General features: G+C 31.2%; 113 protein-coding genes, 3 tRNA genes and 4 pseudogenes (1 of these 120 running past the window's edge). 56 read left to right on the forward strand and 64 right to left on the reverse strand.

Annotated elements, in window-relative coordinates:
• A pseudogene (locus tag ELQ12_RS00005) lies at window positions 1-253 on the reverse strand (amino acid adenylation protein); the annotation flags it as partial.
• A gap of 59 nt (window positions 254-312) precedes the next feature.
• Between ELQ12_RS00005 and ELQ12_RS00010 the strand changes: the two are divergent.
• Window positions 313-1526 (forward strand): annotated as a pseudogene (locus ELQ12_RS00010) (DUF2920 family protein).
• Between the two features lie 13 nt (window positions 1527-1539).
• On the opposite strand, the gene ELQ12_RS00015 reads toward ELQ12_RS00010, so the two are convergent.
• Genes ELQ12_RS00015 through dcd form a run of 11 tightly spaced genes read right to left on the reverse strand, consistent with a single transcriptional unit; the run spans window position 1540 to window position 10764 of the window.
• Window positions 1540-1761 carry an acyl carrier protein gene (locus tag ELQ12_RS00015; protein ID WP_002786077.1) on the reverse strand — a complete coding sequence of 74 codons (222 nt, stop codon included), beginning with the start codon at window positions 1759-1761 and terminating at the stop codon, window positions 1540-1542.
• Window positions 1761-2822, reverse strand: coding sequence for a beta-ketoacyl-ACP synthase III (locus tag ELQ12_RS00020; protein ID WP_004313910.1), 1062 nt, complete (start codon window positions 2820-2822; stop codon window positions 1761-1763). Before ELQ12_RS00020 ends, ELQ12_RS00015 begins: the two co-directional genes overlap by 1 nt.
• Complete coding sequence (locus tag ELQ12_RS00025) at window positions 2812-4374, reverse strand: HAD family hydrolase (protein WP_004313911.1); 1563 nt, start codon at window positions 4372-4374, stop codon at window positions 2812-2814. Before ELQ12_RS00025 ends, ELQ12_RS00020 begins: the two co-directional genes overlap by 11 nt.
• Complete coding sequence (locus ELQ12_RS00030; protein ID WP_004313912.1) at window positions 4371-4787, reverse strand: VOC family protein; 417 nt, start codon at window positions 4785-4787, stop codon at window positions 4371-4373. The genes ELQ12_RS00025 and ELQ12_RS00030 overlap by 4 nt, the downstream gene beginning before the upstream one ends.
• Window positions 4780-5673, reverse strand: a complete 894-nt coding sequence (locus tag ELQ12_RS00035; RefSeq protein ID WP_002829515.1) for a class I SAM-dependent methyltransferase — start codon at window positions 5671-5673, stop codon at window positions 4780-4782. The genes ELQ12_RS00030 and ELQ12_RS00035 overlap by 8 nt, the downstream gene beginning before the upstream one ends.
• A complete protein-coding gene (locus tag ELQ12_RS00040) occupies window positions 5670-5900 on the reverse strand; it encodes an acyl carrier protein (RefSeq protein WP_004313913.1) in 231 nt (76 codons plus the stop codon). The genes ELQ12_RS00035 and ELQ12_RS00040 overlap by 4 nt, the downstream gene beginning before the upstream one ends.
• Before the next feature lie 30 nt (window positions 5901-5930).
• Window positions 5931-6722, reverse strand: coding sequence for an N-acetyltransferase LegH (gene legH / locus ELQ12_RS00045; RefSeq protein WP_004313914.1), 792 nt, complete (start codon window positions 6720-6722; stop codon window positions 5931-5933).
• The gene (locus ELQ12_RS00050; RefSeq protein WP_063674736.1) at window positions 6719-8026 is read right to left on the reverse strand and encodes a DUF4910 domain-containing protein; all 1308 of its coding nucleotides are present in this window, start codon (window positions 8024-8026) and stop codon (window positions 6719-6721) included. The genes legH and ELQ12_RS00050 overlap by 4 nt, the downstream gene beginning before the upstream one ends.
• Window positions 8019-9149, reverse strand: a complete 1131-nt coding sequence (gene pseC / locus ELQ12_RS00055) for a UDP-4-amino-4,6-dideoxy-N-acetyl-beta-L-altrosamine transaminase (protein WP_002867330.1) — start codon at window positions 9147-9149, stop codon at window positions 8019-8021. Before pseC ends, ELQ12_RS00050 begins: the two co-directional genes overlap by 8 nt.
• 1 nt (window position 9150) lies before the next feature.
• Window positions 9151-10155, reverse strand: a complete 1005-nt coding sequence (pseB, locus tag ELQ12_RS00060; protein ID WP_002873131.1) for a UDP-N-acetylglucosamine 4,6-dehydratase (inverting) — start codon at window positions 10153-10155, stop codon at window positions 9151-9153.
• 48 nt (window positions 10156-10203) lie between these two features.
• On the reverse strand, window positions 10204-10764 hold the full coding sequence (dcd, locus tag ELQ12_RS00065) for a dCTP deaminase (protein ID WP_134264480.1): 561 nt from the start codon (window positions 10762-10764) through the stop codon (window positions 10204-10206).
• Between the two features lie 144 nt (window positions 10765-10908).
• Between dcd and accB the strand changes: the two genes are divergently transcribed.
• Together accB and ELQ12_RS00075 are read left to right on the forward strand one after the other, a co-directional pair.
• Window positions 10909-11364: an acetyl-CoA carboxylase biotin carboxyl carrier protein gene (accB, locus tag ELQ12_RS00070; RefSeq protein WP_134264481.1), complete on the forward strand. Its 456-nt coding sequence runs from the start codon at window positions 10909-10911 to the stop codon at window positions 11362-11364.
• 1 nt (window position 11365) lies between these two features.
• Window positions 11366-12697, forward strand: a complete 1332-nt coding sequence (locus ELQ12_RS00075) for an acetyl-CoA carboxylase biotin carboxylase subunit (protein ID WP_126235946.1) — start codon at window positions 11366-11368, stop codon at window positions 12695-12697.
• A gap of 26 nt (window positions 12698-12723) precedes the next feature.
• Here ELQ12_RS00075 and salC read toward each other — a convergent pair whose 3' ends face one another.
• Window positions 12724-13539, reverse strand: coding sequence for a peptidylprolyl isomerase SalC (gene salC / locus ELQ12_RS00080; protein ID WP_134264482.1), 816 nt, complete (start codon window positions 13537-13539; stop codon window positions 12724-12726).
• 64 nt (window positions 13540-13603) lie between these two features.
• On the opposite strand from salC, the gene gltX reads away from it, so the two are divergent.
• From gltX to ELQ12_RS00100, 4 genes are read left to right on the forward strand one after another with little or no spacing between them, the layout of a single operon-like run.
• Entirely contained in the window at window positions 13604-14995 is a 1392-nt protein-coding gene (gltX, locus tag ELQ12_RS00085) for a glutamate--tRNA ligase (protein ID WP_134264483.1), read from the forward strand.
• 1 nt (window position 14996) lies between these two features.
• Window positions 14997-16232, forward strand: a complete 1236-nt coding sequence (locus ELQ12_RS00090; protein WP_134264484.1) for a malic enzyme-like NAD(P)-binding protein — start codon at window positions 14997-14999, stop codon at window positions 16230-16232.
• Window positions 16229-16855, forward strand: a complete 627-nt coding sequence (gene upp / locus ELQ12_RS00095; RefSeq protein WP_070300595.1) for a uracil phosphoribosyltransferase — start codon at window positions 16229-16231, stop codon at window positions 16853-16855. The genes ELQ12_RS00090 and upp overlap by 4 nt, the downstream gene beginning before the upstream one ends.
• 5 nt (window positions 16856-16860) lie before the next feature.
• A complete protein-coding gene (locus ELQ12_RS00100; protein ID WP_070210008.1) occupies window positions 16861-17532 on the forward strand; it encodes a menaquinone biosynthetic enzyme MqnA/MqnD family protein in 672 nt (223 codons plus the stop codon).
• On the opposite strand, the gene ELQ12_RS00105 is transcribed toward ELQ12_RS00100, so the two are convergent.
• Window positions 17529-18179 (reverse strand): TrkA family potassium uptake protein, encoded by a 651-nt coding sequence (locus ELQ12_RS00105; protein WP_134264485.1) that lies wholly within the window; start codon window positions 18177-18179, stop codon window positions 17529-17531. The two genes, ELQ12_RS00100 and ELQ12_RS00105, sit on opposite strands and share 4 nt — an antisense overlap.
• A 10-nt stretch (window positions 18180-18189) precedes the next feature.
• On the reverse strand, window positions 18190-19533 hold the full coding sequence (locus ELQ12_RS00110) for a TrkH family potassium uptake protein (protein ID WP_044778992.1): 1344 nt from the start codon (window positions 19531-19533) through the stop codon (window positions 18190-18192).
• 139 nt (window positions 19534-19672) lie between these two features.
• Between ELQ12_RS00110 and ELQ12_RS00115 the strand changes: the two genes are divergently transcribed.
• A tRNA-Phe gene (locus tag ELQ12_RS00115) sits at window positions 19673-19748 on the forward strand.
• Window positions 19749-19855: 107 nt separating this feature from the next.
• Here the strand turns inward: ELQ12_RS00115 and ELQ12_RS00120 are convergent.
• Window positions 19856-19932: transfer RNA gene (locus ELQ12_RS00120), tRNA-Ile, on the reverse strand.
• Window positions 19933-19985: 53 nt separating this feature from the next.
• Window positions 19986-21086, reverse strand: a complete 1101-nt coding sequence (locus ELQ12_RS00125; protein WP_044780131.1) for an FtsW/RodA/SpoVE family cell cycle protein — start codon at window positions 21084-21086, stop codon at window positions 19986-19988.
• 77 nt (window positions 21087-21163) lie between these two features.
• Between ELQ12_RS00125 and ELQ12_RS00130 the strand changes: the two genes are divergently transcribed.
• From ELQ12_RS00130 to ELQ12_RS00210, 17 genes are all read left to right on the forward strand, one after another.
• Entirely contained in the window at window positions 21164-22132 is a 969-nt protein-coding gene (locus ELQ12_RS00130) for an RluA family pseudouridine synthase (protein WP_070210338.1), read from the forward strand.
• Window positions 22077-23312 carry a fibronectin type III domain-containing protein gene (locus tag ELQ12_RS00135; protein ID WP_079860350.1) on the forward strand — a complete coding sequence of 412 codons (1236 nt, stop codon included), beginning with the start codon at window positions 22077-22079 and terminating at the stop codon, window positions 23310-23312. Before ELQ12_RS00130 ends, ELQ12_RS00135 begins: the two co-directional genes overlap by 56 nt.
• On the forward strand, window positions 23312-24490 hold the full coding sequence (gene trmB, locus ELQ12_RS00140) for a tRNA (guanosine(46)-N7)-methyltransferase TrmB (RefSeq protein WP_070210336.1): 1179 nt from the start codon (window positions 23312-23314) through the stop codon (window positions 24488-24490). Before ELQ12_RS00135 ends, trmB begins: the two co-directional genes overlap by 1 nt.
• Before the next feature lie 69 nt (window positions 24491-24559).
• Window positions 24560-25225 (forward strand): ABC transporter ATP-binding protein, encoded by a 666-nt coding sequence (locus ELQ12_RS00145; RefSeq protein ID WP_002856386.1) that lies wholly within the window; start codon window positions 24560-24562, stop codon window positions 25223-25225.
• Window positions 25212-26018 carry an FtsX-like permease family protein gene (locus ELQ12_RS00150; protein ID WP_044779023.1) on the forward strand — a complete coding sequence of 269 codons (807 nt, stop codon included), beginning with the start codon at window positions 25212-25214 and terminating at the stop codon, window positions 26016-26018. The genes ELQ12_RS00145 and ELQ12_RS00150 overlap by 14 nt, the downstream gene beginning before the upstream one ends.
• The gene (locus ELQ12_RS00155) at window positions 26015-27208 is read left to right on the forward strand and encodes a M23 family metallopeptidase (protein WP_134264486.1); all 1194 of its coding nucleotides are present in this window, start codon (window positions 26015-26017) and stop codon (window positions 27206-27208) included. Before ELQ12_RS00150 ends, ELQ12_RS00155 begins: the two co-directional genes overlap by 4 nt.
• A 51-nt stretch (window positions 27209-27259) precedes the next feature.
• Window positions 27260-27979, forward strand: a complete 720-nt coding sequence (gene pyrH, locus ELQ12_RS00160) for a UMP kinase (RefSeq protein ID WP_044779025.1) — start codon at window positions 27260-27262, stop codon at window positions 27977-27979.
• Between the two features lie 10 nt (window positions 27980-27989).
• A complete protein-coding gene (locus tag ELQ12_RS00165) occupies window positions 27990-28214 on the forward strand; it encodes a DNA-directed RNA polymerase subunit omega (RefSeq protein WP_002853464.1) in 225 nt (74 codons plus the stop codon).
• Window positions 28198-30393 carry a bifunctional (p)ppGpp synthetase/guanosine-3',5'-bis(diphosphate) 3'-pyrophosphohydrolase gene (locus tag ELQ12_RS00170; protein WP_126224280.1) on the forward strand — a complete coding sequence of 732 codons (2196 nt, stop codon included), beginning with the start codon at window positions 28198-28200 and terminating at the stop codon, window positions 30391-30393. Before ELQ12_RS00165 ends, ELQ12_RS00170 begins: the two co-directional genes overlap by 17 nt.
• 11 nt (window positions 30394-30404) lie before the next feature.
• Complete coding sequence (gene tyrS, locus ELQ12_RS00175) at window positions 30405-31610, forward strand: tyrosine--tRNA ligase (RefSeq protein ID WP_134264487.1); 1206 nt, start codon at window positions 30405-30407, stop codon at window positions 31608-31610.
• Window positions 31607-32698, forward strand: coding sequence for a nitronate monooxygenase family protein (locus ELQ12_RS00180; protein WP_070240362.1), 1092 nt, complete (start codon window positions 31607-31609; stop codon window positions 32696-32698). The genes tyrS and ELQ12_RS00180 overlap by 4 nt, the downstream gene beginning before the upstream one ends.
• A complete protein-coding gene (locus ELQ12_RS00185; RefSeq protein WP_070240365.1) occupies window positions 32698-34677 on the forward strand; it encodes an N-acetylmuramoyl-L-alanine amidase in 1980 nt (659 codons plus the stop codon). The genes ELQ12_RS00180 and ELQ12_RS00185 overlap by 1 nt, the downstream gene beginning before the upstream one ends.
• The gene (gene mnmC / locus ELQ12_RS00190) at window positions 34674-36515 is read left to right on the forward strand and encodes a bifunctional tRNA (5-methylaminomethyl-2-thiouridine)(34)-methyltransferase MnmD/FAD-dependent 5-carboxymethylaminomethyl-2-thiouridine(34) oxidoreductase MnmC (RefSeq protein WP_070240367.1); all 1842 of its coding nucleotides are present in this window, start codon (window positions 34674-34676) and stop codon (window positions 36513-36515) included. The genes ELQ12_RS00185 and mnmC overlap by 4 nt, the downstream gene beginning before the upstream one ends.
• 119 nt (window positions 36516-36634) lie before the next feature.
• Window positions 36635-37774, forward strand: coding sequence for a hydrogenase small subunit (locus ELQ12_RS00195; RefSeq protein ID WP_002861961.1), 1140 nt, complete (start codon window positions 36635-36637; stop codon window positions 37772-37774).
• Between the two features lie 2 nt (window positions 37775-37776).
• Window positions 37777-39492, forward strand: a complete 1716-nt coding sequence (locus ELQ12_RS00200) for a nickel-dependent hydrogenase large subunit (protein WP_004305674.1) — start codon at window positions 37777-37779, stop codon at window positions 39490-39492.
• A 10-nt stretch (window positions 39493-39502) separates the two neighbouring features.
• Entirely contained in the window at window positions 39503-40195 is a 693-nt protein-coding gene (cybH, locus tag ELQ12_RS00205) for a Ni/Fe-hydrogenase, b-type cytochrome subunit (RefSeq protein WP_002855770.1), read from the forward strand.
• On the forward strand, window positions 40192-40728 hold the full coding sequence (locus ELQ12_RS00210; RefSeq protein ID WP_044780122.1) for a HyaD/HybD family hydrogenase maturation endopeptidase: 537 nt from the start codon (window positions 40192-40194) through the stop codon (window positions 40726-40728). Before cybH ends, ELQ12_RS00210 begins: the two co-directional genes overlap by 4 nt.
• On the opposite strand, the gene recR is transcribed toward ELQ12_RS00210, so the two are convergent.
• From recR to ELQ12_RS00225, 3 genes are read right to left on the reverse strand one after another with little or no spacing between them, the layout of a single operon-like run.
• The gene (gene recR, locus ELQ12_RS00215; RefSeq protein WP_134264488.1) at window positions 40725-41297 is read right to left on the reverse strand and encodes a recombination mediator RecR; all 573 of its coding nucleotides are present in this window, start codon (window positions 41295-41297) and stop codon (window positions 40725-40727) included. The genes ELQ12_RS00210 and recR overlap by 4 nt on opposite strands.
• On the reverse strand, window positions 41297-42532 hold the full coding sequence (locus ELQ12_RS00220) for an ArsS family sensor histidine kinase (RefSeq protein WP_044780121.1): 1236 nt from the start codon (window positions 42530-42532) through the stop codon (window positions 41297-41299). Before ELQ12_RS00220 ends, recR begins: the two co-directional genes overlap by 1 nt.
• A complete protein-coding gene (locus ELQ12_RS00225) occupies window positions 42529-43200 on the reverse strand; it encodes a response regulator transcription factor (RefSeq protein WP_002861955.1) in 672 nt (223 codons plus the stop codon). The genes ELQ12_RS00220 and ELQ12_RS00225 overlap by 4 nt, the downstream gene beginning before the upstream one ends.
• 154 nt (window positions 43201-43354) lie before the next feature.
• On the opposite strand from ELQ12_RS00225, the gene dnaJ reads away from it, so the two are divergent.
• Entirely contained in the window at window positions 43355-44479 is a 1125-nt protein-coding gene (dnaJ, locus tag ELQ12_RS00230) for a molecular chaperone DnaJ (protein WP_044780120.1), read from the forward strand.
• 117 nt (window positions 44480-44596) lie between these two features.
• On the opposite strand, the gene ELQ12_RS00235 is transcribed toward dnaJ, so the two are convergent.
• Window positions 44597-45901: a major outer membrane protein gene (locus tag ELQ12_RS00235; RefSeq protein WP_044780119.1), complete on the reverse strand. Its 1305-nt coding sequence runs from the start codon at window positions 45899-45901 to the stop codon at window positions 44597-44599.
• 251 nt (window positions 45902-46152) lie between these two features.
• Window positions 46153-46608, reverse strand: a complete 456-nt coding sequence (locus tag ELQ12_RS00240) for a low molecular weight protein-tyrosine-phosphatase (protein ID WP_002853170.1) — start codon at window positions 46606-46608, stop codon at window positions 46153-46155.
• 54 nt (window positions 46609-46662) lie between these two features.
• On the opposite strand from ELQ12_RS00240, the gene ELQ12_RS00245 reads away from it, so the two are divergent.
• Window positions 46663-47847, forward strand: a complete 1185-nt coding sequence (locus ELQ12_RS00245) for an MFS transporter (protein WP_070285141.1) — start codon at window positions 46663-46665, stop codon at window positions 47845-47847.
• Window positions 47848-47864: 17 nt separating this feature from the next.
• Window positions 47865-48527, forward strand: a complete 663-nt coding sequence (locus ELQ12_RS00250) for a DUF4230 domain-containing protein (RefSeq protein ID WP_070210324.1) — start codon at window positions 47865-47867, stop codon at window positions 48525-48527.
• A gap of 35 nt (window positions 48528-48562) precedes the next feature.
• Here the strand turns inward: ELQ12_RS00250 and ELQ12_RS00255 are convergent, their stop codons facing one another.
• The 7 genes from ELQ12_RS00255 to guaA form a co-directional block, all read right to left on the reverse strand.
• Window positions 48563-49045, reverse strand: coding sequence for a DNA-deoxyinosine glycosylase (locus ELQ12_RS00255; protein ID WP_002861949.1), 483 nt, complete (start codon window positions 49043-49045; stop codon window positions 48563-48565).
• Complete coding sequence (locus tag ELQ12_RS00260) at window positions 49042-51201, reverse strand: polyribonucleotide nucleotidyltransferase (RefSeq protein ID WP_134264489.1); 2160 nt, start codon at window positions 51199-51201, stop codon at window positions 49042-49044. Before ELQ12_RS00260 ends, ELQ12_RS00255 begins: the two co-directional genes overlap by 4 nt.
• A gap of 69 nt (window positions 51202-51270) precedes the next feature.
• Window positions 51271-53319, reverse strand: coding sequence for an LPS-assembly protein LptD (locus ELQ12_RS00265; RefSeq protein ID WP_134264490.1), 2049 nt, complete (start codon window positions 53317-53319; stop codon window positions 51271-51273).
• A complete protein-coding gene (locus ELQ12_RS00270) occupies window positions 53309-53761 on the reverse strand; it encodes an RDD family protein (protein WP_002871012.1) in 453 nt (150 codons plus the stop codon). The genes ELQ12_RS00265 and ELQ12_RS00270 overlap by 11 nt, the downstream gene beginning before the upstream one ends.
• A complete protein-coding gene (purD, locus tag ELQ12_RS00275; protein ID WP_070283097.1) occupies window positions 53758-55008 on the reverse strand; it encodes a phosphoribosylamine--glycine ligase in 1251 nt (416 codons plus the stop codon). Before purD ends, ELQ12_RS00270 begins: the two co-directional genes overlap by 4 nt.
• Window positions 55009-55247: 239 nt before the next feature.
• Complete coding sequence (locus ELQ12_RS00280; RefSeq protein WP_070240383.1) at window positions 55248-56708, reverse strand: hypothetical protein; 1461 nt, start codon at window positions 56706-56708, stop codon at window positions 55248-55250.
• Window positions 56709-56793: 85 nt separating this feature from the next.
• The gene (gene guaA / locus ELQ12_RS00285; protein WP_070252823.1) at window positions 56794-58329 is read right to left on the reverse strand and encodes a glutamine-hydrolyzing GMP synthase; all 1536 of its coding nucleotides are present in this window, start codon (window positions 58327-58329) and stop codon (window positions 56794-56796) included.
• 138 nt (window positions 58330-58467) lie between these two features.
• Between guaA and ELQ12_RS00290 the strand changes: the two genes are divergently transcribed.
• The 3 genes from ELQ12_RS00290 to ELQ12_RS00300 are packed head-to-tail and all read left to right on the forward strand — an operon-like array spanning window position 58468 to window position 61955.
• Window positions 58468-58962: a hypothetical protein gene (locus tag ELQ12_RS00290; protein ID WP_004305626.1), complete on the forward strand. Its 495-nt coding sequence runs from the start codon at window positions 58468-58470 to the stop codon at window positions 58960-58962.
• Window positions 58955-60757 carry an excinuclease ABC subunit UvrC gene (gene uvrC / locus ELQ12_RS00295; protein ID WP_126219642.1) on the forward strand — a complete coding sequence of 601 codons (1803 nt, stop codon included), beginning with the start codon at window positions 58955-58957 and terminating at the stop codon, window positions 60755-60757. Before ELQ12_RS00290 ends, uvrC begins: the two co-directional genes overlap by 8 nt.
• A 1-nt stretch (window position 60758) precedes the next feature.
• Complete coding sequence (locus tag ELQ12_RS00300) at window positions 60759-61955, forward strand: hypothetical protein (RefSeq protein ID WP_070252829.1); 1197 nt, start codon at window positions 60759-60761, stop codon at window positions 61953-61955.
• Here the strand turns inward: ELQ12_RS00300 and ELQ12_RS00305 are convergent.
• The 12 genes and pseudogenes from ELQ12_RS00305 to ELQ12_RS00365 form a co-directional block, all read right to left on the reverse strand.
• Entirely contained in the window at window positions 61952-62854 is a 903-nt protein-coding gene (locus ELQ12_RS00305) for a radical SAM protein (protein WP_070242776.1), read from the reverse strand. The two genes, ELQ12_RS00300 and ELQ12_RS00305, sit on opposite strands and share 4 nt — an antisense overlap.
• Window positions 62851-63873, reverse strand: a complete 1023-nt coding sequence (gene hemE / locus ELQ12_RS00310; protein ID WP_126219091.1) for a uroporphyrinogen decarboxylase — start codon at window positions 63871-63873, stop codon at window positions 62851-62853. The genes ELQ12_RS00305 and hemE overlap by 4 nt, the downstream gene beginning before the upstream one ends.
• A 72-nt stretch (window positions 63874-63945) precedes the next feature.
• Complete coding sequence (locus ELQ12_RS00315) at window positions 63946-64479, reverse strand: hypothetical protein (RefSeq protein ID WP_002871003.1); 534 nt, start codon at window positions 64477-64479, stop codon at window positions 63946-63948.
• Between the two features lies 1 nt (window position 64480).
• On the reverse strand, window positions 64481-64801 hold the full coding sequence (ciaC, locus tag ELQ12_RS00320; protein WP_002871002.1) for an invasion antigen CiaC: 321 nt from the start codon (window positions 64799-64801) through the stop codon (window positions 64481-64483).
• A gap of 56 nt (window positions 64802-64857) precedes the next feature.
• Window positions 64858-66051, reverse strand: coding sequence for an MFS transporter (locus ELQ12_RS00325; RefSeq protein WP_134264544.1), 1194 nt, complete (start codon window positions 66049-66051; stop codon window positions 64858-64860).
• A gap of 111 nt (window positions 66052-66162) precedes the next feature.
• A complete protein-coding gene (locus tag ELQ12_RS00330) occupies window positions 66163-66843 on the reverse strand; it encodes an IS6-like element IS1216 family transposase (RefSeq protein WP_001015311.1) in 681 nt (226 codons plus the stop codon).
• 37 nt (window positions 66844-66880) lie between these two features.
• The gene (locus ELQ12_RS00335) at window positions 66881-67165 is read right to left on the reverse strand and encodes a hypothetical protein (RefSeq protein WP_057035465.1); all 285 of its coding nucleotides are present in this window, start codon (window positions 67163-67165) and stop codon (window positions 66881-66883) included.
• The gene (locus ELQ12_RS00340; RefSeq protein WP_057035466.1) at window positions 67152-67715 is read right to left on the reverse strand and encodes an HTH domain-containing protein; all 564 of its coding nucleotides are present in this window, start codon (window positions 67713-67715) and stop codon (window positions 67152-67154) included. Before ELQ12_RS00340 ends, ELQ12_RS00335 begins: the two co-directional genes overlap by 14 nt.
• Window positions 67716-67951: 236 nt before the next feature.
• A complete protein-coding gene (gene aph(3')-IIIa / locus ELQ12_RS00350) occupies window positions 67952-68746 on the reverse strand; it encodes an aminoglycoside O-phosphotransferase APH(3')-IIIa (RefSeq protein WP_101031679.1) in 795 nt (264 codons plus the stop codon).
• A gap of 93 nt (window positions 68747-68839) precedes the next feature.
• Window positions 68840-69382, reverse strand: coding sequence for a streptothricin N-acetyltransferase Sat4 (sat4, locus tag ELQ12_RS00355; protein ID WP_063854935.1), 543 nt, complete (start codon window positions 69380-69382; stop codon window positions 68840-68842).
• Complete coding sequence (ant(6), locus tag ELQ12_RS00360; RefSeq protein WP_057035408.1) at window positions 69379-70287, reverse strand: aminoglycoside 6-adenylyltransferase; 909 nt, start codon at window positions 70285-70287, stop codon at window positions 69379-69381. The genes sat4 and ant(6) overlap by 4 nt, the downstream gene beginning before the upstream one ends.
• Before the next feature lie 347 nt (window positions 70288-70634).
• A pseudogene (locus ELQ12_RS00365) lies at window positions 70635-70712 on the reverse strand (IS607 family transposase); the annotation flags it as partial.
• 286 nt (window positions 70713-70998) lie between these two features.
• Between ELQ12_RS00365 and ELQ12_RS00370 the strand changes: the two are divergent.
• The 4 genes from ELQ12_RS00370 to ELQ12_RS00385 all read left to right on the forward strand — a co-directional run bounded on the left by ELQ12_RS00370 (window position 70999) and on the right by ELQ12_RS00385 (window position 74520).
• Window positions 70999-72021 (forward strand): IS1595 family transposase, encoded by a 1023-nt coding sequence (locus ELQ12_RS00370; RefSeq protein ID WP_126219093.1) that lies wholly within the window; start codon window positions 70999-71001, stop codon window positions 72019-72021.
• A 14-nt stretch (window positions 72022-72035) separates the two neighbouring features.
• Window positions 72036-73241, forward strand: a complete 1206-nt coding sequence (locus ELQ12_RS00375; protein ID WP_126219094.1) for a class I SAM-dependent methyltransferase — start codon at window positions 72036-72038, stop codon at window positions 73239-73241.
• Window positions 73213-73836, forward strand: coding sequence for a restriction endonuclease (locus ELQ12_RS00380; RefSeq protein WP_126219095.1), 624 nt, complete (start codon window positions 73213-73215; stop codon window positions 73834-73836). Before ELQ12_RS00375 ends, ELQ12_RS00380 begins: the two co-directional genes overlap by 29 nt.
• 156 nt (window positions 73837-73992) lie before the next feature.
• Window positions 73993-74520, forward strand: a complete 528-nt coding sequence (locus ELQ12_RS00385; RefSeq protein ID WP_070286299.1) for a hypothetical protein — start codon at window positions 73993-73995, stop codon at window positions 74518-74520.
• On the opposite strand, the gene pdxA is transcribed toward ELQ12_RS00385, so the two are convergent.
• Window positions 74510-75604, reverse strand: coding sequence for a 4-hydroxythreonine-4-phosphate dehydrogenase (gene pdxA, locus ELQ12_RS00390; protein WP_070286300.1), 1095 nt, complete (start codon window positions 75602-75604; stop codon window positions 74510-74512). The two genes, ELQ12_RS00385 and pdxA, sit on opposite strands and share 11 nt — an antisense overlap.
• On the reverse strand, window positions 75601-76374 hold the full coding sequence (locus ELQ12_RS00395) for a pyridoxine 5'-phosphate synthase (protein WP_002870998.1): 774 nt from the start codon (window positions 76372-76374) through the stop codon (window positions 75601-75603). Before ELQ12_RS00395 ends, pdxA begins: the two co-directional genes overlap by 4 nt.
• A 55-nt stretch (window positions 76375-76429) precedes the next feature.
• Here ELQ12_RS00395 and ELQ12_RS00400 point away from each other — a divergent pair, with 55 nt between their 5' ends.
• Entirely contained in the window at window positions 76430-77404 is a 975-nt protein-coding gene (locus tag ELQ12_RS00400) for an exopolyphosphatase (RefSeq protein ID WP_002870997.1), read from the forward strand.
• Here the strand turns inward: ELQ12_RS00400 and ELQ12_RS00405 are convergent.
• The 8 genes from ELQ12_RS00405 to ELQ12_RS00440 are packed head-to-tail and all read right to left on the reverse strand — an operon-like array spanning window position 77401 to window position 85089.
• Window positions 77401-78351: an SAM-dependent methyltransferase gene (locus ELQ12_RS00405; RefSeq protein ID WP_126266989.1), complete on the reverse strand. Its 951-nt coding sequence runs from the start codon at window positions 78349-78351 to the stop codon at window positions 77401-77403. The two genes, ELQ12_RS00400 and ELQ12_RS00405, sit on opposite strands and share 4 nt — an antisense overlap.
• A complete protein-coding gene (locus tag ELQ12_RS00410) occupies window positions 78348-79169 on the reverse strand; it encodes a M23 family metallopeptidase (RefSeq protein ID WP_134264491.1) in 822 nt (273 codons plus the stop codon). The genes ELQ12_RS00405 and ELQ12_RS00410 overlap by 4 nt, the downstream gene beginning before the upstream one ends.
• The gene (gene glyS, locus ELQ12_RS00415) at window positions 79166-81160 is read right to left on the reverse strand and encodes a glycine--tRNA ligase subunit beta (protein WP_002870994.1); all 1995 of its coding nucleotides are present in this window, start codon (window positions 81158-81160) and stop codon (window positions 79166-79168) included. The genes ELQ12_RS00410 and glyS overlap by 4 nt, the downstream gene beginning before the upstream one ends.
• Window positions 81161-81215: 55 nt before the next feature.
• Window positions 81216-81836, reverse strand: a complete 621-nt coding sequence (locus tag ELQ12_RS00420; protein ID WP_052949254.1) for an HAD family hydrolase — start codon at window positions 81834-81836, stop codon at window positions 81216-81218.
• Window positions 81829-82164, reverse strand: a complete 336-nt coding sequence (locus ELQ12_RS00425) for a hypothetical protein (RefSeq protein WP_002870992.1) — start codon at window positions 82162-82164, stop codon at window positions 81829-81831. Before ELQ12_RS00425 ends, ELQ12_RS00420 begins: the two co-directional genes overlap by 8 nt.
• A 9-nt stretch (window positions 82165-82173) precedes the next feature.
• Window positions 82174-83799, reverse strand: coding sequence for a cation:proton antiporter (locus tag ELQ12_RS00430; RefSeq protein ID WP_002870991.1), 1626 nt, complete (start codon window positions 83797-83799; stop codon window positions 82174-82176).
• A 6-nt stretch (window positions 83800-83805) separates the two neighbouring features.
• Window positions 83806-84180, reverse strand: coding sequence for a heat shock transcriptional regulator HspR (gene hspR, locus ELQ12_RS00435; RefSeq protein ID WP_002861924.1), 375 nt, complete (start codon window positions 84178-84180; stop codon window positions 83806-83808).
• Window positions 84181-84195: 15 nt separating this feature from the next.
• Complete coding sequence (locus ELQ12_RS00440) at window positions 84196-85089, reverse strand: DnaJ C-terminal domain-containing protein (protein ID WP_134264492.1); 894 nt, start codon at window positions 85087-85089, stop codon at window positions 84196-84198.
• Window positions 85090-85288: 199 nt separating this feature from the next.
• Here ELQ12_RS00440 and htrA point away from each other — a divergent pair, with 199 nt between their 5' ends.
• From htrA to ELQ12_RS00460, 4 genes are all read left to right on the forward strand, one after another.
• Entirely contained in the window at window positions 85289-86707 is a 1419-nt protein-coding gene (gene htrA / locus ELQ12_RS00445; protein ID WP_002870989.1) for a serine protease HtrA, read from the forward strand.
• A gap of 75 nt (window positions 86708-86782) precedes the next feature.
• Window positions 86783-87457 (forward strand): response regulator transcription factor, encoded by a 675-nt coding sequence (locus ELQ12_RS00450; RefSeq protein ID WP_002777451.1) that lies wholly within the window; start codon window positions 86783-86785, stop codon window positions 87455-87457.
• Window positions 87454-88701 carry an ArsS family sensor histidine kinase gene (locus ELQ12_RS00455; protein ID WP_004305599.1) on the forward strand — a complete coding sequence of 416 codons (1248 nt, stop codon included), beginning with the start codon at window positions 87454-87456 and terminating at the stop codon, window positions 88699-88701. Before ELQ12_RS00450 ends, ELQ12_RS00455 begins: the two co-directional genes overlap by 4 nt.
• Window positions 88702-88792: 91 nt before the next feature.
• Window positions 88793-88867 (forward strand) — tRNA-Asn (locus ELQ12_RS00460).
• A 219-nt stretch (window positions 88868-89086) separates the two neighbouring features.
• Here the strand turns inward: ELQ12_RS00460 and ELQ12_RS10565 are convergent.
• Both ELQ12_RS10565 and ELQ12_RS00470 read right to left on the reverse strand, forming a co-directional pair.
• Window positions 89087-89326: pseudogene (locus tag ELQ12_RS10565) on the reverse strand (ribbon-helix-helix domain-containing protein); the annotation flags it as partial.
• A 10-nt stretch (window positions 89327-89336) separates the two neighbouring features.
• Entirely contained in the window at window positions 89337-89936 is a 600-nt protein-coding gene (locus ELQ12_RS00470) for a bacteriohemerythrin (RefSeq protein ID WP_002861919.1), read from the reverse strand.
• 148 nt (window positions 89937-90084) lie between these two features.
• Here ELQ12_RS00470 and dccR point away from each other — a divergent pair, with 148 nt between their 5' ends.
• The 4 genes from dccR to ELQ12_RS00485 all read left to right on the forward strand — a co-directional run bounded on the left by dccR (window position 90085) and on the right by ELQ12_RS00485 (window position 92630).
• Complete coding sequence (dccR, locus tag ELQ12_RS00475; protein WP_002870842.1) at window positions 90085-90750, forward strand: two-component system response regulator DccR; 666 nt, start codon at window positions 90085-90087, stop codon at window positions 90748-90750.
• Window positions 90743-91948, forward strand: a complete 1206-nt coding sequence (gene dccS / locus ELQ12_RS00480; RefSeq protein WP_002870841.1) for a two-component system sensor histidine kinase DccS — start codon at window positions 90743-90745, stop codon at window positions 91946-91948. The genes dccR and dccS overlap by 8 nt, the downstream gene beginning before the upstream one ends.
• A gap of 284 nt (window positions 91949-92232) precedes the next feature.
• Entirely contained in the window at window positions 92233-92397 is a 165-nt protein-coding gene (locus tag ELQ12_RS10195; protein WP_162842097.1) for a hypothetical protein, read from the forward strand.
• Window positions 92388-92630, forward strand: coding sequence for a hypothetical protein (locus ELQ12_RS00485; RefSeq protein WP_052949257.1), 243 nt, complete (start codon window positions 92388-92390; stop codon window positions 92628-92630). The genes ELQ12_RS10195 and ELQ12_RS00485 overlap by 10 nt, the downstream gene beginning before the upstream one ends.
• Window positions 92631-92664: 34 nt before the next feature.
• Here ELQ12_RS00485 and groL read toward each other — a convergent pair whose 3' ends face one another.
• Together groL and groES are read right to left on the reverse strand one after the other, a co-directional pair.
• Window positions 92665-94302 carry a chaperonin GroEL gene (gene groL / locus ELQ12_RS00490; protein ID WP_002853460.1) on the reverse strand — a complete coding sequence of 546 codons (1638 nt, stop codon included), beginning with the start codon at window positions 94300-94302 and terminating at the stop codon, window positions 92665-92667.
• A 19-nt stretch (window positions 94303-94321) separates the two neighbouring features.
• Entirely contained in the window at window positions 94322-94582 is a 261-nt protein-coding gene (gene groES / locus ELQ12_RS00495) for a co-chaperone GroES (protein WP_002825273.1), read from the reverse strand.
• 161 nt (window positions 94583-94743) lie between these two features.
• On the opposite strand from groES, the gene ELQ12_RS00500 reads away from it, so the two are divergent.
• Genes ELQ12_RS00500 through ELQ12_RS00515 form a run of 4 tightly spaced genes read left to right on the forward strand, consistent with a single transcriptional unit; the run spans window position 94744 to window position 98753 of the window.
• Window positions 94744-97284 (forward strand): hypothetical protein, encoded by a 2541-nt coding sequence (locus tag ELQ12_RS00500; RefSeq protein ID WP_134264493.1) that lies wholly within the window; start codon window positions 94744-94746, stop codon window positions 97282-97284.
• An 8-nt stretch (window positions 97285-97292) separates the two neighbouring features.
• Window positions 97293-97904: a riboflavin synthase gene (locus ELQ12_RS00505; RefSeq protein ID WP_070242786.1), complete on the forward strand. Its 612-nt coding sequence runs from the start codon at window positions 97293-97295 to the stop codon at window positions 97902-97904.
• Complete coding sequence (locus tag ELQ12_RS00510) at window positions 97868-98548, forward strand: polyphenol oxidase family protein (RefSeq protein WP_002861915.1); 681 nt, start codon at window positions 97868-97870, stop codon at window positions 98546-98548. The genes ELQ12_RS00505 and ELQ12_RS00510 overlap by 37 nt, the downstream gene beginning before the upstream one ends.
• A 1-nt stretch (window position 98549) precedes the next feature.
• A complete protein-coding gene (locus ELQ12_RS00515) occupies window positions 98550-98753 on the forward strand; it encodes a hypothetical protein (protein ID WP_002853612.1) in 204 nt (67 codons plus the stop codon).
• Here ELQ12_RS00515 and ELQ12_RS00520 read toward each other — a convergent pair.
• Window positions 98750-99910: a M23 family metallopeptidase gene (locus ELQ12_RS00520; RefSeq protein ID WP_002852845.1), complete on the reverse strand. Its 1161-nt coding sequence runs from the start codon at window positions 99908-99910 to the stop codon at window positions 98750-98752. The two genes, ELQ12_RS00515 and ELQ12_RS00520, sit on opposite strands and share 4 nt — an antisense overlap.
• Window positions 99911-100031: 121 nt before the next feature.
• Here ELQ12_RS00520 and ELQ12_RS00525 point away from each other — a divergent pair, with 121 nt between their 5' ends.
• Genes ELQ12_RS00525 through ELQ12_RS00535 form a run of 3 tightly spaced genes read left to right on the forward strand, consistent with a single transcriptional unit; the run spans window position 100032 to window position 102952 of the window.
• Window positions 100032-100757, forward strand: coding sequence for a plasminogen-binding N-terminal domain-containing protein (locus ELQ12_RS00525; RefSeq protein WP_002853792.1), 726 nt, complete (start codon window positions 100032-100034; stop codon window positions 100755-100757).
• 2 nt (window positions 100758-100759) lie between these two features.
• The gene (locus tag ELQ12_RS00530) at window positions 100760-102142 is read left to right on the forward strand and encodes an FAD-linked oxidase C-terminal domain-containing protein (RefSeq protein ID WP_134264494.1); all 1383 of its coding nucleotides are present in this window, start codon (window positions 100760-100762) and stop codon (window positions 102140-102142) included.
• Between the two features lie 3 nt (window positions 102143-102145).
• The gene (locus ELQ12_RS00535; RefSeq protein WP_002870834.1) at window positions 102146-102952 is read left to right on the forward strand and encodes a YihY/virulence factor BrkB family protein; all 807 of its coding nucleotides are present in this window, start codon (window positions 102146-102148) and stop codon (window positions 102950-102952) included.
• Here the strand turns inward: ELQ12_RS00535 and ELQ12_RS00540 are convergent.
• Genes ELQ12_RS00540 through ELQ12_RS00555 form a run of 4 tightly spaced genes read right to left on the reverse strand, consistent with a single transcriptional unit; the run spans window position 102896 to window position 106821 of the window.
• Window positions 102896-104155, reverse strand: a complete 1260-nt coding sequence (locus ELQ12_RS00540) for a ComEC/Rec2 family competence protein (protein ID WP_070240407.1) — start codon at window positions 104153-104155, stop codon at window positions 102896-102898. The genes ELQ12_RS00535 and ELQ12_RS00540 overlap by 57 nt on opposite strands.
• Complete coding sequence (locus ELQ12_RS00545) at window positions 104155-104712, reverse strand: DedA family protein (RefSeq protein WP_070248825.1); 558 nt, start codon at window positions 104710-104712, stop codon at window positions 104155-104157. Before ELQ12_RS00545 ends, ELQ12_RS00540 begins: the two co-directional genes overlap by 1 nt.
• 8 nt (window positions 104713-104720) lie before the next feature.
• On the reverse strand, window positions 104721-106274 hold the full coding sequence (gene rny, locus ELQ12_RS00550) for a ribonuclease Y (RefSeq protein ID WP_052949264.1): 1554 nt from the start codon (window positions 106272-106274) through the stop codon (window positions 104721-104723).
• Entirely contained in the window at window positions 106195-106821 is a 627-nt protein-coding gene (locus tag ELQ12_RS00555; RefSeq protein WP_002870831.1) for a 5-formyltetrahydrofolate cyclo-ligase, read from the reverse strand. Before ELQ12_RS00555 ends, rny begins: the two co-directional genes overlap by 80 nt.
• An 82-nt stretch (window positions 106822-106903) precedes the next feature.
• Between ELQ12_RS00555 and ELQ12_RS00560 the strand changes: the two genes are divergently transcribed.
• The 5 genes from ELQ12_RS00560 (at window position 106904) to ELQ12_RS00580 (ending at window position 110604) form a co-directional block, all read left to right on the forward strand.
• Entirely contained in the window at window positions 106904-107461 is a 558-nt protein-coding gene (locus ELQ12_RS00560; RefSeq protein WP_070261336.1) for a TlpA disulfide reductase family protein, read from the forward strand.
• Complete coding sequence (gene ftsY, locus ELQ12_RS00565) at window positions 107461-108327, forward strand: signal recognition particle-docking protein FtsY (protein ID WP_002870829.1); 867 nt, start codon at window positions 107461-107463, stop codon at window positions 108325-108327. The genes ELQ12_RS00560 and ftsY overlap by 1 nt, the downstream gene beginning before the upstream one ends.
• Complete coding sequence (gene radA / locus ELQ12_RS00570; RefSeq protein WP_002870828.1) at window positions 108327-109667, forward strand: DNA repair protein RadA; 1341 nt, start codon at window positions 108327-108329, stop codon at window positions 109665-109667. Before ftsY ends, radA begins: the two co-directional genes overlap by 1 nt.
• Before the next feature lie 68 nt (window positions 109668-109735).
• Window positions 109736-110416: a F0F1 ATP synthase subunit A gene (locus ELQ12_RS00575; protein WP_002870827.1), complete on the forward strand. Its 681-nt coding sequence runs from the start codon at window positions 109736-109738 to the stop codon at window positions 110414-110416.
• Entirely contained in the window at window positions 110413-110604 is a 192-nt protein-coding gene (locus tag ELQ12_RS00580; protein ID WP_002870826.1) for a hypothetical protein, read from the forward strand. Before ELQ12_RS00575 ends, ELQ12_RS00580 begins: the two co-directional genes overlap by 4 nt.
• Before the next feature lie 21 nt (window positions 110605-110625).
• Here ELQ12_RS00580 and metF read toward each other — a convergent pair whose 3' ends face one another.
• The 4 genes in view from metF to ELQ12_RS00600 are tightly spaced (at most 11 nt apart) and all read right to left on the reverse strand, a layout consistent with a single transcriptional unit that may run on beyond the window.
• Entirely contained in the window at window positions 110626-111474 is an 849-nt protein-coding gene (metF, locus tag ELQ12_RS00585; RefSeq protein WP_070242790.1) for a methylenetetrahydrofolate reductase [NAD(P)H], read from the reverse strand.
• Window positions 111475-111483: 9 nt separating this feature from the next.
• Window positions 111484-113748, reverse strand: coding sequence for a 5-methyltetrahydropteroyltriglutamate--homocysteine S-methyltransferase (metE, locus tag ELQ12_RS00590; RefSeq protein WP_070242791.1), 2265 nt, complete (start codon window positions 113746-113748; stop codon window positions 111484-111486).
• An 11-nt stretch (window positions 113749-113759) separates the two neighbouring features.
• A complete protein-coding gene (locus ELQ12_RS00595; protein ID WP_070242792.1) occupies window positions 113760-114530 on the reverse strand; it encodes a MetQ/NlpA family ABC transporter substrate-binding protein in 771 nt (256 codons plus the stop codon).
• A 10-nt stretch (window positions 114531-114540) separates the two neighbouring features.
• On the reverse strand, window positions 114541-115343 hold the 3' portion of the coding sequence (locus ELQ12_RS00600; protein ID WP_070242793.1) for an isopenicillin N synthase family oxygenase. The gene runs 190 nt beyond the window's last position; 803 of the gene's 993 nt are visible here — the last part of the coding sequence; its start codon lies off the right edge, out of view; its stop codon occupies window positions 114541-114543.

The following is a 115343-nucleotide window of genomic DNA, read 5'->3' on the forward strand; positions in this document are numbered from 1 at the left end:
TTCCACTTAATGCCACTCCAAAAAATGAAATCAAACAATCAATCCCTTTAGGTAAGATGATTAAAACAGGAGCTTGAGTAGGATTATCACTTCCTAAAGTTTTTAAAATTTCACTGGCTAGTTTTTTAGAAAAAAGATCAAAGTCTTTATAAGTGATTTCTTTTCTTTCTTTGGCAAAGGGTTCTACAAAAGCGATCTTTTTGCTAAATTTAATCAAATTTTTTTCTAGAAAATCGTAAATATGGGTTATCATGTTTGCCTTTTTAGTTTTTTGTATTATAATATCAATAAATTAATAAAAAAGGTCTTTATATGCTCATAAACCAAACCTTTGAAATCGATTCTTGTGATGATGTAGAACTAAGTATTAAAAGAACTAGTAAGCTTGAATACCGCATTAGCTATGATGATGAAAAAGATCTCAAAGCTATAGTTTTTGTCATAGGAGGTTATGGAGCTAATGCAAATATTTCTTTTTTAGATTTTGATAGGGAATATATTGCTAAAAATTTTAACGTTGTAGCGGTGCATGTTTTTTATCATTGTTTTTGCCATAGAAGATCAAATGTTGAGAAATATAGTGCATACAAATATTTTCAAGAGGAAGATATTGAAAATATTAAAAATTTATTAAATCAGTTTCATTTTTTTTATAGTGAAATAAATAATGATAATGCGCTTTTTTTAGCGAATTCTTTAGTGAAACATGTAGAAAATTTAAAAATGCAAAATAAACTCGATCATAACTTTAAGTTAAATTTTACTTCAACTTTTATCCCACCCAATGGAGATTATCAAAACTATGGCATTATGGCAGCTATTGATCATATCAATGCTTTAAAAGATTTAGTTAAACGTTTTCCAGAATTTGCAGATTTACCAAAAATTTATGGGGGGGGTCTTATGGAGGATACCTATCTTTACTCATAGCAAAAATAGCTCCTTGGTATGTGGATGGTGTGATTGATAATTCGGGTTCGGCTTTGCCTTCTCCTATGTTTATTTTAGAAAGAGAAAGTGGACAATATGATTATTTTGAGGAATATCCACATAATAAAATAGGATTTTTTATTAAAACTCATTGGAATGCTGATGTTAATTCAAAATATTTTTTTCATGCCGAGAATTATTTAATTAGAATAATTCCTAATTTAGCTCATTTAACCATACAAGCTAGTGTCAATAAAAATATTATTTTAGTATCTTATCATAGTTTAAAAGATCCATTTAATACAGCAAAAGATAAACAAACTCTTTTTTTAGCATATAAAGAGCTAGGATATGACGCCACTTTACATTTAATAAAAGATGAAAGCGAGATTGATGGAAGATTTATAAAGGACTTAAATCATGGTATGAGGATTGCTGATAAAGCCTTATTTAGAAAAGAACTTCCTTTAATGCTTGAAAAACTACAAAAAAGAAAATCTTTTATGCAAGAAAATTCCATCTCTTATCCTTGTGGAAATAAAGTGTTTACTTTTAAAGATGTGGGAGATAAATTTGAATTAACGATAAAAGATTAAAACCTTAAAGGTTTTAATCAAGCTTTGCTAAATCGATTAAATCACTCACTTTTTGACAATTTTTCAAGTCCTCGGCTGTGATTTTTAAAGCAAAAAGATTTTTATAAAGCACCATCACAGATACAAAAGCCAAACTATCCCACTCGTCTATATCATCAAGTAGCATATCTTCATTTAAGTCTTCATCTCTATGCATAGCTTCTTTAAGCTCTTCTAAAAATTCAGTTTTTGTCATTATTTCTCCTTTGTGTAAATTAAAATATCTTTTGTGTATAAATCCTTGAAATTTAGCACCGCACTTCCCCAGCTAAGCCCTGCACCAAAAGCACTTAAACTCGCTTTAAATTCTTTTGGAGTATCTAGTTCGCAAAGTAGAGCAGGTAGTGAACAAGCGCTTAAATTAGCGTATTTTTCCATGATGAAATTAGGAACTTTATCATCATTAAGTTTTAACTCTTCTTTAATACAATCAACCAAATACGCATTAGATTGATGAAAAAGATGAAAAGCAATGTCTTTTTCTTCTACCTTGGAAAATTCTAAAATTTCTTTAAAGCTTTTAGGTTCGCATTCTAAAGCCATATTAAAAATATTTGCTCCGTCCATGTAAAGATTTTCTAATTGTCTAAACTCCTCAGTTTGCATGAGCGAATCATCGTTAAAAATATCTGCTTTAGGTATTCTCATCGCACCTTTTGGAATGATGAGTTTATCAAAATGTCTTCCATCGCTTCCAAGTTCAAAAAAGGCTTCATTAAAATCCGTTTTTTCAATCAAAGTTGCACTTACTCCATCGCCAAAAATTGGGGCTAAATTCATATTTTTAGGATGGATGAATTTGCTTAAAGTATCCCCACAAACGAGCAAAATTTTACCTAAGCCACTTTGTATTAAAGAATGAGCGACAAATAAGCCGTATAAATACCCTGCACAAGCTTGCCCCAAATCAAAAGCTATGGTTTTAGAGCTTAAATTTAAAAGCTGATGTAAATAACAAGCCGTAGAAGGCATGAAAAAATCAAGACTTTGAGTTACTACGATGAGTGCATCAAGACTATTTTTATCTATATTTAAACCTTGTAAAAGTGTATTGGCTGCGTGTTTGCCAAGATCGCTTACACAAGTGTTTTTATCACAAATATAACGTGTTTTTAAGCCTATGACTTTTTTCATTCTTTTAAGGGTTTTAATATCATTTGAAAAAACGCTTTCTAACTCATCATCAATGCAAATTTTATGTTCAGGTACGCTTACGCAAATGCCTGAAATTTTGGCTTTATCAAATCTAGTTTTCATGGATTATAAGTCCTTTAAAGTTTAAATTTTGAAATGAAACAAGGGCTGAGTTTTTTTCAATTTCTTTAGAAATTTGTTCTAAAAAGCTCAAAAATGGCATATTTCTTTCGCCTTTTTGATAGTAAAGCCTTGCATTATTGTTTTTAAGATCAAAGAAATGTAAAGCTAGTTCAAAGGCTTTAAAAAACATTCTAGTTTCAAGTTTTCTACCTAAAGCCCTACAAGAAATGCAAAGATCATCGATAAATAAATTTCCTTCTTTACAAGAAAAAACAAAAATAGCGATAATCCCACTATCGCTTAATTTATCACTCATACTCACACTTACAATGAGTTCTTTTTGCATGTGTTGTGCGACTTTTTCTTGATTTAAGCGTGTGTAATTAGCGATAAATTGATTGGTTTTGCCTAAAAGTTCGCTAATGCGAGGGATATTTTGCAGATCATTTTTGCTAAAATTTAAGCTGATTTCAAGATTTTGAAAATATTCTTCATCGCTTAAGCTTTTAAGCTCTTCTCTTAAAGCATTGGCTGCTATATCTTTGGCACGAATTTGATCTTCTTTGGTATTTGAAAGTTTTAAAAGATTAGGAAAAAGTTTGATTTTATAAAGTATATTTTCATCGCATAAAAGTGTTTTAACGCCTGTAAATTTGGTATTTTCAAGCTCGGCGATATTATCATCTATAAAAAGCATGGCATTAGTATTTATATTAAATTTTTTAGCAATTTTTAAGATATTTTCACCCTTTGGCTCCCAATTGATCATTCTAACATCAAAATCATCCCATTGTAAGATGAAATCTTTCCTTATTTCAAAAAGTTTTTTTGCGTCTTTTTCTTCATTTTTTGAAGCTAGGGCAAGTAAAAACCCTTGTTTTTTAAAAGTTTTAATTTTTTCTTGTAAGGTTTTGTGCAAAGGACTTAAATTAAGATTATCTATACCCTCTTCACCTAAAATTCCTTGATACAAGGTATTATCAAGATCAAGTACAAGAGCTTTAAGAGCGGGTTTTACGAGTGCAGGGATGAGACTGAGTCCTAAAATTTGTGCTAAAAAAATCAAGGCTTTATTATTAAGCTTAGAGCCTGTAAGTTCTTCTTTAGCTAGGTCTAAAATATCTTCTTCATCAAAATACTCTTTTATGAGTTTTTCTATGTTAAAAATTTCACAATTTAAAATTTTTTTATCTGTTTTAAATTCTCCTAAACTAAGAACTAAAATAGGGTTTTGTGAAATTTTTCTTAGTTCTAAAAGTCTTTCTTCTATAAAATTTTGCACATTATTTTTATAGCGGGTTAAATCCAGCCATAAAAGTTCTAAATTAGCTTCTTTAAAATTATCAAAACTCAAGCTATCATCATAAGAGCTGAAATTAAACTCAGCTTTTAAATTAGCAAAATGTAAAAAAGGAGCAATGATACTTTGCACTCCTTCAAAAGCATGATTTCTATGGACATTAATAAGAAGATCTTGACTTTTGCTAAAGTCTAATTCTTTGGCGAATTTTATAAGCTCATTGCGTTTTAAATGGGGTGAAAAAAGATTCATTTTAGCTCCACAAGTTCGATTAAAAGCCTATTTGGCATCATGATAAAACAAAGTTTAGCAAAATAGCTTGCTTGCATAATAGGAACAATGCAAATGCCTCCTTGTTGTTCCAAAAGAATTAAATCTTGGGTGATGTTTTTACTTTCATAGGCTAAATGATACATTTTGGTATTATTTTTCAAATAGCTATCTAGTGGGCCTTTATCGTTTAAATTTTGCAAAAGTTCAAATCTATACTGTGGAAATGCTTCATTACAAGGAATGATAAATTCACCTCTTACCCCTTGTTTTTCATCTACAAATTCTGATTCTTTATAAAAACCTAGTTTAAAAAAACATTCCCTTTCTTTTTCTAAATTTTTACAAGCCACACCTATATGATGAATGGGTAAATTGAGTGTTGTATTAAGCATTTAAAACTACTGCCATAGTGATAGCATTTTTAAATTTCAATGCTTTTTCTAAACTATAATCATTTGCCATAAAACATTCATAAGTCTTAAGCTTTAAGCCTGATTTTTCTATCAAATCTTTAACTTCATCAGGATGGGAAAATAAATAAATATGATCAATAGCAGGAGCATTGATAGGAATAGTTGCAAAAATTTCCCCTCCATCGCTAAGAAGCTCTTTAGATCTTTTAAGGAATTCAAGAGGTTTTTCTACGTGTTCTAGCACTTCTCCAATCACTATCAAATCAGCTTTTTTATCAAAATCATAAGTAAAAAAATCTTGACATAAAAAATCACATTTTGTAATCAATCCCCCTACTTGTTGTTTTACCATTTTTTGAGTAAGTTCGCAACTTGTTGGAGAGATATCAAGTCCATAAAATGCGGAAAATTTACCACTTTTAACTGCTCTTGCAAAATATTCTCCATGGCCAGGGCCTATTTCAAAATAAGTTGTTTTTGGAGTAAAATTTTTTAAATATTGTGAAAAATACTTTCTCACTTTAATATGAGCTATCCAAACAAAAGAAGAAAGAGCTAAGCCTATCATGTATTGTTTCATATAGCTTTCATTAAAATAAACTTTATCCTTAACTTCATCAAAGCTAGAATAACGATAAGCCCCATTTTCTATGAAAAATTTTGTTTCTTCTAAAGTATCGTTAAGGATCAATAAATAACAATCGCATTGTTCTTTTATACTGATGCCATCTTGAATATAATAAGAAATTAATTTATCAAATTCTTCTTCGTCTTCTTGTGAAAATTCAATTTTTTTAAGATATTTAGAATGGATAGGATTTTTTTGAGCGATGGCTTGAAATAATTTTTCAATATTTTCTTTCATTTTTCTGCCTTTAGGGTTTGAATTTTTTCTAGTAAAGCGCTTTGAGATTTTAAGAGACCTAAATCTTCTTTGTTAAATTTGATTTCAAATTCTTCTTCTAAACTCATGATGATATCAATATGAGCTAAAGAAGTCCAGTTCTTGCAGTTTTCCATGCTTAAATTTGTATTTTCATCTACTTTGGTTTCAAGTATATTTTCTAAAATTTCATAAAATTGTTTTTCCATTGTATACCACTTTCTTGAGAATGTTGAAAATTAATATATTGTATCATAATTTTCTATTAGAATTGTTTGGTTTATATCTAATTTTTTCCATAAAATTTCTATATATTCTTTAGCGTTGTAAATATTTATATGATCTCCTGCAAAATTGTTTTTTTTAAAATTTTTAGTATTATTAACAATATTGATAATGTTAATTAAATTGGGCTCAGAAGATATGTCAAGTTTTCTAACATAATAACTAATGGTTTTATTGTATGATATATTGTTTTCATCAATTAAAATTCCAGAGAAAATTTTATGATATCTGTAAAATACATTAAATTGTTCTTCTGCATAATGTGTTAGTGTATGTCCTTGGCCTCCAAATGTCATATATTTTCCATTCTCTTTGGCTAAAACTTCATAAACACAATTTTCCCCAAAACAACTTGTTGTATCTTTTAAAAATAATTCTTCTTTTGCTCCTTTTATAGCAAAAGAAAATATAGGATCGTTTGTGCGTTTTACTCCTGTTTGTTTGCGAAAATATTCATTTAATGCTCCCATTTTTGTTTTGGAATTTATTTTGTCATAAACTTCATTTTTGCAAAAACTATAAGTAAAGGTTGGCATGATCAAAGTGCCTTCTTTGCCTATAACTTCAAAAAAGCAATTGAGTATAGTCTGTAAAAATTCATTTCTAGAAAGCAAAGGCACGCCAAAGTTAAAAAGTTCTGTATGTACGCATAAAATATCACCCCTTTTTATACCTAGTTGATAAAAAGCATCTATTAAATCTTTATCGGAGTATTTTTTGTCATTGTGTTCTAAAAAATATTTCATTTTACTAGTCCATAAAATTTTATTTTTTCCAAAAGTTCTTTAAATTCATAAGCTTGCATATTTAAGATATTGGCTATATCGATGATATCATTCTCTCCATCGCAGTAAGCTAGAAAATTACAAGCCAAAGGAATGTCATTAGCAGTGCTAAGGGTATGATATAGCCCTCTTTTGCCAAGATTGGGTTCGCATACTATGGTGTTTTCATATACGGCGTTGATTTCTAGATTTAAAATTATTTCTTGCATGCTTTGAAGTCCACCCATTAAGCCTTTTTCAGAGATAAAATTTAGATCATCTTTACTAGTGTGGTATTGTTCGTATTCTAAGTATCTTGTGCGACATACTCCTACTATGCCAAGATTTACAAGCGGAGCATTGTATTGTCTTTCATCGCTTCCACGATCTAAAAAACTAAAAGTTTTGAAATTTTCTTTATTTTTAAGCGTATGCAAGGCAACTTTATCGCTTAGAGTGTTTTCTTTGGGTGTGTGTATGAGTGAGTAAGCATGATCATCACCTAAGCAAGAAAGCACAAAGCCTGCTTTAACATGTTTTTTTAAATGCTCTAAATGTTTGCTAAGATAGACTATAGAGCCTATGGTTTCAGGAATGATGACAAAGCGGTAATTATACTTTCTTTCTTTTAAACTCAAAAGCCATTTTGCTAGGAAAATAGCCACCACAGGACCACTAAGCTCATTATTTGCCATGGAAGGATGACAAAGATAGGTTGAAATTAAAATTTCATCTTTTGAATTTTGCGTACTAGGTAGGATAAAATCAGCATAATCCAAAACCCCATTTTCATCATGTTTCGCATTGATATAGACTTTGTATTTGCCTTTTTTGAGTTTTTTTCTTTCATTATGCGTGAGACAAAATCCCCAACGCCTTTTGTAATAACTTGTTACATAAGGAATAGCATCGAGCATTTCTTCTATGGAGTAAAGATGATTTTGAAGTTCTTCAAGTTCGATTTCTTTATCGATAGCTTCGCTATAATTTAGAAGGTGTAAATTATGCTTTTTAAAATCACAAATTTTTTCTCCTTCTGGAGTGATGATATAGGCTTCTTTAGCGTTCCATTCATCAGGGACTATCCAGTCAAAAACCTTTGTGCCACTTTTTATAGAGTGAAATTTGAGTATACCCCCCCCCAGAGTTTTATTTAAAATTTCTAAGCTAGCTCTAAAACCTTGCCCTGTGATACTCCTAGGGATAGGAAAAAGTTCACAAGCTAGTTCATACATAGCCTTTCCAGTTTGGTTAAAATCTTGACTTCTAAAGTCTAGCTTATCCACAATATCCCTTTTTAACTTTTTCAAGAATGCTAAATAAAGTATCTTTTACAAATTTTGCATCTTTTAGATTCATTTCTTGATGACAAGGTATGCTAAGCTCGGCTTTGTAAAAATTATCCGCATTTTGGAGTCTGATTTCTCCTAAGAGTTTTTTATAAAAACTAAACTCATAAGTTGGTTTATAATGTACCTGTACGCCAATTCCTGCATGAAGTAAGCTTTCAAAAAGTTCTTCTTTTTGACAATAAAATTCAGGAAAAAGCAAGATAGGGTATAAATGTCTTGAGCTTTTTTTATAATTTTTGATTTTTATCGTGGAAAAATAAGGATTTTTTTCAAATTCTTTATCATAAAAACTTGCAATTTCTTCTCTTTTTTCAAGATTGTGATCGAGTTTTTTAAGCTGGTTTATCCCTAAAGCACAAGCAACATCGCTTAAGCGGTAATTATAGCCAAGTTCTACCATATCGCTATCCCAAAGCCTTTTTTTAATTATACCATGGCTTTTTAAAAGCTTGATTTTGGTGATAAGCTCTTCATTATCACTCACCACAGCGCCGCCTTCAAAAGTAGTGATGGGTTTAACAGGATGAAAAGAAAAGATAGAAAGATCGGCTTTTTTTCCTACTTTTTCACTTTTATATAAGGCACCTAAAGCATGGCTTGCATCATCGATTAAAGGGATATTGTATTTTTTAGCAAGGCTTGAAATTTCATCTATTTCAACGCTATTTCCCCCAAAATCCACCACGCTAATAGCTCCTATATTTTTACTATCTTTTAAAAGTCTTGCTTCTAGTTTTTTTTCATCAATATTGCCATCGTTTTTAATGTCGATAAACTCTACCTTAGCTCCAGCTATTAAGGCTGCATTAGCCGTAGCAGCGAAGGTTAAAGGAGTGGTTAAAACGATTTTTTCTTTGATGCCTAGTGCTGTATAGGCAAGATGAAGGGCTGAAGTGGCTGAGTTTAATACACAAGCGTGTTTTACGCCCACATATTCACAAAGGGCTTCTTCAAATTCATCTACCTTTTTACCCCCTGTTAAAATTTCATCTTTTAAAGCTTTTGTAAGCGCATCTATATCGCTTTGATCGATGTTTTGATGAGAATAAGTAAGCATTTTAAAAACCTTCGGTGTGATTGATGATTTCTAAAAGTTCTTTTTCGCTTGCCCATAAAGGATTATTATCCGAACTATAAGAAAAACCATCTTTTACCTTTTGTCCTTTTTCGCCTAGGGCATTGATACTAAAGTCATTATCTTTATCTACAAGTTTAATGCTAGGGCTTATGGCATAGTAGTTTTCAAATTCATAGGTTAAATGACTATCATCGCTTGAAATCATGATTTCATGTAGTTTTTCTCCTGCTCTGATACCTATGATTTTATGACTTAAATGAGGAGCTAAAGCATGAGCTAGATCGGTGATTTTCATCGAAGGAATTTTAGGGATGAAAATTTCTCCTCCGTGCATTCTTTCAAAATTGCTCAGTACAAATTTCACTCCATCTTCAAGGCTGATCCAAAAACGAGTCATTCTTGTATCGGTGATAGGAAGTTCTTTAGCTCCTTCGCTGATGAGTTTTTTAAAGAAAGGTACTACCGATCCTCTTGAACCTACAACATTGCCATATCTTGTAACACCAAAGCGTGTTTGTTTGTTACCTGCTATATTGTTTGCAGCGACAAAAAGCTTGTCGCTTGCAAGTTTGGTTGCGCCGTATAAATTTACAGGATTGCAAGCCTTGTCTGTGCTAAGAGCGATACATTTTTTAACTCCATTTTCAAAACAAGCGTCGATGACATTTTGCGCACCGTGAATGTTTGTTTTTATACATTCCATAGGGTTATATTCAGCAATAGGTACATGCTTCATTGCAGCAGCATGTATAACAAAATCCACATCACGCATAGCAGCACTTAAACGCTCTTTATCTCTTACATCTCCTATGAAATAACGCATACAAGGAGCATTAAAAACGCTTGCCATTTCAAATTGTTTGAGCTCATCACGAGAATAAATGATAATCTTATTAGGTTTATAGTTTTCTAGCAAAACCTTAGTATAAGTTTTTCCAAAAGAGCCTGTTCCGCCCGTGATTAAGATATTTTTTTTGTTAAACATTTTGCCTTCCTTTGCTTAAGTTTTTTTAAATTAAAGCAATAAGTGTTCCTATTTTAAAATTCTTGGTAAGGTAATGCCAGTTTGGGCTTGATACTTGCCTTTTTTATCTTTATAAGTGGTGTCACATTTTTCATCGCCTTGCAAAAACAACACTTGCGCTATACCTTCATTGGCATAAATTTTTGCAGGCAAAGGTGTAGTATTTGAAATTTCTATAGTGATATGTCCTTCAAAACCTGGTTCAAAAGGAGTAACATTGACGATGATACCACATCTTGCATAAGTGCTTTTGCCAAGACAAATAGCTAAGACATCATCAGGCATTTTAAAATACTCTATAGTTCTAGCTAGGGCAAAAGAATTTGCAGGAACTATACATACATCGCCTTCAAAATCTACCACATTTTCTTCTACGAAATTTTTTGGATCTATTACGGTTGAATTGACATTGGTAAAAATTTTAAACTCACGCCCTACGCGTATATCATAGCCATAACTTGAAAGCCCATAGCTTATTACACCTTTTCCTATATTTGCTTCGCAAAATGGCTCGATCATCTTGTGTTCTAATGCCATTTTTCTTATCCAGTTATCTGCTTTTAAGCCCATTTTTAACCTTTTAATATTTGTAATTTTTTATAAGATTATAACCTAAAAAATCTATATTTTTTATGATTTTTTTCTTTTTTAAAGTTAAATTTTAAGTTTTTTTATATAATACAAGATTAAGTTCTTAAATTTTAGGAGAATTTTATGACAAAAGAAGAAATTAAAGAGTTAGTAAACCTTTTTGCTGAAGCAAATATTAGTAAAATTAAGATCAAAGAACAAGATGGTTTTGAAATAGAACTTGAAAGAGATATGTGTTGCGATGTTCCAGCTCCTGTTTGTCCTCCAGTTCCAGCTCCACAACCTATCAATGTAAGTGTTGTAAATGAAGCTCAACCTAGCCAAAATGCAAAATCAAACAAGCCAAGTATAAACAGCCCTATGGTAGGAACTTTCTATCAAGCTCCAAGCCCAGGTGCAGCACCTTTTGTAAAAGTAGGTAGCACGGCTAAAAAAGGCGATACTATAGCTATTATCGAAGCAATGAAAATCATGAATGAAATTGAAGCGGAATTTGATTGCAGGATCGCTGAAATTTTAGTTGCTGATGGTCAGCCTGTAGAATTTGGAATGCCTTTATTTGCGGTGGAGAAATTATAAAATGGAAATTAAAAGCATATTAATTGCTAATCGTGGAGAAATAGCACTACGCGCTTTAAGAACGATTAAAGAAATGGGTAAAAAAGCAATTTGTGTGTATTCTGAAGCAGATAAAGATGCTTTATATTTAAAATACGCTGATGCAAGCATTTGTATAGGAAAAGCAAGAAGTTCTGAAAGTTATTTAAATATCCCAGCTATTATCACAGCAGCTGAAATTGCTGAAGCAGATGCGATTTTTCCAGGATATGGATTTTTAAGTGAAAATCAAAATTTTGTTGAAATTTGTGCTAAACATAACATCAAATTTATAGGTCCTTCTGTAGAAGCTATGAATTTAATGAGTGATAAATCAAAAGCTAAACAAGTAATGCAAAGAGCAGGCGTGCCTGTAATCCCAGGAAGCGATGGGGCTTTAGCAGGAGCTGAAGCAGCTAAAAAACTTGCTAAAGAAATAGGCTATCCTGTGATTTTAAAAGCAGCTGCTGGCGGTGGCGGCCGTGGCATGCGTGTGGTGGAAAATGAAAAAGATCTTGAAAAAGCGTATTGGTCAGCTGAAAGCGAGGCTATGACAGCTTTTGGTGATGGAACTATGTATATGGAAAAATACATTCAAAATCCACGCCATATAGAAGTGCAGGTTATAGGAGATAGTTTTGGTAATGTGATTCATGTGGGCGAAAGAGATTGTTCTATGCAAAGACGCCATCAAAAACTTATAGAAGAATCCCCTGCGATTTTACTTGATGAAAAAACACGCACTAGGCTTCATGAAACTGCTATTAAGGCAGCCAAAGCTATAGGATATGAAGGTGCAGGAACTTTTGAGTTTTTAGTTGATAAAAATTTAGACTTTTATTTTATAGAAATGAATACGCGTTTGCAAGTTGAACACTGTGTAAGTGAAATGGTAAGTGGAATTGATATCATAGAACAAATGATTAAGGTAGCAGAAGGTTATGCCTTACCATCTCAAGAAAGTATTAAGCTAAATGGGCATTCTATAGAATGTAGAATCACGGCAGAAGATTCTAAAACTTTCTTGCCAAGTCCAGGTAAGATCACTAAATACATTCCACCCGCAGGACGCAATGTCAGAATGGAAAGTCATTGTTATCAAGACTATAGCGTGCCTCCTTATTATGATTCTATGATAGGTAAGCTTGTAGTTTGGGCAGAAGATCGCAATAAAGCTATTGCAAAAATGAAAGTAGCTTTAGATGAGTTACTTATAAGTGGGATAAAAACAACCAAAGATTTTCATATTTCTATGATGGAAAATCCTGATTTTATTAATAATAACTACGATACAAATTATCTTGCAAGACATTAAAATTTCCCTATTAAAGGGAAATTTCCTTATCTTAAATATTCTATATTGATTTTAGAGCGGAGTTTATCAAAATAATCCTGTATGAAATTTTGTCTTTGTTCGCTTACATAAGCGTTTAAAACTTCATTTTTAACTTGCTCATATTCAGGAGTTTGTGCTCCATCTTTGCTTTTAACTTCATAAAGTTCATAGCCATTTTTTCCATTTAAAACAGGGGAAAAGCCTCCAACAGGAATTTGCGATAAAAGCCCTAAAAGTCTTGGATCGGCATTGCTTGTGTTTAAAGATGTATTTTGTGATTTAAGAATTGTTTTTTTTGTATTTTTGATATTTTCTAAAGTTTGAGGATTGTTTGATAAATAAATATTTGCATTAATTTGTGTATAAAGAGTGAATTTATCTTTATTTTGTTCGAAAAATTTTTTTGCTCCATCATCACTAAAATCAGTTTTTGCCATACTTGCGATTTTTTCATAAAGCTTTCTTTTTTCTAAATCTTTTTTAAAATTTGCACGAAATTGTTCATAGCTTTGATTTTTGGATCTTAAATTTGCTTTGAAAGCATTTAAAGTAGTTTTGTTTTGAGCAAGCATTTTATTTATAGCATCATCAAGCTCTAGATCATTGACTACAATACCCAGTTGTTTCATTTGTGAAATTTCCATTTTTTCATTGATGAGTACGCCTAAAGCTTTATTTCTATCAATTTTAAGTGCTTTCATAGTTTGATCTATATCATAAGTCGTGATAGGCTCTTTGTCTACAACTACAGCTATAGCATTAATGGTATTTGCACTAGCTAAACTTGCAAAAAATGCAAAACTTAATAAAATTTTTTTCATTTCAAACCTTTATTTAAGTATAAATATCGCATTATATCAATAAAAATTTAAGAAAAGGCAAAAAATGCACGAAAAACTTACAACGCGTTTTGCTCCAAGCCCAACAGGGTATTTGCACATAGGTGGACTTAGAACAGCTCTTTATAATTATTTATACGCTAGAAAAAATGGTGGAAATTTTTTACTTCGTATTGAAGATACGGATTTAAAAAGAAATTCCAAAGAAGCTACTAAAGCAATTATCGAAGCTTTTAAATGGTGCGGTTTAGAACATGATGGAGAAGTAACTTACCAATCAGAGCGTTTTGATCTTTATAAAGAATATGTTAAAAAGCTTTTAGATGAAGGCAAAGCATATTATTGTTATATGAGTAAAGAAGAATTAGAAGAATTGCGCGCCAAGCAAGAATCTGCGAAAGAGCGCCCAAGATATGATGGAAGATATAGAGAATTTACAGGCACGCCACCTCAGGGTATAGAACCTGTTGTGCGTATTAAAGCACCTCAAAGCGGCGAGATTGTTTTTGAAGATGGGATTAAAGGCGAGGTAAAATTTAAAGCAGAGGATATAATGGATGATTTTATCATTGCAAGAAGTGATGGAACTCCAACTTATAATTTTACTGTTGTTATTGATGATGCTTTAATGGGGGTAAGTGATGTGATTCGTGGGGATGATCATCTTTCAAATACTCCTAAACAAATTGTGCTTTATGAAGCATTGGGTTTTAAAATTCCTAAATTTTTTCATGTGGCTATGATACATGGAGAAGATGGTAAAAAGCTTTCAAAAAGACATGGGGCAACTGATGTTATGGAATACAAAGAAATGGGAATTTTACCTCAAGCTTTGCTTAATTTTCTTGTGCGTTTAGGTTGGAGTCACGGTGATGATGAGGTTTTTTCACTAGAAGATTTGAAAAAACTTTTTGATCCTTATCATATCAATAAAAGCGCATCTTGTTATAATGCTAAAAAGCTTGAATGGCTTAATACTCATTATATTAAAACTTTACCTTTTGAAGAGATTAACCGTCAGCTTAAAGATCTTGGCTTTGATTTATCTGTTTATGAAAAGGCAGGATTTTTACTTGATTTATTAAGAGAGCGTGCAAAAACCTTGCATGATATTATCAATGGTGCAAAAAGCATAGTTAATACGCCGCAAAATTATGATGAAAATGCAGTGCAAAAATTTGTTAACAAAAATAATTTAGAATTGCTCCAAGTATTTGCTAATACGCTTAAAGATCAAAAAACAGGTAAAGATTTTGAAGATTTTACAAATGATTTTTTAGAAAAAAAAGAAGCAAAGTTAAAAGATTTGGCTCAGCCTATACGCATAGCTTTAACAGGGAGTGCGGTAAGTCCTAGTATTTTTGAAGTATTAGAATTTTTAGGGGTTGATGAGTGTAAAAAAAGAATAGAAAATTTTTTAAAAGTTAGAGGAAAATAAAATGAATTTAAAAGAAGAAGCTTTAAAATACCATTTAGGTGGGAAAATTGATATTGTGCCAAGTAAGCCAATGGCTACAAGTTATGATCTATCTTTGGCGTATAGCCCAGGAGTTGCAGAACCTTGCCTTGAAATCGCTAAAGATAATGAGCTTGCTTATACTTATACAAACAAGGCTAATTTGGTAGCTATAGTTAGCGATGGTTCTGCTGTTTTAGGACTTGGAAACATAGGAGCACAGGCTTCAAAACCTGTTATGGAAGGTAAGGCTTGTTTGTTTAAAAAATTTGCAAATGTAAATGCTTATGATATAGAAATTAATGTTCATAGTGTGGAAGAGATTGTAAATTTTTGCAAGGCTTTGGCTCCGACTGTGGGTGGGATAAATTTAGAAGATATAGCTGCTCCAAAATGTTTTGAAATTGAAGCGGCTTTGCAAGATTTAGGAATTCCTGTAATGCATGATGATCAGCATGGAACGGCTATTATTTCAACTGCGGGACTTATGAATGCTATGGAGATAAGCGGTAAAAAATTTAAAGACATTAAGGTGGTTGTAAGTGGCGCAGGTGCCGCAGGTATAGCAAGTGCTAAGATGTATAGAAATTTAGGGGTTGAAAATATTATTTTAGTAGATAGCAAAGGTGTTGTTTCTAAGGATAGAAATGATTTAACTCCTCAAAAGCTTGAATTTGCTGTTGATTCTAAGGAAAAGACTTTAAAAGAAGTTTTAAAAGGAGCTGATGTTTTCCTAGGACTTAGTGCGCCAAAAATTCTTGATGATGAAATGGTTTTAAGTATGGCAAAAGATCCTGTAATTTTTGCTTTGGCAAATCCTATCCCTGAAGTGATGCCTGAAGATGTGGCTAGACTTAGAAAAGATGCGATTGTAGGAACAGGAAGAAGTGATTATCCAAATCAAATCAATAATGTTTTAGGTTTTCCTTTTATTTTTCGCGGGGCTTTAGATGTGCGTGCAAGTAAAATCACTGAAAATATGAAAGTAGCTGCTGCTAAAGCATTAGCAGATCTTGCAAAACTTCCTGTAAGTGATGCGGTTAAAAAGGCTTACAATCTAGGTACTTTAGAATTTGGAAGAGATTATGTCATACCAAAACCTTTTGATGAAAGAGTAAAAGCTGCAGTAAGTACAGCTGTAGCAGCAGCTGCGGTAAAAGATGGTGTGGCTAAGGTAAAAAATTTTAACGAGAAAGCTTATTTTGAAAGCTTAAAATGAAAAATATTCATTGTATCAATCATCCATTGATCGAACATAAATTAGGAATTTTAAGGGCTAAAGAGACAAAGCCCTTTCAATTTCGCATGTTAATCGATGAAATTTCATCTTTTTTACTTTTTGAAGCGAGTAAAGATTTTTCTTTAAAAGAAATTGAAATTTCAACACCTATACAAAAAACTACAGTAAAAAAACTTGATGAAAAAATTATGATTTGCCCTATTTTAAGAGCTGCATTAGGAATGCTTGAAAGTGTTTTTAAGATGATTCCTGATGCAAGTGTTGGATTTTTGGGATTTGTAAGAAATGAAGAAACTTTAAAGGCGGATTTTTATTTTCAAAAACTTCCCAAAGATGCAAAAAAACGCACCGCTATTGTCATAGATCCTATGTTTGCTACAGGTGGAACTGCTATAGAGGCTTGTAATTTTTTAAAAAGCCAAGGAGTTAAAAAAATAAAATTTATATCCATACTTGCTGCTTTGCAAGGTTTGCAAAAATTTAGCCAAGTGCATGGTGATGTGGAAGTTTTTGTGGCTTGTATTGATGAAGGTTTAAATGAAAAAGGTTATATTATCCCAGGGCTTGGAGATGCAGGAGATAGAGTGTTTAACACTCTTTAAAAGAGATGATTTTTGGAAAAATTGATTATATTAATCTTTTACCTTTACATATATATCTTAAGAAATATCCCCTACCTAATGGTTATAAAGCAAGTATGGAGTATAAAAAAGGAGTTCCAAGTAAGCTAAATAAAGATTTATTTTATAGAAGAATTGATGCAGCTATCATTTCAAGCATAGAAAGTGCTAGAAAAAAATATAAAAATTTAGATTTGGGTATTTGTGCTAATAAAAGAGTTTTAAGTGTATTAGTAGAAAAAAATACATCAAATGCCAAAGATCCAAGTTCAGCAACTTCAAATGCTTTAGCTAAAGTATTAAAACAAGATGGAAAAGTAATTATAGGTGATAAGGCTTTAAAGCTTTATCTAAAAGATCCTTCTAAATATATCGATTTATGTGCAAAATGGCACGAAAAAACAGGATTGCCTTTTGTTTTTGCTAGATTTTCTTGTGTGCAAAAAAAAGCTTTATATAAACAAATTTTGAAAAAATTTCCAAAAACAAAGATTAAAATTCCTTATTATATACTGCAAAATTATGCCAAAACAAGGGATTTAGATATAAAAGATGTTAGATATTATTTAGATGAAGTTATATATCATAAAATTTCTACCAAAGAAAAAACAGCCTTAAAGCGTTTTGTAAAGGCTTGCAAGGCTTTAAATCTTGTTTAGTGTTCAAATTCTCTAAGTTCTTTAACTGTTCCAAGGAGTATTACAACATCTCCACTATAAACTGTCGTGGTTTCTAAATCAGGCAATATTTCCCAGTCGCTATTTAATTTTTTATAAGAAATCACTTTCATATTTTGTGCTATATGTTTTAAAGAATTTCCTGCTAATTTTTCATCTATATTGATCTTAATAGCTCGTATAGTATTTGCTGAAAGATCAAAAACTTCATAATCGGCATCTTTGGTTAAAAATTCTTTTACCAGTCTTTTAGCGCTTTCTTTTTCAGGATAAATAACCTTTGTTGCGCCTAACTTAGAAAGAATTTGACCATGGATATTAGAGGTTGCTTTAGCAATGATGTTTTTAACGCCTATATCTTTAAGTGCCATAAGAGTAAGGATTGATTTTTCAACATTTTCTCCTATGCTAACAATAACAACTTCAACATCATGAAAGCCTGCTTCTTTTAGAGCTGAAATATTTGTAGAATCTAAAATATAAGCATAGCTTGGAGGATTTTGTATACTTTTTAAAGTTTCCTCATCTTTATCCGCAACGATAACAGTATGACCTCCAGCAATGAGTTCATCTGCTACAACTGAGCCAAATTTTCCAAGTCCTATAATTCCATAATTAAGATTTTTCACGATTTTACCTTTATAAATTAACCTTTCCTTCAGGGAATTTTAAATGAATAGCTTTGTCTTGTTTGAATACCGAGAGTAAAAAAGCAAAAACACCTATCCTGCCACTTAGCATCATAATGATGATAATCACCTTGCTAGGATCGCTAAACAAAGCGCATAAAGATAAAGTTCCACCATTTCCTACCGAAATTCCTACCGTTGCAAAAGCTGAAGAAGTTTCAAAAAGTAAGGCTATAAAATCAAAATTTGACTCTAGCAAGGAAAGCAAAATAACAGCTATTACTATATAAACAGCTGAACCTACAGCTATAATAAAAGCTTTAGATATAGTTTCTCTTGGAATTTCATGTCCAAAAATTCTAACTCTTCCATCTCGGATACTCCAATAAGCATAGAGCAATAAAACCATTACAGTTGTTACTTTCATACCCCCAGCTGTTCCTCCTGGTGCACCACCAATAACCATAAACAATGATCCAAAAAATAAGCTCGCATCATGCAAATGTCCCATATCTAAGGTGTTAAATCCTGCTGTGCGGTAATTAATAGCGATAAAATATGAGCTTAAAATTTTATCAAAAAATGAAAAATGTCCTATAGTTTGAGGATTTGAGTATTCAAAAGCAAAAATAATAAGCGTTGAAGAGAAAATAAGAAAAATACTTGCAACAACAACCATTTTTGTATGTAGGCTTAAATTTTGCAATTTTTTTCTTTGAAAAAAGTATAATTCAACCAAAACAAAATATCCAAGCCCTCCAATAATAATCAAAGAAGTGATAATAAGATTAATTGCTATATCATGTTTGTAAGCTATAAGTCCATGTTCAAATATGGTAAACCCAGAATTATTAAAAGCGCTAATAGAATGAAAAATTCCAAACCATAAAGCTTTCTTAAAATTCATTTCAAGGGCAAAACGCATGGTAAGAAGTATAGCACCTATCAATTCTATAGTAAAAATGAACAGTAAAACCTTTTTAAAAAATTTAAATAAACCATCCATTGATGGATAAAATAAAGACTCTTTTAGTAAATTTCTTGCACTAAATCCCACTTTTTTGCGTATGAGTATATAAACAAACAAACCTATACCCATATATCCCAAGCCTCCAATTTGCACCAAAGCCAAGATAATAATTTGTCCTGCTAAGGTAAAATCAACCGCAGTGTTCTTAACTGCTAATCCTGTCATACTAACAGCAGATGTGCTTGTAAAAAAGGCATCTAAAAAATCAATAGGAGTTGTATGTGCCCAGCTTGAATGTAGCAATAAAGCCCCAAACAATGCAATAATAATATAACCAGCTAGTAAAATTTTAAAAGTTCGTCTATCTAGTCCAAATTGTTTCAAAAAATTTCCATTTGATAATGATCTAAAGCGGGTATTCTATCTTATTAAAACTTTAAGGGAAATAAAATTTTATTTTTGTATTTAAACTTAAATTAAAGAAAAAAAGATACAATTACATTTTTACTTTATCAAACTAAGTGGTTGGATAGCTCAGTCGGTAGAGCAGCAGACTGAAAATCTGCGTGTCGGCAGTTCGATTCTGCCTCTAACCACCACTTTATCTTTCAAAAAATCACATCACATATTTTTTTACACAAGACCGAAATATTTAAAGGACTAAAAATTATTATTTTAAAGAGAGAGTCTATAACTTATAATAGAATGGTGGATTTAGCAGGACTCGAACCTGCGACCAACCGGTTATGAGCCGGTTGCTCTAACCAACTGAGCTATAAATCCGCCTAAGTTGAATTAAAAGATAAAATTATATCTTATTAATGCTTAAAAATATTTTATTTAGCCTTTATATCCATCCAAAAATATCTAAAAGTGATTAAATGCTGTAAAATTCCAAAAAAAATCATAAAAATAGTAAAAGAACTTCCACCATAACTAAAAAAAGGCAAAGGGATCCCAACTACTGGTGCAAAACCTATAGTCATTGAGATATTTACTGCCGCATAAATAAAAATAAATAATGCAACACAATTAATAGCAACTCTAGTAAAATAATCATCTTTAAGTTTATAATTTAAACTAAGTAGATGAAAAATAAGTAAAATATAAAATATAATTAATGTCAATCCCCCAATAAATCCAAATCTTTCTATCATATAAGCGAAAATAAAATCACTAGTTGAAATAGGTAAAAATTTAAAATGAGTTTGCGTAGCTTCATCTTGAGATTTTCCAGTTAAACCACCATTTCCAATAGCTATCATTGATTGGGCTACTTGATAGCTTGGTTTTTCTGAAATAAAATCATGAATTCTTTGCTTTTGGTAGGGCTTTAAAAGATGTGTATAAATAATAGGAGAACTAACACTTATAGCTATAACAATACTTAACCAAATTTTATAATGAACTCCCATGATAAAAAGCACTCCAAAACCAACAAGTAGTAAAACCATAGCACTTCCTAAATCAGGTTCTTTTGCAATTAGCAAAAAAGGTAAGATGATGTAAAAGCTAAGTTTGATGAATTGTTTAAGTTTGTATCCATTTTTTGGAGGAGGATTTTGATAAATAAGATAAGCAAGCATTAAAATAAAACTAGGTTTAAAAATTTCAGAAGGTTGTATAGTAAAGTGAGTAAAAGGAATTTCAAGCCATCTTTTAGCACCTAATTTTTCAACCCCAAAAATATCTACGCTTAGCAATAAAAAAATATTAATCCAATAAGCAACTGGAATAATCCAAATAAATTTCCTTATGGGAAAGAAGAAAAAAACCATAAAAGCAAACAATCCCACACAGGCATAAACAAACTGTTTTTCTGCTAAAAAAGGATTAGCTTCAAAGATCAAGAAAAATGAAATAAGAATTATGGGTAAAAATAAAATGGGTTGCATATAGTCAAAATGAGTTAAAATTCTTCTATCTAATCTAAACAAAATTTGCCTTCAGTTAGTAATATAAAGCTATAATTATAAACTAAAATTTTAAATTTATCAAAACCTCCAAGGAAAAAATGCAAACTTTTTTAGTAGATGAAAATTCAAGGCTTGATGTGTTTTTGGCTAAAAAATTAAACCAAAGTCGCAATCAAGTTGCTTTACTTATAGAAAAAGATTGCGTACAGGTTAATTATAAAATTCAAGATAAAAATTCATTTAAGCTTAAAAATGGTGATATTATTTCTATTGTAAGTTTAAAGCTTTACGATGAGATAAAACCTCAGTTTGAAGTGGATTTTGATATTGATGTGTTATACGAAGATGAAGATTTGCTTGTTTTAAATAAACCTTCAAATTTAGTCGTTCATGGAGCAAGTAGTGTTAAAAATGCCACTTTGGTGGATTGGTTGATAGAAAAAAAATATACTTTATCAAATTTAGGAGGAGAGATAAGAGCTGGTCTTGTTCATAGATTAGATAAAGATACAAGTGGGGCTATACTAATAGCGAAAAATAATTTCACCCACCAAAGATTAAGCGAACAGCTTGCAGATAAAAGCATGGGAAGAATTTATCTTGCGTTAATTGATTTGCCACTAAAAGAAGATAAAATTATAGTAGAAAAATTTTTAATGCGTTCGCCTTCTAATGCTATTAAAAAAATAGCCATAGATAAGGAAAATAAATTCAGTAAAAATGCAAAATCAGCTTTCATAAATGTAGTAAAAACTGAAAATTTAACTCTGATGGCTGCTAAGCTTTTTACAGGAAGAACTCATCAAATTAGAGCGCATTTGGCTAGTTTAAATCGCCATATTTTGGGCGATAGTTTGTATGGTTATAAGGGTAAGTATGATTGTAGGATAATGTTGCATGCCTATTTTTTGTATTTTATCCATCCAAAAACTAAAGAGCAAATTTTTGTTAAAGCACCTTTGATGGAAGATTTTAAAAACATTATGTTTGAACAAATTAATTTAGGAGAGAATGATGAAAAGATTTCGCTTGAGTTTTTACTTGAGTTTTTTAACTCTTTTGCTTAGCGCTTGTAGTGTTTCGCAAATGAATTCGCTAGCTTCAAGTAAAGAGCCTGCCGTAAATGAAAGCTTACCAAAGGTTGAAAGTTTAAAAAGTCTTGGTGATATGAGTAATATTGCTTTTGAATGGGAGCCTTTATATAATGAAAATATCAAAGGATTTTATTTGTATCGTTCTAGTGATGAAAATCCTGATTTTAAACTTGTAGGCACTATTAAAGATAAGTTTCAAACTCATTATGTAGATACTAAATTAGAGCCTGGTACTAAGTATCGTTATATGATGAAAAGCTTTAATGAGCAAGGACAAATTTCAGAAGATGGCAAGGTTATAGAAGTGAGCACAGCTCCAAGACTTGAAGCTGTTCCTTTTATTCAAGCTGTGACCAATTTGCCTAATCGTATTAAACTTATTTGGCGTCCGCATCCTGATTTTAGGGTTGATTCTTATATTATTGAAAGAACTAAAGGTGATGATAAAGAATTTAAAAAAATTGCAGAAGTAAAAAATCGCTTAAACGCTGAATACATCGATAGTGATTTAAAACCTAATGAAAATTCAAGTTATAGAATTATTGCTGTGAGTTTTAATGGGATAAAGAGTGAGCCAAGTCAAGTTGTAAGTTCTACAAGCAAGGCTTTACCCCCTCAAGTTGAGCATTTAAGTGCTAGCACAGATGGTTCTAATAAAATCATTTTAACTTGGGATGCTCCTACGTATGAAGATTTTTCTTATTATAAAGTTTATTCTACGAGCTCAAGCTTCCTTCCTTTTAGTGTTTTGGCAAAGACTGATAAAAATTCTTATGAGGATATAGTAGAAGGAGCAGGTAAAAGCAAGTATTATAAAGTAACAATAGTGGATAAAGATGGTCTTGAAAGTCCTATGCCAAAAGATGGTGTAGAGGGTAGAACTTTAGATAATCCTTTGGCTCCTAGTATTATTTTGGCTCAAAGCACAAGCGAAGGGATAAATTTAGAATGGAGTGATAATGATACTAGAGCTGTTGAATATGAAGTAAGACGCTATGGTGGAGAGCAAAATGCAGTTTTTAAAGGCATTAAAGAAAAGCGATTAAAAGATGTAAAAGCTTTACCAGGGGTGGAATATAGTTATGAAGTTATTGCTATTGATTCGGCTGGGCTTCGTTCAGAACCTTCAAGCAAAGTTAAGGCGGCTCAGTAGTGCCAAATTTTAGAAGCAAAAAGATCAAAGAAATGAATCTGCCTTATAGCAAGGATGATGTTGAATTTCTTTGGCTTGCTAAGAATGATAATGTTAGTCTTATTTATACAAAGGTTCAAGAAGAGAGTTTTTTTCTGCAGATTAAAAAAGCACAAAATGGTTTTGTGATTAAAGGCGATAAACATACAAAACCTTCTAAAATAGGTTATCTACAAAAGGCTTTAAAAATCTTTAAAGAAGGTTTTTGTGAGGATATTATCAATGAAGCTTTTGGACTTAAAAACAATGCTTTAATTGAAAAAACACCATTTATCGTTGATAACTTTGATGAACTTTTATCTAGACTTCAAGGTAAAATTTATATAGAAATAGGCTTTGGATCAGGAAGACATTTGCTTTATCAAGCAAAAGAAAATCCAAATGTTTTAATTTTAGGGGTGGAAATTTACAATCCAGCTTTAACTCAAGTAGCTAAACTTGCTAAGGCACAAAATGTAAATAATATTTTGCTAATCCAAAGTGATGCGAGATTGTTATTGAGTGTATTAAAATCAAAATCAGTTGAAAAGATTTTTTTACATTTTCCTGTTCCTTGGGACAAAAAGCCTCATAGGCGAGTTATTGGGAAGGATTTTTGCAAAGAATGTGCTAGGGTTTTAGTTCAAAATGGTCGTTTTGAGCTTAGAACAGATAGTTTTGAGTATTTTAATTTTACTTTAGAGCAATTTTTGACTTTTCCTGCGCCAAAATTTAGTCTTAGAAAAAATGAAAATTTAGAAATTTCAAGCAAATATGAAGATAGATGGAAAAAGCAAGAAAAAAATATATATGATCTTTGGGTGTGGAATTTTAACCAAGACTGTAAAAATTATGAGTTAAATGAATTTAATCTCTCATCGGTTGAATTTTCTAGAGAGGATTTAAAAAAAATAGAGCAGAACTTTAAAAATATTACTATAAAAAAAGATGATTTTTTCTTGCATTTTGAAAGCATCTATAAACAAGATGAGAATTTGCTTTTAAAGGTTGCTTTTGGAGCTTTTAATAAGCCTGAACATTGTTATTTGCATCTTGATAAAACGATTGATTTTGCTTTTAAAGAACCATTTAAAATTCAAGAAAACATTAAAGCGGTAAATGAATTAAAAGAAATTTTAAAAGTTCAGTTTAAAATATAATTTTTCTTGAAAATTAAGCAAAAATAAAGCATAATTTAAAAATTTAAAAAGGGAAATTAAGGAAAAAGGATGCCTAATTTAATCCAAGCAAATAAACTTACTTTAGGTTATGATGAACTAGTTATTAAAGAAGCGAGTTTTGCTTTTAAGGATGATGATTTTGTTTTTATTACTGGTAAAAGTGGGAGTGGCAAGAGTACGCTTTTAAAGTCTTTTTATGGGGATTTAGAACCTATTTCTGGCAAGCTTGAAGTATGTGGATCTTTGATGAATAAAATTGGAAATTTAGAACTTTTAAAATTGCGTCAAAGAATAGGGATTATTTTTCAAGATTATAAACTTGTACAAGAATATAGTGTTGAAAAAAATGTTATGTTGCCTTTAATGATTAAAGGTTATAGTAAAAAAGTATGCCATGATCAAGCTGCTAAGCTTTTAAAGCATGTAAATTTAACTTTTAAAGCAGATAAATTGCCTAATCAACTTAGTGGTGGTGAGCAACAACGCGTCGCTATGGCTAGGGCTTTAGCTCATAATCCAAAGCTTTTGCTTTGCGATGAGCCAACGGGAAATTTGGACGAGTATTCTTCTGATATTATATGGACTCTTTTAAAGTCTGCTAGAGAACTTTTAGGAACTTGTGTTATAGTGGTAACACATAGAATTCCTAGCAATTTAAGAGTGGATTATCGTCGTTTTAATATAGAAAATGGAAAAATGAATGAAATTTTTTAAAACACATTTATCTTTAATTTTATCTTTATTGTTTATGATGTTTGCTTTTGAGTTTATTTTGATTACAAATGCAACTTTAAAACATTATGAAGAACTTGTTAATAAAGATTATAATATTATAGTTGTCAGTAAAACTGAACTTGATCAGAATGTGGTAAAAACAAAAGTACCATTTTTTGCTGGACTTGAATCTTTAGATCCTAAGGATTTAATCGATCGTTTGAAAAATGATGTTTCTGAAAAGAATTTGAAAGTTTTAAAAGATTCTCTGCCAAAATTTTATACTTTAAAATTAAATTCTTTGCCTGATCAAAATGAACTAAATTCAATTAAAAATCAACTTTTAAATATTGTAGGTGTTAGCAAGGTTGAAACTTTTTCCAAAACCCATGATAAGATATATTCCTTACTTATTTTGATGAAATTTGTTTTTTGGTTATTTTTATTTATCATTATTTTACTTGCCTTTGTTTTGTTTTTAAAACAGATGAGAATTTGGCTTTATGAACATACCGATCGTATTGAAATTATGTGTTTATTTGGAGCTCCGTTTTGGTTTAGATCTTTTATGCTTTATAAGGTAGTTGTGGTTGATTGTTTTATTGCTTTTATTATTTTGCTTGCCTTTTTTACCCAAATTTTTGATCTTTCTATTATCCAAGAAAGCTTAAAGGCTGTAGATATTATTTTTCCACCTATTAATTTTATTTTACATTTGACTTTAATTTTTTTAGCTACTTTGTTTATTTGCTTGTTGTGTGTAAATACGGTTATGTTTAAGGTTAAAAGATGAGAAAAAATATTCTTATCTTTTTTTGTTTTTTTTTGTTTGTTGATATAAGTTTAGCAAACGCTATAAATGAAAAAACAAAAAGTTTAGAAGAAAATAAACGCATACAAGAACAGTTAAATAAAAAACTTGAAGATTTGGCTAGCGATATTTTAAATGGTGAAAAAAGTTTGAAAGATCTAAGTTTTCAAATTGAAAGCTTAAATTCACAAACTTCTAAGCTTGAAGCAAGTGCTAAGGCTCAAAATCAAGAGTTAAACACCCTTGCAAGCCAAAATGAAGATTTGCTTAAAAGTAAATCAAATATGGAAAGTAAGCTTATATCTTTAATGGCTAAAGATTTTGCTTATGATTTACCTATCCCTCAAGGCTATATTGAAAGTGAAGAAAGTTTTATGGCTTTTGAAATTTTAGGAAGTTTAAACAAAGTTTTAAATGAAGAAATTTTAAAAATTTCTAAAGATTATGAGGGAGTAAATAGGCTTATTGATGATAAACAAGCTCAGATTAAGAAAATCAATGATAGTCTTAAGGATTACAACGCTCAATTAACCAAACTTCAAAGTTTAAAACAGAAACAAATTAGCGAAATCAACAAACAAAAAACAGATCGAACCATATATGCAAAAAAACTTGATGACTTACAAGCTCAGCAAGAAGAGCTTAGAAAAACATTAAATCAATTAAAAATTATTAATGATAAAGAAAATGTAAATTCAAGCAAAAATGATACTAAAATAGTAAAAAATAATCAACAAATAAGGCAATTAGGTTCAAGCTATCAAGGAGGTTCAGTCAAGCGTTACACAGGAAAAAAAACCATAGCTCCATTAGATTCTTTTACTGTGAAGCAAAAATTTGGAAATTATGTTGATCCTGTTTATAATCTTAAAATTTTTAACGAGAATGTAGTTTTAAGAAGCAATAAAAGCGATGCAGTTGTTAAAAATGTGCTAGATGGAAAAATAGTTTTTGCCAAAGATACTAGTATGCTAGCTCGAGTTGTTATTGTTGAACATGATAATGGCATACATACAATATATGCACATTTAGATAAGATTGCTCCTAATATTAAAGTTGGTAAGAATATTAAAAAAGGTGCCGTAGTGGGTAGAATAAAAAATGATCTTACTTTTGAAGTAACTCAAAAAAATTTTCATATCAATCCTTTGGAGCTCATTAGCTTAAATTAGCTAAATTTAATGGAATTTAAAATATAATTTCAAGTTAAATAAGGAGAAATAATGCAAGAGAGAAAAAGAGTTTTAGTAAAATTTTCAGGAGAGGCTTTAGCAGGTGAAAATGGCTTTGGCATAGAAAATTCTATTTTAAAATTCATAGCTTCAGAGATTAAAGAACTTGTAAAAAATCAAATAGAAGTAGGCATAGTTATAGGTGGTGGCAATATTATTCGTGGAGTAAGTGCTGCTAAGGGCGGATTGATTAAAAGGACAAGTGGCGATCATATGGGAATGCTTGCTACGGTTATCAATGCTATTGCCATTCAAGAAGCCTTGGAAAGCTCTGGGCTTGAAGTTAGGGTTCAAAGTGCTATTCAGATGGAAGCATTTTGTGAAACTTATATTATGAGAAGAGCACAAAGACACTTAGAAAAGGGTCGTGTTGTGGTTTTTGCTGCAGGCACTGGAAATCCTTATTTTACTACAGATACAACAGCTATTTTAAGAGCTGTAGAAATTGATGCAGATATGGTAATAAAAGCTACAAAAGTTAATGGAGTTTATGATAAAGATCCAAAAAAATTTGATGATGCAGTATTTTTAAATACTTTAAGTTATGATGAGGCTATGCAAGATAATATTAAAGTGATGGATGATACAGCGATAGCTTTAGCTAAAGACAACAAACTTCCTATAGTGGTTTGTAATATGTTTGAAGAGGGTAATTTACTTAAAATCATACAAGGTAATACTAGCCTTTGTTCAATCGTTAAAAATAATTAAGGAGAAAATTATGGATAAAAGAATAGAAGAAGTAGCGGCAAAAGCTTTGGAAAAAATGGGTAATGATAGATATCGCCTTTCTTTAGTGGTAGCAAAAAGAGCGGAACAATTGGCGAATGGAGCAACCCCTTTGGTAGACTTTGATAAAAATAAAAATAAACTTGCAGATATAGCTTTATATGAAATTGCAGAAAATAAAATCACTTTAGAGGGTTTAGTTGAAACCAATCGATGAAGAATTATTGCTTGAACAATTAATCGATAATGTAAAAAATTGTAAAGATTTAGAAGCTGCTAAGGCTTTACTTTTCGAAATTTGTGGCCATGATGCCATTCTTGAAAAAGCAGTAGATTACTGTATATTTTGCCATGAAGGGCAGTTTAGAAAAAGTGGAGAGCCTTATGCGGTACATCCTATTTTAGTAGCAACACTGGTTGGATTTTTAAGTGAAAATAAAAGTAATATTTTAGCTGCTTTATTGCATGATGTGATCGAAGATACAAACTGCACCGAAGAAGAACTTAGAGAGCAGTTTGGTTCTGAGGTTTTAAAACTTGTTTTAGGGCTTACTAAAATTATAGAAATTAGAGAAGATAATCTCATTTCATCAAAATCTAAAAAAAGTTTAACTAAATCAGCCTTGACTTTCAGAAATATGCTTTTAGCAAGCATTGAAGATGTTGGGGTTTTGATTGTGAAGTTATGCGATAGGTTGCATAATATGCTTACTCTTGATATTCTAAGAGAAGATAAGCAAAAAAGAATCAGCGAAGAAACTTTAGTTGTATATGCCCCAATAGCTCATAGACTTGGTATTTCAAGCATAAAAAATTATTTGGAAGATCTTAGTTTTAAATATCTTATGCCAGATGAGTATAAGCTTATTGACAATTATATCAATTCCAATAATCAAGAAATGCAATTAGGTTTAAATGAATTTATTTCCAAAATCGAACTTTTATTTTTGAGTAATGGCTTTAGACAAGGTAGTTTTGAAATTCAAAAACGCATTAAGCATAGTTATTCTATTTATCTTAAAATGCAAAGAAAAGGCATTGGTATTGAAGAAGTTCTTGATTTACTTGGGGTAAGAATTTTGGTTGAAAAAGTAAGTGATTGTTACTTAGCTTTGGGAATTTTACATACACATTTTAATCCCTTGGTTTCGCGTTTTAAGGATTATATAGCCTTGCCTAAACAAAATGGTTATCAAACCATACATACCACACTTTTTGATGCTAAAAGTATTATAGAAGCACAAATTCGAACTTTTGATATGCATAAAATTGCGGAATTTGGTATAGCAGCGCATTGGAAATATAAAGAAGATGGCAGCGTGGTTGCACCTCGTCTTGATTGGCTTACAGATATTTCAATGCAAAGTATAAACAATCTTGAAAATGCAGAAGATTATAATGCTATTGAACTTTATGAATATGCTAAAGATAGTCTTTATGTTGAAGATGTTGCAGTTTATTCTCCTAAGGGAGAAATTTTCACTTTGCCTCGTGGTGCAACGGTTCTTGATTTTGCTTATGAAGTGCATACCAAAGTAGGGCTTCATGCAAAAAGCGCTTATGTAAATCGTATTAAAGTACCTTTGTTAACTGAGCTTAAAAATGGCGATATTGTGCGAGTGGTTACTAGCAATGATAAATTTTATCGCTGTTCTTGGATAGATAGTGTTAAAACAGGAAAAGCAAAAGCAAGTATAAGGGAATTTTGTAAGCAAAAAATCAGAGAGATTAATCTAGCAAGTTCTATTAATATATTAAGTTTTATTTTTGGAGTTGATAAAAATAGAATTGAAACTTGGATAGAAAAAGAAAATTTAGTCAGACGTATTAGACAAGTAGCAACAGATAGTGCTTATTTGAAAGATATAGTCAATGGTCTTAAAAAATACGCCAAGAAGTCATATTGGTTTGATAAATATGAAATTAAAGAACAAAAAATAGGAAATTTTACTCTATATTGTAACCATAAAATTGCTAATGTGGATTTTGATTTTTGTTGCCATCCAAAAAGAGGTGATGCTGTTTTAGCTTTTGTTAAAGGTGGCAACGCAATTGTCCATCATAAGCTTTGCGATAGAGCCGATAAAATGATAGATAATAATCAAGATATGGTATTTATAAAATGGGATTCTAATATCCCTAAATCTTATAAATTGATTTTTTCTTTGGAAAATAAAAAAGGTGTTTTAGCGGAATTTTTGGCATTTTTAGCTAAAATGCAGATAAATTTATTAACAATTAATTTATCAAGTGATTTAAATTCGGCGGTAGATTATTTTGAGATTACAATGGAAATTCCTGATAATATCAACCCAGATAGTGTCAAGGATAGGTTAAAATCTCGTTGTAAGATTTTAGATTTTACATCTTTAAATGATGCTTATAAAGAAGGTTAAAAAGGTTTATTATGGATATAAAAAAAATATTAGCAGAAGTTAAGCGTGGCTGTGCAGAGCTTATTGATGAAGAAAGAATAGAAAAATTAATTAAAAATTATTATGAAAAGGGTGAAAATTTCTTTATAAAGGCAGGATTTGATCCTACAGCACCTGATTTACATTTAGGTCATAGCGTGGTTTTAACAAAAATGGCTTTTTTGCAAAAACATGGAGCTATTGTGCAGTTTTTGATTGGAGATTTTACGGGACAAATTGGTGATCCAAGTGGAAAAAGTGCAACGCGTAAAAAGCTGGATAAAGAGCAAGTTTTAATCAATGCTAAAACTTATGAAACACAGGTTTTTAAGGTTTTGGATAAAGAAAAAACACAGATTAAGTTTAATTCTACTTGGCTTAATGAACTTGGAGCTGCGGGTATAGTAGAGCTTACTTCAACTTTTAGTGTAGCTAGAATGCTTGAGCGTGACGATTTTACCAAGAGATTTAAAGAGCAAAGTCCTATTTCGATTTGCGAGTTTTTATATCCTTTACTTCAAGGATATGATAGCGTGGCTTTAAAAAGTGATATTGAAATGGGCGGAACGGATCAAAAATTTAATCTTTTAATGGGAAGACAGCTTCAAAGAGTTTATAATATAGGAAAAGAACAAGCTGTGATTATGATGCCTTTACTCGAAGGTTTAGATGGTGTAAACAAAATGAGTAAGAGTTTAAATAATTACATTGGTGTTACAGAAAAAGCTAATAATATGTATGCTAAAATTTTAAGTATTAGCGATGAATTGATGTTTAGATATTATGAACTTTTAAGTCAAAAAAGCCTAGAAGAAATCGCGCAAATAAAAAAAGATATAGAACAAGGTAATTTACATCCTAAAAAAGCTAAAGAAAATTTAGCTTTAGAGATTACGGAGCGTTTTCACTCCAAAGAAGAGGCTAATAATGCTAAGTCTGAATTTGATAGAATTCATTCTCAAAATGCTTTACCAAGTGATATGGCTGAGTTTGAAATACAAGGAAAAATTTGGCTTGCTAAGGCTTTGGTTGAATGTGGTTTGGAAAGTTCTACTTCTGCGGCAAGAAGAAGCATTATCGCTAATGCAGTAAGTGTAAATTCTCAAAAAGTTAGCGACGAGCAAATGCATTTAGAACAAGGAGAATACATCTTACAAATAGGTAAAAGAAAATTTGCAAAATTAAAGGTAAAAGAATGAATTTACGACCCTTACAAATAGGAAAACATACTATAAAATATCCCATTTTTCAAGGGGGAATGGGACTAGGCATAAGCTGGGATAGATTAGCTTCTGCAGTTTCTTTAAATGGTGGACTTGGGATCATTTCTTCTGTGGGAACAGGATATTATGAAGAAAGAAAGTATGCGAGTAAAGAATTAAACGCTAAGCCTTATGGAAGTGAAAATTTTTACTCACGCAAGGGTTTGCAAGCTTTAATTAATAATGCAAGAAAAGTTTGTGGCGATGCGCCTTTGGGGTGTAATATCTTATGTGCAAGTAATGATTATGCAAGAATAGCACGCGATGCTTGTGAGGTTGGTTTTAATGTGATTGTTTCAGGCGCTGGACTTCCTACAAATTTACCTGAATTTACTGTAGATTTTCCTGATGTGGCTTTAGTGCCTATTATTTCATCTGCAAAGGCTTTAAAAATTATTTGCAAAAGATGGCAAAGCCGTTACAACCGCCTACCTGATGCAGTGGTTTTAGAAGGGCCAAAAAGTGGAGGTCATCAAGGTTTTACTTATGAGCAGTGCTTAGATCCAAATTATCAGCTAGAAAAATTAATCGCTCCTGTGGTAGAAGAGGCTAAAAATTGGGGATCTTTTCCTGTGATTGCCGCAGGTGGAATTTGGGATAAAAAAGATATAGAAAACGCTATTTCTTTAGGAGCTAGTGGTGTTCAAATGGGGACGCGTTTCATAGGAACTTTTGAATGTGATGCAAGTGAAGAGTTTAAAAGCGTTTTACTAGCTTCTAAAGAAGAAGATATAGAGCTTATTAAATCTCCTGTGGGCTATCCTGCTCGTGGAGTTAGAACCAATCTTTTAAATTTGGTAGATAAAAGAATGGGTCCAAAGATCAATTGTATAAGCAATTGTGTAGCACCTTGTGGACGCGGAAAAGAGGCGACTAAAGTAGGGTATTGTATAGCAGATAGGCTTTTTGATGCATGGTCAGGTAAAAAAGAAACAGGACTTTTCTTTACAGGTGCAAATGGATATCGTTTAGATAAACTTATCAGCGTTAAAGAACTTATGGAAAAATTGGTTAATGGTGAATAATGGCTAAAATTTTTGTATTTTTAGTATTTGTTTTCACAACTCTTTTTGGAGCTTATGAAAATGAACTTGCAAATTTCGATAAAAATTTTATCGGTTCTAAAAGCGAAGTGCAAGTAAAATTTCATCATCAGCTAAAAAGCCTTTATATACAAAGTGTTATCAATGAAGATGAAAAAACTAAAATTGAAATCTTAAAAAGATTGATCATCAGTTCAAATACTTTAAATTTAGACGACAAGTCATATGCTAATGAGTTAAAAGAAAGTGGTATAAGCGAAGCAAGTATCAATGCTTTAAGAAAGGCTGTTATTAAAGATATTAAGGTTCAAAATATTTCTCAAGATACTGAAAAGTCAACTTTTAAACCTGTAAAAACAGTTCAAAAAAGTGAAAAAAAATCACCTAATGAACAAATAAAAAATATAGAAAAAATAGATTTTAAAACTTCACAAGAGCCAAAGAGTAGTATCGTTTCTAAAACAAAAAGTGATGATAAAATTTACGTTTTAAAGTCAAGTAAAACAAGCCAAGGTGTAGAGCTTGAATTAAATGCAAATTTAGATAAGAATCAATTAAAAAGTTTTGCTTTAGATGAAAAAGGAAACTATCGTTTTATTAGTGATTTTGATGGGGTTTTAGAAGGAGGTAAAAAAGAGTTTAAATTTGATGACTATCGTTTAGTGATTTCACAATTTAATCCCAAAACCATACGCATAGTGGTTTATGCTAAAGAAAAAATTCCTATTGATATATCTTTTAAAGAAGAAAAAATAATTTTTTCAAAAGAAATTACTAGCCAAAAAAAGACTGAGCAAGTTAGTAAAATTTCAGAGAAAAAGCAAGATCAAAAAACAGAAATTAAAACCAAAGTTTTAGAAATAAAAAAACAAGATAAAAAAACCAATAACGAAAAAGAAGATCAAGGACCTTTATATGTTTTAGATGTGGATAAAATTTCTAACGCTGTGGTGTTAAATTTGAGCGATGATTTGGATGAAAAAGAAATAGCAATATTTGAAACCAAAGATCAAAAATTCCGGTATGTTGTAAGTTTTAAAGGTGTGTTAGAAGGTAATAGAAAAAGCTTTACCTTTGGACAAAATACAATTGTCGTTACGCAATATAATCCAAAAATTGTTCGTGTGGTTTTGAGTGCTCCTAAAGAATTTAAACTTTTAAAAAAATTGGATAATAAAAATCTCACTTTAGGTTTTCATGCGCAAACTTCAAGTCAAAATGTAGATAAAAAAGCAACTCAAAGTTTTAATAAAACCTTAAGTACGAGATACAAATCAGGAAAACTTATAGTTATCGATGCGGGGCATGGTGGAAAAGATAGCGGTGCTCTAAGTGATAAAAAAGGAAGTTTAAAAGAAAAAGATATAGTTTTAAGCGCGGCTTTAAAACTTGGAAATGAACTTAAAAAACGCGGTTATAAAGTGCTTTACACTAGAAGTTCGGATAAATTTATCAATCTTCGCGATAGAACTAAATATGCTAATGATAAAAGAGCGGATTTGTTTATCTCTATACATGCTAATGCAGCACCCAATGCTGCCAAGGCTAAAAGTAGCGAAGGCGTGGAAACTTTCTTTTTAAGTCCTGCAAGAAGCGAAAGAAGTAAAAAAGCAGCAGAAAAAGAAAATCAAGGGGATTTTGAAGAGATTAATTATTTCTCAAAACAAAGTATTTTAAATTTCTTAAATCGTGAAAAAATCGTTGCTTCAAATAAACTAGCCATTGATGTACAAAAAAATATACTCACTCAAACACGCAAAAAGTATAAAATTGTAGACGGCGGTGTAAGAGAAGCACCTTTTTGGGTTTTAGTGGGTGCGCAAATGCCTGCAATTTTGATTGAAATTGGCTATATCACACATCCAAATGAAGGTAAAAGAATCGCCAATAAAGCTTTTCAAGATTTATTGGTTAAGGGTATTGCTGATGGAGTTGAGAGTTATTTTTATAACAACCGATGAAAAAAGCTAAGCTAATTTTTAAGGATAATACTCCTTTTTCTTTGGATTTTGATGATTTTTATTTTAATTCCAAAGATGGCTTAAATGAAAGCAAATTTGTTTACACTCATTCTTTTGAATGGAAAAATCAAGAAAATTTCATTATCGCAGAGAGTGGTTTTGGTATAGGTTTAAATTTTTTTCTTACTTTGAAACGCTTTTTAGAAACCACTCCTTCTAAGCGTCCCAAAAAACTTTTTTATATCAGTATAGAAGCTTTTTATATCGAAAAAGAACAATTAAGAGAAATTTATCAAAAACTAGGATTTTATGAAGAGTTTAAAGAGCTTTTAGAGCAATTTTTAAAATTTTATCCTAAAGCTAAAGAAGGAATTTATCGTTTTTATTTTGAAGATTGTTTTTTAGATCTTGTTTTTGAAGATATTGCTATTTTAAAAGAATTAGATTTTAAAGCTGATGTTTGGTATTTAGATGGATTTTCTCCAAATAAAAACTCGCAAATGTTTGATGAAAAATTAATTTTTGAAGTGGCAAGACTTTCTAAAAAAAATGCACAAATTTGCACCTTTTCTTCGGCAAGTTTTTTACAAAAAAATTTAAAAAAATATGGCTTTAGAGTAGAAAAAACCAAAGGTTTTAGAAAAAGAGAAATGATTAAAGCTTATTTGGAAAATGAACTTGAGTTTAAAGATAAAGAAGCGTATTTTTCAAGAACATTTTCATCTTTAAAAAATAAAAAAGTAGCTATTATTGGTGCAGGTATATCAAGTGCTGTTTTAGCTTATGAGCTTAGTTTAAGGGGTTTTGAAATAGATGTTTTTGAAAAACATTTAGAATTAGGCAAGGGTGCAAGCGGAAATGAAAGTGGAATTTTAAGCTCTTTAATCTTAAAGCCTAAGGTAAATTTAGGGGAGTTTTCAGAGCTTTCTTTTATAGAGGCAAGTCGTTTTTATAGACAAATTTTAGATTTAGAATTTAAGGGTGTAGTCGAGTTTGCACATAATGATTTGATGCAAGAAAGATTTGACACACAAAGAGAAAATGTTTTGCTTAAAATTTCAAAAAATCAAGCTTTTTTAGAAGATGGTGGAGTGATTTTTCCAAAAAATTTGGTTAAAAATCTTTTTGAAAAAAGTAAAGCTTGTATATATTTTAATCATGAATTTCAAGCTTATAAATTTGAAAATGAGTGTTTTGCTTTAAAATTTAAAAATAATATTGTTAAAAGTGATTATGCGGTTTTGATTTATGCTATGGGCGCAGATACAAAAGATTTTGTTTTTTATGATGAGATGAAATTAAGTAAAGTAAGAGGTCAAGTTACACATCTAAAACCTTTTTTAGACTCTCCATTTCCTTTATCTTCTAAGGCTTATATTTGTCCTATAAAAGGTGATTTGCAAGTGATTGGAGCAAGTTATGATAGACTTGATACAAGTTTAGAATCAAAAGAAGAAGATGATAAACAAAATATAGAAAATATAGCCGAATTTATAGATAAAAATACAAAATTAGAAATTATAGGTTCTAAGGTAGGTTTTAGATCTTATTCGAGTGATCGCTTTATGATAGTCGGAAATGCTTATGATGAAGTGTTTTATAAAGAAGAATATAAAGCTTTATTATGGACAAAAAACAAGGAGCAAAAACCAGCTAAAATGTCTTGTAATTTGTATTTTAATTTTGCTCATGGATCAAGGGGTTTTAGCACAAGTGTTTTAGCGGCAAGGTATTTGTGTGCATTGATAAATAATGAACCCTTGTGTTTAGAAAAAAAATATATCCACGCTATTCACCCTGCGAGATTTTTGATTCGCAAACTCAAAAAAGGCTTATGATTAAACTTTAATTAAGATTGATACTAATATTTGCTTATGAGAGTAAGTTTTTAATTTTATTTTAACTTCCTTTATTTTATTATTATAGAGAATAAATTTCATGTTATAAAGGAAATATAATGATTGATTATCATCAAATAGAGTCGCGTTTATCGGCTCTTGAAAAGCTTCCTTCTTTAAAAGACAATGATAGCATTGCAAAAGCATTAGAAAAGTCAGGTTTTTCTAGAAGGGATTTTATGAAATGGGCAGGTGCTATGACGGCATTTTTGGCTTTACCAGCGAGTTTTACTCCTATGGTAGCAAAAGCTGCTGAGCTTGCTGATAGACTTCCTGTTGTGTGGCTTCATATGGCTGAGTGTACAGGCTGTAGTGAGAGTTTGTTAAGAAGTGATACTCCAACGATTGATAGTTTGATTTTTGATTATATTTCTTTAGAATATCACGAAACAGTGATGGCTGCAGCAGGTTGGCAAGCTGAAGAAAATTTAGAAAGTGCCATTCAAAAACATAAAAATAAATACATTTTAATGGTTGAAGGTGGCATCCCTATGGGTGATACAGAGCATTTTTTAACCATAGGTGCACATGGAAAAACAGGCTATGAGCTTTCAAAAATGGCAAGTGAAAATGCTTTGGCTATTTTTGCTATAGGAACCTGTTCTAGCTTTGGAGGAATCCAAGCAGCAAGACCAAATCCTAGTAATGCGCAGCCTTTAAGCAAAGTAACAAGCAAAACTGTGATCAATGTTCCAGGCTGTCCTCCAAGTGAAAAAAATATAGTGGGTAATGTGCTTCATTATTTATTATTTGGCGAGTTACCAGCACTTGATGTATATAATAGGCCAAAATGGGCTTATGGCTTAAGAATTCATGATCTTTGTGAAAGACGCGGACATTTTGATGCGGGTGAATTTGTGCATGCCTTTGGAGATGAAGGAGCAAAGCAAGGTTTTTGTCTTTATAAAGTAGGCTGTAAAGGGCCTTATACTTTCAATAACTGTTCAAGAGAGAGATTTAACCAGCACACTTCTTGGCCTATTCAAGCAGGGCATGGTTGTATAGGTTGTTCTGAGCCCGATTTTTGGGATACTATGGGACCTTTTGAAGAGCCTATGGCTAGTCGTAAATTTGATACTGTTTTTGGTTTGGGCGCGGATAGTGTTTCAGATAAAATCGGCATAGGCGTGCTTACGCTCACAGGTGTTGCTATAGCAGCGCACGCAGTTATATCTTCCATGCAAAAAGATAAGGAATAAAAATGAGTCAAAAAATAATCGTAGATCCTATTACAAGAATTGAAGGGCATTTAAGAGTTGAAGTTGTTGTTGATGATAACAATGTGGTAAAAGAAGCTTATGCTGGCTCTACTTTGTGGCGTGGTATTGAAACCATAGTAAAAGGGCGTGATCCAAGAGATGCGGGTTTTATGACACAAAGAATTTGTGGAGTTTGTACTTTTTCACATTATAAAGCAGGTATAGTTGCTGTTGAAAATGCTTTAGGTATTACTCCACCTTTAAATGCGCTTTTAACAAGAACTTTAATGAATGCAGCTTTATTTTTACACGATCATATCGTGCATTTTTATCAACTTCATGGGCTTGATTGGGCTGATGTGGTAAGTGCTTTAAGTGCTGATGTTAAAAAAGCAAGCGATGAAGCTTTTAAATACACTCCAAATCCTTATGCAACAGGTGCGGATAAACTTCTTGAAGTGCAACAAAGACTTAAAACTTTTGTAGATAAAGGAAATTTAGGACCTTTTGCTAATGCGTACTATGGTCACCCAACTTATCGTTTAAGTCCTGAGCAAAATTTAATCGTTCTTTCTCACTATTTAGAATGCTTAAGAATCCAAAGAATCATTGCTCAATGTATGGCGATTTTTGGAGCTAAAAATCCACATCCACAAAGCTTAACTGTTGGTGGTGTAACTTGCGTTATGGATTTACTTGATCCTGCAAGAATGGGTGAATATATGGTTAAATTCCAAGAAGTACAAGACTTTGTTAATCGTGCGTATTATCCTGATCTTGTGATGGCAGGAAAAGCTTATGCACATGAAGCAAGCGTTTTAAATGATATAGGGGTAAATAATCTTTACACCTTTAAAGAATTCCAAATCGGAAGAGATGAGTGGCTTTTTGAAAGTGGTATTATCAAAAATGGAGATTTAAGCAAGGTTTATGAAGTAGAAGAAGATAAGATTACTGAAGAGGCAACTCATTCTTGGTATGCAGACAATGAACCTTTACATCCTTATGATGGCAAAACAAATCCAAATTATACAGGACTTGTAGATGGAGAAAGCGTAGATCATCATGGAAATAATGTTCATTCTAAAGTGTTTGATACTAAGGGTAAATATAGTTGGATTAAAGCTCCACGCTATGAAGGAAACCCTATGCAAGTAGGACCTTTAGCAAATATCGTTGTAAATTATGCCAAAGGTAATCAAAATGTTGTTCCTGTAGTAGATGAGTTCTTAAAAGAAACAGGACTTCCTTTAAATGCTGTATTTAGTACACTTGGAAGAACAGCTGCGCGTTGTATTGAAGCAAAAATCGTTGCAAATAATGCTTTAAAAGCGTTTAATAATTTAGTTGAAAATTTAAAAGTAGATCAGAGTACTTGCGCGCCTTATGTGATCGATAATTCTAAAGAATACAAAGGACGCTATATGGGGCATGTGCCACGCGGAACATTAAGTCATTGGTGTAGAATTAAAAATGGCGTCATTGAAAACTGGCAAGCTGTGGTGCCTTCTACTTGGAATGCAAGTCCAAAAGACGCAAATGGCGTAGGTGGAAGTTATGAGCAATGTTTGATAGGACTTAAAATCGCTGATGTAAAACAACCGCTTGAAATCATTAGAAAAATTCACTCTTATGATCCTTGTATTGCTTGTGCGGTGCATGTAATGGATACTAAGGGCAATAATCTAAGCGAATATAAAGTGAATGTCAATTTATAAGGAGGCTTTCATGCAAAACAAAGAAGAAAAATTGCAAAGAAAAGCTGAATATGAATTTAGCATAGGTTTGCGTTTAACGCACTGGGTAAGAGCTATTGCTATAGTGATTCTTATTGGCACAGGATATTATCTTTCTTATGTGTTTCAAAGTCCTATTAGTAACGGCGAACCCGTAAATTTTATGCAAGCAAAATACCGTTTAGTACATCAAGCGGTGGGTTTTGTTTTAATCGCTTGTATTATTTTTAAAGTATATTTGTTTTTTTGTGACAAGGTAAGTGCAAAAGAACGCAGAAGTGTATGGGATATTTTTAATATCAAATTATGGATAGAACAAGTAAAATTTTACATTTTCTTAGGAAAACATCCGCATTTAAAAGGGGTTTATAATCCTTTGCAATTTGTAACTTATTTTTTCTTTTATCTTGTGATGTTAGGTATCATTCTTACAGGGCTTATTCTTTATACTCATACTTACCATGAGGGCTTAGGTGGGCTTTTATATCATATTTTAAGACCACTTGAAGCTGCAATGGGCGGTTTGGCTGATGTAAGAACTTATCATAGAATTTTGATGTGGGTGATTATGATTTTTGTACCAGTACATATTTACATGGCGATTTTTAACGCAGTAAAAGGTAAAGATGGTGCTATGGATGCTATTATTAGCGGATATAAATTTGTAAAAGAAGAAAAACATTGAAATTCTTAGTCCTTGGAATAGGCAATATCATGTTTGCAGATGAAGGCTTAGGCGTTCATCTTTGCAAACAACTTGAAAAAAACTACAAATTCACTCATCCTGAATTTACTTTAGATTTTATTGATGGTGGAACTTTAGCTTTGCAACTTAGCTATATCATCGCTAGGTACGATAGACTTATCGTTTTAGACTGCATAGAAGCGCAAGATGCGAGTATAGGAGATGTATTTTTCTTTCCTTATGATGCTATGCCTAATAAAATTAGCTGGAGTGGAAGTGCTCATGAAATAGAAATGCTTCAAACCTTGCAATACATGGAACTTGCAGGAGATTTGCCTAAAACACACATCTTAGCTTGTGTGCCAAAGCGTATTGAAGCGATGAGTTTTAAGCTCTCAGATGAGCTTATACAAGGGGCTAAAATCATGGAAAAAACTTTACTTGATTTTTTAAGCAAGGAAGGTTTTGTTTATGAAAAGATTGCGGATTTTTCTTTGCAAGAATTAGCTGATATTTCTTATAAAAATTTCTAAATTTTTGTTCTAAAATTCATAGCTTTATTTAAAGAGATTAAATCCACATTTTCTAAATTTACACCACTTGGAATTCCTTGAGCGATTTTACTAAAAGTTAGGTTTAAATCTTTAAATTTATCTTCTATAAAAAAGATAGTTGCATCAGAATTAATGCTATGTGTCAATGCAAAAATGAGCTCAGAGATATTTAGCTTAAGTATGATTTGCTTTAGTTTTTCAAGTTTTTCTTCATTTAACTCATCTAAAACAAAATATAGCCCATTGTAGCTTTGACTCTCTTCGAGTGTTAGTATATCTTTTGGGCTTTCAACTATACATAAAATGTTTTTATTTCTTTCTTCATCGCTGCAAATTTCGCAAAGCTCATTTTCACTTAAAGCACCGCATTGCTCACAAGGTTTTATAAAGCGGATAGCATTTTCTATATTGTGTGCGAGTTTCATACCATTGATTTGATTATTTATGCAAAGGTGATAAGCAAGCCTTATGGCGGTTTTTTTCCCTATGGTAGGTAAATTTGCAAAACTTTCAACAAGTTCGTTGAATTTTTCTAGGCCTTTTGCCATTATTTTTCTTTATCTCCAAAGAAAATTTTAAAGCAATGCTTTCCATCATCATAAAAATAAATCAAATCAAAATTATGCAGTTTACATACCTCTGAAACTATATAAAGTCCTAGTCCCATACCTTTGACCTGATTGTGTTTTTCTCTTGCGAAAGCTTCAAGATAATGTTCTATAGGCTCTGCTAAAGGCTTGCCTGGATTTTTAATGGTAAAACATTCTTTACAACAAAAAAGCTCACAAGTGCCATTGTTTGAGTATTTTAAGGCATTATCGATAAGATTTTTTAAAATTACAGAGAAAATTTCCATATCAACATTGATTAAAGCATCATATCTAATATCAACTTTTACAACTTTATTAAAATCATCTCTCATAAGGTGTTCTTTAGCTTCCTCAAGTATAGTGCTAAAACGACTAGGTTTAAAGTGTAAGTTGTAGTTTTTTGAAAATAAATTTTCGATTTTGGCAAATTCATTGATCAAAGAATCCATACGTAAAAATATAGCGATAAGTCTTTCTTTTTGTCTGTCTTCTTTGATCATTTCAGAAATAATTCTCCCTTTTCCTATAGGGGTTTTTAACTCATGCATGATTGTTCTTAGGAAAAGTTGTCTTGATTGGATTAATTCTTGATTTTTTTTAAAAGCTTTTTGAAATTCAAAGGCGATTTTTCCTACTTCATCTTCTTGATAATCTAAAAAATCAGGTTGCTCCCCATTTGCAACTTTAGCAACTTGCCTTCTTAATTTTTTTAAAGGTTCTAAAGATTTTAATACCGAAAAATACATAAAAACAACCAACAAAGAAAAAGAAAAAAATCCTATTAATAAAAGATTATAAACTCTATCGCTAGTATTTTCTTCATATAAGCCATCAAAATCTTTACATTGAACATCAAAATAAAGATTGCTATGATATTTTAAAGAAGAAAGGGTGCAAAATTCTCCATTTGCTTTAAAAAGTGATTGTCCATTATTTCTTATGCTTTTTACAAGATAGGGATTTTGTATAGTATTAAAACCGCTATTTTCAAGATAGGATCCTATTTTAGCACCTGAAGTGTTTTCATAGGAGATGAGTAAATTTTTTATAAGATTTTCTTGTTTTAAACTTTCTTCTTCGTTGTAAGCACTTCCTTCTATTTTCAAAAGAACGATAAAAAGCACACAAACTAAGAAAAAAGTAACAACAAATAAAATAATTAGCTTGGTATAAATAGAATAATTTTTTGTCATCCTATTAGTTTATATCCTATACCTCTAACAGAAAAAATATGTTTTGGGGATTTTGAACTATCTCCTATTTTTACTCTTAATCGACCAATGATAACATCAAGACTTTTAGAATCTTTATCTTTTAGATTTTTACAGCGACTTACAAGCTGTTCTCTTGAAACGCTATATCCGTGCTGTTGGATAAGGTATTCTAAAATTTCAAACTCAGCAGGAGTAAGTGTTAAAACCTTATCTTCATAGGTGATCTCATGCCTTCTCTCATCGATTTTGAAAGCAGAATTAATATTTTCATTATTTGCGTGTTCAACTCTTTTTGTGCGACGAATAAGACTCATAATCCTTGCATACATTTCTTTTGGATCGTAAGGCTTTGGTAGGTAATCATCAGCACCAATTTGAAGCCCTACAACCTTATCGCTTAAGTCGCCTCTAGCTGATGAGATAATAATGGGAATATTGCTTTTTTGTCTGATTTCTCTACAAACTTCAAGACCGTCAATTCCTGGTAAAGTTAAATCCAAGATTAGGCAATCATAGCCTTGAACGCCTACATTTAAGGCGCTTTTAGGATTTTCAAAATTTGTGATTTTAATATTAAACTGCGCTAAATACTCAGATAATAATTGCGCAAAATCAGGATCATCTTCTATCATCAACACATTAATCATTTTAGCATCCTTTAAATTTTATCTAAGATTTATAATATTTGCATAATTTTATTTAAAATTTGATAAATTATTGATTTTATTTTTGCTAAAATTAGATTTTTGAATTTTTAAGATTAAAATTCTAGCAAAATTTTAAATTTTTTAAAGGAATAATGTGGAAATAAGTTATTATGAAATTCTTGAAATCACGCAAAATGCTGATAAAGAAACCATAAAAAAAGCCTATAGAAAAATGGCTTTAAAATACCATCCCGATAGAAACCAAGGCGATAAAGAAGCAGAAGAGAAATTTAAGCTTGTTAATGAAGCCTATGAAGTTTTAAGTAATGATGAAAAGCGAGCTATTTATGATAGATATGGAAAAGATGCTTTAAAAGGCGGTGGATTTGGTTCTAATAGCTCAGGTTTTGGTGGTTTTGAGGATTTAGGAGATATATTTTCTAGTTTTTTTGGAGAAGGCTTTGGCTCATCATCGCGTCGTAGAAAGAGTTCAAATGATGAGAAAATCCCTTCCGATTTTATCGTTAATTTAAAATTAAGTTTTAAAGAAGCGATTTTTGGTTGCAAGAAAAATATAGACTTTACTTATAAATGTTCTTGCAAAACTTGCAATGGAACAGGGGCTAAAGATGGAAAACTTCAAACTTGTCCAAAGTGTCAAGGTAGAGGACAAGTTGGAATTTCTCAAGGTTTTATCACTTTTGCACAAACTTGTCCTGATTGTCAAGGAAGTGGAGAAAAAGCTAGTGAAAAATGTAGCGATTGTAAAGGTTTAGGTTATAATGAAAGCAAAGATAGTGTAGAACTTAATATCCCAGAAGGTGTAGATACAGGTATGAAACTTCGTGTCAATGCTAAAGGCAATATCTTAAAAAATGGCACTAGAGGGGATATGTATGTTAAGATTATCGCTGCCGAAGATGATACTTTTATCAGAGATGATGATGATATATATATAGAATTTCCAGTGTTTTTTACTCAAGCTATCTTAGGAGAGAGTATAAAAGTACCTACCATACGCGGTGAAGCGACCTTAAATTTACCAAAGGGTGCTAAAGATGGGCAAAGATTTGTTCTTGAAAAAGAAGGAGTAAAAGATGTTCATAGTTCTCGCATAGGAAATCAAATCGTTCAAATTTCTATCAAATTCCCAACTTCTTTAAACGATGAACAAAAAGAACTTTTAGAAAAACTAAGTGAAAGTTTTGGTATCAAAGATGGTATGCATCAAGAGCAAAAAGGGCTTTTTGAAAAAATCGCTAATTGGTTTAAGTCCTAATTTTCCTAAAGCTTTTTAGCTTGGGAAAATCTTTTTTTATATAAATTTAAGTTTTAAAAATCAGGCATAAAAAAAGGCGGGGTTTTACCCCGCCTTAAAGTTAAACTTGAAAACCCCTTAGAATTTGTAAAGAGCTTGAAGTCTTACAGCATCGTGATGAGTGCTTTCAGGATCTGTATTAACATTTACATAAGAGTAGAATGCTGAGAAGTTAAGTTTTGGAGAGTATTTGTAATCTACTCTTGCAACAGCTTCAAGTTTCTTACCACCATTGCCAATTTCCCCTGTTTTTGTTCCACCGTATACAAAGTCAGCACCAACGCGAACTGTTTCATTAAAAGTATATCCAGCAGTTACATAACCAAAGATATTTCTACCAATATCGCCATTTAAATTAGAACCATTAGTATAGAAAATTTCTTCACCTGCAAGCAAAGAGCTAAGATTACCTTGATCTTCAATTGTGGTTAAAGTAACTTTATCTTTTTTACCATAGTATAAACCACCAAGGCTAGCATCCCAACCATTTAATTCAACACTACCTCTTAAAGCGAAGAAATTACCGTTAGCTGCTTGATTTGAAAGTGCATTTTTAAGTTTGCTATCCAAGGAATTTCCTAGGTAAGCTCCTTCAAGAGTCCAGTTGATTCCATCAAAGATAGTTGTGCTATAAGCTGCATCTACAGCATATAAGAATGCATTATCACTCATATAAGCTAACCATAATTGAGGATTAAATTGTCCACCTAAGAATTCATAAGAACCTATGGCAGCAGCACCATAAAGATTTTTATCCCAGTTTAAAGCACCGCTTGTATCGCTATCACCTTGAGGATTTCCACGATTAAATTGAACTCCTGTAATTTTGTTACTACCAGGTTCTTGAGTGATTATTACAGTAGAGTCTGAAGCTTCGTTGAAACTATCTACTGCAAAAGCAGCTAGAGTTAAACCATCGATGCTGTTGTTTACTACTTTAATACCTGTTCCAACTAAACCATCAACTCCATTATCAGTCCAGATAGTGTTTAGTTGTTGTTTACCAGCGATTACGCTTGTTGCAACATCTTCATTTGTATAAGTTAAATATAATTGGCGAACACTTAAGGTATCACTTGTGTTGCTGATGCTATTTTCACCATAACCACCATCTTTCGAATTATAGTCAAATTGAACAAAAGCTTTGAAGTTATCAGCTATAGCGGCATTAAAGTTAACTTGTGCTCTGTATTTATGATCTTGTTTACCAGAAATACCAGAACCATAATTATCATTGCTCCATGGATTGCTACTTTCATATCTGTATCTTAATACTCCAGATACATCGATATCTTTGATCGCTTCTTCAAGTGGAGTAGCGTTAGCTGCTGAAAAAGCACCTGCAGCAAGAGCTGCAACTAAACTAAGTTTAACTAGTTTCATGAGAATTCTCCTTGTCAAAAATTAATAAAACATCGTAATTGTAGCACATAAATTTGGAGTTTTTTCTTAAGAAGCACTTAAAATAGTAAAAATTTTAAATCTGAAGGATAAAAACATCTAAAGAAAAGCCTAGCTAAAGGGATTTAAGCTAGGCGTGTAATTTTAAGGAGTTTTTCTTATGAATGTTTTTCGGTTCGTTTAGAAGTATAAGTCTAAAAAGTAAACGAGAAGTAATATATAGTTGTTTTAAATTATTTTGATAAAAAAACAAGTAAATTTTTACAAGCTAGGGATAAAATTTTATAAGTTTCATCAAAATTTCCACTATACCAAGGATCAGGGACTTCATCGTAGTTTAGACTAGGACTAAAATCAGTGATTTTTAAAACTTTGTTTTGGGTGTTGGTGAAGTTTTTTAAAACATTTTTGAAGTTAGAATTGTCCATGGTGATTAAAAAATCGCTTTCATCGCAAAGTTTTTGAGTGAGTTTTTTGCTTGTGAAGTTTTTGTGTTCTATGTTAAGTTGGGCAAGCTTGTTTTTGGTGCCATAGTGCATACCTTCTCCATCGTGTTCTCCTGAAGTTCCAGCGCTGCTTATAAAAAATTCTTTTTCTAAATTTGCTTTTTTGACAAGATCTTTCATGATAAATTCTGCCATAGGCGAACGGCATATATTGCCTAAGCATATAAAGAGTATTTTTTTCATTTTTATCCTTGAGTTTTAATTAAAAATTATAAAAAATATCATACAATAAAATCCATGGAAAATTTCAATAGAACTTTGCTTGTGTGTTGGTTTGGTGTTTTTACCACAAGTATGGGGCTTAGTCAAATCGCTCCGATTTTGCCTTTTTATATCAAAGAACTAGGACATGTTAATACGAGTGAAATAGCGTTTTATTCAGGACTTGCTTTTGGGATCACTCCGCTTTTTATGGCTGTTTTTTCGCCTTTATGGGCTTTTTTGGGTGCAAAGTATGGTTATAAAAATATGCTTCTTCGTGCAAGTTTTGGGATGTCGGTTTTAACCTTATGGCTCAGTTTTGCTCATAGTGCTTTAGAAGTGGTTTTTGTGCGGGGTTTAACAGGGATAATTTCAGGTTTTACTTCTGCTGCTGTTGTGTTTATCGCTGTGATAGCACCTAAAGAAAAAGTGGCTTATGCTTTAGGAACTCTTTCTACGGCTTCTATAAGTGGAAGTTTGCTTGGGCCTTTGTTTGGTGGCTTTGTGGCTGAATTTTTTAGCATTAGTGCGGTTTTTGATGTGGTGGCTTTTTTGATCGCTTGTTCTTTTGTGACGATTTATTTTTTCATCCATGAAAGAAAAATTCAAAAAGAGGCGAAGAAAAATACCCAAAAAGTAAAAGAAAACAAAACCCTTATCATCGTTCTTTTTATCACTACTTTTGTGATACAATTTGGTACTTTTGGAGTGATGCCGATTTTAAGTATTTATGTTGAGCAAATTCATCAAGGTGGAACTTTAGCTCTTTGGGCGGGTATAGTGGTGGCTGCAAGTGGGATTAGCAATCTTTTTTTCGCACCAAAACTTGGAAAAATCGCTGATAAGATAGGGCCTAGTAAGATTATTTTTGGAGCTTTGATATTTTGTGGAATTTGCTTTTATTTGCAGGCTGTAGCAAGTAATGTTTATATGCTTATTTTCGTACGTTTGCTTATAGGTATAGGGCTTGGAGGGCTTTTGCCTTGTGTGAATGCCTTGCTTAAAAAAAGCGTGAGTGCTAAAAATTTAAGTGTGATTTTTGGTTTTAATCAAACTTGTCAATTTTTGGGAAATTTTTGTGGTGCTTTTGGTGGAGGGCTTATGGCTTCGCATTTTAGCGTGGAATTTGTTTTTACTTTTGTGTGTTTGATTTTTATCATTAATGCTTTTATTTTCTTAGCGTTTGAGAAAAAATATATCTTTTCAAATCAAGGTTTATAAATTTAGAAAGGTTTAAAATGGAAATGATTTTATTTGTTTTAGTGATGATTTTGCTTGTGCTTTTATTTATAGTGCTTTTTAGGCAGTACAAAAGCCCTAAAATAGAAGAAAAAAGCACGCAAAGTTTTAGCGATATCATGCAGCTTAAATCCATAGGAGAATTAAGTGTTTTTCAGGTTTTTAGCAAAGAGATTGTCACTAAAAAAGATAGTGCTTTTAATGGAATTTGGAAAAATCTTTTAGGATGGTCTTTGAGTGAAAGACAGATTGCTTTGATTTTTGAATTTGAGATCACTTTCTTGTATGATTTAAGGGATAAAAACTTTGATATTTTGCCTTTAGGGGACGATGCTTATAAGATCATCATGCCAGAGTGTAGATACAAACACAGCATCATAGATATGAAATTTTATGATGAAAAAAATGCTAAATTTTTACCTTTTTTACTGCCTGATTCTATCAATAGTACGGGAATTAATTTTAGCGAAAGTGATAAAAACAAACTCATAAAAGAAGCCAAAGATGAGGTTAAAGACTTGTCTTTAAATCTTATCCAAAATTTAGAAAGCAAAATTCATAAAAGTGCTAAGGATACTTTAGAAGCTATTGCTAAAGGTTTTGGGGCTAAGAGAGTAGAATTTGAATTTAAAGATAACACACAAAAGCTAGATGTAAACTAGCTTTTTCTTTTCTTGCTTGAGTGATGCTTAGTTTGTTATTTTGTAAATTTTTTGATTATTTCATAGTTTTGTAAAAGCTGTTCAAAAGAAAAATTTAAATTTGCAGGAGAAGTTGAGGGTAGGGCTATGGCTTTTAAATGAGAGTGAAATTTAGTAAAAAATTTATAAGCACTTTGTCCGGTGGTAAAAATGGCTTGGATTTTGGCTTGAGAAAGGATCAGGTTTAAATCATTGGCTTTTGCATAGCTTATGGTTTTATCATCTGAATTTTTTATCTTGCAACTTTGAAGTACATCCCAAAGAGCGATATGTTTTTTTCTTAAAAAGGCTTGTTGTTCTGTGATATTTTCTAATTTTACATCAAAAAGTGTTTCTAGTATAGGCCAAAAACGATTTCTTGGGTGTTGATAATAAAAGCCGTCTTGTCTTGATTTGATAGAAGGAAAAGAGCCCAAAATTAAGATTTTAGAATCCTTGTCAAAAAAAGGCTCAAAAGGGTGAGTTAGAAATTCACTCACTCGCACAAATCCACAGAAATTTTTCCGTTTTTAATTTCGCTGATTTTAACTTTTAAGCTTTGGTTTTCGCTTAAATTAAGATGCTTGCTTTTTGAACTATGCAATAAACCATCAACACCATTTTTAAGTTCCACAAAGGCTCCAAAAGGAGCGATTTTTTTAACAATACCTTGAAATTCTTGCCCAAGTTCAAAGTCTGATATATCTTTGTCTTTAGAGCCTTTTTTAGTTCCTTTTTGAGAGCTTGTGATGTTTATGATATAGTCTTTTGCGGCTTTGATTTGCTCGTTTTGATTACCTGCTATTTTTACTTCACCTTTTTCGCGATCTAAGTCTATAGAAACGCCAAATTTTTCTATGATTTCTTTGATGGTTTTTCCAGCTTGCCCTATGATATCAACGATTTTTGAAGGATCAACGCTAAAAAGCTCAAGTTTAGGTAAAACTTCTTCATTGACTACGATTTCTTTGGCGGCTTCTTCCATGATATTTAGGATGTGAATTCTTCCTTCTTTGGCTTGGTATAAAGCTTGTTTTAGTGTTTCTTGATCGATTCCGCCCAGTTTTATATCCATTTGAAGAGCAGTAACGCCGTCTTTGCTTCCTGCTACTTTAAAGTCCATATCCCCATCATGATCTTCAAGTCCCATGATATCTGTTAAAACAGCAAATTTGTTATCTTCAAAGATAAGCCCCATGGCTACTCCTGCAACAAGTTTTAAGCTTGGCACTCCTGCTGCTTTTAGGGCTAAAGATCCGCCACAAACCGTTGCCATAGAACTTGAGCCATTGCTTTCTAAAATTTCACTGACTAAGCGGATTACATAAGGATAGTTTTCATCTATGCTTGGATAAAGTGCTCTTTTGGCTAAATTTCCATGTCCTAGCTCTCTTCTTCCTGGAGCTTTGATAGGACTTGCTTCGCCTACTGAAAAACCTGGAAAATTATAATTTACCATAAAGCGTTCGCTTATAGGATTTTTTTCTGTAAGCAAGTCTATCATTTGAGCATCGTTTTCTCCGCCTAAGGTTGCAACCACTAGAGCTTGAGTTTGTCCACGAGTGAAAAGACAAGAGCCATGAGCGTTTGGCAAGAGATTGGTTTCTATACTGATAGGACGCACCTCGTTTAAACTTCTACCATCAGCTCTTTTGCCTTCATTTAAAATTTGCTCACGAATAAGTTTGCGTTTGACTTTAGCTAAGGTATTTAAGATACTTTCTTCGCTCCAGTCTTTAGCGATTTCAAGATTTAAAATTTCTTTAGCAATTTTATTTAGTTCGCTTGCTCTTTCGCTTTTTGCCATTTGGTTGATGGCTTCTTTGATTTGTTTTTGGAAATTATTTTCTATAAAAGCTAAAATTTCAGGATGTTCAATCTCATTTTTTAGTTCGATTTGAGAATTTTTTTTGTGTTTGCTAAAGGCTTCTTCATAGGCATTTGAGCCATTTAATATAGCTTTTTGAGCTAAATTTAGAGCTTCTAAAATTTCATCTTCGCTAAGTTCATTCATATTTTGTGAAGTGGTTTGAGTTAAAACATCAGCATAAGGAGCTTCGATAAAAATTTCATTTTCTTTTTGATCAGGTAAGGCTCTCATTTCTATCATCAAAAGCTCATCTTTTACACCTGCTACATAGAGATCTAGAGTGCTATTTTGAAGCTCTTCATTGTTTGGATTGAGTATGAAATTTCCATCTATCTTTCCTATGCGAACACCACATACTGGAGCTTTCATAGGTATATCACTAAGATAAAGTGCCACGCTTGCGGCATTTAAACTCATTACTTGCAAATCTACTTTAGGATCGGCTGAGAGAACCATCACAACGATTTGAGTTGGATAAGCATAGCCTTTTGGAAAAAGAGGGCGTAAGCTTCTATCGATAATACGTGCTGTTAAGGTTTCTGCATCACTTGGCTTGGTTTCTCTTTTGACATAACCACCAGGGATTTTGCCCGAGGCATAAGCTTTTTCGATGTATTGGACGGTTAGAGGTAAAAAATCTTCTTCAACTTGTTTTTCTTCTCTTGCAACTGTAGCTAGAACAACGCTTTTGCCTTGTCTCACTAAAACAGCACCAGCAGCTTGTTTGGCGACTTTATCTATATCAAATATTTCTGTATTTTTGTTAATTTCTATGCTGTATTGCATTATTTTTCCTTTTTTACCAGATAATAAATTCGTAAAATTTTTTAAAATATTTAGCAAATTTCATCCTTTTTAAATTTTGTTTTCACTTTCTGCTAAAGAGAAATCGTATTTTACTCCTCCTAAAGGATAGAAGTTGAAAATAAAATAAACTCCGCTTTGATTTTTAGCTGTGATACCACCACTTGTGAGTTGTGGATCGATTCTTTCTCTATACATTAAAGAATAGTTCCAACATTTTCTTTGATAGGTATAGCCAAGTTCCCACATGTTTGCATGAGCTCTTTGAGTATCAAACCAAATTCCACCAAATAAATTGTAATTAGGTGTGGCAATATAATTTGCTCTTGTGCCAATAAAGCTATATTTTCCATACTCATCGTTTTGATAAGCATGAGAAAACATCCAATTAAATTTTGAATTTGTATTGACTTCTATTTGGCTGATGACATTGGTAAAGCGACTTTGCTCATAAGAGTAAAGCACTTCGCTGTTGAGATTGATGTTTTCATTAAAATAATAAGTTAAAAGATTTTCAAGTTTATAGAATTTATTTTGTTTATTGAGATAGTCAAGTGAAAATCTGTGTTTGAGTTTTTTTTGTCCTTCGTTGTTATAGAAATATTGTACAGCATAAAGACTTGTATGTTCGTTTTCTTTGTCGTATTCTTCAAGATAATCTTGCGTGATTTTACCTGATTTTGCTCCTGGTAAAATGTAATTCACTCCTAAATTTAAAGTATGAAAGAAATTTTCATAAGCTTTTGAAAGATCGGTGTAGAGATTAAAATCATGAGTGTTTCTAAAATAATGCTCATGGTTTCTTTCGGGATCGTTGCTATAATTTACAAAAGAAGCATAAAATCTTTCTGTAAAAGTAAAGTGTAAAAAGTTTCCAAAAAAAGCATTGTGATACGAGATAGGCAAGTCTAAATTTAACTTATTTGCATAAGAACCAGCAGGTCGGTAAAAATTATGAAATGAAGCATCAAATGAATAACGTAAGCGTTCATCAAAAAGGTTATTTAAAAATCTATGATATTGAAAGCTTGGATATTCTTGCAAGGTTGTATTGTTGCTAAGTTTAGATGTGTCGATATAATATCTTGCATAAGCTCCATAAAAATTGTTTTCATCAGCTAAAAAATAATTGATTTTGGAGGTTACAAGCGAGTTAAGATCTCGATAATCTCTACTTCCTAAATTTAAATAATCCACATCGTTGAGATAGGTTGCATCTATCCATAGACCTTCTTGAAAATTATCACTGAGCAAAGATTTGATTAAATCATCTCTTGAGTATTTTAGTTCTATTCCATAGTGGGTTTGGTTTTTCAAATTTTCATCGTGAAAATAGGAGCTATTTTCTCTAAAAGCACCAAAATTTAATTCTCCTGTTGAATATGGAGAATCAAGAAATCTTAAAGTAGAATAAAGTCCAAAACCACGGTTTGTTCGAATTTGTGGATCAAGTTCTAAATCCCAATTTTCTTGAGTGGCAATATAAATAGGTTGTTCATAGTATAAGCCTTCGCTACTTTTTAAAACGATTTTTGGGATTAAAAGTCCGCTTTGTCTATGAGTATCAGCACTAAATCCAAAATAAGGTAGATAAAAAACCGGGGTATTTTTAACATATAATCTTGCATTGTAAAGATGAACAAAATTGGTTTCCCGGTTAAGCCAGCCTTTTGAAAAACGAATTTCCCAATCAGGATCTTCAACATTGCAGCTTGAAACTGCTGAAATTTTACTTTCAAAGACTTTATCATTTAGATGGCTTGTTTTGCTTTGAAACCATACTTCAAGATTATTATTGGAAAAGAAAAAATTACTAAAATCGGCTTGATTGGAATTTAGGTTGATTTTAGCATAATCAGAATGTGATCTTTCGTTTTGTCCCCTTAGGATGTTAACATCGCCAAAAAGCTCAACATCTCCGGTTTTTTCATTGTAAATTGCTTTATTGGCAGTGATGAAATAAAAATCAGAAAAAATAATAACATCATTGTTTGCAGTAAGAATATCACCTTCTTTTTTTGCATCAAGAGCGTAAATATCAACTTGTGCTGCACTTAAAGCTATGCTAGTTCCTAGCAATAGGGAAAATTTACGCCACATCGACTACTATTGTCCTTGCTAGATAATCCTCCCAAGCTTTGCGTAAATCATTACTTAAAGCCCAAGCAAATCCAAGCATAAATGCCATAGCACTAACCTGTCTTATGGCAGATCTGATGCAACTTTGGATGAGATTGGGTTTGTCAAGAAGATTTTCATCCAAGATGATAATTTTGCATAATATTTTTCCCAAACTTGCCCCATAAAGATAAGTAAAAATTGCTTGATAACTAAAATGAAGCAAGATGAAGCCAAGATAAAAATTTCCTATAATTTGAGTTGTTTCAAATAAATCTTTTGCTTGGATTAGACGATCATAAAAAATGATAAACACAATCAAAGAAATAATCATATCATCGATTAAAAAAGCTAAAACTCTTTTTCCAAAACTTGCTATTTTTAGATTTTCACGCTCTAAGCGGTCTTGTAAGTTTTCTTTCATTTAAGAACCTGATGAGCGATGTCTTTTCTGTATTGCTTTCCTTTGAAATTTACATTATCACAAAGTTTATAAGCATTTTTTTGCGCTTCTTCTATACTTTTTCCTGTGCCAACGCAAACCAAAATTCTTCCACCATCAGCCATTAATTTGCCATCTTCTAGGCTTACTCCAGCATAAGAGATATGAGAGTTTTCAGGAATGTTATTTACAGTAATTTCACTTTTTGGTGAACTTTTGTAAGGATAGTTTTCACTCGCGCATACAACCCCTACTGCAAATTCTTTTTTGATTTTGATTTTTGCGTGTCTTAAGCGTCTTTGAGTAGCAGCTAAAATAAGTTCCAAAGGATTTTCGATTAAAGGCATTAAAACTTCACATTCAGGATCTCCAAAGCGAACATTAAATTCTAATACATAAGGTTTATTTCCAACGATCATAGCGCCTATAAATAAAACACCACAAAATTCCGCTCCTTCTTTTTTCATGCCTGCTAAAGTCGGTAAAATAATATCTTTTTGAACTTTTCTAAGCAAGCTTTCGTTCGCCAAAGAGCTAGGAGCGTAAGCACCCATTCCGCCAGTATTTGGCCCTTGATCATTATCGAGTAATTTTTTATGATCTTGTGCTACAGGAAGTAAAACAAAATCATTGCCATCACATACTGCAAAAATGCTTAATTCATAACCATCTAAAAATTCTTCAATTACAACGAGTTTTCCAGCATCTCCAAAGCTTTCTCCGCTCAGCATTTTAGCTGTTTCTTCTATGGCTTCTTCATGAGTCTTAGCTATGATAACACCTTTTCCTGCGCAAAGTCCATCGGCTTTTACTACTATAGGAGGGGTTAAACTATGTATAAAATTTTTTGCTTTTTCAATATCATTTGTGTTTAAAAATTTAGCTGTTTTGATACGGTATTTTTTAAGAAAGCTTTTCATAAAAGATTTTGAGGTTTCAAGCATTGCAGCAGCTTTACTTGGCCCAAAAATAGCAAGTCCTTGTTGTTTAAAAATATCTACAACACCTTCAGCTAAAAAACTTTCACTTCCTACTATACAAAGATCAAAACCTTTTTCTTTTGCATAGGTTGCTAAAACTACTGGATCTTTTAGGTTTAAATTTGTTCCAAGACTTTCGGTAGCGCCATTTCCAGGAGCAAAATAAAACTCTAAATTTTTGTCTACTCTTCTTAAGGCTAAAGCAATAGAATATTCTCTTGCACCACTACCCAAAATCATTATTTTCATTTATATCTCCTTTTAAACCCAAACAGCCGTTTAACAAAGATTGACCCCAAAAAGTCAAAGAAAACCGCTAGGTAATTTTTAAAGGCTGCAACTTCTCGCTTTTTTCAAAGCTCAAACGATGCCACAGAACACGGTAAATCACACAATCGCAGTTAATAAAAATGTGTTGGATCACTTTAAATACCACAAACTGTTTAGGCAAGGAAATTATAACTTAATTTAGCTTAAATTTCTATGTCTTAAATCAGTTTAAATTTGGTTTTTCCTGATTTGTCAAAATGCTTTCCTTGTAAAATAATATCGGCAACATTTTCCCAAACATGTTTTTCATCAATATAGACTATATCAAAGGTGTTATCACGCATTAAAGACTGATAATTCACTTTTTTAGGTGCGTATTTTACTAAATAATATGGATTTTGTGAAAAGTTTTCAATTTTTAATTTGCATAATAAATCTAAATCCGATGTGACAACTAAAAATTTTTTTCTTTGTTCTTTTGTAATTTTTTGAATATACACTAAAAGTTTTTGGTCAAAAGGATTTAGAGCGGATTTATTTAAGCGACTTAAGTAATGTTCTGCAAAAGAAAGAGAACAGAAAGAATTTTCTATATTGCTCATAGTAAAATAAGAATTTTTAACCCCTGATGATTTTAAAGATAAGTGCCAAATTTTAACATCCATTATGGTTGCGCATAGATTTAAACCTGTGACAATTTTTTTAAAGAGCTTTTCTCGTGAAAGCTTAAAAGCATTTTCGAAAATATTGTAATTTTTCTTATAAAAATCCTCCCTTATAGCATCAAGTCTTTTTAGTGTTGTTCTGTAGTATTCTGCTTCTTTTTGTAGCTTAGCCAATCTTTCTTGTCGTGCTTTAAGTTTTTCAGGGTCTACATTGGCCGCATTACTTTTAAGATTTATTTCAGATTGTAAAGTTTTCATTTGTGCTTCAAGTGAGGCTAGACGATTTTTTCTTGTATCTATGGTGGCTACTAAAGCTTGGTAATGACACTGCAAAGATAAAAAAGTTTCGTTAAAAATTTTAGTGATATTTGGTTTTTGATCAGCTATCATTTGCTTATATGAATTCTCTAAATGCATCATGATACTTTTTAACGCGCTAAATTGGGTTTGGTCTATGCTATTATCCATAAAAATTAAAGTATCATAAGCTTTAAATAAAAATCTTTTAAGTATAAGATAATCAAGTATGCAAGGAATTTCCTTTTCATCTTGTAGATTGGCTTGAAGCGTTTCTACGGATAAAATTTCATGGGCAAAATATTTTTGTATAGCTTGAGGTATAGTAAAAGAAAGAGGAATTTTTTCTATACTGTCAAAGTCTGTTGTTCTATAGAGTTCTGTTATATAAGCACTTCTTCTTGAGTTTTGCAAGTCTTCTAATTCATCATCATTATCAGTTTTCCAAAAATCATGCTCAGTGATAAAATCCCCTTCTTTAAATTCTTGAAATTTTGAAGGTTTTATACCCGTTATGGTTTTGCTTGTTTGAACGGGTTTGCCGTCTTCTGCTTTTTTTTCGCTAGAAAGAGTTCTAAATTCCACAAGCATACCAACACTTGGCATACTTTTTTTATCATTCCAAATTTGGCGATTGAAGTCAAAAAAGGTATTTGCTGAGTTTGTAACGGTTCCACGTCCTGTAGAATCCATATAAATAGCTATTTTTCCATGCATATTTCTTCCTTGAAATTTCTTAAATAAATTCTAGCCTTATTTTTATAAAAATTTTATAATAAAAATAAGAGCTAGAAAAAATGGATCATTCCCATTCTATGGTTGCAGGTGGTTTGCTTGAGATATCATAAACAACGCGGTTTATACCTTCTACTTCATTGATGATACGGCGACTTATGTTTTCTAAAACTTCGTAAGGTAAATGCGAGAAAGTAGCTGTCATACCATCACTTGCATCTACAACGCGTATACAAACTGCATTATCATAAGTGCGGTTATCCCCCATAACCCCAACGCTTTTAACATTTAAAAGTACGCAAAATGCTTGCCAAGTTTTATCATACCAGCCGGTGCTTTTAAGTTCTTCAAGTAAAATTACATCAGTCTTGCGCAATAGTTCTAAGCTAGGGCGATTTACTTCTCCCATAATGCGTATAGCAAGCCCTGGTCCAGGGAAAGGATGGCGATAAACTACTTCTTTGCTAAGTCCAAGCTCAAGTCCTAGGGCACGCACTTCATCTTTAAAAATTTCTTTTAAAGGCTCTATGAGTTTAAGATTCATTTTTTCAGGCAAGCCCCCTACATTATGATGGCTTTTAATGGTTTTGCTTGCACCTACAACAGAACTTTCTATGATATCAGTATAAAGTGTTCCTTGAGCGAGATATTTTACATCTTTATGTTTTTTTGCTTCTTCTTCAAAAACTTCTATAAAGGTATTTCCTATGATTTTTCTTTTTTGCTCAGGATCTCTAACATTAGCCAAGCGACTTAAGAAAATTTCACTTGCATCAATGCTGATAAGATCGATACCTAAGGTATTTTTAAACATAAATTCAACTTGTTCTTTTTCTCCGCTCCTTAAAAGTCCATTGTCTACAAAAACTACTATAACTTGCTCTTTTATAGCACTGGCTAAAAGTGCAGCAACTACACTACTATCTACTCCGCCACTTACAGCACAAAGCACTTTATCACTGCCTACTTCTTCACGGATTTTTTCTGCTTGAGTTTTTGCAAAAGAACCCATATTCCAAACACTTTCACAATTACAAGCGTATTTAGCAAAATTTTTTAAGATATTTTTGCCAAATTCACTGTGTTGCACTTCTGGGTGAAATTGTAAGGCAAAAAATTTCTTATCTTCATTGCCAAAAACACAAAAAGGGCTATTTTCACTTGTGGCTAAAACTTCAAAACCTTGAGGTAAATTTTCTACTTTATCAGAATGACTCATCCAAACAGTTTGTTTTTTTGGAAGATTTTTAAATAAAGCACTATCTTTTTTAACTTCTATGTTTGCTTTACCATATTCTTTATGTCCTGCAGGTGCAACTGTAGCTTTGTAATGATGCGCCATAAGCTGCATACCATAACAAATTCCAAGAACAGGTAAACCTAAATCAAATATGCCTTTATCGCAAAAATACGCATCAGTTGCATATACGCTTGCTGGACCTCCGCTTAAAATAATACCTTTTGGTTCTTTTGCTTTAATATCGGCTAAGCTTACATTAAAAGGTAAAATTTCTGCATAAACTCCTTGCTCCCTTAAGCGTCTTGCTATAAGCTGAGTGTATTGAGAGCCAAAGTCTAAAACTAAAATATCTGCTTTTTTCATTATTTACCACCTATGTAATTGTTCGTATTTTTTAATGGTTTTTACCGAGCCATTTTGTTCATAGCTTGTGTATTGAGGGTTGCCTTTATATCCGCAAGCACAGAAGAAAATTAAGAAAAGAAATGCTAAAATCATCTTATGAGAAAAAGAAATAATATTAAGATGACTAAAAACGCTAGTGCTGTTATTAATGAATTGATGGATAAACCTCATTATAAGCCTTTAAAAACCTTATTTTTTTGCAAAGATTTTTTAAGTTCTTTTCCGCTTGCTAAGCAACGTTTGATTGCTAAAATTTATGTAAAAAATCATATTTTAAATATAATAACCTTACATCCAGCAGCTTATCAAGAATTAAATCATGATGATAGCAAAATTTATATTAAATTTCTCATAAAAGCATATGGACAAAAATATCCTTTAAGTGGATTTGTTGATATAAAAGATATAAAAATCTTTTCCCAAAAATACACTTATGCAGTAAATAAAAACAAAAATGATGAAAAACTCTCTAAAAATTCTTATTTGGAGCTTTCTAAGGGTGAATTTAAAAATTGCTTTAAAGATGAAAAATTATTTAAGAAATTTGAAGATTTAAGAGAACTTATCAAAAAGGGTTCTAATCTTGACTAAAGAGAATTTAGAAAATGAGTTAAAAACTCTTCCCAATAGCGCTGGAGTTTATCAATACTTCAATCAAGAAGGAAAGCTTTTATATGTAGGTAAGGCTAAAAATCTTAAAAATCGTGTCAAATCTTATTTTGCTTTTACTCCAAATTTACATGCAAATCCAAGAAATTCTTTAAGAATTCAAAAAATGATTGAAGAAACAGTGCATTTGGAATTTATCACTACTAATTCAGAAGCTGATGCTTTGATTTTAGAAAATTCTTTTATCAAACAACTGCATCCAAAATATAATATTTTACTAAGAGATGATAAAACTTATCCTTATATTTATGTGGATTTTGAAGAAGAATTTCCACGCTTTGAGATTACTAGGAAATTGGTAAAAAAAAGCAAAATCAAATATTTTGGTCCTTTTTTTAAAGGCGCTAGAGAGCTTTTAGATGCGCTTTATTTATACTATCCTTTAAAGCAAAAAGCAAGTTGTAAATCCCCTTGTATTTTTTATCAAATTTCTCGTTGTCTTGCGCCTTGTGATAAACGCATCAGCAGGGAAAAATACCTTGAAATTTTAGATGAGGCTATGCACGCACTTTTAAATCCTAGTATTTTAATAAAAAATTTAGAAAAACAAATGCTTGTTTTAGCGCAAAATGAAAATTACGAAGAAGCAGCTAAAGTAAGGGATCAGATTGCAACGATTAAAGATTTGGAAGTTAAGGTTGAAATAGATATTGCAAAATTAGAAGATTTTGAAGTGTTTGCTTTAGCCTTTGAAAATTCCATGCTTTCAACCTTACGTTTTGTGGTGCAAAATGGAAAAATTATCAGTGCAAATTCTAAGATTACTCCTATAAAAAATGATATACAATGGGATAAAAATGAAATTTATAAGCAATTGATTTTAGAAAATTTTAGTATGGATATTCCTTTGCTTGCAAATGTTATTTATGTTTATGAAGAATTTGAAGATAGAGTGCTTTTGGAAGAAATTTTAAGCCAAAGGTTTGATAAAAAAATTAGTATTAAAATCCCTAAAATAGGAGAAAAAAGAAAAATTTGTGATTTGGCTTTTCAAAATGCCCTTTTAAATATAGAAAAAGAGCAAAAAAATCATGATTTTACTATGCAAAAAGAATTAAAGTCTTATTTTGAACTTGAAAATTTACCAAATGATATAGAAATTTTTGATAATTCTCATTTGCAAGGTGTGGCAAATGTTGGAGCTATGGTAACTTATAGAATGAATTCTTGGGATAAGTCAAAATATCGAAAATTTCATTTAAAACATAAAAATGACTACGAACAAATGCGTGAAGTCTTAACGCGTAGGGCTTTGGACTTTGATAAAATACCTCCTCCTGATTTATGGCTTATAGATGGAGGAAAGGCTTTGCTTGATTTGGCTAAAGAAATCATTGTAAGTAGTGGAGCTAATATCGATATTTTAGCTATTTCAAAAGAAAAAATCGATGCAAAAGCACATAGGGCTAAAGGAGGTGCTAAGGATAAAATTCATTCCTTAAAAGGAGAATTTAGCTTAAGTATTAACGATAAAAAACTACAATTCTTACAGAAATTAAGAGATGAAGCGCACCGTTTTGCTATCAGCTTTCATCAAAATACTAAGAAAAAACAGGACTTGAAAAGTTCTAAGCTTGCAAATTTAGGACTTAGTTCAGGGGTTATACAAAAACTTTTAGCGTATTATGGAAATTTTGAATCTATATATAAGGCTGATTTTAAAGATCTTGCAATGCTTGTGGGTAAGAAAGCGGCGCAAAAGATAAAGGAAAATTGATTTGATATTAGCGGGGATAATTTTTATTTTTAATCTAATTTTAGCGTATTTAAGTATTGATATCTTAAAGCTTGATAGTGTTACTGAACAACTGAAAATAGGTATGTTTTCTAGCATTTTTGTTTTATCTTTAACACTTTTTATTTTTGCTTTTAGACAAAATAGAAATATAAACAAAATATATCAAAAAATTTTTTGTATGCAAAATGATTTTTTAAATTTTCAAAAAAAGATTGATGTTGATAGTGCGCTTGATTTGTTAAAGGAAAAATTTGAAACTACGGGACAAAATTTAACTAAAATATCCCATGAAAAAGACAGATATTTGCATTTATTAGAAGAAAATTTATATCAGCTTGGAAATATATCTAATGCAATGCGTTGCTTAAATGAAGGGTATAATAAAGAAATTAATTCTTTGATTTTAAATGCCTTAAATTCTCAAAAAGATCAAATTAGATTAGAATTAAATGAGGCTTTAGAGCATCATAAAAGCATTATAGGGACATCTCATGGAAAGGTTTTGCAGTTTGAAGCAAATGTGGCTATAGTTAATAATGATGAGCTTGAAAATTTTTTACTTGCAAATTTACTTTCGTATTTTGGCATAGAAAGTACTTGTTTTAAAAATTTAAGTTTTGATGTTAATGACTTTCATTTGATTTTTATCAAGGATAAAATTTTAAATGAAAATATAAAGAAAAACTATGATTTTATAGTGATGGGTCGGCATAAAAATACACATTATGAGTATTTTTTAACTTTACCTTTTGAAAAAAAAGATCTTGAAAATATTTTGCAAAACAAGCTTGATAAGGTTTGCACTTTAAAATTTAAAACTCCTTATCAAAATAATGTATTGCTTTTTAAACAAAATGATTTTGATGCAACCTTATTTTTTAATATAATAGAAAAACAATGCGATAAAAATATATGTATAAATTCTTTTAGTCAATTAAAACAAGAATTAAGCAAGGAGACTTATCGTTTGATTTTGCTTGATTATGAATTAATTAAATTTGATCTTGAGCAAATGAGAAATTTGCTAAGTGTTTATAAAAAACAGCATCCGCAAAGCCATATCATATTTTTTTCAAAGGAAAAAGTTAGGGATTTTGATTGTGTGAGTGAAGTTTTAAGTGATGTAAGTAGAAATGATCTTATAACTTTACTTAGAAAGTATTTACCAAAGGCCTAAACTTTATAAAATTTAACTCCAGCTAAATCGAGAATTTTTACCTTTTTTTCTTTGATAAGTTGATTTAAGAGAGTTTTAGATTGTTCATCAAATTTCGCTTCTATGTCTATTTCGCTTTGTGAGCGTAAATGAAGCATTTTTAATAATTCTTCTTTATTGAAGTTTAGTTTTTCACCTTCATAATGTCTTTTGGCTAAGAGTACAGGAGTAGAATCTATAAGTTTGGAAAGTTTTAAAAGTTTTTCTTCGCTTACTTTTTTAACGGCATAAGCAGGAGGTCTATCTATGGTGCTTAGATCAACTCTTAAAGGCATGATTTTTTTTAAAGCTTGATTGAGTGCTTTAAATTCTTCTTCGTTGTCATTAAGATCTTTAACAACTAGAATTTCCATAATTAAATCTCCATTAAACCTAGCTCTAAAATCTGCCATTTTTTCTATCATTTTTTCTAAGTCAATGTTTTTTAAAGCTCTATCAATACGATAAAAAGTTTTAGCAACTGCGCTATCTAGGCTAAATTTGACCACATCTAGTTTTAGCAAAGCATTAAATTTGTCTTCATCTAATACAGCTGTACCATTGCTTAAAATAAGCAATTTTTTATCTTTAGCAATGCTACGTAAAGATAAAATAAGCTCATTTAAATAAGGATAAAGACTAGGCTCTCCGTTGGCAGTAAGGGTAAGAAAATCAAATTCAACATTTTTTTCAAGCACAGCTTTAACTTCGGAGATAATTTTGTCTATGCTGATAATTTCATCTTGTTTTTCTTGGGCTTTTTTTTGAACAAGCTCGCAATAAACACAATCAAAATTGCATTGTTTTTCACTAGGACTTAAATCTATACCCAAAGATCTTCCAAAACGCCTTGAGCTAACAGGACCAAAGAGTATTTTCATTTAGCTGAACTTTCTTGTACAAGCTTGATAAAATATTTTGCATTTTCAACAGGAATATCAGGCAAGATCCCATGTCCTAAGTTGAAAATATGAGCTTTATTTTGCATGGTTTTTAGTATTTTTTCCACTCCTTCTTTGATGGCATTTTTATCATAAAGTCTGCAAGGCTCCATGTTGCCTTGAAGAGTGTATTTGTGCGATAGTTTATCACATGCTAAATCAAGCGGAGTGCTCCAATCAACCCCAAAAACATCAAAATTACCATCGATTATATCTAAATAACCGCTAATGCCTTTAGGGAATAAAATTACAGGTATATTTGCGTATTTGCTTTTAATAAAATTTGAAATTTCAAGCATATAATTAAAAGAGAAATCAAAAAACTTATCGTATTCTAAAGCACTTGCCCAGCTATCAAAAATCTGTATAGCATTGGCACCTGCTTTAATTTGCTCTTCTAAATAAAGTTTTAAAACTTGAGTTAGTTTGTTTAGAATTTTATGTAAAAGTTCTGGGTTTTGATAAAGCATTTTTTTACACTTTGCATAACTTTTACTTCCGCCTCCTTCTATCATATAGGTAGCTATAGTCCAAGGGCTTCCGCAAAATCCTATTAAAGCCTTATTTTGAGATAATTTTTCTCTAGTAAGCTTTAAGGCATCATAGACATAATTTAATTTTTTATGCGCATTTTGATCGTCAAGTTTTTCTAAGTCTTCTAGGGTTGAAATAGGATTATGAAAAACAGGTCCTTCTCCTTTTTCAAAATGTAAATTCATACCCATTTCGAGAGGAACAACTAAGATATCTGAAAAAATGATTGCTGCATCTACATCTAAAATATCAATAGGCTGTAAAGAAACTTCAGAAGCTTTTTTATAGTCTTTACACAAAGAGAGGAAATCGCCCGCTTGTTTTCTTACTTCCATATATTCTGGCAAATATCTTCCTGCTTGACGCATCATCCAAATAGGGGTGTAGGGTGTAGGTTTTTTAAAGCAAGCATCAATAAAAATCATTATTTTCCTTTGTTTTTAGCAAAATTATAACAGAAATTGATAAATTAAATTATCAATTTCTCGATATTTGCTTTACACAGAAGAGCCAACAGGCGCTGAAAAAACATTAAAAAAATCTTTATTATTTTCTTCTTGTTTTTTGCTATTGCCAAAGATTGGACTATTTTTAGTGTGATATTTAGCTTCGGCTTGCATTTGCATATAGCTTATTCCCTCTTGTGTATTTGACTTTCCGGAATTAAATTCTTGCTTGTTGTTTTTTATATCTTGTTTTTCAAGATCGAGATTAAGTTTCCCGTTAATTTTTTCATTAACTTGAGTGCTGATTTTTTCTTTGGTTTGTTCTTCTAGCTTCAATCTTATGTGTTCCCTATAAGCTTCTTCATCAGGAACCATTTTTTTTTCGTATTCTCCTGTTTTTTTGTTTAATACAAGTTCTTCCTTAAATTTTTTAATTTTGGAGCCGACAAATTCTTCTACTTCTTTAAGTAAAACTTTAAAAGGGGTATTCCATAAAGAATTTTCATCTTGCTTGAAGTTATTAGAAAATTTACGAGAATTATTAGAATTCTCGTTTATGTAGTTTGAGTTTTGATTGATTTGCATATTAAGCCTTTGTATTGTTTGCAGCATTTCCTGCGTCAATTGTAGCAAAAAGCTTATTTAGCAAAGTCTCCTCATTTTTTTTGTATTGATCTTCTCTCATTTTTTGCCAAGCATAAGATCTAAAATCTTCTCTAACAGCACCAAGATCAATGTCTTCATTAGTAAATTTGCTTGAGTTTGTTTTTTTCTCTTCCTTTTCTTCTTTGTTTTTTACTTCATTTAATGTGGCTTGAAATTCATCTGCCGAAGTATTTTTCTCTTTAACTTTAGTTGTGGTGCTAAAGATAGCATTTGATGTTTTTTGAGTGATATCTACTACCATTTTCTCCTCCTTTATTTAACTTTACATTAAACAAAAAAGCAATTTCTATTCCAGTTTTATACATTTTTTAAACTTTTTCTTTGAAATTTTTTATAATTTAATTTATCTTTGGCAAAAAGCAAGGCAAAAATCAAAGCAGGGCTTACAAAAAGTGCCGAAAATAAAGCATTAAATTCTATACCCAATCCTGCTAAAACAATCCCACCTAAAAAACTTGCTAAGGCTATGCCTACATTAAAAGCTGCTTCATTTACACTTACTGTGCTATCTATGACTTTATGAGTATGGCGTTTAGCTTTAGCAATGCTAAGCATTTTTAACGCAGGTATGGTTGAAAAGGCAAAAAATCCTATCAAGGCTACGCTAAAAATGATTAAAATTTTAGAATGCATGGTGAGAAATACGCTTAAAAATACTAGAACTTGTATGCTTAAAATAAGACGTAAAGAAAAAATAGCACCTTTTTTATCTACTATTTTTCCGCCCCATAAATTCCCACAAATTGCGCAAATTCCATATAAAAGCAAGATGTAAGCTGTATCTTGGACTCTAAAACCGCTTATTTCTACAAGTAATTTTTGCAAATAAGTATAAAGAACAAATTGAGCCCCACAACTACAAATGGTTATAGTATAAGTTTTTAACAAATTTTGATGTGAAAAAGCAGGGATTAAATTTTTAAGACTTGTTGGGCTAGGATGTAAATTTTTGGGCATCATATGCCATACTCCAAAAAATGCTAAGCTTGTAATGATAAAAATAAGTAAAAAGATAAATTTAAAGCCAAAATAATGCCCTATGAAAGTTCCAAGCGGCACTCCAGTAACCAAGGCTACAGTAAGTCCTGTGACCATTATAGCCAGAGCGCTTGATTTTTTATCATCTGGAGTTATAGCACTTACAGCTAAGGTAGCAATGACAAAAAATACTCCATGTTGTGTTCCTGCTATAAAACGTGCAAATGCTGTAAGATGGAAATTTTGGCTAAAAAAGATAATGAAATTTGCTAGAGCAAAAATTCCAAGATTGATTAAAAGTTGTGTATGTCTATGAAAACGACTTAAAGGTATGGTAATAAGAGGAGCGCCTATAACAACACCTATAGCATATAAGGTTGTAAGATATCCTGCGGTTTTTGCATCTACGCTAAAATACGTTTCAACATCAACCAAAACTCCTGCCATAACAAATTCGGTTACCGTTCTTACAAACCTATAAAATCCTATAAAAAGATATAAAACTCTATAAATAGGATTTTTGTTGTATTCCTGCCTCAACCTTGCTAGTTGCAATACGATTTATTGCTAGGTTCTGTTGCAAAGTTTTAAATAAAGAATAAAATCCCTTACGGTATCTATGATTTAAGCTGGGATTCCCAATAATACCTTGATTTCAGTACAGACCGAAAACCCGAAGAGAGTGCCTTCTTTTCGGGTTTTCTTATATAATCCTCGAATGGCTTCCATGCCTTTAATCGTGGTAGAGGCAGTGCGTAAACTTCGATAGAATTTATTGCGTCTCTTTACTGGACGATGGTCTTGTTCAATCAAATTATTCAGGTATTTAATGGTACGATGTTCTGTCCCTTGATAAAAGCCGTATTCTTTTAGTTTCTTAAAGGCACTTGTAATAGAGGGGGCTTTATCTGTGACTACAACCTTCGGTTCATCAAACTGCTTCACTAACCGCTTAAGAAAAGCATAGGCTGCTTGTGTGTCCCGTTTTTTACGTAACCAAATATCCAAGGTTAAACCATCTGCATCGATGGCTCGATACAAATAATGCCATTTTCCTTTAATTTTGATGTACGTTTCATCCATTTTCCATGAATAAAAGGATTTTTTATTTTTCTTTTTCCAAATTTGATAGAGTAGTTTGCCATATTCTTGCACCCAACGATAAATCGTCGTATGAGAAACGTTAATGCCACGATCATATAAGATTTCTTGAACTTCACGATAGCTAAGGTTATAACGAAGATAGTAGCCCACGGCTACAATAATCACATCCTGCTGAAATTGCTTTCCTTTAAAATGATTCATCGTCATTCCTCCTGCTATCTTTTTCTATTATTCTACCTTATTTGATAGTAGATTTAAAACTTTGCAACAGAACCGTCTGATTGTCAGCCACTAACCATTCATGAGACTGAGTGTTTTCATCTGAATCATATCTATACGTGCCAGAAACATTATATGTTTTGATGTCGTTTTCTAACAAAAACTGAGCTAACAAATCACTAGCATCATCACAGCATCCACTCGGGAATCTGCGAAATCTTATGTCCTTAAGAAACTCCCCTTTACCTTTAGCTATATCAATAGCGTCTCGAAATTGATTGACCAATCTTTTAATATCTTTCATCATATTCTCCGATAAATTCCTGTTTGTTTATATGTTCTATATTTATCATTTTATTGCCCAGCCATGAGAAATTCAAGCATGGAATTGATATTACCCTTTTATTACAGATTGCAGTCTGAATTGCTGCAATAACGTTATCCGCCAATGTATTTTTCTGTCCGGATGTGCTGTACACGTTAATACTGTTCTCCAACTCCTGTGCATAGTTTTTTTCACCATGCTTCAAAATAGATTTGATTTTATACATAGCTGAATCAAAATCCTTTATAAATGATTCATCTCCATGGCAATTTAAAAATTTCCCTGCTGTAATCAATGCACCCACTTCCGCCGCTGTAAACATTACCGGCGGAAGCAGGAAGCCCTCTACAAGAAAATATCCTTTTCCGGCCTCAGATCCAATTGGTATTCCGGCTTCTTCAAGTGTCCGGATATCTCTGTAAACTGTCCTTAAGCTTATATTAAATCGCTGTGCAATTTCTTTGGCAGGAATTATTTTTTTTGATTGCAGCTGAATAAGAATAGAGGTTACTCTATCAATCCTGTTCAAATTTTATTCCTCCTCTGTGACTTCCATAAAAAGTATATCCTATGCGTTCTTAAGCTAGCTGCTGTTAGTGCTTCTCATTGCACCCTGGTTATAAAAGTTATACTCACAAACCTCTTCACCAAAACTCTTTACATCCCTAATATAGAACTCTATCTAGCGAACTTTTAGAAAAGATATAAAACATCAGAGTATGGACAGTTGCGGATGCACTTCAGAAAAGATTAGATGTCTAAATACTAAAACAGTTCATCCAGTAAAATATAATATTTTATTTTCTCCCAATCAGGCTTAATCCCCAGTAAGTCAAAAAATAGCTCGACATACTGTTCTTCCCCGATATCCTCCCTGATCGACCGGACGCAGAAGGCAATATCGTACCACTTGTCCGCCTTACCGCTTCTCCCAAGGTCAATAAAGCCGCTTATTTTGCCATCCTTCACAAAGATGTTGCTGTCTCCCAGGTCGCCATGGGAAAAAACGAGTTCCTCTTCGGGCTTGTTCATCTTTAAAAAATCATACAGCTCGCGCGGGTCTTTAAACGGAGTGTCTTCTTCCCAGTTTTCGCAATACACATCAGCCAAGTTGCTGTTCAACAAATAGTCCAGTTCAGCTAAGCGGCTGTCTATATTATTAGTAAAGGGACAATCCGATATGTCGATGGAGTGAAAGAGCCTGATGCACTCCGCATACAGCTCGATAATTTTCTCAGGATTCTGTTCTGTTTCATATTCTTCCGAGCATAGGACGCCGCCGGCCTCACTCATGAGCAGATTGTTCCAGCCATCATGCTGTTCAAAGTGCAGGACCTTTGGGACAGGCAGCTTTCCTTCCAGCCATAGCATCATGTCCTTTTCCCGTTCCACATCATAGGTGGTCCCTTTATACCGGCTGTCCGTCATTTTTAAATATAGGTTTTCATTTTCTCCGACCAGTTTATATACCTTAGCAGGAGACATTCCTTCCGTATCTTTTACGCAGCGGTATTTTTCGATCAGTTTTTTCAATTCCGGTGATATTCTCATTTTAGCCATTTATTTTTTCCCTTCCTCTTTTCTGCAGTATTTAAAGATACCCCAAGAAGCTAATCATGATAAGACGAACTCTAATTCATTGTTCCTTGCATTCTAAAACCTTAAATACCAAAAAACTGCTTTTTCAAAGTTATTTCCAAAGTTAGCATATAACATAGTATCGATGGCGCCGATTTTGAAACCACAATTATGATAGAATTTACAAGCTATAAGGTTATTGTCCTGGGTTTCAAGCATTAGTCCATGCAAGTTTTTATGCTTTGCCCATTCTATAGATTTATTGATAAGCGCGCTGCCTATGCCTTGCCCCCTGAAATCCTTACATACGGCGATATCTTCTATATAAGCGTACCGGTTCCAATTTTTTCGCAGTTTAACTTTTCCGACGCATTTATCGTCTTGGTAGTAAAGATATATTATCTTATCCGTATTGTCTACATATTCAAGGCAATCTGCCTCCTCATCCTCTTTATCCTCTTCGTCTTGGTAGCTTTTTAAATATGGCGCTTCATAGAGCAATTCTGTAAAGGTCCAATTCTCGTTTTCATACCTCGGTATAATCTTACCTATCACCTCAAATGGTTCGCTGGGTTTATCGATATCTTTCAGGTGCCCTGCTTTCATTTCTGTAATCACTGTTCCCGCCTCTCTTCTATATCAGCGGCATATGTGCTATCCAGGCAGCCGGTTTCACCGGTGTATTTTTTATGCATGTCCCGGGTATACTTTGTTATATTTTTATCATATTCCGGATAGTCATAATGAAGCCTTTCCGCCACCTCACCGGATACCTCCCTGAACAATTGGTGGCATAGGAGCAATGCTTCCCATACGTTCTCACAAGAATCCATCCGGTATGTGGACAAAAGCCTCTTCCACAAATCCTCGGATATATACCTGTCAATAAACTTATAGTTCTTGCCAACGCTCAATTGAAACCCTGTTTCGATGCCTACCTTCCACGATATCATTCTAAGCAGCTCATGACGGACAATCTCGTTCAGATGGTCAATGGCAAACAAAATTTCCTTACGGCACAGCCCCTTCACCACATAGGGGGTTACATTCCAGAATTCATTACAGCAGTCGTCGTATTCCCGGGCGCTGGGCTTTCTTACGTGGTAATCAATATCGGTGGGAACCACATCCCGGTCAATCCTCCCGTCCTTGTCCAGAATAACCTGCATCAGCTTGTCGCCGTTCAGATAATCCTTCAACTCTTCCAGCGGCAGTAAGGTAAGGTCAATTTTATTATAATCGTCAAAATACATGATATAGGAGTATCCGCTTTCTTCCGCCGGGAATAGCTCCATATCCTCTGGTTTTTGCATCATTATAATATTCCCGAAGCTTTTAAGCCATTCATCCTTTAAAGTAAAGGATTCCACATCTGTTACGAAGTATGTGACATCATAATCCTGGAATTCGTCCTTAGGAATATTCACATTGGTACGCGACCCTTCTAATGTCATGATCCTGATACGGCTGTCCTGCCGTGCTATATCAAGCATCAAATCCATCATTTCCTTCTCGGTCCTCATATAATCCTCCCAATATATTAATAGGTATGCTGAAGTTTTCTTTCGTCTATATAATATCTTAACAAAACATAAATTTCTATTTAATATTATAAATGCAGCTTATAGGTAGGGGGCAATCCCGGAATAAAATGCCTCTTTATCACCCGTTTCTACTCCGAAAAGAGCCTCCTGTATAGCAAAAGTACTCACGTAGAATCTTGCACGAGGTATCAGAGACTCTGCCTGAGGGTAAATATTTAATATAAGCTCTATAAAGTCTTCGCCATAGCCCATGGGACAAATCAGTGAAGCGATGTCGATGGCAGGGTCATCAACGGATGCCTGCCCAAAGTCAATGATCCCGCTGACTCTTCCTTATTTCTAAGAGTTTGGATAGTAACACCAAGAGCTTTACTAGCTTGACCGATTGATAATAATTTATTCATAAGTGGCATTATAACAAAATTTTAGAAAATCAGTCAAGTAAAATCTATAAAATATTTATATAATTTTATAGATTTTTTTAGAATTTACTTAGCAGTTATAAACCCCCATACAAAAAGCACTAAGAGCTAGTGCAAAAAGAGCTTTTTTGTAATTTTGCATTTTAAGTTCCTTATAAAAAATAAAAACGCATTATAATAAAATAAGGCTCTGTTGTAATTAAATATTGAATTTTAAGCTTTATCTCGCTAAAATATCCATATTAAAAATAGCAATAAAGGTGTCAAAATGGCAACTTCAAACGCAGAGCTTGAAATCGTAAAACAGCTTTTTAGCACTCTAAGTGATGATGATAAAAAATCATTTCTAAAATCTATCAAATCAAAAGAAAAATCGGAACAAAATTTTACATTTACCAAAGAAATAAAAGAGTGTCCGCATTGTAAATCGGCCAATTTTACTAAAAATGGTAAAAATGGCAATTCTCAAAGATTTATTTGTAAGGATTGTTGTAAAACTTTTACAACTAGCAATAACACAATATTATTTGCCATTAAAAAAGATATGACAACTTGGAAATTATTTATCCATTGCTTAGTTGAAAAATATTCAATTAGAAAAACTGCTAAAATTTGCAACATAAACACTCATACAGCTTTTAACTGGCGACATAAAATTCTTGACGCATTACAAGAAATGCAAGAGAACATAAAACTTGACGGCATTATTGAAGCCGATGAAACATTTATGCCTATCTCTTTTAAGGGCAATCACAAAAATTTTAACCTACCACGCTTGGCTAAACAAAGAAGCACGGCAAACACGAAGCGTGGTTTATCAAAAGAGTTAGTTTGCATACCTTGTGTTGTTAATCTAAACGGCAAATCAGTAGCTAAAATAGCAAATCTTGGTAAGCCAAATGTAAAAGCTTTAAATAGCGTTATCTTTGGCAAAGTAGAAAAAGTGAGTGTATTTGTAACTGATAGTCTTAGAAGTTATTTAAAACTATCAAACGAAATGAGTTTAAATCACATAAGAATACCACGCAATAAACACTCTAATGGAAGTTTTAATATCCAAGTAGTAAATAATTATCATAGCTGTCTTAAATCAATGCTAGTGTATAATTTCAAAGGAGTATCTACAAAGTATCTTAACAACTATCTTGTCTATCATAATTTTGTAAATTTTGCAAAGGAAAGAAGTTTGGAAAAAGAACAAATTTTATTTAAGCATATACTTGAAACTAATTGTTTAGTAAAGAGTGCGAATATAGTAGATAGACCTGCTGTGCCGTTGTTGGTGGCATAGAAACAAGGATTAAAATGATAAATAAAGCTTCAAATACTATAGAAAACTACAATTTTGATGCACACAATGCAAAAAATAAATATACAAATTTAGGACTAAATCGTAATTTGGGACAATTTTTTAGCCCTAAAATTTTAGTTGATAAGTGTATTTCTTTGATAAAAAATAAAAATGGCAGAATTTTAGAGCCTAGTTGTGGTGATTTGGCATTTAAAAAATGTCTTAATGAAAATGCGGTTTTTATTGAGATTGATAAAAGTCTAGTTAAAGATAAAAGAGTTTTAAATATTGATTTTTTTAATTATCCGCAAAGCGAAAAATTTGATACTATTATTGGCAATCCACCCTATGTGGATAATAAATTTTTAACTATTACTCATAAAACAGACATTAAAGTTGAAGCAAATTTATACCTTTATTTTATAGAAAAATGCTTTCATCATTTAAAAGATAATGGAGAACTTATTTTTATCGTGCCACGAGATTTTATAAAGCTTACTTCGGCAAGATACACAAATAATCTGCTTTTAAAGTATGGAACCATCACTCATTTTTATGATTATGGTGATGAGAGATTATTTAGCGAAGCTTGTCCTAATGTTTGTATTTTTAGATACGAAAAGGGAAATTTTTCATATAAAACAAAGACTTTTAATGGTGAGAAATTTCTACTTATAAATGACGGAATAATCTGTTTTAGTGATACTGTAAATGTGCGTTCTTTGGGCGATTTTTTTGATATTAAAGTAGGTGCTGTCAGTGGTAAAGATGAGCTGTTTGTCAACGAAAATGGTGATGAGTTTGTTTGTTCGCAGACTGCTAAAACTGGCAAGCTAAAAAAGATGGTTTATGAAAGATATGATAAAGAGCTTGAAAATTTTAAAGATATTTTGATAAATCGCAAGATTAAAAATTTCAATGAAAATAATTGGTGGAGCTGGGGTAGAGCTATAAATTTTAGAGAAAATGAGGCTAGAATTTATGTAAATTGCAAAACTCGCAATAAAAATCCATTTTTTGTAAGTGATTGTAAAAAATGGGACGGCTCTGTTTTAGCATTATTCCCAAAAGTGCCATTAAATTTGGAAAAAACAGTAGAGCAATTAAATTCGCTAGATTGGGAACAAATGGGCTTTATGACTGGCGGTAGATATATTTTTACTCAAAAATCATTAAAGGAAGCGATGATAGATGATAAGATATTTACAAGATATGGTTGATTTTTTACAAGAAAATCCAGTAAGATTAATAAATGACAATGATGACGGTAGAATAAATTCTGCTACAAATGAAAATATTGTTTTGGATAAATTATCCACTAAATTTGATATAAATATACCACAAGCAAGGTGTTGGTATGATTTTGTAATGCCATTGCAGAACAAACTTTTTGTAAATGTGAAGATATCGGATTTATCAAATAACTCAGCTGATAATTGTAGCTCTAAACTTGGTATGGGGTATGCACTTTGTGGTATTGAAAATTTACCTATACACTGGGAAAAATTTCATCAAATATTAGCTAATGAACTAAAAATAGGTTACGATTATTATTTTTTAGTAGTTAATAAAAATAACACAAGTGATTGTTTTTGGACTTCGTTAAAGCGTATAAAAACGCTAACTTCAAATGGCAATAATTTACCATTTCAATGTGATTGGTCGCAAAATCGTGATTTTAGTAGTCGTAGCGAAATTGAAGCTATACGATATATCTTAAAAACATATATTGAGAGTTGGGATAAAAAGGCAAAGGGCTACCCTTTTATATTAAAGGAAATGCTAGTAAATAATAAGATTTTTGATAGCGAATGAAAAGCATATTTTATTAAATTAAAGTGCGATTTTGGCACTTTTTATTTGTCAATAAATCAACGCTTTATTACAACAGAGCTTAAAATAAAAGCTTAATTTCCTTAAAAAAATCAAAATATTTTTGTTAAAATAAAATAAAAATTTTAAAGGCAAATAATGAAAAAAATTATTTTATTGTTTGGTTTAAGTTTGGTGAGTTTAGGGGCTTTGAGTTTTGATGAGCTTATGATATGTAATGAAATTGGTGTGCGTAATGAATTTGAGAATAAAAAACTTGCTTTAGTAGATAACATCTATAGTAGTTTGTATCAAAATATTTCAAAAAAAGCAGATAAAAAGACGAAAAAAGATTTTAAAGCTATTTCAAAAAAGATGATTAAAGAAAGAAAAATTTGTATAAAAAATATGCAAAATACAAAAGCAGGGGAAAATCCTATTTTACCTTTACTCAATGCAAGTGATTGCATGCAAGAAGCTTATGCTAAAGCTTTATTAGAACTTACGCAAAGAGCAAAAAAAGATATAAAGACTAAAGAAGTTTTAGGGCAAATTTTTAAAAATAAAGTTGATAAATATGAAAATTTACTCACTCAAAGTTTAAATACCAATAAAGATTTGCAAGATTTTATAGACAGCTTGGCTAAAGAAGATTTGATTGATTCTAGGGCTAAATTTAAGCTTTAGGGTTTAAATTAATTGCGAATTTAGCCGCTTCAAAATAACTTTTAGTGTTGATTTTAGCATTTTTATAGGCCTTATCAAAGGCCGTACCATGATCAACGCTGACGCGTATGATAGGTAAATTTAAACTCACATTGATGCTTTTATCAAAATACAAGGCCTTTAAAGGAGCAAGGGCAAGATCGTGATACATAGCCACTAAACGATTGCAGTTTTTTAAACCAGCCTTAGTAAAAGCCGTATCAGCTACTAAAGGATAGGGTAGATAAACACCCTTGTCTTTAAAACTTAAAAGCAATTCTTTTTGTAAATTTTCATCTTTTAAAGCTTTTTTGAAAAATTTTTCATCTTTTTTAGAGCGTAAAAAGGCATTAACAAAGGTTATAGCTTTTTCCATGATTTTTTCTTCTTCTCCGCCTATGACTCCATAATCTCCAGCGTGAGGATTAAAACCTAAAAGCCCTATTTTTTTAAAATGCGTTTCTTTGTAAAAATCTTTTAAAAAGATGCTTAAATTTTTAAAAGTGATTTTTTTACTTACCTTAGCTAAAGGTACATGTTCGCTAAAAAGTCCTACAAACAGCTCTTTACAACCTAGCATCATAATGGCATTTTTTTTAAAAAAATCCCTTAAAGCATCGGTATGTCCTTTGTATTTAAGTCCTGCGTCTTCCCAAGCTTTTTTGTGTATAGGTAGAGTAAGCAAGGCATGGGCGTGTTTTTCATAGACAAAATAACTTGCCGCCTTAAAGCTTAAAAAACTATAAAGTCCACTTTTTGCATCTATTTCTCCGGCTTGGATTTTAAAATTTTCATCTACTTTAAAGCCTAAAGGAAAGCAAAAAGAGTAAATTTCAAGAGAATTTTCTTTTTTTATAAAATTAAACTCATAGTCTTTGTCATCTTTAAAAGCTACGATTTTTGCATTAAAAAGTTTTAAATTTAAAAGTTTTAAAGCTTTATTAAGCAAGCTTTCGTGGATAAAATAAAAAGGTGTGCAGATTTTACTTAGTTCTTCATGAGAACGCACTAAAATTTCAAGTCCTATGCCGTTTATATCGCCTATGCTAATGGCTAGTTTTTTCATCTTTTAAGGAGTTCTTTCATTTCTAAAATAGCGTTTTGAAGTCCTGTAAATACAGATCTTGCTACAATGCTTTGTCCTATATTTAGCTCGCAAATTTCTTTAATTTTTACTACGGGTTTTACATTTTTGTAATTTAAACCATGTCCTGCGGCTACTTTTAAGCCAAGTTCTACGCCCTTTTTAGCACAGAGTGTTAAATTTTGCAATTCTTTTTCAAATTGAGCTTGCAGGGTTTTTTTATCTTGATTGAGTTCTTTTAAGGCGAAAGCAGTATGAGAGATATTGCTAAAAAGTACGTTGTGTAAATTCGCATAATGTCCTGTATGAAGTTCTATGAATTGGGCTTTTAAAATTTTTGATTTTTCTATATCTTCTAAACTAGGATTAATAAAAAGTGAAACTTCAATGTTTGCATTTTGAAGTTTTTCTATGCTTTGTTTTAATTTAGCATGATTTAAACAAAGCCCCCCTTCTGTAGTAAGCTCTTCTCTTTTTTCAGGTACTAAAGTAACGCGGTGGGGTTTGAGTTTAAGAGCTAAATTTAAAATTTCATCATTTAAAGCACATTCTAAATTGATAGGGCTTTTGCAAAATTTTATGATATTTTCCAAGTCAAAATCCTGAGCATGACGGCGATCTTCTCTTACATGCAAAGTGATTTGATCTCCGTGTTTAGCTGCTATAAAAGCAGCCTCTAAAAGATCAGGATCATTTACCATTCTAGCTTGTCTTAACACTGCGATATGATCGATATTTACACCTAAAAGCATATTTTTCCTTTAGAACTTTTTTGCTATTATACTATAAAATCAAACAAGGAAAGTCATGTTAGGTATAGATCTTGGTTCAAATACTTTAAGAGCAGTACAAATGGATGAAAAATTAAATAAATTAAAAGAATATGAATTTGTTATTGGAGCAGCGAAAAATCTAAATCAAAGTGGAGAAATTTCTAAAGAAGCCATACAAAGATTAAAAAATGCTTTGAGTATTTTGGCTAAAGAGCAAGATTTAAGCAAAGCAAGAGCTGTGGCGACTGCAGCTTTTAGAAAAGCAAGCAATACAAATGAAATTTTTGCCCATTTAAAAGAAGAATTTGGGATTGATTTTAAGCTTATAGATGCTAAAAGTGAAGCTAAGATCAGTGTTTTAGGCATGCAATCAGGTTTAAGAAGGCTTAAAATTTGGGGAGAGTTTGCGTATTGTGATTTAGGAGGGGCTTCTTGTGAGCTTTCTTTTAGAAAAAGTTTTAAAAGTTTTGATTTTGGTATTATTAGTTTTTATGAAAAAAATCGCTATTCTTATTGTAAATCTTGTATTTCTTATAAAAAATTGATAAAAAAATATCCTAAATTTATCATCAATATTAAAGATAAAAAACTTAAAATTCATTTTTTAATTGCAAATCCCTATTTAAAGCATCTAGCTTTTAGGGCTTTTGATGAGGTGGTTATGATTAAAAAGGAACTTCGTTCTTTAGGGGTTAAAACGGTGGTTTTAAATTCCGGAGTTCCTACTACACTTGGTGCATTAAAACAAAATATAAGCTATGAAAAGTATGAAGCAAGTAGAGTAAATGGTAAAAAACTTTGCCATAAGGATTTTTTAAATTATGCTATTAAACTTTTTCATATGGAAGAAAAAAAGGCCATAAAAGAAGTAGGCATGATGAGAAAAAATTATTTGAGTGCAGGTTGTTTGCTGTTTTATGCTTTGTTTGATAAACATAAACTTCTAGTCATTGATGAGGGTTTAAGGGAGGGAGTTTGTTTGGCGAGTATGAAAAATATCAAATTTTAATTTTTTTGGAATTCGAAAAAATGAAATTTTTCATCAAAATTAAAAAATAAAATTTTAGCTTGAGATAAAAAACTTTCGTAAGTTTTAATGTTTTTATTTTTTGTGTACTCTAATAAATCTTCAAAACCAAAATCCATTAAAGCAAGACTTTGTTTTTTAAAATTTAAAGGTTTAAAATCATATGCTTTGATGAGTTTTTGAAGATGGGTAAAATTAACATTATAAGTTAGATCGCTTTTGCCGAAAAAATCTTTTAAAGATACTGCAAAAGGGCTAAAAACTTCGTGCTTTTGATAGATTCTTAAGCTAAAATTTTGTACATTAAAAGTTCCATAGTCAAATCCTGCAAATACAAATCTATCGCAAGCTTGATCTAAATCTTTAAAAAAATTTTCAAGTTCTAAGCTGAGTTCGCCTTTTGTAAAATTTAAAGCTTTGCATTTTGTGATTAAATTTTCATCCATATTTTTAAAAATAAGTTTAAAATTTTCTACAAATGCCATTTTATCATGATTTATAAGTTCGCAAGTAAAACTATCAAAAAGTTCATTGCAAAAGAAAAAAGCGTTCTTAAAATGGCATTCTTTAAGGCTATTTTTGTGAGTAAATTCCACTCCTTCTAAAGTGTTTTTTTGTAAAGCTCTTAATTTTTCATGCGGTTCTATGACGAAAAAAGAAATTTGAGAAAAAATTTCAGGTCTTAATTCAAGCAAAGCGGATAAAAAATCACGACTTAAATAGCCTTCATTAGCGCCTATTTCTACAAGTTCTAAAGGGAGTTGTAAAATTTTTTTATCTATTAAATTTAAAAAATGCTTGGCTAAAAGTGTGCCAAAAAGATTTCCTACGCTCACAGCAGTAAAAAAATCTCCGTTTTTTCCTATACTTACAGCATTTTTATAATAGCTCTCATGGAGCCAAGCATGGAAAAAGTCACTAAATTTCATTGAAAAATAGCATTAAATTTGGAGACAAAATCCAAAGGATCGACTTGTTTGCCTCCAGCTAAAATTCCAAAATGCAAATGCGGCCCACTTACCCTACCTGTAGCCCCGCTAAGTCCTATAAGCTCACCTTTTTTTATCTTTTGTCCTACTTTAACATCGATTTTAGAAAGATGATAGTATTGTGAATAAATTCCAAAACCATGATCAATGACTACTGAATTTCCTGCAAAATAACGATCTTTTGCAATTTTTACTATGCCTGAATTGGCTGCATAAATAGGCGTTCCTGTGGCAGCTCTAAAGTCTGTTCCACTGTGATAACTTGCTACTTTTTCATTAAAAGTTCTTGCTTTACCAAAATCACTTGTGATAAAAGATTTTAAAGGTATATTAAAAGCACCGTTAAATAAAGCTTTTGGAGTATAAGAGCTATAAATCGCATTGGCTTCTTTTAATTCTTTAGCGATGCGTTCTTGTACGGTTTTTGGCGGAAAAATCTTTTTGTTTTCAACTTGCAATTTTTCACTTTTATAATTACCTTCTAAAGTTTTTATGAAAATTTCTTCTTTTTTATTTTTATAAAATGCGATAAGTTTTGTATTTTTCGGGGGATTTTTGTAAGGTAAGGAAAAAATAGCTAGAATTTTTTCTTGATTTTTAGGATGTGCAAAGGTGAGAATATTTTTATCATTATTTTTTAAAGATAAAAAATCTTTCTTATCTAGCTCCAAAAATAAAGCTTGACCTTTGTTGAGTTCTAAATTTTGAGCTCCAAAGAGCCAAAGAGTAAGGCTTAAAAAAAGCCATAAGGCTTTCATAGGCTTAACTCTTTAAGATCGGCGATTTTTAAAAACTCCGCATAAATTTCATAAACCAAAGCTTGGCGATTATTTTTAAGTTTTTCATCTTCAGCATTAATCATTACTTGATTAAAAAACTCGTCGATAAAAGGCTTGAGTGCAAAAAGATTTTCAAGTTTTTCTTGTAAAGAGTTGGCTTTAGTTTTTTCTTGAAAAGCTTTGTAAAGTTTGCTTTCTGCTTCTTGAGTAAAAAGACTTTCATCAACTTTATGAGGATTTTTAGTGGCGATATTGGCTAGTCTTTTAAAGGTTGCAAAATTTTCATTAAAATTATCTTTTTTGCTAAGTTTTATAAGAGCATTTACGCTTTGATTGATATGAATAAGATCTGTATTTTGTGAGCTTAAAACCGCTTTTACAAAAGAAGCATTGACCGTATAAAAAGTATAAAGTCTTTCAAAAATAAAATCTTTTAAAATTTGCATATCAAAGCTTTTATAATGACTTGAAAGTTTTTCTAATAAAATTTGGATATCAAATTCTTTATTTAAATTTAGAGCGATTTTAATGATCCCATTGGCTGCTCTTCTTAAGGCATAAGGATCCTTTGTTCCGCTTGGAATTTTTCCTATACTAAAAAGTCCTATAAGGGTATCAAGCTTGTTTGCAAGGGCTACTATGCTTGAAAATTCTGTGCTTGGAAGTGGAGCTTGTTCAGAATTAGGAAGATATTGTTCTTTGATGGCTAGGCAAATTTCATAATCTAAGCCCATTTTTTGCGTATAATAACTTCCCATAATGCCTTGCAAATCAGTAAATTCATAAACCATTTGTGTGGCTAAGTCTGCTTTGGCGTATTTTAGTGCTGTGCTGATATTTTCGATTTTATCATTATGAAGCATTTGACATAAAATTTCAGCAATTTTAATCTCTCTTAAACTTTTATCTTGCATTGTGCCTAAACCTTCAAGATAAGTCATTTTGGCAAGTTTTTCAGGTTGCAAACCATTTTGTAAATCATTTTGATAAAAAAACATTGCATCGCTAAGTCTTGCACGCAAAACTCTTTCATTTCCATGTATGATTTTTGAATAATCCTTACATACTGCATTGCTTACTACTATAAAATGATTACTTAAGCCTTTGTCGTTAAAAACCGCAAAATAGCGTTGATTTTCTCTCATTGAAGTGATGATGACTTCGCTAGGAATTTCTAAAAATTCTTCTTCAAAGCTTCCTAAAAGTGCATTAGGATATTCTGTGATAGCAACTACTTCAGCTAAAAGCTCCTCATCTTCTCCAATTTGTATATTTTTTTGACTTTCTATGAGTTTAAATTGTTCAAGTATTTTTTCTTTTCTTTTGATTGGATCAAGGATGATATAGTTTTTTTCTAGTAGTTCAAAATATTCTTTTGCATTGTTAAAATCTTTCAAATCATAACTTACACTTCTGTGAATGAAAGTTTTTTTAGCACTTTTTACCCCATAACTTTGAAAATCAACAAGTTCATCATTTAAAATGCAAGCTATAGAACGGATCGCACGAATGAATTCAAAAGAATTTGCACCCCAACGCATACTTTTGCCAAAACTAAGACTTTTTAGAAATTTTTCTACCATTTCTCCTAAAATTTCTTGACTTTGTAAACCTTTGATAGCTTTTTGATGATATAAAACTTCCTTACCTTTGATTTCTTTAAAAGCGAGTTCATTTTCACTGATCCCTGCTTTTTGTAGGAAGCTTTGCCCCGCAGGAGTTAAAACCCCATCTTTATAGGCGATATTTTTAGGTGCTCCTATAAATTCAGCAAAGCTATCTTCTTGTTTGTCTGCAAAATTTTCATGAAAAAAAACTAAACGACGCGGAGTATAATAAAATTTAAAATCACTTACCAAGCGGTATTCTTCTAAAATATTTTTCCATTTTTTTTCTATATTAGCTAATTCTTTTAGCAAAGGAATAGCAGGTAATTCTTCTGTGCCAATTTCTATTAATAATTCACTCATAATCTACTCTTTTAAAAATTTATTTGCAATTTTAACTAAAATTTCATTAAAAAACTTATAAATACTTTTGCAAAAAGCCTTTAAGTTCATTTGCGTTGCTAAATTCATTTTCTTTTAAATCTTTTTGATACCATTTGGCATGAAAATAAGGCAAATTAGCATTTTTGGCGCATTCTTTATCTTTTTGACTATCTCCTATAAAAACGCTTATTTCATATGGAGCCTCGTTTTTTAAAAGTTCTAGCATCATAGGATGAGGTTTGGGTTCTATGCCTAAACTTACGCCTAAAATTTTATCAAAATAAGGAATGATATCGTGTTTTTTAAGTATGCTTGAAAGTGAGCTTTGCGGGGCATTAGTAGCAATAGCTAAAAAACAATTTTTGCTTTTTAAAAATTCTAAAAGTTCTTTCACTCCTTCAAAAAGCACCACGCTTTGTTCATAGTGTTTGACAAAATATTTTTCATAGCCTTCTTTAAAGCTAGAATGATGGAAATTTTCTATATTATAAAGTTCTTTTGCCCAGTCAATATTGGGAGTATTGATGGTTTGCATAATGATTTCTCTTGAAAGTGGGGCTAGGTTTAAATCCTGTCTTATTTCATTGACTGCACAAGAAATGGCATTTGCGCTATCGATTAAAGTTCCATCCATATCAAAAAATACATTAATCATAATAATCCTTTAAATAATTTTTATGTTTTTCTTTTTTCTCACCTTGTTTTTTTTGCTTATCTAAAGCATTGGCAAGATTTAAAAGCTCGCTTTTTTCTTTGGAAAAATCTAAGCAAGCATTGACAAAAAATTCAAGATTTTTTGCGTAGGTTGAGTTAAGATTTACTGCGGGATTTTTTTCAAAAAATTTAGCATTTTTTAGCATTCTTTCTTCAAATTTAGTTTTATCAAAATCTTCTTTTTTAAGCGCAGATATGGCGCCATTGAAAAATTTTTCAAGATTTCTTAGGTATTTTACACGTAAGGCTTTTTCTTCATTTTTTGTCAAAATTCTTCCTTAGGTATTTTTATGAATGCGACATTCTAGCGCTTCTTGAACTAAATTTCTAGCGATTACTTTTTCAGAGCGAATGATGCGTATATTTTCATCTATGCTTGAAAAAAGCATCTTTTTCAAAGTTCCATTTACATGAATGATAGTATCTATAGGTTTTGGATAATTAGCTAGTACTTGACATAAAATTTCAAGTTTAGCTTCATTTGTAACTGTGATAATAGCTACGGCACATTCTTCTATATTGGCAATTTTTAAGGTTTCTTCTTGAGCAGCATTAGCAAAAACGACATTTTCGCCTCGACTAACTCCAAGTTCTACTAAATTTAAATCACTTTCTAAAACTAGGTAAGGCACCCCTGAGTTTTTGATTTTTTGAACGACTTCTTGACCTAAACGTCCGTAGCCAAAAACAACAAGATGATTTTTAAGCTTGATATTGCTGTCAATATTTTGCACAGCGTTGGTATTAAGTGCTATATCTTCTACAACATTGGTAATTTTTCTTATATTGTTTAAAATAAAAGGCGTGATAATCATGGTTAAAATAGAAACAACAATTAAAATTTGTGAAGTTTTGATATCAAGCATATTTTTTGCTTGTAAAAGAGAAAAAATTGCTAGTGCGAATTCGCCAATTTGCGCTATGGCAAAAGCTGTTTTAAGCGCTACTCTTTTTTTGGTGTAAAGAAATAAAAAGCCAAAAACTATGCCAAATTTTAAAGCCATTACAAGAAGGGTTAAAACTATGATTAAAAACCAATTTTGCGCCACTACATCAAGTTGAATTTGCATACCTACAGTTATGAAAAAAAGTCCTAAAAGCAAATCTCTAAATGGGATCAAGTCTGCTTCTATTTTGTGCTTATATTTTGTTTCTGCTATCAAAGCACCTGCTATAAAAGCACCCAAAGAATAAGAAAATCCGAAATAATTTGCTAAAAAACTTGCTCCAATAACCATAAATAAAACAGTACTAATAAAAATTTCTTGAGAAGAAGTGTGGATAATGAGTCTAAAAATTCTATCCACTAGATATTTACCTATGAAAAATAATAAAGTGATTAAAATAAGTGCTGAAATTAAAGTGGTAAAAAGGAGTTTTTCTATGTTTTGATTGTTGGATGAAAAAATATCTACGAGCAAAAGCAAAGGAATAACGGCTATATCTTGAAAAAGTAAAATTCCCAATGCTTTTCTGCCATATTGCTCATTTATATCACCATTATCATTTAAAATTTTAAGCACCACTGCGGTTGAAGAAAGTGCTAGTGCAAAGCCTGCTATGGTAGCGCTTTTATCTCCAAGTCCCAAAATTCCTATAGCAAGTAGCATAAAAACAAAGCCACAAGTAAGCATCTGCAAAGAGCCGTTTAAAAAAACTTCTTGTTTCATTGCCATTAAATGCTTAAAAGAAAATTCAAGCCCTATGGTAAACATTAAAAACACTATACCAAATTCGGCTATATGGGTGATTTCGCCTTTGCCGCTTAAATGATAAATTTCAGAAATGATTTCTCCGGCAGCTATATATCCAATGATAGTTGGAATTTCAAATTTTTTAAATATGACATTTAAAACTATAGCTATAGCAACGGTGATTAAAAAAATTTCTAAAAAATTATCCATTATTTTTTATTTTTTCTCATAAAAAATCAAGTCAAAGCTATTTTTATGCTTGACAACGGCTTTACTAGCCGCTTCTTTATCTTGTTGTTTGCTTAATTCTAAGCGTAGTTCATCAATTAAATTTTCAAATTCGTGAAGTTGGTTTTTTAATTTTAAGATAACATCTACTCCAGCAAGATTGATTCCCATGTCTCTTGTTAAACGCAATATAAGTTTAATACGGTCAATATCCCTTTGAGAATAAAGTCTTATTTTGCCATCGGTTCTACTTGGCTCTATCAATCCTTCTCTTTCGTATTGCCTTAAGGTTTGTGGATGTATGCTTAAAACTTTAGCCACAACACTGATTAAATATACAGGTTCATCATAATGGTGTTCCATATTTTATTCCTTTCTTTAAGGTAATTTTTCTTTTAAGAGTTCTATAAATTTTTCATCAAGAGCATCTAAATTTGGCAAAACAACATTTAAAATCAAATACATATCCCCATAAATATCACTTTTTCTATTTTGTACCCCATAACCTTTTAAACGAATTTTTTGGTTATTTTTTGAATTAGGTGTTATGTTAATTGTCGCTTCTTCCTTGCCTTCTTTGAGTGTTTTTATATTTATTTTTCCACCAAAAAGTGCAGTTTTTAAAGAAATATCAACCTTTTGATATAAATCATCATCTTCTCTTGTGTAAATAGGACTTTCTTCTATTTTTACAATAATGATTAAATCGCCTCTAGCTCCATTTCTGCTTTGTTTTCCTTTAGAGCGAATTCTTAGTTTCTCGCCTTCTTTTATACCGTGTGGAATTTTAAATTTAATGGTTTCGCCTTGAAAATTAAAACTATACTCCCCGCCTTTAACAGCTTTTTCAAAAGGAATGTGAAGCTCTAGATTGCTGTCTAAATTTTCTTCTTCAAAACCTCCAAATCCTCCAAAACCACTGCTAAAGCCTTTTGAAGAAAAGCCGTTAAAACCCCCTCTTGAGCGTCCACCAAAGCCTCCTCCAAAGAGATCTTTTAAAATATCGTCTAAATTTACCCCACCAGTATTTCTTGAAAAATCATGAAAACTTTGTCCACCAAACATAGAATCGCCGTATTGGTCATACTGAGCTCGTTTTTTTTCGTCACTTAAAATTTCATAAGCAGCATTAATTTCTTTAAATTTTTCTTCCGCACCTTTTTCTTTGTTGATATCAGGATGGTATTTTCTAGCTAGGCGACGGTAAGCTTTTTTTATTTCATCTGCACTAGCGTTTTTGCTAACTCCAAGAGTTTCGTATAAACTATTCATGTTATATTTCCTTAAAAATTTTTACTTGATTATATAAAGGATTAAATTATAACATAAACTTTAGCCTAAGTCAATCAAGTTTTATAAATTTTTATCACTCAAGGTTTTATTTACAATTTTGTAAATTTTCGGTTTTATACTATGAAGACAGTAAAATATTTTACGAGATAATTTATCTTTAAGAACAAAAGGAAATGAAATGAAAAAGATTTTTTTATCATTAAGTTTAGCGAGTGCTTTATTTGCCGCAAGTATTAATTTTAACGAATCAACTACAACGGCTAATCGTGTAAATCCTGCTGCTGGAAATGTAGTGCTTTCTTATCATGATTCTATTAAAGATGCAAAAAAATCAGTGGTTAATATTTCTACCTCAAAAACTATTACAAGAGCGAATCGTCCAAGTCCTTTGGATGATTTTTTTAATGATCCTTATTTTAAACAATTTTTTGATTTTGATTTTCCTCAAAGAAAAGGAAAAAATGATAAAGAAGTAGTGAGTTCTTTGGGATCAGGGGTGATTATTTCAAAAGATGGTTATATAGTAACAAATAATCACGTTGTAGATGATGCTGATACGATTACAGTGAATTTACCAGGAAGTGATACAGAATATAAAGCAAAACTTATAGGTAAAGATCCAAAAACAGATTTGGCTGTTATAAAAATAGAGGCTAATAATCTTTCAGCTATTACTTTCACAAATTCTGATGATTTAATGGAAGGAGATGTTGTTTTTGCACTTGGAAATCCTTTTGGAGTCGGTTTTAGTGTTACAAGTGGGATAATATCTGCTTTAAATAAAGACAATATAGGTTTAAATCAATATGAAAATTTTATACAAACAGATGCTTCTATCAATCCAGGAAATTCAGGTGGAGCTTTGGTGGATAGTCGCGGATATTTAGTAGGTATTAATTCAGCTATTCTTTCTCGCGGAGGTGGAAACAACGGCATAGGTTTTGCTATACCTTCAAATATGGTTAAAGATATAGCTAAAAAACTTATTGAAAAAGGCAAGATTGATAGAGGATTTTTGGGTGTGACTATTTCAGCTTTGCAAGGTGATACTAAAAAAGCTTACAAAAATCAAGAAGGAGCTTTAATCACTGATGTTCAAAAAGGTTCAAGTGCTGATGAAGCAGGGCTTAAGCGTGGAGATTTAGTTACTAAAGTTAATGATAAGATTATAAAAAGTCCTATTGATCTTAAAAATTATATAGGAACTTTAGAGATTGGTCAAAAAATTTCATTAAGTTACGAAAGAGATGGAGAAAATAAGCAAGCAAATTTTACTCTTAAAGGTGAAAAAGAAAATCCTAAAGGCGTACAAAGCGATTTGATTGATGGTTTGAGTTTGAGAAATTTAGATCCAAGACTTAAGGATCGTTTGCAAATTCCAAAAGATGTTAATGGTGTTTTGGTGGATAGTGTTAAAGAAAAGAGCAAAGGAAAAAATTCTGGTTTCCAAGAGGGTGATATTATCATAGGTGTTGGACAAAGTGAAATTAGAAATTTAAAAGATTTAGAACAAGCTTTAAAACAAGTTAATAAAAAAGAATTTACTAAAGTTTGGGTATATCGCAATGGTTTTGCGACTTTGCTTGTGCTTAAATAAAAATAACGGAAGGATTTTCCTTTCGTTATAAATTTTAGTTTAAAATTAAAATTAAGTTTAAAATAAAGGAAAACTATGACAAATATTCTTATGATAGAAGACGATTTAGAATTAGCAGAAATTACAGCTGAATATTTGGAAAAATTTGATATGAAGGTTGATATAGCTCATGAGCCTTATATAGGTCTTTCTAAGCTTGCATTAAAAGAGTATCAGCTTATCATTTTAGACCTTTCTTTACCAGGTCTTGATGGGCTTGAAGTGTGTGAAGAAATTCGTAAAAAGTATGATACGCCTATTATTATTTCAAGTGCAAGACATGATATTACAGATAAGGTTAATGCTTTAGAGCTTGGAGCAGATGATTACCTACCAAAACCTTATAATCCAAAAGAATTACAAGCACGTATTAAAAGTCATTTAAGACGTATTTCAAATACAAAAAGCGCCATAGCAAAAAGTGTAAAAGATCTTGTTTATGATCAATATAAGCATATTATTACCATGAAAGGACAAGAGCTTACTTTAACTAATGCTGAATTTGATATTTTAAGCTATTTGATTAAAAAAGAGGGTGGAGTGGTAAGTCGCGAAGAGCTTGTTTATAATTGTTCTTCTATTAGTGAGGATTCTAGCAATAAAAGTATAGATGTTATTATCAGTAGAATTCGTCAAAAGATGGGAGATGATCCAAAAACTCCAAAATATATTCACTCTATACGTGGAATAGGTTATAAGCTTACTCAATGAATAAATCTTCGATTTTCTATACTATAACTTTTATTTTTATTTTTGCTGGGGTTAGTGTTATACTTGGCTTTTTGTGGCTTATAGAATACGATCAGCAAAATTATACTAGAGAATTAAATACAAAATATTCTTTAATAGCTAATGCAAGGCTCTTAAATTTTGCAGGAGTTATCAGTGAAAAAGAATTTGAAGAGCAGACAAAAAATTATAATAAAATGGATGAGATAACAGAAGCAAAGCAGATCCGTAAAATTCTTTTTAGAGGTGATGTTTTAGCTAGAGTTGAGGTTAATAATGGCTTAATTGAGATTATTTCTTATAATAGACAGGTATATTTAAATATTATTTATGATGGAAAGGTTTATCTTTATAAGGATCAAGATTATCAAACCTATAGGTATTTTATTATCAAAGCTATAGCTGTAGCTGTGATTTGTATTCTTGTATTACTTTATATTTATATATTTAAAAAATTAAAACCACTCAAAAGACTTAAAAAACAAATTGATAAATTTGCCCAAGGAAAGCTTAGTGATATAGAAGATGTAAGCACTGGAGTGGATGAAATTTCACAAGTAAGTGAAGCTTTTTATCAAGCCATTGTTCAAATTCGAAAGCTAAATCAATCTCGTCAGTTTTTTTTAAGAAATATTATGCATGAACTCAAAACTCCTATTACTAAAGGGCTATTAACGTTAGAAATGATAGAAGATAATAAATATAAAGAGCGCTTAAATGGGGTTTTTACTAGACTTGAAATTTTAATTAATGAATTTGCTGCTATTGAGCAAATTACTTCAGGGGCTGCTTTTATAAATAGAAAAAAATACAATATTTTAGATGTTTTAGATGAAGCCAAAGAAATTGCAATGCGAGATGATAGCAATATACGTATTTTTATGGAAGAAAGTTTTTTTGTAAATGTGGATTTTAAACTTTTTACTACAGCGATTAAAAATATGATAGATAATGGTATTAAACATTCTGAAGATGGGTTTGTGCAAATTGATATTATAGACGATTATATTTGTTTTAAAAATCGTGGTCCTGAGCTTAACAATACTTTAGAATATTATACTCAAGCTTTTACTCAAGGATCAAAACAAAAATCAAGTTTTGGATTAGGGCTTTATATTGTAAATACTATTTTAGAAACACATGGAATGAAGCTTGATTATTTATATGAAGATGGGGTAAATTTGTTTTATTTTAGAAATTTAAAAAGTGTTATTGTTAAGGAGTAAATTAATTTTTTACATAAAAAATGCATTTTTATGTAAAAACCCTTGACAAAGTTTTTTAATTTCACTATAATTACATTTTACTTTTAAATATTCCGGATTAGCTCAGCGGTAGAGTAGTCGGCTGTTAACCGATTGGTCGTAGGTTCGAATCCTACATCCGGAGCCACTTTTTAACTCCATTTTTAATATTCATAAATGTATTTTAACATAAAAAATTAATAAGTCTTTATCACAAAAAATTGTGATAAAGTTTTTATTTTGTTTGTTTAAGATTTTTGACAATTTTATCTATTTTTTTACTCGCCTTTTGATAATCCCCATCTTTAAGTTCTTCTAAAGCTTCAATAGCAAAATCAAAATCACCAAGTTCGTTATCATTAGAATCTTCTTGAAGATTTTTGACAATTTTATCTATTTTTTTACTTGCCTTTTGATAATCCCCATCTTTAAGTTCTTCTAGGGCATTAACAGCAAAAGAAAAATCTTCAACTTCATTAAGATAAGCTTCTATAGCTTCTTTTACTATAGCTGATTTTGGCTTAGAAAGATTTTTACTTAAATTATCCAAACGCTCCTTAAGCTCTAAAGGCATTCTAAAAGAATAAGTTTTTACATTGTGTTTCATTTTATCCTCCTTAAGAATGTTTTTTGTAAAATTTTATAATTTGCTTACAAGTTTTGCAGGTAAATTTGTGACCTTGTAGTTCTATTTTTTGATGAATATTATAAGGAACATCGTGAATTTTACCAGGACAATTACAGATATAAAGATAAAATTGTGGATGCTCATTATCTTCATCTTCTGCTGCTTCAAAGCTAATATCACTGCCATCATCTGTAGATAAAGAAGAACTTCTCCATTTTTCAACTTTCATGTCTTCGTATAGTATGTGTTCTAAAAGCCACTTTTTAGCCACTATATAAAGTTTTTCTTTAAGATCATTGGTTGATTTGATATCTTTAATTAAATTAATCATGGTTTGGATGATTTCTTTATGTATTTTTCGATGTTCTTCTAAATTTGGATAGCCTATTAGCTGCATGTATTTTTCTTCATCATTAAAGTGATCTTTCATATAATTAAAAAATTCAGCCAAAAGTTCTTTGACTTCATTTTTACTTACAGATCTATCTGATACAACTTCAACTTTTGCAGCAAGTTCAAAAAGCTTTTTATGTTGCTCGTCAATTTTAGCATTGTGCACACTATAGCTATTATCCCATTTTGGAAGCATTTTAACTCCTTAAGGAAAAATTTATTTATATAAAAGGATTATAGATAAAAATAAATTAAATAAAAATGAAATTTTATTAAATAATTGATAAGAATTTTGATACAATGATATATATTTTAAGAGATTTGAAGTTAGAAAGATTTAAATTATGGCTGCTAAAATTTTACTTTTAGAAGATGATTTGAGTTTGAGTGAGATCATTGAAGAGTTTTTAAATGATGAAGGATATGAAGTATTTTTATGCGATAATGCGCAAGAAGCTTTAGATATAGCTTATGAAAGATATTTTGATCTTTGGATTTTAGATGTAAAAGTTCCTTTAGGAGATGGATTTTCATTGCTTAAAGAATTAAGAAAAAGCGGAAAGCAAACTCCAGCAATTTTCATGACTTCTTTAAATACAACAAACGATTTAAAACAAGGCTTTGATGCAGGTTGTGATGATTACATAAAAAAACCTTTTGAACTTGCTGAGTTATCTATTAGGGTTAAAGCTTTGCTTAAAAGAGCTTTTTCACATAAAAATGAAGATTTTGAAGATTTAGGGGATGGATTTAGATTTGAATTTACTACACAAATTCTTTACTATAATAATAAAGCCTTGACTTTACCGAGTAAAGAAATTAAGCTTTTGTCTTTATTGCTTAAAAATAAAAACAACTTTTTAAGCACAGAGAGAATTTTTGAAGAACTCTGGGATTATGATGAGGAGCCTAGTGAGCTAAGTTTAAGGGCTTATGTGAAAAATTTACGTAAAATTTTAGGAAAAGAAAAAATTATAAATCAAAGAGGCAGGGGATATTGCTATGGCTAAAAAAGTCATTAGGCAAATTTTATTAATCTACCTAACAACTACAGGTATTTTTTTAACTATTTTTTTTGCATTATGGTATCAAAAATTATATGAAGAATTGGTTGTTTTAAAGGGTGCTACTTTAAGAGAAAATCATAGAAATATTGTTATAAGCATCTTAAATTCTCGTTTTACTCCTATAGATATAAGTGCAAAAAATATTGCTCAAAGTGCAGCACTAAAATTTGCTATATTTGATGCTAAAAAGATTGTTTTTAGTAATATAGATTTTGATTTAAGAAAGGCAAAGATAGAGCTTAAAGGTAGAGGTATTTGTGATAATAAGGTTTTTTTTCTTGCTCCTATGAGTGCAGATCATTATTTTTTAAGACATGCTAGCAATGAAGAAGTAAATACTAACGATGGTTTGCAAATTTTAATACAGGGTGAAGATGTTGGTAAAGATCTTTTTTGGATTAGAACGAAAGTTTTTGGTTTTGCTATTATGGCTTTTTTCATATTGGGTTTAATATCTTATATTCTAGTAAAAATTGCTCTAAAGCCTTTAGAGGATAAAATCAGCACACTAAATCGTTTTATTAAGGATTCAACTCATGAACTCAATACCCCATTAAGTATTATTTTGATGAGTATAGAACAACTTGATCATCAAAATTTAGGAGATAATGCTAAATTCACAAGGATTAAGCTTGCTGCAAAAAGTTTGTCTCAAGTGTATTCTGATCTTGTTTTTTATAATTTCCCTAATACCTTAGAAACAGAAAAACAAAAATTTGATTTAAGAATGCTACTTGAAGAAAGATTGGAATATTTTAAAGTATTTTTTGAGCAAAAAAAAATTACACTAAAGCTTGATTTAAATCAAGCAAATATTTTTGCTCCTAAAAGTCAAATTTCTAAATTGATTGATAATCTTATAAGCAATGCTATTAAATACAATAAAAAAGGTGGAGTAATTTCTATAATTTTAAAAGCCAATTTTTTAAGTATTGCTGATACAGGTTGTGGAATTTCAAAGTCAAATTTAAATCATATTTTTGAACGCTATACTAGATTTAACAAGGATCAGGGTGGTTTTGGCATAGGTCTTTCTTTGGTTAAAAAAATATGCGATGATAATGGTATTAAAATCACTTGCAAATCAGTGGAAAATCAAGGGAGTATTTTTGAGTTGAGTTGGGATACTAAGAAGGTTTGAAAAAGGATAATAAAATTTTTGTATCCACTTGCTTGAAACTCTCTATAAACGCTTTCTTATTTTATAATAGTTATTATCAATATAAATTTATTTTTCTATAAAATAAATTTATTAAAAAAGCTTTATTATGTATATTTAATCTTATAAAATAAAATAAATTTTTGATAATTAATATTAAATTTATTAAATATAAAGTAGAATTTCACAATTTATTAAAGAAAGGAAATGAATTATGAAAAAAAAGTTTAATTTATCTTATAGTTTTATGTTTATCTTATACGGCTATGCAAGCTGTTTGTAAATATGCTGAAGAGCAAAGAGAAGATAGGGCTGTGCCTATTGCTACTTTAATAAGGCTTGGTATGGGTTATGGTATCTCATATGCAAATGCACCAGATGTTGGAGGACAAACATATACAAAAAGACCGCCTTTTGGGAGATGTCATTGACTCATGATGATTTAAGCAATCTTTGTATTTTAATTTCGCTTTTATTTTTAGATTATATTTTAATAAATGTGAAGACTTTCCGACAAATGACTCGCTTTGCCAATTTTTATGGCGTGATTATGGTGTTGTCTTTTATTGTATCTTGGCAGATTTTTAATGTGTATTTTAATTTTCTTGTTTTTTTGATTTTATTTTTTGTATCTTACAAAATTTGGCAGTTTAAAAAGAAATAATCAGCAAAAATTTGCTGATTATTGGTAGTAGGGCTTACATCATGCCACCCATGCCACCCATTCCTCCCATACCGCTCATATCTGGCATTGCAGGTTTATCTTCTTTAATTTCACTAATTGTTGCTTCAGTAGTTAAAAGCATACTAGCTACAGAAACTGCATTGAGTAAAGCTACTCTTTCTACTTTAACAGGGTCGATAATTCCACTTTCAAGCATATTAACATATTCACCTTTTGCAGCATCAAATCCTGTGTTTTCATCTTTAGCATTTTCTACGCTATTTACAACCACACCCGCATCAAATCCTGCATTTTCAGCAATTTGTCTTAAAGGTGCTCTTAAAGCTCTTTCAACGATAGCTGCGCCGATTGCTTCATCACCTTGTAGATCAAGTTTGATTTTAGCTTTTGCTTTGATAAGCGCTGCGCCACCACCGATTACTATACCTTCTTCAACCGCTGCTTTAGTAGCACTTAAAGCATCATCAACGCGATCTTTTTTCTCTTTCATTTCAGTTTCAGTTGCTGCACCTACTTTAATAACTGCAACACCGCCACTTAATTTTGCAAGTCTTTCTTGTAATTTTTCTCTGTCATAATCTGAAGTTGTTTCAGCAATTTGTGCTTTGATTTGATTTACTCTTGCATCTATATTTGCTTTTTCACCTGCGCCATTTACTATGGTTGTATTGTCTTTATCGATAATTACGCTAGAAGCTTGTCCAAGATCTTGTATGGTCGCACTTTCAAGAGTTCTTCCAAGTTCTTCAGAAATCACTTCTCCGCCTGTTAAAATTGCTATATCTTCAAGCATGGCTTTTCTTCTATCGCCAAAACCTGGAGCTTTTACGGCTGAAATATTAAGAACACCGCGAAGTTTATTTACAACCAAAGTTGCAAGCGCTTCACCTTCAATATCTTCAGCGATAATTAAAAGTGGCTTGCCTGTTTTTTGAATTTGTTCTAAAACCGGTAATAAATCTTTTAAATTTGCAATTTTTTTATCAAAAAGCAGGATATAAGGGCTTGAAAGCTCTACTGTCATTTTTTCTGCATTAGTGATAAAATAAGGGCTTAAATAACCTCTGTCAAATTGCATACCTTCAACTACATTTAATTCATCATTGATTGATTTTGCCTCTTCAACAGTGATAACACCATCTTTGCCCACTTTTTCCATGGCATCAGCGATTAAATTTCCGATTTTTTCATCAGAGTTGGCTGAGATTGTAGCAACTTGTGCAATTTCTTTTTTATCTTTTACTTCGCGAGAAAGTTTTTTAAGTTCGCCTACTATAGCTTCGCAAGCCTTATCCATACCGCGTTTTACTTCAATAGGATTTGCACCTGCTGTGATATTTCTTAAACCTTCTTTGAAAATTGCATGAGCTAAAACCGTTGCAGTAGTTGTTCCATCCCCTGCTTGATCAGCTGTTTTGCTTGCTACTTCTCTTACAAGTGAAGCACCCATATTTTCAAGACTGTCTTTAAGTTCTACTTCTTTAGCAACACTTACGCCATCTTTAGTAATGCTTGGAGCACCAAAGCTTTTTTGGATTAAAACATTGCGTCCTCTTGGCCCCATAGTTACTTTTACCGCGTCATTAAGTTTTTTAACACCCTCATAAAGTTTATTTCTTGCTTCATCTGAAAAAATAATTTCTTTTGCCATTTTTTATCCTTTTTATAAATTATTTTAAAATTCCTAAGATATCATCTAAATTTAAAACTAAATATTCATTATTATCAAGTTTAATTTCTGTTCCACCGTATTTAGCAAACACGATTTTATCACCATTTGCAATATCAGTGATTTCTTTACTTACTGCCACTACTTCACCCATTAAAGGCTTTTCTTTAGCATTATCTGGTATAATTATGCCTGAGGCTGTTGTTTTGGTTTCTTCAACGCGTTTAACTAGAACACGCTTTCCTAAAGGTTGAAAATTCATTTTTGTCCATCCTTAAAAATATTGATTTTAGCACTCTTTTATTTAGAGTGATAAAATCATACTATAAAAAATGAATTTTGTCAATACTTTAAATTAAAATATTTATAAAAGTTTAGTTTTATAGACTAAAGTTATTTTATAAAATAAACTAAAGGATAAAAATGAAAAAGATTTTTTATGGAGTTATAGCTTTTGTTGTTGTGCTTTTGATTGCTATTTATGCCATACTTTTCACAAGTTTTGGTAATAATATAGTGGCAAATATAGCGCAAAAAAAGATCAAAGAAAGTGCGGGATTAGACGTAAATATCACGCATTTTAATTTACGTTTTTCAAGTCTTGAACTGCGAGCAAATATCGCAAATATGGCAGATTTCAATCTCAAGGGAGCTTTGAGTCCTTTTAAGCTTGGATTTGATTTTGACTATCTTATTTCTTTAAATCAAAATTATGCTAAAAATTTAGGTTTAAATTTAAATCAAAACCTTTCTTTTGGCGGTAAGATTCAAGGTAAAGCAAGTGATTTTACTTTAGATGGAAAGGGTTATTTACTAGGTTCAAATGTACTTTTAAATGCAAGAATGTATAATTACAGCCCTATTGCTTTAAATTTAGATGCACAAAATCTTAAGATAGAAGAAATACTCCATCTTTTATCTTACCCTAGTTACGCTAAAGGTTTTTTAAATGCTCAAGCAAAAATTTCAGCACAGGATTTAAAACCTGATGGAAATATCATCATAAAACTTGATACAAGTTATATAAACTATGAGGCGATAAAAAAAGATTTTTCTTTAGACTTGCCTTTAAATTCTAATCCCAAAGCAGAAATTTTGGCCAATGTTAAAGAAGATAAGATTTATGCTGTAAGTAAAATTTACAATGATTATCTTAACTTACAAACCCAAAAAACTCTTTATGATATTAGCAAGAATGCTTTAAGTACTGATTTTAATTTAAGTATTCCTTCTCTTGCAAAGCTTGAAAAACTTACAAAAACTAGACTAAATGGTAGTTTGGGTGTGATAGGTCAAACAAGTGTTGTAAATAATGCCTTATCAAGTTTAAATGCTCAAGTTATTGGACTTGGTGGAGAGGTAAAGGCAAGTTTGAAAAATAATAAAATTTTTGCAGATATTAATGAAGCAAGTTTGGAAAAATTATTAGCTCTTGCAGGATATGGAGCTTTGGTTTCTGGAAATTTAAATGCTAAACTTCTAAATGCGGATTTAGATTTTTCTAATTTCGATCTTGAAGCAAAAATAAACAATGCAAAACTTAACACCAATGAGCTTAAAAAAATAGCCAAAATAAAACTTCCAAATACAATTTTTAGTCTTGATACTAAAGCAAATGCAAAAAATAGCAATATTTCTTACAATGCTTTACTTGCTTCAAATTTGCTTAATATTAAAAAACTTCAAGGAACTTATAATTTAAAAAATAGTGAGTTAAATACAGATTTAAATGCTTTTATTGATGACTTGTCTCAGTTTAGTGCTATAGCAGGACAAAAATTACAAGGTAAGGCAGATCTTACTGCAAAAGCTCATATTATAGGCACTCAAATACAAAATTTAAATGCAAATGCAAATTTGGCAGATGGTGTAATCAAGGTTGATTCAAATGGTAAAAAACTTGATTTAAACATTGATAAACTTGATTTATCTAAACTTTTTGTTATAGCAGGTATGCCAAATTATGCCAGTGGGATTGTTAATGCAAAAGTTAATTTAGATAATATCGATTTTAACAACCTTAATGGTAAAGCAAATTTAGAAGCTAAAGGTATTTTAAATGCTACAACTTTAAGTAACATTTTAAATAAAAATTTTCCAAACAATACAAGTTATGATTTAAATACCAAAATTAATTTTAAAAACAATATCGCTCAATTTGATTCCGTTTTAAATTCATCTTTAGCTGATCTTACAAAACTACAAGGAAGTTTTGATATAGGCAAAATGCTTTTAAATTCGGATTTTAGTCTAAAGATAAATGATTTTTCAAAACTAGGCTTTTTGTTGGATAGAAAACTTAAAGGTAGGGCAGAATTTAATGGAAAGGTAGGTTTTGATAAGAATTTAAATTTTGTTGTAAATAGCCCAAATTTATTTGAAGGGAAGCTTCAAAGCACACTTAAAGATAACCTTTTGCTTGCTGATTTAAATGGAGTGGATTTAAGTAGTCTAGCTCAAGGTTTGGACTTTATGGATGTTTATCAAGGCAAGGCAGATGTGAAGGCAAATTACAATCTTTTAAGCGAAGAAGGCGAGGTTAATTTGGATATGAAAGAGGGTAAATTAAAACCAAATCTTATTACCAATGCTTTAAAAATTTTAACGCTAAAAGATATTACAAATGATGTTTATCGTACTGCTAATGCTAAAGCTTTGATTAAAAAAGAAAATATCAAACTTGATCTTAATATGCAAGCAGATCGTTCTTATATTTTAGTACAATCAGGAGCTTTAAATTCTAAAAGCGGGGCTTTAAATTTGCCTTTTGATATTAAACTCGATAGAGCCAATTTTAAAGGAAGTATTACAGGAACTACGGAAAATCCTAAAGTAAATTTAAATGCAGGAAGTGTGTTAAATTCTATTAAAAATGTAGTAGGTGGTGGTGTGAGTGATGGTATTAAAAGTACAGGCGATAAAGTAGATAAAGCGGTGAATAAATTATTAAATAAGATTTTTTAAGGTAAAAAATGTTTAATGGACTAATAAGAGAAATTGCTAAAGTTCAATCTTATCAAAACAATACTTTAAGCTTAAAAGCAAAATATCGCCCAAATCTTGGCGATAGTATAGCTGTGAATGGAGCTTGTTTAAGTGTAACAAAACTTTATGAAGGGGGTTTTGAAGTGGAGCTTTCTCGTGAAAGTCGCACTCATATAGCTATAGAGAATTTAAAAAATAAAGTTCATATAGAACCTGCTTTAAGATATGGCGATAGAATTGATGGACATCTTATGCAAGGACATATTGATTTTATCGGCACACTTGAAAAGATTCAAAAAGATGAAAATGGAGTGGATTTTTATATATCTTTACCTAAAGAAGCTATGAAATTTATGGCAGAAAAAGGAAGTATAGGCGTTGATGGAGTAAGTCTTACTATCAATGAAATTTTAAAAAATGGTATTAGGCTTACTATTATTCCTATTACTTTTAAAGAAACGCTTTTTAAAGACTATCAAGTAGGTAGAAAAATCAACATAGAAAGTGATTTGCTTGCTCGTTATATTTATACACAATTACAAGGTAAAAACAAAGGATTATCATGGGAAGAAGTGGAAAGAATTTCTTATCTTTATTAGAAAATGATAAAGTCGGTATTTTTTGTGCTTTTGATAAGGATTATAATGTTTTTAGGGCTAAAATTCATAATGAGAATTTATTTTCTCATTTAGGTTTTAAAGACATTGAAAAATGTGTTTTTATGGATCAAATTCACTCTCATAAAGTTATTATTTATGATAAAAATTTAAAAAATCTCAGTTGCGATGGGATTATAAGCAAGGAAAAAAATACTGCTCTTTGTGTTTTAAGTGCGGATTGTTTGCCTTTAATTTTATATCATGAAAGTGGCATTATAGCAGCTTTGCATTCAGGTAGAAAAGGAAGCTTTGAAAATATCCTAAAAGAATGCGTTGATCAAATTGCTATGCAAAATTCACATTTAGATAAGAATAAATTTCATCTTTTTATCCTGCCTGGAATTTGTGCTAAAAATTATGAAATAGATGGAGAAATTTTAGAATTTGCTAAAAAAGAATTTAAAGAATTTGTTCAAGATGATAAACTTGATTTAAAAGCTTTAGTAAAATTTCAAGCGCAAAATTTAGGCATTGAAAATATTAAAGATTGTGGAATTTGTAGCTTTGATGATGAGAGTTTTTTTTCTTATCGTCGAGATAAAACGACTAAGCGTTTTGTGAGTGTGGTTTATTTAAAGGATTAAAATGTACGAAAGAAAAGATTTAAGAGTGTTAAAAATCATTCAAAAAGCTAGAGAATTTGGCGATGGGGATTTGTTAAATGAAGCTTTGGTGAAACAATTGATTGATGCAGATTTTTGTGAAATTAATGAAAAAGAAAAAGAAGAGCTTGCAACTCTTCTAAATTCTTTAATCAATGCAAAAGATAAAGCGTTGTTGAGTAATTAAAATTCTATATAGTTTTCAAAATCTTCTTCTTTTGGAGGATTAGGTTGATTCGAGGCTAGGGCTTCTTTAACAACCTGCTCGTATCCAGCTATGATATGTTTAAAATTCTCTTTCGCTTTTCCACTAAGTTCTGATTTGGCGATTTTTACAACAGATGCAGGATTTATAGCTTTATTGTTTAAATATACTCCAAAATGCAAATGAGGCCCTGTGCTCATACCTGTTGAACCAACATATGCAATTACTTGTCCTTGATTTACCTTTTGTCCGTTTTTAATTTTTGCAAAACGACTAAGATGAGCATATAAAGTCATATAACCTGAGTCATGCTTGATTTGAATTACATTTCCATAACCACCTTTTGTGCCTATAAAGGTTACTACTCCTTTGCCAGCACTTTTTACAGGAGTTCCAGTAGGTGCAGCATAGTCTATACCAAGATGGGCGCGATAGCGTTTTAATATAGGATGATATCTTGCTGTTGTAAAAGGAGAGGAAATTCTAGTGTAGTTCACAGGTTTTGTAAGTAAAAAAGATTCTAATTCTTTGCCATCGCGATCATAGAATATATCATTATAAGAAAAGACTTCTCTAGCGCTTTTATTGATTTCTACCATTGCCATTTTTATATTTATATCGCCCCAAAGTTTACCCATGCGTCTTTTTTGTTCATAATATAGGGTTACTTCATCACCTTTTTGGATATTGCGAAAATTTATACTTCCTCGAAAAGCACGAACCATAGCACGAGCTAAAGTACTGCTACCGCTTTCTTCATAGACATCTTGATAAGCAGAGCTTTTAATGGTTAAATGTAAAATTCTATCTTCTTTTTGATAAGATACAGGAGTAAAAGCAAGAGTGTATTGTCCATCTTTATCTTTATAGATATGAATTTGTAAATCATCACTAATTGGAATTAAAACTTGTTCTATGTTGTTGTTTTCATCTTTTAAAACTTGATATTTTATTTTATAGGCTATATCAGAAGCAAGTTCTTGATCTTCTCTATCAAGTCCATAATAAAGCGACATAGGTATGGAATTTCTTTGTAAGAATTTAAGCAAGGTATCTCCATTATCCCAAGTTAGCTCTTCAACACTTAAAGCTGCAAAACTTTGAACAACAAAAATAAATAAAAGCAATAATTTTTTCATGAGATAACCTTAATTTTTAAAAGAATTTTGAAATTTAAAAGCTATATTTTACTTTATTTTTCTTACAATTGCTTAACAAAAAAGGATTATAATTCTATAAATTTTTATTTAAGGAGCAAATTTGTTTAAAACTATAGTGTGTTTTTTAGCTTTAAACCTTAGCCTCTTTGCGGTTGGATTTGATTTAAAACCTATAAAAAGTGAACTTGTAAAAGTTGATGATATTTATGGTTATATTAAAGATAGTGATGATATAAAACTTTATTCAAGTGGCGTAGTAGTACAACATTTTAGCAATTCGCAAAGTATCATTGCTAGAGCAAGTGTTATAGATAAAAAAAATGGTTTGGCAAAATTAGAATTTAGCGTTTTTTCAGCTCTTAAGCAAGATGCTTTGCCTTTGCCAAATGTTTTACCTAAAGTAGGTGATGAGGTTGTTTTAAATTTTCTTTATGATAGAGGATTGGTAATTGCTCCTGATGAACAAACTTATAATGAACTTGTTAGAGAATTTCCGCAGATATATTTTACCCATATTGACATTTTTGGAGCACAATTAATTAGAACGGCCACTCTTTCTCCTAAGCGTTCAGATTTTAGGCAATTTTGTGATGATAATGCGGTTGGCATTTTGGTTGTGGCTTTGGAAAATCAAGCAGAAGTTGTAGATTGTCAAGATTTTAATAAGCTTTATGAAGTGCCTATAAGCAAGCCAACTAGCGTTCAGGTTCCTTTTTATTCTCGTATAGGTGGATATAAAAGTAATTTTTTTGATTTTAACTCTCAAGAAATAGGAAATTATTATAGGTATTATGATGCTTTGATTAATCTTCCTAAGGTGCAATAAACATGAAAAAAGAATTTGAACAATATTTTAAACGATTTTTAGGAGAAGAAAACGCTTATTTTGATGAAATTCACAAAAGAGCTTATAGCTATGATGCGACAAAAAAACATTATTTACCCGATGGGGTTCTTTTTCCAAGAAATGAAGAAGATATTGCTCAAATTTTAAAATTTTGCAATGAAAATAATATCATAGTCATACCACGAGGCTCAGGATCTGGTTTTACAGGAGGAGCTTTAGCTGTTAATGGCGGTGTGGTGCTTGCTTTTGAAAAGCATATGAATAAAATTTTGGAAATTGATCTTGAAAATTTAGTGGCTGTTGTGCAACCTGGGGTTATTAATATACATTTACAAAAAGAAGTGGCTAAATACGGACTTTTTTACCCGCCTGACCCTGCTAGCATGGAGTATTCTAGCTTAGGGGGTAATGTAAGCGAAAATGCTGGGGGAATGAGAGCTGCAAAATATGGCATTACAAAAGATTACGTGATGGCTTTAAGGGCTGTTTTGCCTAGCGGAGAAATCATTCGTGCAGGAAAACGCACTATTAAAGATGTAGCAGGTTATAATTTGGCAGGAATTTTAATCGCTAGTGAAGGTTCTTTGGCAGTTTTAAGTGAGCTTACTTTAAAATTAATACCTTTACCTAAATTCAAAAAAACTGCTTTTGCTATTTTTCCAAGTGTAAAAAGTGCTATGAATGCGGTTTACAAAAGTCTTGCTAGCGGTGTAAGTCCTGTATCTATGGAATTTTTAGACAATCTTAGCATTAGAGCGGTTGAGAGTAAATTTAATAAAGGTTTGCCTATAGAAGCGGGTGCTATTTTGATTGCTGATGTGGATGGTAATGTTAAAGAAGCTATTGATGAGGATTTAAGAAATTTAGAATATTATTTTTTAGAAGCTGGAGCTAGTGAATTTAAAATAGCAAAAGATGAACAAGAAGCCGCAGATATTTGGTTTGCTAGAAGGAATTGTTCTCAAAGTATTGCCATGTATGGGGCTTTAAAACTTAATGAAGATATTACAGTTCCGCGTTCTAAACTACCTGCCTTGCTTGAAGGTATAGATGAGATTTCTAAAAGATATGGTTTTAAAATTCCTTGTTTTGGGCATACAGGGGATGGAAATGTGCATACTAATGTGATGGTTCCTGATAAAAATGATCAAGAGCAAGTGAAAAAAGGCTATGAAGCTGTGGAAGAGATTTTTAAATTAACAGTGAAACTTGGAGGAACTTTAAGCGGAGAGCATGGTATCGGACTCTCTAAAGCACCTTTTATGAATTTAGCTTTTTCTGAAGCCGAAATGAATTTAATGAGAAATATTAAAAAAGCTTTTGATCCAAATAATATACTAAATCCTTTTAAAATGGGACTTTAGAAGTTGAAAAATTTTTTTACTATTTTGCTAAATTTGCGTGATAAGGAAATTTTAAATTATGCAGCAGCGCTTAGTTTTTATACTGTATTATCTTTAATACCTATTTTATTTGTATGTTTTTCTGTTTTTACGCAAATTTCTAGTTTTAAAGCTTATTATGAAAAAGCAAAGCAAGTAATTTTTGCTTTTTTAATACCAACGCAACAAGATGTTGTTGCTACTTACATCGATACTTTTTTAAAAAATAGTGTAAATTTGGGTATTGTAGGTCTTATTGCTATGGCATTTACTTCTTTAGCTTTTTTTTCAGGCTATGATTTTGTAATCAATCGTATTACTAAAAATGAACCTAAAGGACTTTGGCAAAGCATTAGTTCTTATTGGACTCTTTTGACTCTTGTTCCTTTAGGGCTTGGGCTTAGTTTTTATATTTCAGGTTTTATCCAACAAACTTTAGATGATTATAAAATAGGGTTTAATTTTTTTGAAATTTTACCCTTTGTAATTATTTGGGGTTTATTTTTTATATCTTATTCAAGTTCTGTTCATAAGGGAACTCTTAGAAGTTTAGCTTTAGTATCTTTTGGAGCGGGTGCTATTTGGTATATAGGAAAAAATTTGTTTGTATATTATGTGGTATATAATAAAACATACGCTAGTGTTTATGGATCTTTTTCTACTATTTTATTCTTTTTTATTTGGATTTATATTTCTTGGATTATTTATCTTTTTGGGCTTAAACTCTATTATTTTCTAAATCACAATCATAATGAAGGGAATAAAATTCGCAAAAATACAAAGAAAAGCTAGATATTTAAATCGCACAGAGATTAAAGAAACAATAAGATAACTTATAAAAATCCAAAATGGGATATGGATATTAGTTCCATAAATTTTAAATTTAAAAAATTCATCTAAGATAAAATTGAACAAATCTCCATAGTTTATAAGATGTAAAAATAATACTAAAGGATAAAATATTACAAAAATTCCACTCAAAATAATACCTAAAATTTGTTGGTAGCTTATAAGTGGAAAAAAATAAAGCACAGGTAAAACCATAGCAAAAAAAGTCCAAATATTAAGCAAAATAATATTTATAAGATTATTAAATTTATTTGCAAAATGATGCATATATAAAAAAATATAAAAAACACCTAAAATAGAAAATAAAAATCCAATGCTAAATAAAAGTCTAGGGTAAAGAGAAATGCATAATAAAATACTACAAAAAAGCGTAAAGAAATTAATAATTTTTATATTTTTACACAATAGATAAAAAACCCAAAAAGCCATAATCAAGGAGCGCACAAAAGAAGGGACAAATCCTATTAAACAAGCATAAGCTAAAAGTAGTGTAAAAATTAAAATACTTAAATCTAAACGTAAATTTCTATAAGGAAAATATCTTTTTTGGAAAAAACTATAAATTGGAGCTAAAATAAAGAAAATTAAACTAAAAAGCAAGCCTATGTGATAACCGCTAATTGCTATAAGGTGTGCTATGCCGTAGTAATTTACATCGTTTCTAAGCTCTAAAGATATGGGCAGTGCAAAAAATAAAGCACCATAAAATTCTTTAATTTTTTCATTTGTATGTTGATTTAAGAAGTAAGATATAATGGGATTGTATTCTTTTTCTTTTAATTTTTGAAAATCATAAGAAGGTGCGTAAAAACTTTTGCTCAGATAGTCTTTAAAGTTAATATTATGGGTGATAATTCTAAGGCTTAAAAGTTGATTCTTGCTTAAATTTAAATCCTTAAAACTTGTAGTATAAAAAGTGAAGTTTTCAGTTTGTAGCTTTAAAACCCAGTATTTTTTATTTTTTTTATTATATTTTGTATATTGGTGCGTTAATAGAGCGTTATTTATAAAGTAATGTTTTTGGTTTTTAAATTTTAAAAAATTATTATATTCTAAAAGGATATTAAAAATAAAAATAATAACAACAGATAAAAATAAATAATGAAATTCTTTAAAAGAGTAAGAAAAAGAATTCCATAGAGACATTATTTTTTGGAAAATTTACTTAAATAGAGCCAAATTATTCCAGCTAAAAATAATAAAAATAAAGGAGCAGTATAAGGATATAAACTCAGTTTATCAAAAATTGCTTCAATAACATACCCAAAAGTATAAGCAACAAAACCTAGAACAATAGCCCATGCCAAACTAGCTAGAGTATTGATAATAAAAAATTTAATAAAATTATATTTTGCCATACCTGCAGCTATGGGAATGAAAGTTTTTAAACCATAAATAAATTTTTGAGTTACAAGTAAAATAATTCCGTGTTGTTTTGTTTTCATCATAGCAAGGGCTAGTTTGCGTCGGTGTTTTTTAAAATAAGGCATAATATCTTTTTTATAATATTTTCCAAGTATAAAAAGCAAAGTTGAACCTATGGTATTAGCAATAAAAGCAAGAGCAATGCAAAAACTAAGATCCATTTTTCCTTGAGAACTTAAAACTCCTGCAGCTAAAATTCCAACCATTCCACCCCCTAAAGAGTAAAAGAATAAAACAATATAACCATATTTTATTAAAGTATCAATCATATCTTGCATAATAAACCTTATTTAGCGTATTCTACAGCTCTAAGTTCACGTATAACATTGACTTTAATTTCACCAGGATATTGCATTTTTTCTTGAATTTCAGCTGCTATTTCCTTAGCCAAAAGTACACTTTCATCATCATTAACAAGCTGAGCATTGGCTATGACGCGAATTTCTCTTCCGGCATTGATTGCATAGGCATTTTTAATTCCTTCTTTACTTTTAGCGATATCTTCTAACTCACTGACTCTTCTTAAGAAAGCTTCTAACACTTCTCTTCTAGCTCCAGGTCGTGCAGCACTTAAAGTGTCTGCTGCACAAACAGCTGCTGATTCTATGCTTGTAGCTTCTTCGTGTCCATGGTGTGCGTAAATAGCATTGATTACTACAGGATGCTCTTTATAGCGTTTGCAAAGTTCTGCACCTAAATCCACATGAGATCCTTCAAAATCATGGGTTAATGCTTTTCCTATATCATGTAAAATTCCCGCGCGACGCGCTAAATTCTCATCTCCACCACATTCAGCAGCAATGATTCCTGCAAGGTGAGCCACTTCCAAAGAATGTGCTAAAGCGTTTTGTCCATAGCTTGCGCGGTATTTGAGTTTTCCTATGAGTTTTACAATTTCAGGGTGTATTTTATTTAAACCTAGATCCATAACTATGGTTTCGCCTTCTTCTAGAATAGCACTATCAAATTCTTTGCATACTTTTTCGTGAATTTCTTCTATGCGCGCGGGTTGAATTCTGCCATCTTCAACTAAAAGCTCTATAACTTTTGTAGCAATAGCACGGCGATAAAGATTAAAACAACTTACTATAATAGCACCTGGTGTATCATCGATGATAATATCAACACCTAAAACCATTTCTAAGGTTTTAACATTGCGTCCTTCTTTACCAATGATACGTCCTTTAAGTTCATCGTTTTTAATGTTAATAACATTGATAAGTCTTTCAGCTGCAAATTCACCTGCAAAACGAGAGGTAGCTTGAGCAATGATGAAGTTAGCTTTTCTTTTGGCTTCATTTTTTGCTTCTTCTTCATATTTTCTTACTATATGTGCAATTTGCTCGCGAGAATTTTCTTCTACTTTTTTAAGAATGATTTCTTTGGCTTCATTTTGTGTAAGTCCTGTAGAATGTTCTAAAATTTTTAAAACATCGTCAAGTTTTTCTTGATATTTATTTTTTAATTTATCAACATCAGATTGTAAGTCTTGAATGTGTTTTTGTGACTTGCAAAGGTATTCTTTATCTTCTTTTAGTTTTTCTTCTTCTTGCTGAAGTTTTTGTTCTTTTTTAGAAAGATCATCAAATTTTTGATTAAAATCTTTTTGAATTTTGTGAGTTTTTTCTTCGTATTTTTTTTTAACTTCTAATTCTGCATTAAGAATTGAATTTTTTGCATCTTTTAAAATAAGCTCTGCTTCGTATTCTATAGCTTTAGCTTTAGCTTTAGCTTGCTCTACGAAAATTTCATATTTGGCATCATTGATTTTTTTTGCAACTAAATATCCTATACCGAGTCCGACTATAGCGGCTATAAATGCGATCAGTGATTCTATCATTTTTTCTTTCTTTCTTGTAATATTTTTTATAAGGGTTTATGTATAATTTTCCTGAAATATCATGCTTTTGTGTTAGATTATTTTGACTTAAAGCATCTATACTTTGGACAAATATTACATGAGGTTTGTAATTTAAATTTTCAAAAAATCTATCATAAAAACCTTGCCCATGTCCTATTCTTTTTAAATTTTTATCGACGCCAATTACAGGCACAATAGCTAAATCAATTTTTGCTTTAAAAAAAGAATCTATAGGCTCTAAAACCCCAAACCTTTTTTTAATAAAAGGCAATCTTAATTTTACAATTTTTAAACTTTTATCTTGCATAAATGGAACAAAAAGTTTGTAATTTTTATTAAGAATATGGCGAAATTTTATTAAGTTTGGTTCATAATGCAAAGGAATAAAAATTAAAATATTTTTAGCTTTAAATAGTTTTATTATTTTAAGACATTCTTTAAATATTTTATAATCTTGTTTGAAATTTAGTTTTGAATGTTTGAAAAGGCGTATTTTTTGCAATGCCCTGAAATCTGTTTTTTCCATTAATATGCCTTTAAAAAAATATTATCTTATGTATGTTATAATTTTAGCATTTTTATAAAGAAGAATAAAGGATTGATAAATAATGAAGATTAAAAAAATACTTTTACTAGTGACAATATTTTGTTTGTTTGTTGCTTGTAGCAATGATAAAGAAAAGCAGCAAAATGATGTAAATTTAAGCACCGAGACAAGTATAAATCAAAGTGATGATATGAATTTTAAACTTAATTTGATTGATGGAGGATCAATTTCAGTTAAAAAAGAAAATGCCGTTTTAAATTTTAACGATGAAGATAAGGCAACTTTGTTTGTATTTTTTACCACTTGGTGTACCCCTTGCATTGCTGAAATCCCTCATCTTAATAAATTACAAGAAAAGTATAACAATGATTTTAATATAGTTGGAGTTTTATTAGAGGATAAGTCTAATGAGGAGATTCAAAAATTTATAGAACAACATAAAATATCTTATAAAGTCTCTAATGGTGAAAATAACTATCTTTTAGCTAAAGCTTTAGGTGGGGTAAATGGAATTCCTACCATGTTTCTTTACAACAAGCATTCTAAATTGATTAATCAGTATTTAGGGCTTATTCCTGAAGAAATGCTAGAAATCGATATACAAAAGGCTATACTTTAATGTTTAATTTTTTTAAAAAAGGACTTGCAAAAACTCTTGAAAATATTATTGGAGTTAAAGGAGAGAATAAAAAGATAACCAAAGATTTGCTTGAAGAAATTTTGCTTGAAGCAGATGTAAGTTATGAAATAGTTGAAGAGATAATTTATTATTTACCACCTCAAAATGAAGTAAAAAAAGAAGATTTAAAGCGTGTTATGGGTTCTTATTTTCTTTATGAAAAAAAAGAAACCAATCAAGAAAAACCTTTTGTAGAGCTTATTTTAGGAGTAAATGGAGCAGGAAAAACAACAAGTATTGCCAAGCTTGCTTTTTTATACAAAAACCAAAATCAAAAAGTGGTTTTAGGAGCGTGTGATACTTTTAGAGCAGGTGCGATTGAGCAATTAAAACTTTGGGCGCAAAAAGTGGATGTAGATATAGTTTTAACTGCACAAGGGCATGATCCTTCAGCGGTTGCTTTTGATACCATTTCTAAAGCAAAAGCAAAGGATTTTGATAGAGTTATTATCGATACAGCAGGGCGTTTGCAAAATCAAAAAAATTTAGCTCATGAGCTTGAAAAAATTGTAAGAATTTCAAACAAAGCTTTAGAAGGCGCACCCCATAGAAAAATTTTAGTTTTAGATGGAACACAGGGAAATGCTGGAATTTTACAAGCTAAAGCTTTTAATGAGCTTGTAAAACTTGATGGTGTGATTATTACAAAGCTTGATGGGACAGCTAAAGGGGGTGCACTTTTTAGTATAGCAAGAGAGCTTGAGCTTCCTATTTTTTATGTAGGCGTGGGTGAGCAAATGACGGATTTACAAGAATTTAATGCAAATGCTTACTTAGATACTTTATTAGATCCTATTTTTGAATAATGGCAAAAAATAAAGCACTTTTTGAATGCCAAGCTTGTGGAAATCAACAAAGCAAATGGCTTGGAAAATGTCCTGATTGTGGAGCTTGGGATAGTTTTATAGAATTAAAAGCTGAGCAAATTAAAGTTTTAAAAGAGCTTGCACAAGTTAGTATGAAAACAAGTGAGGCTGTTTGTATTGAAGATGTGGAGTTAGAACATTTTACAAGATACAGCACAGATGATAATGAGCTTGATTTGGTTTTAGGTGGAGGGCTTGTTGAAGGTTCTTTAGTGCTTATAGGCGGAAGTCCAGGTGTGGGAAAATCTACGCTTTTGTTAAAAATTGCTTCAAATTTAGCTAAACAGGGTAAAAAAGTGCTTTATGTCAGTGGCGAAGAAAGTAAAGCCCAGATTAAATTAAGAGCTGATCGTCTTGAGGCTAATACTCCGAATTTATTTTTACTTACTGAACTTTGCCTTGAAAATATTTTAGAAGAATTGCACAAAAAAGATTATAGCATTCTTATCGTTGATTCTATACAAACTCTATATTCAAATAAAATCACTTCAGCAGCAGGAAGCATCACTCAGGTGCGTGAGATTACTTTTGAACTTATGCGTGTTAGCAAGGCTTATAATATCAGTACTTTTATCATAGGGCATATTACTAAAGAAGGTGCTATAGCAGGGCCTAGGGTTCTTGAGCATATGGTAGATGTGGTGCTTTATTTTGAAGGAGATGCCACTAAAGAAATCAGACTTTTAAGAGGCTTTAAAAATCGTTTTGGTGGAACGAATGAAGTAGGTATTTTTGAGATGACTGCTAAGGGTTTGATTAGCGCAAAAGATTTAGCAAATCGTTTTTTTACTCGTGGAAAGGCTATTTCAGGAAGTGCTTTAGGTGTTGTGATGGAAGGATCTCGTGCCTTGGTTTTAGAAGTTCAAGCTTTAGTGTGTGAAAGTTCTTACCCAAAACGCAGCGCTACAGGATATGAAAAAAATCGCTTAGATATGCTTTTGGCTTTGCTTGAAAGAAAACTTGAAATTCCTTTAGGGCATTATGATGTATTTGTAAATATTAGCGGCGGAGTAAAAGTAAGTGAAACTGCGGCGGATTTGGCTGTGGTTGCAGCTATTATTTCAAGTTTTAAAAATCGCCCTTTGAGCAAAGATAGTATTTTTATAGGGGAGCTTAGTTTAAATGGAGAAATTAGAGAGGTTTTTAGCCTTGATACGCGTTTAAAAGAAGCTAAAATGCAAAAATTTAAAAATGCCATTGTTCCTTCTAAGCCTTTGGAAGATATAGGGCTTAAGTGTTTTGTTGCTAAAGAACTTTCGCAAGTTTTAGAATGGATGTAAATTTTCATTAAAATATAAGTAAGATTTTGCTAAAATTTCGAGTTTAGAATAAAATTTTTGAGGAAACCATGAAAGATTTATTTTTATTTAGCTCTTTGCTTGATGCAAGTCATAGTTTTTCTTATTTTTTTCACATAGGTTTGGTAGCTTTAATTGCTGTTATAGTGGCTATGATGGCTACTCGTTCTATGCAACTTGTTCCACGCGGTATGCAAAATTTAGGTGAGGCTTTTTTAGAGGGAGTTTTATCTATGGGTAGAGATACCATGGGAAGTGAAAAAGGTGCAAGAAAATATCTTCCTTTGGTTGCAACTTTGGGGATTATAGTGTTTTTTAGTAATATTATAGGTATAATACCTGGTTTTCACGCTCCAACTGCAAGTTTAAATTTGACTTTGTCCTTAGCTATTATAGTTTTTGTATATTATCATTTTGAGGGTATTAGGGCACAAGGTTTTGTAAAGTATTTTGCTCATTTCATGGGACCTATTAAACTTTTAGCTCCTTTGATGTTTCCTATAGAGATAGTCTCTCATCTTTCTCGTGTGGTTTCTTTGTCCTTCCGTTTGTTTGGAAATATTAAAGGCGACGATTTATTTTTAATGGTAATTTTAGCTTTAGTTCCTTATATAGCTCCACTTCCTGCTTATGTGCTTTTAACTTTTATGGCATTTTTACAAGCTTTTATTTTTATGATTTTAACTTATGTATATTTAGCGGGTGCAACTGTTGTTGAGGAAGGTCATTGATCTATATTTTAGAATTTTTCAAAGGTGTATCTTTAGCTTTAATGCTTTTTGGTGCACTTTTCTTCTTTTTTAAATATAATTCTTTTTTCTATCTTTGCTTGGGTATTATACCAGGTTTGCTTTTATCTTTAATTTTTGTTTTACTTATAGAAAACCATAAGCTAAAAAATGAAAATAAGTTAAGATAAAAGCAAAAAATAGTTTATTTTCTAAGCACGAAGCTCTTCTTTAAGCAAATGCTTTACAGCTTCATAAATTTTAATAGCTGCTTTGGATTTATTCATAGTATAAAGATGAATTCCATCTACGCCACTTGTGATTAAATCGACAATTTGATCGCAAGCATACGCGATACCTGCATCTTCTAAAGCCAAAGTATTATTTTCATATTTTTCTAAAATTTTAACAAATTTAGGAGGGATTTTAGCTCCGCAAAGTTGAGAAATTTTTAAAACCTGTCTTTTGTTAGTAATAGGCATAATACCTGCGTAAATAGGTATGTCAATACCTGCTAAAGCACAATTTTGTTTAAAAGTATAAAAATCTTCATTATTGTAAAAAAGTTGAGTAATGAGCTTGTCTGTTCCTGCATTTACCTTAGTTTTAAGATGGTGTATATCCTCGATGAAATTTTTAGATTCATTATGTTTTTCAGGATAGCATGCGGCATAAATTTCAAAATATTCTTGTTTTTTTATAAAAGAAATTAAATCACTAGCATAAGAAAAATCTTTGCTTTTTTCTAAATTCTCACATATATCGCCTCTTAGGGCAAGAATTTGATTAAGATTTTTTTCTTTGCATTTTTGAAGTATCTGAGTGATTTTTTCTTTACTAGAATGGATACAAGGTAAATGTACTATGCTAGGAATTTGATATTCTTTCTGGATTAAGCTTGCAATTTCTAAAGTGTTTTGTGAGTTAACAGAGCCTCCAGCTCCAAAGGTTACGCTGATAAAATTAGGGCTTAATTGCCCTAAATCATCTAAGATAGCATGAAGATTTTTGATATTTTCATCCATTCTTGGTGGAAAAACTTCAAAAGAAAAATTACACATAAAAACTCCTTATAATTGTTTTCGTATTTTTTGCGTAGCTGTAACTAAATTTTTAAGAGAGGCTATAACTTCTTCATAAGCCCTTGTTTTAAGTCCGCAGTCTGGATTGATCCAAATTTGCTCCTTAGGTAATTTGTTTAAAATTTTTTCTATAGTTAAACTTAATTCTTCTACGCTTGGAACTCTAGGGCTATGTATATCATAAACTCCTGGTCCCACCTCAGTTTTAAAACGAATAGCTTTTAGGGTATCTAAAAGACTTAAGTTTGATCTTGAAGCTTCAAAAGAAATCACATCAGCATCCATAGCGTCAATTTCTTTTAAGATATCGCTAAATTCACTATAGCACATATGAGTGTGAATTTGAGTTTTAGCTTTTACCCCACTATGCACAAGATTAAAAGCAGGGATAGCCCAATCTAAATACTCGCTATGCCAATCACTTTTCCTTAAAGGCAGTTTTTCACGTAAAGCCGCTTCATCAATTTGTATGATTTTTATACCTGCATTTTCAAGATCTAACACTTCATCTCTTATAGCTAAGGCAATTTGCTCAGTGCTTTCTTTTAAACTGATGTCTTCTCTTGGAAAGGACCAATTAAGTATGGTTACAGGCCCAGTTAGCATACCTTTTACGATTTTTTGACTTAAACTTTGTGCAAATTTAGACCAAGCTAGGGTAATAGGCTTTGTGCGTGATACATCACCCCAAATCACAGGAGGTTTAACGCACCTTGTGCCATAGCTTTGCACCCAACCATTTTGAGTAAATAAAAAGCCCTTTAAATTCTCTCCAAAATACTCCACCATATCATTTCTTTCAAATTCTCCATGCACTAAAACATCAAGTCCTATTTCTTCTTGAATTTGTATGCATTCTTTGATTTTTTGTTGGTTAAATTCAGTGTAGTTTTGAGCTGAAATTTTTTCTTGCTTAAAGGCAAGGCGATTAGATCTTACATCGGCACTTTGAGGAAAGGAACCTATGGTTGTGGTTGGTAAAAGAGGGAGTTTTAAAAATTCTTTTTGGATTAAGGCGCGTTCTTTAAAACTAGGCGTTCTGGTAAAATCTTCTTTTTTTAAAGCCTTAAGCCTTGCTTTGACTTTTTCATCTAAACGCTCTGGGATATTTTTAAAAAGCTCTTGATTGGCTCTAAAGAGCGGATTTTCTTCGCTAGAATTTAGAATTTCTTTTAAATCTTTAAGTTCTTGAAGTTTTTCTTTAGCAAAGGCAAAAAGTTTAAGATAACTTGAATCTAATTTGCTTTCAAATTCAGTGCTATAAGGCACATGTAAAAGTGAGCAAGAAGTGTTTAAGATGATATTTTGTGTATATTTTTGAAGCTCTTTAATAAGCTTTAGGCTTTTAGCATAATCATTAGCATAGATATTTTTGCCGTTAATAAGACCTGCAAAAAGGATTTTATCTTTAGCAAAGCCGTATTTTTGAACTAAGGCTAAGCTTTGTTTACCTTCGATAAAATCAAGCCCCAAAGCATCAAATTTGCTTTCTAAAAGTTTAGGATAAATATCTCTTAAGTCTCCAAAATAGCTTTGAAGTAAAATTTTAAGATTTTTTTTGTGATTTAAAAGTTCTTGGTAAAATTCTTCGAACAAAGCGATATCTTCCTTGCTTAAATCATAAACCAAATAAGGCTCATCAAGTTCAAGCCATGTCACTTTAAGTTCATTTAGTTTATCAAAAAGCTCTATGTAAGCGTTTAAAAGCTTTTCTTTAGCGAGTTTTTGAGTTTTTCCATCTTTAAAGGCAATGAGTTTAAAAAGTGTGAAAATGCCTATTAAAACAGGCTTGCTTTCTATGCCAAGCTCTTTAGCTTCGAGATATTCTTTAAAAATTTTATCCCCTGTTAAAGCTATAATATCAGCATTATCACACTCAGGCACCAAATAATGATAATTTGTATTGAACCATTTTTTCATTGCTAAGGCTGTAACATCTCCATTTTCTCCTTGATAACCTCGACTTTGAGCAAAGTATTCATCTAAAGCATCTAAATTTAAATTTTTATACTTTGTATGAACAATGTTAAAAAGCACAGCCGCATCTAAGACATTATCATAAAGTGAAAAATCATTACTAGGGATAAAATCAATGCCAGCTTTTTGAATTTCTTGCCAGTGTCTAATCCTTAAATCCTTAGCGCTTTTTAAAAGCTCCTCTTTAGAACTTTGGTTTTTAAAGTATTTTTCAATAGCAAATTTTAATTCTCTATTTGCACCTATTCTTGGATAAGAAATGATTGAATTTTTCATATTTATTCTCCTTAAAATGTAGGGATTAAAGCACCCTGATATTTTTCTTCTATAAATTTTTTAACTTCATCGCTTTGCAAGGCCTTTACTAGGGCTTTGATTTTAGGAAGGTTTTCATTACCTTCTTTAACAGCGATGATGTTGCCATATTCACTATATTTACTTTCTGTATAAAGCCCATCTTTTACAGGATTTAAACCTGCTAAAATAGCAAAATTGCTATTAATAAGAGAATAATCTACATCATTTAAACTCCTTGTAAGTTGAGCGTCTTTTAACTCTACGAATTTAAGCTTCTTAGGATTTTTAGTGATATCTAAAGGAGTGATGAGCTCATTATCCTTAACTTCTATAAGTCCTTTGCTTGCTACAATGCGTAAAGCACGGCTTTCATTTGTAGGATTATTGGGTATAGAAATGCTTTGTCCTTCCTCGGGGTTAAATTTTTTATGTTTTTTAGAATACACTGCCATAGGTTCTATATGGATACTAGCAACTTTTACAAGATGAGTGCCTTGTCTTTGATTGAATTCTTTTAAATAAGGCTCATGCTGAAAATAATTAGCATCTAACTCACCATTTTCAACCATTACATTAGGGATTACTCCATCATTGAATTCATAAATTTTTAAATCATAACCTTGTTTTTGAAGCGCTGATTTTATAAATCTTAAAATATCTGCATGAGGTGTTATAGAAGAGCCAACTTTAAGTTCTTCATTTGCCCATGCAAAACCGGTAAAAAGAGTAGCGACGCAAAAAGCTTTAGTAAATAAAGTCATTTTTTCTCCTTTACGCAAATTTAAATTTTTCTATCAAGTCACTATGATAAATACTTGCTACATCAGGATGAGAGCGTATCATTCTTTTAAAATAATTACTTGCAACATTTCTTAAAAGTGGATTTTTAGGATCAGTATCCACACCTTTGCTTTCTTTAGCAAGCTCTGGATTTAACTTAAAAATAGGTATATCCTTATCAAGTTGCACTCCAAGAAAATAAGCTATGCTAAAGCGTTCTTTTGGGCTTAAATTCACGCGGTGAATAGTAGCTTTTAAATAGCCATTGGTAGCTAGTTCTAAAAATTCTCCTATATTAACTACAACGCTATTTTCAAGTGGAGGTATACTAAGCCATTTACCATCTATAAAAGCTTCAAGTCCGCTTTGTTTTTCTTGAAAAACAAAAGTGATAAGCCCGCCATCTTTATGTGAACCCACGCCTTGAGTAGTGTTTTTTGAACTTTTAGGATAATGTATGATTTTACAATGTTCATAAGAATTTTTTCCATAAAGTTTATCAAAAGCATTGCTAGGCAGATCAAGGGCTTGAGCGAAGGCTTTTAAAAGCTTTAAACAAGCTTTTTTGGTTTGTTCGTGCCAAGTTAAGAAAGTTTTTTTAAGTTCTGGAATTTCACTAGGCCAAAGATTAGGACCTTCTAATCTTTGCCATAAGGGTGAGTTTAAATTCCAGTTTAAAGCATCTCTTTCTGTGCCTATATCCAGTTGTTCTCTATAATCCTTAGCTCCTGCTGTGTATTCAAAACCTTCGCTAGTATAACCTCTAAATTGAGGAGAATGCACCATAGAAATAA

The sequence above is a fragment of the Campylobacter sp. US25a genome (assembly GCF_004379075.1).
Classification (GTDB): Bacteria; Campylobacterota; Campylobacteria; order Campylobacterales; family Campylobacteraceae; genus Campylobacter_D; species Campylobacter_D jejuni.

Coding starts and splice junctions, on each gene's coding strand:
- ELQ12_RS00015 (WP_002786077.1), bottom strand. CDS start 1,761: ATGACAAAAACTGAATTTTTAGAAGAGCTTAAAGAAGCTATGCATAGA.
- ELQ12_RS00020 (WP_004313910.1), bottom strand. CDS start 2,822: ATGAAAACTAGATTTGATAAAGCCAAAATTTCAGGCATTTGCGTAAGC.
- ELQ12_RS00025 (WP_004313911.1), bottom strand. CDS start 4,374: ATGAATCTTTTTTCACCCCATTTAAAACGCAATGAGCTTATAAAATTC.
- ELQ12_RS00030 (WP_004313912.1), bottom strand. CDS start 4,787: ATGCTTAATACAACACTCAATTTACCCATTCATCATATAGGTGTGGCT.
- ELQ12_RS00035 (WP_002829515.1), bottom strand. CDS start 5,673: ATGAAAGAAAATATTGAAAAATTATTTCAAGCCATCGCTCAAAAAAAT.
- ELQ12_RS00040 (WP_004313913.1), bottom strand. CDS start 5,900: ATGGAAAAACAATTTTATGAAATTTTAGAAAATATACTTGAAACCAAA.
- legH (WP_004313914.1), bottom strand. CDS start 6,722: ATGAAATATTTTTTAGAACACAATGACAAAAAATACTCCGATAAAGAT.
- pseC (WP_002867330.1), bottom strand. CDS start 9,149: ATGCTTACTTATTCTCATCAAAACATCGATCAAAGCGATATAGATGCG.
- pseB (WP_002873131.1), bottom strand. CDS start 10,155: ATGTTTAACAAAAAAAATATCTTAATCACGGGCGGAACAGGCTCTTTT.
- dcd (WP_134264480.1), bottom strand. CDS start 10,764: ATGGGCTTAAAAGCAGATAACTGGATAAGAAAAATGGCATTAGAACAC.
- accB (WP_134264481.1), top strand. CDS start 10,909: ATGACAAAAGAAGAAATTAAAGAGTTAGTAAACCTTTTTGCTGAAGCA.
- ELQ12_RS00075 (WP_126235946.1), top strand. CDS start 11,366: ATGGAAATTAAAAGCATATTAATTGCTAATCGTGGAGAAATAGCACTA.
- salC (WP_134264482.1), bottom strand. CDS start 13,539: ATGAAAAAAATTTTATTAAGTTTTGCATTTTTTGCAAGTTTAGCTAGT.
- gltX (WP_134264483.1), top strand. CDS start 13,604: ATGCACGAAAAACTTACAACGCGTTTTGCTCCAAGCCCAACAGGGTAT.
- ELQ12_RS00090 (WP_134264484.1), top strand. CDS start 14,997: ATGAATTTAAAAGAAGAAGCTTTAAAATACCATTTAGGTGGGAAAATT.
- upp (WP_070300595.1), top strand. CDS start 16,229: ATGAAAAATATTCATTGTATCAATCATCCATTGATCGAACATAAATTA.
- ELQ12_RS00100 (WP_070210008.1), top strand. CDS start 16,861: ATGATTTTTGGAAAAATTGATTATATTAATCTTTTACCTTTACATATA.
- ELQ12_RS00130 (WP_070210338.1), top strand. CDS start 21,164: ATGCAAACTTTTTTAGTAGATGAAAATTCAAGGCTTGATGTGTTTTTG.
- ELQ12_RS00135 (WP_079860350.1), top strand. CDS start 22,077: ATGATGAAAAGATTTCGCTTGAGTTTTTACTTGAGTTTTTTAACTCTT.
- ELQ12_RS00145 (WP_002856386.1), top strand. CDS start 24,560: ATGCCTAATTTAATCCAAGCAAATAAACTTACTTTAGGTTATGATGAA.
- ELQ12_RS00150 (WP_044779023.1), top strand. CDS start 25,212: ATGAAATTTTTTAAAACACATTTATCTTTAATTTTATCTTTATTGTTT.
- ELQ12_RS00155 (WP_134264486.1), top strand. CDS start 26,015: ATGAGAAAAAATATTCTTATCTTTTTTTGTTTTTTTTTGTTTGTTGAT.
- pyrH (WP_044779025.1), top strand. CDS start 27,260: ATGCAAGAGAGAAAAAGAGTTTTAGTAAAATTTTCAGGAGAGGCTTTA.
- ELQ12_RS00165 (WP_002853464.1), top strand. CDS start 27,990: ATGGATAAAAGAATAGAAGAAGTAGCGGCAAAAGCTTTGGAAAAAATG.
- tyrS (WP_134264487.1), top strand. CDS start 30,405: ATGGATATAAAAAAAATATTAGCAGAAGTTAAGCGTGGCTGTGCAGAG.
- ELQ12_RS00180 (WP_070240362.1), top strand. CDS start 31,607: ATGAATTTACGACCCTTACAAATAGGAAAACATACTATAAAATATCCC.
- ELQ12_RS00185 (WP_070240365.1), top strand. CDS start 32,698: ATGGCTAAAATTTTTGTATTTTTAGTATTTGTTTTCACAACTCTTTTT.
- mnmC (WP_070240367.1), top strand. CDS start 34,674: ATGAAAAAAGCTAAGCTAATTTTTAAGGATAATACTCCTTTTTCTTTG.
- ELQ12_RS00195 (WP_002861961.1), top strand. CDS start 36,635: ATGATTGATTATCATCAAATAGAGTCGCGTTTATCGGCTCTTGAAAAG.
- ELQ12_RS00200 (WP_004305674.1), top strand. CDS start 37,777: ATGAGTCAAAAAATAATCGTAGATCCTATTACAAGAATTGAAGGGCAT.
- cybH (WP_002855770.1), top strand. CDS start 39,503: ATGCAAAACAAAGAAGAAAAATTGCAAAGAAAAGCTGAATATGAATTT.
- recR (WP_134264488.1), bottom strand. CDS start 41,297: ATGGCAAAAGGCCTAGAAAAATTCAACGAACTTGTTGAAAGTTTTGCA.
- ELQ12_RS00220 (WP_044780121.1), bottom strand. CDS start 42,532: ATGACAAAAAATTATTCTATTTATACCAAGCTAATTATTTTATTTGTT.
- ELQ12_RS00225 (WP_002861955.1), bottom strand. CDS start 43,200: ATGATTAATGTGTTGATGATAGAAGATGATCCTGATTTTGCGCAATTA.
- ELQ12_RS00235 (WP_044780119.1), bottom strand. CDS start 45,901: ATGAAACTAGTTAAACTTAGTTTAGTTGCAGCTCTTGCTGCAGGTGCT.
- ELQ12_RS00240 (WP_002853170.1), bottom strand. CDS start 46,608: ATGAAAAAAATACTCTTTATATGCTTAGGCAATATATGCCGTTCGCCT.
- ELQ12_RS00245 (WP_070285141.1), top strand. CDS start 46,663: ATGGAAAATTTCAATAGAACTTTGCTTGTGTGTTGGTTTGGTGTTTTT.
- ELQ12_RS00250 (WP_070210324.1), top strand. CDS start 47,865: ATGGAAATGATTTTATTTGTTTTAGTGATGATTTTGCTTGTGCTTTTA.
- ELQ12_RS00260 (WP_134264489.1), bottom strand. CDS start 51,201: ATGCAATACAGCATAGAAATTAACAAAAATACAGAAATATTTGATATA.
- ELQ12_RS00265 (WP_134264490.1), bottom strand. CDS start 53,319: ATGTGGCGTAAATTTTCCCTATTGCTAGGAACTAGCATAGCTTTAAGT.
- ELQ12_RS00270 (WP_002871012.1), bottom strand. CDS start 53,761: ATGAAAGAAAACTTACAAGACCGCTTAGAGCGTGAAAATCTAAAAATA.
- purD (WP_070283097.1), bottom strand. CDS start 55,008: ATGAAAATAATGATTTTGGGTAGTGGTGCAAGAGAATATTCTATTGCT.
- ELQ12_RS00280 (WP_070240383.1), bottom strand. CDS start 56,708: ATGCATGGAAAAATAGCTATTTATATGGATTCTACAGGACGTGGAACC.
- guaA (WP_070252823.1), bottom strand. CDS start 58,329: ATGAAAAAAGCAGATATTTTAGTTTTAGACTTTGGCTCTCAATACACT.
- ELQ12_RS00290 (WP_004305626.1), top strand. CDS start 58,468: ATGAGAAAAAGAAATAATATTAAGATGACTAAAAACGCTAGTGCTGTT.
- ELQ12_RS00305 (WP_070242776.1), bottom strand. CDS start 62,854: ATGAAAATACTCTTTGGTCCTGTTAGCTCAAGGCGTTTTGGAAGATCT.
- hemE (WP_126219091.1), bottom strand. CDS start 63,873: ATGATTTTTATTGATGCTTGCTTTAAAAAACCTACACCCTACACCCCT.
- ELQ12_RS00315 (WP_002871003.1), bottom strand. CDS start 64,479: ATGCAAATCAATCAAAACTCAAACTACATAAACGAGAATTCTAATAAT.
- ciaC (WP_002871002.1), bottom strand. CDS start 64,801: ATGGTAGTAGATATCACTCAAAAAACATCAAATGCTATCTTTAGCACC.
- ELQ12_RS00330 (WP_001015311.1), bottom strand. CDS start 66,843: ATGAATCATTTTAAAGGAAAGCAATTTCAGCAGGATGTGATTATTGTA.
- ELQ12_RS00335 (WP_057035465.1), bottom strand. CDS start 67,165: ATGAAAGATATTAAAAGATTGGTCAATCAATTTCGAGACGCTATTGAT.
- ELQ12_RS00370 (WP_126219093.1), top strand. CDS start 70,999: ATGGCAACTTCAAACGCAGAGCTTGAAATCGTAAAACAGCTTTTTAGC.
- ELQ12_RS00375 (WP_126219094.1), top strand. CDS start 72,036: ATGATAAATAAAGCTTCAAATACTATAGAAAACTACAATTTTGATGCA.
- ELQ12_RS00380 (WP_126219095.1), top strand. CDS start 73,213: ATGATAAGATATTTACAAGATATGGTTGATTTTTTACAAGAAAATCCA.
- ELQ12_RS00385 (WP_070286299.1), top strand. CDS start 73,993: ATGAAAAAAATTATTTTATTGTTTGGTTTAAGTTTGGTGAGTTTAGGG.
- pdxA (WP_070286300.1), bottom strand. CDS start 75,604: ATGAAAAAACTAGCCATTAGCATAGGCGATATAAACGGCATAGGACTT.
- ELQ12_RS00395 (WP_002870998.1), bottom strand. CDS start 76,374: ATGCTTTTAGGTGTAAATATCGATCATATCGCAGTGTTAAGACAAGCT.
- ELQ12_RS00400 (WP_002870997.1), top strand. CDS start 76,430: ATGTTAGGTATAGATCTTGGTTCAAATACTTTAAGAGCAGTACAAATG.
- ELQ12_RS00405 (WP_126266989.1), bottom strand. CDS start 78,351: ATGAAATTTAGTGACTTTTTCCATGCTTGGCTCCATGAGAGCTATTAT.
- ELQ12_RS00410 (WP_134264491.1), bottom strand. CDS start 79,169: ATGAAAGCCTTATGGCTTTTTTTAAGCCTTACTCTTTGGCTCTTTGGA.
- glyS (WP_002870994.1), bottom strand. CDS start 81,160: ATGAGTGAATTATTAATAGAAATTGGCACAGAAGAATTACCTGCTATT.
- ELQ12_RS00420 (WP_052949254.1), bottom strand. CDS start 81,836: ATGATTAATGTATTTTTTGATATGGATGGAACTTTAATCGATAGCGCA.
- ELQ12_RS00430 (WP_002870991.1), bottom strand. CDS start 83,799: ATGGATAATTTTTTAGAAATTTTTTTAATCACCGTTGCTATAGCTATA.
- hspR (WP_002861924.1), bottom strand. CDS start 84,180: ATGGAACACCATTATGATGAACCTGTATATTTAATCAGTGTTGTGGCT.
- ELQ12_RS00440 (WP_134264492.1), bottom strand. CDS start 85,089: ATGAATAGTTTATACGAAACTCTTGGAGTTAGCAAAAACGCTAGTGCA.
- htrA (WP_002870989.1), top strand. CDS start 85,289: ATGAAAAAGATTTTTTTATCATTAAGTTTAGCGAGTGCTTTATTTGCC.
- ELQ12_RS00450 (WP_002777451.1), top strand. CDS start 86,783: ATGACAAATATTCTTATGATAGAAGACGATTTAGAATTAGCAGAAATT.
- ELQ12_RS00455 (WP_004305599.1), top strand. CDS start 87,454: ATGAATAAATCTTCGATTTTCTATACTATAACTTTTATTTTTATTTTT.
- ELQ12_RS00470 (WP_002861919.1), bottom strand. CDS start 89,936: ATGCTTCCAAAATGGGATAATAGCTATAGTGTGCACAATGCTAAAATT.
- dccR (WP_002870842.1), top strand. CDS start 90,085: ATGGCTGCTAAAATTTTACTTTTAGAAGATGATTTGAGTTTGAGTGAG.
- dccS (WP_002870841.1), top strand. CDS start 90,743: ATGGCTAAAAAAGTCATTAGGCAAATTTTATTAATCTACCTAACAACT.
- ELQ12_RS10195 (WP_162842097.1), top strand. CDS start 92,233: ATGCAAGCTGTTTGTAAATATGCTGAAGAGCAAAGAGAAGATAGGGCT.
- ELQ12_RS00485 (WP_052949257.1), top strand. CDS start 92,388: ATGTCATTGACTCATGATGATTTAAGCAATCTTTGTATTTTAATTTCG.
- groL (WP_002853460.1), bottom strand. CDS start 94,302: ATGGCAAAAGAAATTATTTTTTCAGATGAAGCAAGAAATAAACTTTAT.
- groES (WP_002825273.1), bottom strand. CDS start 94,582: ATGAATTTTCAACCTTTAGGAAAGCGTGTTCTAGTTAAACGCGTTGAA.
- ELQ12_RS00500 (WP_134264493.1), top strand. CDS start 94,744: ATGAAAAAGATTTTTTATGGAGTTATAGCTTTTGTTGTTGTGCTTTTG.
- ELQ12_RS00505 (WP_070242786.1), top strand. CDS start 97,293: ATGTTTAATGGACTAATAAGAGAAATTGCTAAAGTTCAATCTTATCAA.
- ELQ12_RS00510 (WP_002861915.1), top strand. CDS start 97,868: ATGGGAAGAAGTGGAAAGAATTTCTTATCTTTATTAGAAAATGATAAA.
- ELQ12_RS00515 (WP_002853612.1), top strand. CDS start 98,550: ATGTACGAAAGAAAAGATTTAAGAGTGTTAAAAATCATTCAAAAAGCT.
- ELQ12_RS00520 (WP_002852845.1), bottom strand. CDS start 99,910: ATGAAAAAATTATTGCTTTTATTTATTTTTGTTGTTCAAAGTTTTGCA.
- ELQ12_RS00530 (WP_134264494.1), top strand. CDS start 100,760: ATGAAAAAAGAATTTGAACAATATTTTAAACGATTTTTAGGAGAAGAA.
- ELQ12_RS00540 (WP_070240407.1), bottom strand. CDS start 104,155: ATGTCTCTATGGAATTCTTTTTCTTACTCTTTTAAAGAATTTCATTAT.
- ELQ12_RS00545 (WP_070248825.1), bottom strand. CDS start 104,712: ATGCAAGATATGATTGATACTTTAATAAAATATGGTTATATTGTTTTA.
- rny (WP_052949264.1), bottom strand. CDS start 106,274: ATGATAGAATCACTGATCGCATTTATAGCCGCTATAGTCGGACTCGGT.
- ELQ12_RS00555 (WP_002870831.1), bottom strand. CDS start 106,821: ATGGAAAAAACAGATTTCAGGGCATTGCAAAAAATACGCCTTTTCAAA.
- ELQ12_RS00560 (WP_070261336.1), top strand. CDS start 106,904: ATGAAGATTAAAAAAATACTTTTACTAGTGACAATATTTTGTTTGTTT.
- ftsY (WP_002870829.1), top strand. CDS start 107,461: ATGTTTAATTTTTTTAAAAAAGGACTTGCAAAAACTCTTGAAAATATT.
- radA (WP_002870828.1), top strand. CDS start 108,327: ATGGCAAAAAATAAAGCACTTTTTGAATGCCAAGCTTGTGGAAATCAA.
- ELQ12_RS00575 (WP_002870827.1), top strand. CDS start 109,736: ATGAAAGATTTATTTTTATTTAGCTCTTTGCTTGATGCAAGTCATAGT.
- metF (WP_070242790.1), bottom strand. CDS start 111,474: ATGTGTAATTTTTCTTTTGAAGTTTTTCCACCAAGAATGGATGAAAAT.
- metE (WP_070242791.1), bottom strand. CDS start 113,748: ATGAAAAATTCAATCATTTCTTATCCAAGAATAGGTGCAAATAGAGAA.
- ELQ12_RS00595 (WP_070242792.1), bottom strand. CDS start 114,530: ATGACTTTATTTACTAAAGCTTTTTGCGTCGCTACTCTTTTTACCGGT.